Origin of the sequence: Tabrizicola sp., from assembly GCF_022842145.1 — a bacterium.
In the GTDB taxonomy this organism is placed as follows: Bacteria; Pseudomonadota; Alphaproteobacteria; order Rhodobacterales; family Rhodobacteraceae; genus Tabrizicola.
This window is the reverse complement of sequence record NZ_JALHQD010000001.1, coordinates 723,621-835,347: the sequence shown is the minus strand read 5'-3', so window position 1 is coordinate 835,347 and position 111,727 is coordinate 723,621. Positions and strand designations below refer to the sequence as shown.

The following is a 111,727-nucleotide window of genomic DNA, read 5'->3' as shown; positions in this document are numbered from 1 at the left end:
ACGTTCGACAGCTCCCGCAGGGTCAGTTCGACACCCTCGATCAGCGCCGACGAGGTCGAGCGGCTTTCCTCGGGGATCGCCTGCAGCGCGCGGCTCAGGTTGTCGTAGACCGGCAGAAGATCCCGGGCGAGCCGGGTGCTGCCATACATCTCGGCCTCTTTGCGATCCCGGTCGGCCCGCTTGCGCGAGTTTTCGGCATCCGCCAGCGCCCGCATGAAACGGTCGCGCAACTCGTCGCGCTCGATCCGCAAAGCCTCCAGCTCACCGGCTTCCTGCGCTTCAAACTCTTCCACATCCACCTGCGGCGAGGTGGTTTCTTCCTGCGACATTCGCAACGTCCTTCTTCAGCCCTTGCCGCGGTCACTGACCAGGCGGCCCACCAGCTGGGCGGTATAGTCGACAATCGGAACGATGCGGCCATAGTTCAGCCGGGTCGGTCCGATGACGCCCACCGCGCCGATGATTTTCCGATCAGCGTTCATATAGGGAGAAACGACGAGACTTGAACCGGAAAGTGAGAAAAGCTTGTTCTCGGAACCGATAAAAATGCGGACACCTTCGCCCGCCTCGGTCAGATGCAGGAATTCGGCGATGTCCCGCTTGCGCTCCAGATCATCGAAAAGACTGCGGATTCGGTCGATCTCGGACTGATCCGCCGCCTCGCCGATCAGGTTCGACCTGCCACGCACAATCAGACGCTCCGACGGCTCACCGGCGTTCTCCCAGAGGGCAAAGCCGCTTTCGACCATCTCACGCGCCAGCGAATCGATCTCTTGGCGCCGCTTGCCGATCTCGGACACGATGTTGGCCCGCAGTTCGGACAGGGTCCGCCCCTCGGCCAAGGCGTTCAGGAAATTCGCCGCCTCGCGCATCGACGATGGCGTCTGCCCCGGTGGCGGCGCGAAGACGCGGTTTTCCACCTGCCCGTCCGCGAACACCAGGACGACAAGCGCCCGATCCGCGGCAAGGCTGACAAACTCGATATGCCGGATCGCCGCTTCCCGCTTCGGGGCGAGCACCACGCTTGCCCCCCGGGTGATCACCGAAAGTGCCGCCCCGACGTCGTCAAGCAGGGTCGCCACGTCCTGATCATTGGAGCCTGTGGTGGCGTCGATCTTCTCCTGATCCTCGGGCGCGACCTCGCCGACCTCCAGCAGGCTGTCGACGAACATCCGCAGGCCCATCTGGGTTGGAATACGGCCAGCAGAAATGTGGGGGCTGTCCAGGAGCCCAAGATATTCAAGATCCTGCATGACATTACGAACCGTCGCCGCCGAGACCTTTTCCGAAAGGGTCCGTGTCAGGGTGCGCGACCCCACCGGCTCCCCGGACGTCAGATAGCCTTCGACGACGCGGCGAAATACTTCGCGCGTGCGGTCGTTCATGTCGCTCAGGATGGGTTGCGCGTTCGTCATCGGTTCAGCAATCGGCCTTGCATCCGGTGCCAGTGGTTGCATATGTGGCCGCATTCCAGCGAAAGGTCCAGCAATGCGCCCGTCAGGCAGAAAACTAAGTGATCTTCGGGTGGTTTCAATCGAAACCAACGTGATGAGACACGCCGAAGGCTCCTGCCTGATCAAGATGGGCGACACGCACGTCCTCTGCTCGGCCACTATCGAGGACAAGGCGCCACCCTTTCTGAAGAACACCGGGCAGGGCTGGGTCACGGCCGAATACGGGATGCTGCCCCGCGCCACCAACTCGCGCACCCGGCGTGAGGCTGCGGCAGGCAAGCAGTCTGGCCGTACGCAGGAGATTCAACGGCTTATCGGTCGCTCGCTGCGCGCGGGCGTGGACCGGCAGGCTTTGGGCGAACGGCAGATCGTGGTCGACTGCGACGTGATCCAGGCCGACGGCGGCACCCGCTGCGCCTCGATCACCGGCGGATGGGTCGCCTTGCGTCTGGCGATGAACAAGCTCCTGACCTCGGGCGTCATCGTCTCGGACCCGATGCTGGATCACGTCTCCGCCGTCTCCTGCGGGATCTACGCCGGTCAGCCCGTGTTGGACCTCGACTACCCCGAGGATTCCGCCGCCGGAACCGATGGCAACTTCGTCATGACCGGCGCCGGAAAGCTGATCGAGGTGCAGATGTCGGCCGAAGGTTCCGCCTTCATCCAGGAGGAGCTGCTGCAACTTCTCGACCTCGCCCGTGCCGGCAACGCGGCCTTGGTTGCTGCCCAGCGGGCGGCCCTGGGTCTGTAGGATGCTGAAGCGCGGGGATCGCCTGCTGGTCGCCACGCACAACCGTGGCAAGCTGGAAGAGATCGCCGATCTTCTCGCGCCCTTCGACGTAACGGTCGTGGGGGCCGGAGACCTCGGCCTTCCCGAACCCGAAGAAACCGAGACCACTTTCGTCGGCAACGCCCGCCTCAAGGCCCATGCTGCTGCGAAAGCCTCCGGCCTCGTGGCGCTGGCCGATGACTCGGGTCTGGCCGTCGACGCCTTGGCTGGCGCGCCGGGTGTATTCACCGCCGACTGGGCCACAACGGCGACCGGCCGCGACTTCACCGTCGGTATGACCCGCGTCTGGCGCGAACTGGAGGCCGCAAAAGCCCCCGAACCCCGCACTGCCCAGTTTTGCTGTACCCTGGTTCTTGCAGCACCGGACGGGCAAGACCTTGTGTTCGAAGGCAAATCCCCCGGCCGCCTCGTCTGGCCCGGCCGAGGCGAGCAGGGCCACGGCTTCGACCCTATCTTCATGCCCGACGGCTATACCCAGACCTTCGGAGAGATGGACCGCTGGGAGAAGAACCGCCTCTCCCACCGCGCCGACGCCTTCCACAAACTCGTCGCCGCCCTGTTCCCCTGATGGACGCCCAGCCCTACGAAGATTGGCGCCACGCCGGCTTCGGCCTCTATCTTCACTGGCCCTTCTGCCAGTCGAAATGCCCCTACTGCGACTTCAACAGCCACGTCGCCACCCGGATCGACCAATCCCGCTGGCTTCAGGCGTTCGAATCCGAAATCGACCGCGTCGGTGCCCTGACCCAAGGCCGCATCCTGAACTCCGTCTTCTTCGGCGGCGGCACGCCCTCGCTGATGGAAGCCGCCACCGTCCAGGGCATCCTTGACCGCGTCCGCGCCACCTGGACCCTTGCAAACGACATCGAGATCACCCTCGAAGCCAATCCCGGCTCGGTGGAGGCTGCCCGCTTCGACGCCTATGCAAAAGCGGGCGTCAACCGCGTTTCCCTTGGAATTCAATCGCTTGACGCGGAAGACCTCCGCCGCCTCGGCCGGATACACAGCGTGGACGAGGCCGCGAAGGCCATCGCCATCGCTCAGTCCACCTTCGACCGCGTCTCCATCGACCTGATCTACGCCCGCCAGAACCAGACCCTCGCCGCCTGGCGCGACGAACTGAACCGCGCGCTCGACTTCGGGACCTCGCACCTCTCGCTCTACCAGCTGACCATCGAGGACGGCACCGTCTTCGGCCAGATGCACGCCAAGAACCTCCTCCGCGGCCTGCCGGAAGAGGATCTCTCCGCCGACATGTTCGAGCTGACGCAAGAGATCACCCGTGCCGCCGGCCTTCCCGCCTACGAAGTCTCGAACCACGCCCGCCCCGGTGACGAATCACGGCACAACCTGATCTATTGGCGGATGGGCGATTACGCCGGCATTGGCCCCGGCGCGCATGGTCGCCTGACCCTTGGTTTGACTCGATTCGCCACCGAGGCCGAGCGTCAACCAACCCCTTGGCTGAACCGCACGATCACCCATCCTGGCAGTGCCGAGACAACCGATCGCCTCTCTGCCGAGGATCGCGCTTCCGAGTACCTGATGTTCGCGCTTCGCCTGAAAGAGGGTGCCTCCCTCAGCCGTTTCGCGGCACTTTCTGGTGCATCGCTGTCCGACCTCGCCCTGGCCGAGATGAAAGGCTTGGGCTTCCTGACCCAGGACGCTGACCGGATCAGCACCACGGAAACCGGCGTCATGATGCTAAACGGCATCCTGCGCGCCCTCCTGGCAAACCGTCAAAGCGCCAGCTGATCAATCTTCATCTGGTAGCTGGGAAAGGATCCGACACAATCTGTCGAGGTCTTCCAGCGACGCATAGCGGATCGTCAGCTCCCCGCTCTCCGCCCCGGCCATATGGTCGATCCGGACCGGAAGCTTCAGATTGGCGGCCAGATCCGCCTCCAGCGCCCGCGTATCCGCATCCTTCTCGGGTGCCTGCCGCGTTCTGGCCGACGCGGGCTTCGCATTCTCCTGCGCTTTCACCAACCGCTCGGTTTCGCGCACCGACAGGCCCTTTGCGACGATCTGAGCCGCCAGTTCCGCCGCTTTCGGGCTCCCGATCAGCGCCCGCGCGTGCCCGGCCGACAGGCCGCCCTCACGCACCATGTCCTGCACTTCGGTCGGCAGTGTCAGCAGCCGCAGCAAGTTCGCCACATGGCTCCGGCTCCGGCTCAGGGCTTCGGCCAATTTCTCCTGCGTATGACCGAATCGAGTCATCAACTGCCGGAATCCCAGCGCCTCTTCGATCGCGTTCAGGTCGGCACGCTGGATGTTCTCGATGATCGCGACTTCAAGGACCTCGGTGTCGCTAAGGTCCCGAACAACCACAGGAACTTCATGCAACTGGGCAAGCTGGGCCGCACGCCAGCGCCGTTCGCCGGCGACGATCTCATAGGTATCCCGCCCCGGTTTCCGCCGCACGATAAGGGGCTGAATCACCCCCTTCTGGCGAATCGAATCGGCAAGGCTGTCCAGGTCTTCCTTGCGGAAATCCAGCCGTGGCTGCTGCGGATTCGGCTCCAGCTTGTCCACCGGGACGTGCAGTTCCGCCTTGCGCGACGCCGCCATCTGCTCGGGGCCCGCCAGATGCACATCGGCCATCAGGGCAGACAATCCGCGACCCAGGCCGCGCTTTTCGATCTTGCTGCTCATCATCAGGCCTCTGAAACTTCGGGGGTTTTCCGGCGATCCGCAATTTCACGCGCCAGCGCACGGTAGGCTTCCGCTCCCTTGGAGCCGGAATCGTAGCTTAGAACCGGCAATGCATAGGACGGCGCCTCACTGATCCGCACATTCCGCGGGATCGTCGTCTTCATGACCAGATCGCCCATATTGGCGCGGGCGTCGGCTTCGACCTGCGCCGTCAACCTGTTGCGGCGGTCATGCATCGTCAACACAACCCCTTCGATCCGCAGGTCCGGATTGGCAGAGCGGCGCACATCGCGAATCGTCAGCATCAACTGCGACAGCCCTTCCAGCGCAAAGAACTCGCACTGAAGCGGGACAAGGACAGAATGCGCCGCGACAAGGGCGTTGACAGTCAGAAGGCTCAAGGCAGGCGGACAGTCGATCAGGATATAGTCAAAGCCATAGGCATCCATCTCGGGGCGCCGCAGCGCATCATGCAGCAGATAACTCCGGTTTTCGATGGACACGATGTCCAGGTCGGCCGAGGACAGGTCAGCATTGGCAGGGATAATCATGATGTCCGGAATGCTGGTCGCCATCACAACATCCTGTAGTTCTGCGCCATCAACCACCAAGTCATAGCTGGTCTTCTTGCGCGCATCGGGTCGAACTCCCAAGCCTGTCGAAGAGTTTCCTTGCGGATCGATATCCACCAGAAGGACCTTCTTGCCAAGCTCAGCCAAGCCGGCGGCCAGGTTGATCGCAGTGGTCGTCTTGCCGACGCCACCCTTTTGATTGGCCAAAGCAAGGATGTAAGCGTCAGACATGGCGGTGAATGTTCCTGATCACTAGAATTGCGGCTTCGCCTTCCGACAGGCTGGGCCGCGTGTCAACGTCGAACTCCCAGGAAGTGCGGGCTGAAGCAAGATCCTCTTGGTAGCGGGCGCCCTTCGGAAAGATCGCAACTCCATTTGGGTGGAGGTGTTTTTCTGCAAAGCCCAGCAACTCCGGCAGCGCTGCCAGCGCTCGGGCTGAAAGGACGTCGACGTTCAGGGAAGAAAGTGATTCGATTCGCTCGCTGACTACTGTGACCTGCAGCGACAAAGCTTGAGCCGCTTGCCGAAGGAAGGTCGCTTTGCGCAGGTCAGCTTCAACGAGAGTGACGTGGAGTTGCGGCATCAGCTCGCGGGCAAGCACAGCGACGACTAGTCCAGGGAATCCGCCCCCGGCGCCCAAATCAGCCCAAGTTTTTGCTGTCGCGGGGCAGAGTGTGAAAACCTGCGCCGAATCCGCGATGTGGCGGGTCCACAGGTCTTTCAGCGCATTTTTGCTGACAAGATTGATCGCTCCGTTCCAGCGGTGGACAAGTGCTTCGTAGGATTTCAGCGCTTCGAATGTTTCACGTGAAACATCTATCCCGCCGACCGACAGCTCATACGCAGTCGTCATCCTGCAAGCCGCTCTGCAGATTTGCGCAAATGCCCCAACAGCAGCAGCAACGCGGCAGGCGTGACCCCTTCAATACGTTGGGCATGAAGAATCGATTCGGGCTGAGCACGCGCCAGCTTCTGCTTCAGCTCATTGGAAAGCCCGGAAATGCTGCCGTAATCGAATCCCTTCGGGATCCGCTGCGTCTCTTGGCGGCGCAGATCAGCCACTTCCTTGCTTTGACGGTCAGAGTACTGGTCGTAAGTTGAATCTATCTGCAGCTGGTCCAGGACCTCCCGCCCCAACATCTGGTAGGCGGGAAAGGAATTCTCCAGCAGATCAAGTTCGGCGCCGGGCAATGACAGGACATCGTAGGCCGACCGCTTCGCGCCATCGCGGCTGACCGCGATCCCCACTTCGTTAAGTGCTTTCGGCCCGATCATCGCTGCCGACAGCGCTTGCCGCCCGGTCTCCAGCGCGTCCAGCTTCGTTTCAAACGCAACGCGCCGCGCCCCAGACACACAGCCTGCGTCCAGACCCATCGGCGTCAGCCTCCGGTCCGCATTGTCAGCGCGGACTGTAAGCCGGAACTCGGCCCGCGAGGTGAACATCCGATAGGGCTCCGTCACCCCGCGCGAGGTGAGATCATCGATCATCACACCGATGTAACTGTTCGTCCGGCTGAACTCGATTGGCGAACGACCACAAGATGCCGCGGCGGCATTCATGCCAGCCACAATACCTTGAGCGCCCGCTTCTTCGTATCCCGTCGTGCCGTTGATCTGGCCCGCGAAGTACAGCCCCGGAACGGCGCGCGTTTCCAGCGTCTGCTGAAGTCCGCGCGGGTCAAAGTAGTCGTACTCGATGGCATAACCGGGCTGCAGAATAACCGTCTCCTCCAGCCCGACTATCGTGCGGATGTAGGCGTGCTGGACGTCCTCCGGCAGCGAGGTCGACAAACCATTCGGATAGACGGTGTGGTCGTCCAGTCCCTCCGGTTCCAGGAACACCTGATGTGAGGTCTTGTCGGCAAAGCGCACGACTTTGTCCTCGATCGACGGGCAGTAGCGCGGCCCGACACCTTCGATGTGCCCCCCATACATGGCGGAGCGACCAAGGTTATCCCGCACGATCTGGTGGGTCGCCTCGGACGTATGGGTTATCCCGCAAGAGATCTGCCGCGCCTCCGGCACCCGGTTCAGGAAGGAAAACACCACCGGAGTCTCATCCCCCGGCTGGCTTTCCAGCCGCGCCCAATCGATCGTCCGCCCATCCAGACGGGGTGGAGTACCCGTTTTCAACCGTCCCACCGGCAGCGCCAGCTCCGCCAGTTGCGATGCCAGCACGCGCGAGGGCGAATCACCCATGCGGCCGCCCGACATCCGCTGGTCGCCAATATGTATCACGCCGTTCAGGAAGGTTCCTGCCGTCAGCACCACGCGACCCGATGCCAGCTCCACTCCCGAGGCCACCACAACGCCGCTCACGGCTCCGCCCACCAGACGCAGCCCCGAAACCTCGCCCTCGATGATGTCCAGCCCCGGCGTCGCCAGCAGTTCCGCCCGCATCGCCTCACGATAGAGACGCCGGTCGATCTGCGCCCGCGGCCCCTGCACGGCAGGCCCTTTCCTGCGGTTCAGCAGGCGGAACTGGATTCCCGCGCGGTCAGCCATCCGGCCCATGACGCCGTCAAGCGCATCAATCTCGCGCACGAGGTGGCCCTTGCCCAGTCCGCCGATGGCCGGATTGCAGGACATGGCGCCCAAAGTCTCGATCCGCAGCGTCACCAGCGCCGTCGACACGCCCATCCGCGCCGCAGCCGCAGCGGCCTCGGCGCCCGCATGGCCGCCCCCGATCACGATGACATCGTAGTGTTTCACGTGGAACACTCCCTACTTGCCGATGCAGAAGCTGGCAAAGATCTCGCCCAAAAGGTCGTCGACATCCACCCGGCCAACCAGCGCATCAAGTGCCCTCACAGCCTGCCGCAGATGCTCCGCCGCCAGTTCGACGCGCGAGTCGGGTCTTACCACTTCCGCCCGTGACTCGGCCAGAGCAGCGATTGCCGTTGTAACGGCCACGCGATGCCGTTCGCGCACCAAAGCGCCGGCGGACCCCACGCGCGCGTCCAGGATTTCCCCGATCCGCGCCATCAGTTCCGGCACGCCCGCACCGGTCTTGCCGGATACCGCCAGACCAGATGCCCCAGATATGGTGTCCGATTTCCCTATAACCACAAGATCATCGCCCGACGGCTCCAGCGGCAGCGCAGAGCCATCCGCCAGGAACAACCGCAAGTCCGCGGCTTCGGCCCGCGCCAAGGCCCGCTCGATCCCGGCGCGTTCCAGCCGATCCTCGGTGTCCCGCAGCCCTGCCGTGTCCAGGAACGTGACCGGCAGCCCAGCAATCTCCATGCGGACCTCGATCACATCCCGCGTCGTCCCGGCAATCTCGCTGGTAATCGCGGCCTCGCGCCCTGCAAGCTGGTTCAAAAGCGTGGACTTCCCGGCATTCGGCGCACCGACGATGGCGACCTCGAACCCGTCCCTGATCCGCTCGGCGGCAGACACCCCCGCCGCCTCACGCCCCAGATCGGCCATCAGCCCGTCGATCAGCACCAGCACCTCGGGCGAGACGTCCACCGGCACGTCCTCATCCGCGAAGTCGATGGTGGCTTCCAGCAGGGCCCCAGCCCGGATCAGGTCGCGCCGCCAGCCCTCTACCTTCTGCCCGACCGAGCCCGACAGCACCCGCACCGCCTGCTTGCGCTGTGCCTCCGTCTCGGCGTCGATCAGGTCCGCCAGCCCCTCGACCTGCGCCAGGTCCAGCACGCCGTTCTCCAGCGCGCGACGGGTGAACTCCCCCGGCTCTGCCAACCGCAGGCCAGGTTGCGCAGACAGGGCCCGCAGCACCGCGCCCACCACGGCAGGCCCACCGTGACAGTGCAGCTCCACCACCGCCTCGCCGGTGAAACTGGCGCCCTCGGCAAAGGACAGCACCAGCGCCTCGTCCAGCACCTCTCCACCCCAGGTCAGCCGCCGCAACCCCGCCACCCGCGCGGCAGGCAGCGACCCACAAAGCGCAAGACCGGCCGCAAGCGCGCCCGGTCCCGAGATCCGTACCACGGCGAGGCCCGACCGACCCCGCGCCGTGGCGAGGGCATAGATCGTGTCCATCGCCGCCGCCTATCAGGTGTTCATCGACTCGAAGAATTCGCCGTTCGATTTCGTCTGCTTCAGCTTCGAAATCAGGAACTCGATGGCATCCGTCGTGCCCATCGGGTTCAGGATGCGGCGCAGGACGTAGGTCTTCTGCAGGTCCATCTTGTCGACCAGCAGGTCTTCTTTCCGGGTGCCGGACTTCAGGATGTCCATCGCGGGGAAGACGCGCTTGTCGGCAACCTTGCGGTCCAGCACGATCTCAGAGTTACCGGTGCCCTTGAATTCTTCGAAGATCACTTCGTCCATCCGGCTGCCGGTGTCGATCAGCGCGGTGGCGATGATGGTCAGCGACCCGCCTTCCTCGATGTTCCGGGCAGCACCGAAGAAGCGCTTCGGGCGCTGCAGGGCGTTGGCGTCCACACCACCGGTCAGCACCTTGCCCGAGGACGGGACAACGGTGTTGAACGCGCGGCCAAGGCGGGTGATCGAGTCCAGCAGGATCACCACGTCGCGCTTGTGTTCGACCAGCCGCTTGGCCTTTTCGATCACCATTTCCGCCACCGCCACGTGCCGCGTCGCCGGTTCGTCGAAGGTCGAGGCGACAACCTCGCCCTTCACCGTGCGCTGCATGTCGGTGACTTCCTCGGGCCGTTCGTCGATCAGCAGAACGATCAGATAGCACTCCGGATGGTTCGTCGCGATCGAGTTGGCGATGTTCTGCAACAGCACCGTTTTGCCGGTCCGCGGCGGTGCCACGATCAGCCCGCGCTGGCCTTTGCCGATCGGGGCCACCAGGTCGATGATCCGGGCCGAGCGGTCCTTGATCGTCGGGTCCTCGACCTCCATCTTCAGCCGTTCGTCCGGATAAAGCGGCGTCAGGTTGTCGAAGTGAACCTTGTGCTTGGCCTTCTCCGGGTCATCGAAGTTGATCCGCGTGACATGCGTCATGCTGAAATACTTCTCGTTGTCCTTCGGCGCCTGCATCAGGCCTTCGATGGTATCCCCGGTCCGCAAGCTGAACTGGCGCAGGATCTCGGGGCCGACATAGATATCATCCGGGCCGGGCAGATAGTTGGCAGAGGGCGAACGCAGGAAGCCGAACCCGTCCTGCAGCACTTCCAGCACGCCGTCGCCGCCGATCTCCCAGCCTTCCTCGGCATGCTCCTTCAGAAGCGAGAACATCATCTCGCCCTTGCGCATGGAGGGGGCGTTCTCGATCTCCCACTCCTCAGCCATGGCCAGAAGGTCGGCCGGGGTCTTGGCCTTGAGTTCAGAGAGGTTCAAGCGTTCGACAGTCATGGAATACCTTTGGGCGGACCAGCCCCGTGGGGGGGCGTATCGTCGGGAAGTCTGGGACGGGAAGTGCGATGGACCGGACGGCCCTGCAAAGCCGCACCTAATCGGCGTCTTTGCAAAAGTCAATCAGAAGCGGGTGATGACCGCGAAGACGATGACCAGCATCAGAATCGTCGGGACCTCGTTCATCAGCCGGTAGGCCCTGCCATTGCGCGTATTGGTCCCCGCCAGGAACTCCTTGCGGCGCAGGCCCAGCCAGTGGTGGAACCAGGTCATGACCAGCACCCCGCCCGCCTTGACCCAGGGCCAGACGAAGGACCAGTCCACCACCCCCGGCGTGAAGACCAGCGCCAGGCCAAAGACCCAGGTCGCGATCATCGCCGGGTTCATGATCCCCCGCAGCAAGCGCCGCTCCATCGTCTGGAACATCCTGTCCGTCGCACTTCCGGCTTCGACCTGTTCGACGTGGTAGACAAACAGCCGGGGCAGATAGAAGATCCCCGCCATCCACGAGATCACCGACACCACGTGCAGCGACTTCGTCACCAGATACCAGTCGGCCAGAAAATCCGTGATCATCGCCAGCATCTTGTCCACCCAAAGCGCCTTCGTCCTTCTTCTATAAAGAAAGAATGAAAGAAGGAATGTGGATGATGTAGGCCCTGTGCAGAACTGGATTGGCCGGTTGGCCCCCAGACCCATCCACAGGGAGCGTTCTGGGGACAAGTCCGGGAAAACATCTCATCCAAGCAGAAGATCCAGAAATTACTGATCAATAACAGTAACTTACTCGAATATCCCGCCGCACCTGATCCACAGCCTCCAACCATCCCGACCCCCCGCACGACCATTTCTCCCGTACCGCGTGACAACCCCGTGCACAGCGGGATATCTCTGGCCGGACCACCCCGGACCACCCCGGATACCCACAGCACGCCACCACAGCCGCTTTCTCACCCCAACGGCACCCAGGAACAAACCGCGGATATCCACAGCCCCCATGATCCTTGCCTCCACCTCCCCGACCCGCCTTTCGATGCTCCGCGCCGCCGGCCTGGACCCCACCGCCATCGCCCCCCGCGTCGATGAAGCGACCATCCGCGACACCCTTGTGGCCGAGGGGGCGAACCCCCGCGACATCGCCGATGCCCTGGCCGAGATGAAGGCCCGCAAGGTCGCCGAGAAACACCCGACCGACCTTGTCCTTGGATGCGACCAGGTCCTCGCCCTTGACCGCGAAACCTTTGCCAAGCCTCAGACCCCCGACGACGCCCGCGCCCAACTCCGCGCCTTGCGGGGCAAGACCCACAAGCTGCTCTCCGCGATCGTCGTCTATGAAAACGCCGAACCCGTCTGGCGTACCATCGGCGAAGCCCGTCTGACCATGCACCCGATCTCCGACGCCTACCTGAACGATTACGTCGACCGGAACTGGGACTCGATCCGCCACTCCGTCGGCTGCTACAAGGTCGAGGAGGAAGGCGTCCGCCTCTTCTCGGCCATCCACGGCGACCATTTCACCATTCTTGGCCTACCGCTCCTGCCGCTGTTGGCATGGCTTGGCAACCGGGGCATGATCGCCACATGACCGACTACCCCCGCATCCCGCTTGCCGCCGTCCTGGGCCATCCCATCGCCCACAGCCGCAGCCCCGCGCTGCATGGCTACTGGCTCAAGCGTTACGGCATCAAGGGCCACTACATCCCCATCGACATCGCCCCTGTCGATCTGCCCCGCCTCCTCCGCATCCTGCCCGAACTGGGCTTCGTCGGTTGCAACGTCACCATCCCGCACAAAGAGGCGATCCTTCAGATCGCCGATGTCGTCACTGACCGCGCCGCTCTGATCGGGGCCGCAAATACGCTGATCTTCCGCAAGGATGGCAAGATCCACGCCGACAACACCGACGGTTCCGGCTTCATCGCCAATCTCCGCCAGAACGCCCCGGACTGGAAGCCCGCGTCCGGCCCTGCCGTTGTCCTTGGCGCAGGCGGAGCAGCCCGCGCTGTCGTCGCCGCGCTGATCGAAGTGGGCGTTCCCGAGATTCGCCTTACCAACCGCACCCGCGCCCGGGCCGATGCGATCCGCCACGACTTCGGTGCCAAGATCCATGTCCACGAATGGACCCAGGCCCCGAACCTGATGGACGACGCCGTTACAGTCATCAACACCACCTCCCTTGGTATGACCGGCAAGCAGGACTTCCACGTCCCGCTGTACCGGATGAACCCCAAGGCGCTGTGCAACGACCTGGTCTACACCCCGCTGAAAACCCAGTTCCTGATCGAGGCCGAGGACCGTGGTGCCACCGTTGTCGACGGCCTTGGCATGCTGCTCCACCAGGCCGCTCCCGGCTTCGAACGCTGGTTCGGCCAGCGCCCCGAAGTGGACGAGGCCACCCGTCAGGCCGTCCTGTCCGCATGAGTTTCGTCCTCGGCCTCACCGGCTCGATCGGCATGGGCAAATCGACCACGGCGCAGATGTTCGCGGACGAAGGCCTGCCCGTCTGGGACGCCGACGCCACTGTCCACCGCCTGTACCACCCCGGCCAACCGGCCGCCCTAGCCATCGCTGCGCTTTTCCCCGGCGCAATCGACCCTGACGGACAGGTCAACCGCGCCGCCCTTCGCGCCATGATCCAGGCCGACGCGACGGTCCTCGACCGCCTCAATGCCGCCGTCCATCCCCTCGTCGCCGCCGACCGCGCCGCCTTCCTTGCACGCAACGAAGCCGACGAGATCGTTCTCCTCGACGTGCCGCTTCTGTACGAGATCGGCTTGGACACAGCCTGCAACGCCGTCGCCGTCGTCTCTGCCCCCGCTGCGGTCCAGCGCCAGCGCGTCCTTGACCGTGGCGCCATGACCGAAGCCGAGTTTCAGACCATCCTCTCCCGCCAGCTTCCCGATGCCGAAAAGCGCAAGCGGGCGACCTACGTCATTCCCACGACCAGCCTTGAAGCCGCCCATCAAGCTGTGAGAGATGTGCTGGCAGACATCCGGCGGACCAAAGATGCGTGAAATCGTCCTCGACACCGAAACCACCGGCTTCGAGCCCGCCGAAGGCCACCGCATCGTCGAAATCGGCGCCATCGAGCTTTTCAACCACCTGCCCACCGGCCGCACCTACCACCAATACATCAACCCTGAACGCGGCATGCCCGCTGGCGCGTTCGAAGTGCACGGCATTGGCCACGACATCCTGGAAACCCCCGGCAAGTCCGTCCCCGGCGGCGTCACCCTGCGGGACAAGCCGGTCTTTGCCAGGGTCGGCCAGGCCTTCCTCGATTTCATCGGCGACGCGCAGCTGGTGATCCACAACGCCGCTTTCGACATGAAATTCCTGAACCACGAGCTTCAGCGGTGCGGCCTGCCCAACCTGCCCTACGCCCGCGCGACCGATACCCTGATGATCGCCCGGTCCAAGTTCCCCGGCTCACCCGCCTCGCTGGATGCGCTGTGCCGGCGTTTCAGCATCGACAACTCGATGCGGGAAAAGCACGGCGCGCTTCTCGACAGCGAAATACTGGCCGAAGTCTATCTGGAACTGATCGGCGGTCGGCAGCCCGACCTTGTCCTCAGCTCCGCCGCCCCTGCGCCCACCCGCAGCGCCTCGGGCGATCTGATCACCTGGCGTCCCCGCCCACGGCCCGAGCCGCTGCCTCCGCGCATCACGGAAGCAGAGCTTGCCTCCCATGCCGCGATGGTCGGCAAGCTGGGTGACGCAGCGATCTGGAAGAAAGAAGCCTAGCGGACGACCGATGTGGCGGGTGCAATCCGCGCCCTTGGGAAGGGGCTAAGGGCGAGAAGTTGCAACCTCTCGCCCTGCAAAACGCCTGATCAGTTGATCTTTTCAGCTGGGGCCGGCGAGGCGGCTTGCGCCTGTGCCCGACGCGCCAGCTCTTGCCGGTACAGCGCCATGAAATCCACCTGGTCCACGTTCAGGGGCGGGAAGCCCCCGTCGCGCGTCAGGTCCGAGATGATGCGGCGCACATAAGGGAACATCAGCCGCGGGCATTCGATCAGCAGGAACGGATGCAGCTGCTCCTCTGCTACCCCCTCGATCAGGAAGGTGCTGCCGTATTCCAGCTCCAGCAGGAACAGCACGTCGCCGTTGACCTTGTTCTTCGAGGTCACCTTGAACTTGGTGATCACCTCGTACTGGTTCGCCACCGGGCGCTTGCGGGCGTCCAGGCTGACGGCGACCTGAATGTCGGGCTGCACTTCGCCTGCGGTCAGGCCCTTCTGCACGACAAGGTTTTCAAAGGACATGTCGCGCACGTACTGGGCCAGCACCTGCATCTTGATCTGCGCCGGGGTCGCTGCCGCGCCGTTCCCTGCCGGGGTTTCGTCTGCCATTTCCGGGTCTCCCAAACGGATTTGTCGCTTTCCTATCAGGTCGGGCGTCGGCCCTCAATGCTGCGGTTGGAGCCAACGAAAAAGGCCGACCCCGAAGGCCGGCCAATCCTTAACTGTTCATGAATCCGCGCGCCTAAGCCGCTGATTCCAAAGTGCTTGCAAAACTGTCCACGCTGGACAGTCTTACAGAACCTCGCTCATTTTGACGACGCGACCTTCCGCGACCGATTTCAGCGCCGCCTCGGCCAGGGCCAGGGCCAGCAGCCCATCCTCACCCGACGGGCTTGCCTTCGCCTTGCCCCCCATAGCGTCAATGAAGGCCGCAATTTCGGCCGCGTAGGCCTCGGTATAGCGGGTCATGAAGAAGTCGTGCAGCGGCGGCCGGGTATACCCCGCACCCGTCGCAACCTCGATGGACACCGGCCGCTGGTTTTCCGCCGCGACCGAGCCGCCCGACCCATGCACCTCGATCCGCTGGTCGTACCCGTAGGTCGCCCGGCGCGAGTTCGAGATGACCGCCATCTTCCCCGACGCCGTCTTCAGCATAACCTGAACAGAATCGCTGTCACCCGCCTTGCCAATCGCCGGGTCCACCAGAACCGCCGCCATCGCCGACACTTCCGACACTTCCTCACCCAGCAGGAACCGCGCCATGTCGAAATCATGGATCGTCATGTCTCGGAAAATCCCGCCCGACCGCTTGATATAATCGACCGGAGGTGCCCCCGGATCACGGCTGGTGATCGTCACCATCTCGACGGTCCCGATGGTCCCCTTATCGATCTCGGCCCGGACCGCCATGAAATGCGGGTCGAAACGGCGGTTGAAGCCGACCATCAGCGTGCCCTTCGCGGCGCGGACGACCTCCAGGCACTGCTTCACGCGTGCCAGCGACAGGTCGATCGGCTTTTCGCAGAACACCGCCTTGCCTGCGCGAACGAACTGCTCGATCAGGTCGGCGTGGGTATCCGTCGGCGTACAGATCACCACCGCGTCAATATCCTTGGCCGCCGCGATGACATCAATCGACCGCACGTCGCAGCCATACTGATCCGCAATCGCCTGTGCCGCCGCCGGCATCGCGTCGCTTACCGCCACCAACGTCGCACCGGAGTTCCCGGAAACCGCCTTCGCATGAACCTTCCCGATGCGCCCCGCACCCAGAAGCCCGAACCTGATCGTCATAGTCTCTCCTTAGCCCCGGGCTGCCCCCGGCGTTTGTCAAACTTCAGGCGTAGGTGGCGTCGCTGCCGCCCTTGACCCCGGTGATGTAGCTCACGATGTCATTGCCGTCGGTCTCGTCCTTCCGCAAGGAGGCGACGATGCGACCCCGGCGAAAAACCACGATCCGGTCGACCAGATCGAAGACCTGCCGCAGATTGTGGCTGATCAGGATCATCGGGATGCCGCGCTCCTTCAGGCCCCGGATGATGTTCTCGACCTGAGCCGTCTCCTGCACCCCCAGCGCCGCCGTGGGTTCGTCCATGATCACCAGCTTCGACGCAAAAGCCGCCGTCCGCGCGATGGACACGCACTGGCGCTGGCCGCCCGACATGTTGCGGATCGGGTTGTCGACGTTGGGAATCTTGACTGCCGTGGTCGCCAAGGCCTCCATCGTCCGCTCGCGCATCGTCTTGCGGTCCAGCCAGGAAAACGGCCCCAGTTTGAACTTGAAGAGCTCGCGCCCCAGGAACAGGTTCGACGGCACATCCAGATCATCGGCCAGCGCCAGGGTCTGGAACACCGTCTCGATCCCCGATTGCCGCGCTTCCAGCGGACCGGAAAAGTGAACCGGCTGGCCGTCGAAGATGACCTCGCCGCTCGTCCGCTGCTCCACCGCCGTCACCTGGCGCACAAAGGTGGATTTCCCCGCCCCGTTGTCGCCCACGACGGCGACATGCTCGCCCTCGTGCAGGATGAAGTTCGCGTCGTCCAGCGCATGCACGCCGCCGTAGTGCTTGGTCAGGCCGCGGGTTTCCAGAATGATCTTTGACATAGGTCTACCCCCGGGTCCGTTTGCGTTGACGCCACTGGTCCAAGACCACCGCGCCGACGATGATCGCGCCCTTGACCATCTCCTGGTAGTAGGCGTCCAGCTTGATCGAGGTGAATCCCGAGATGATCACCGAAAAGATCGCGGCACCCAGCACGGTGCCCAGAATCGAGCCGCGACCCCCGGCCAGCGAAACGCCGCCAATGACGGCCATCGCGATAGCATCGAGTTCATACATCACCCCCATGCCCGCCTGGGCCGTGAGGTTCTTCGACGTCAGCAGAACTGCCGCGACGGCCGCCAGCAGCCCGGCGATGGCATAGACCAGCACCTTGTGACGGTCGGTGTTGATCCCCGACATCCGCGCCGCCGCTTCGTTCGACCCGATGGCGTAGGACCGCTTGCCGTACAGGGTGTAGGTCATGATGACGTGGAACAGGATCGCCAGCAGCACGAAGATCACGGCGGGGTTCTGGCCCTGCCAGGACAACAGGCCGAAGGTCATGCCACCCAGAAGGTCGCCGTTTGCCAAGGTCCCGTAGGTCTCGGTCGGGAAGCTGACCGGCTGGCCGTTGGACCACCACCGCGCGACACCGCGGGCCGAGACCATCACGCCAAGCGTGGCGATGAAGGGCGGGATCTTGGTGTAGGCCACCAGCAAGCCGTTGATAAGTCCGGCAAAGAGGCCACAGGCAAGTCCGATGACTATGGGCACGATCACCGGCAGATCCATCGCCCAGTCGCCGAAGATCGCTTTCGGATTGGGGTTGCCGTTGACCATCGCGGTCTGCGCAAAGCTCATCGTCACCATCGCGGTGGCGCCAACCACGGACCCCGACGACAGGTCGATCCCGCCGATGATGATCACCTGCGTCACACCCAAGGCGATGATCCCGATGATCGCGACCTGCAGGATCATGATGTCCAGCCGCTGCTGGTTGAAGATCGCGTCGACATTGTCGCGCATGTTGAACAGGAAGGACCCGCCCTGCATGCGGTTCAGGATTTCGAAGATCAGGACGATCAGCACAAGCGCGCCGAACACGTTCCACTCCGGCGCGCGGGTGCGCTTCGTCGGATCGTATTTCAAGCCGCCCAGGCCATGCGTTGCTTCTGCCACGTCGCCCTCCTCCCCAAAGATGCGATAAGGAAAACTGGCCGATGTTGCCCCACCCGGCCAGTGAAAACGGGGCGACTGTTGCCAGCCGCCCCGAGGTGCCCGGAAGGGCTTAGTTCTTCGACAGGTAGCCGTCGATGTTCGCCGGAGTCACCAGTTCGAACGGAACGTAGACCTTCTGCTCGACCGCTTCGCCGGCAGCCAGCTTGACGGCTGCGTCCAGTGCGCCGCCGCCCTGGGCCGCCGCGTTCTGGAACACGGTGATGTCCAGCTCGCCAGCCTGCATCGAGGCCAGCGCGTCCTGGGTCGCATCGACGCCCGAGACGATGACCGCATCCATGCCGATGCCCGCAGCCTTGATCGCCTGGATCGCACCCAGAGCCATCTCGTCGTTGTTGGCCAGCACACCGTCGAAGGCAGCGCCGGTCGACAGCCAGTTGGTCATCAGCGACTGCGCCTGGTCACGCGATCAGTTGGCGGTTTGCTGGTCGATCACGGTGACCTTGACCTTGCATTCGCCGGCTTCGATCACGTCGGTGTAGTTCTGCGTGCGCTGCACGGCGGCCTGGTTCGACAGTTCGCCCTGCATGACGTAGACGCTGACTTCGGTCTTGCCGGCAGCAGCCCACTGGTTGCACTGCTCGATGAAGCCCTGACGCGACGACTCCGACTCGTTCGAAGCGACGAAGGCCTGGTTGTCGGGCAGGGTGTCGACGTTGATCGGCTGGCGGTTGACGTAGACCAGCGGCACGCCGGCAGCGGCAGCGGCATCCGACATCGCTTGCGTGGCCGAGGTGTCGACCGGGTTCACGATGATCGCGTCAACGCCCGAGGCGATGAAGTTGTTGATCTGGTCCAGCTGCTTGGCCACGTCGTTCTGCGCGTCCTCGATCTGCACCGACAGACCGGCCGCGTCGGCCTGGGTCTGGATGCCGTTGCGCAGGACGGTCAGGAAGTTGTCGTCGAACAGTGCCATCGACACGCCGATCCCGTCCGCCATCGCGGTGGTCCCAAGCAGCGAGGCGAAGCCTGCAGCGATAAGGGTCTTCTTCATGGGTCATTCCTCCCGGTTATTGTCCGCTGTCCACTACAGCGGTTCAATTCAGATTCCCGTCGCGCCGCCTCCCTGCGTGCGACGGGTGAGCTCGTCAGTTCCGAAGCCGCAGACTGAGGAGTCGCACTCCCTGCGTCAACCGATTCTTGCAACCGGTTGCAAAACTGTTCATGCGTGGACCTTCGCCATGTGGTCCATGCTGGCCCGCAGCGCCGTCGCCGGGTCCTGCAAAGCGTGGACTTCCGGAGAGAACGCCTCGAAGCTGACCGGCCCGTTCCAGCCCGCCGCCTGCAGCGCCGCGATCTGCTCCACGTTGCCCAGCCGATCCCCCGGCGTCACCAGCACCCGGTGCGGATCGCGCATGTCGTTGACTCCGACCTCCTGATCCACCACGCCCGAGACGTGGACGATCCCGGTGTGCTCGGGGAACAGCGGCCCGCCGTGGGCCAGCGTGTGGTGGAACGTGTCGTGGACCAGCTTGAAGCGGCCCTTGCCGCCGACAGCCTCGATCCCCTCGACGGCTTCCGTCTTGTAGCGCAGCGCACAGATTTCGAAGCCCAAGGGTTCGACCATGCCCACCAGGTTGTGATCCTCCAGCATCGGCTTCAGCGCCTTCAGCGCCACCCGCAGGTTCGCCTGCCGCTCGCCATTGCCCATCCCTTGGTTGTCGTTGCGCGGGATCAGGCTGACCGCTTCCGCACCCGCAGCCTGCGCGATCTTCATCAGCGACAGCGCCTCGGCCTCCTTGTCCGCGGACCAGTCGTTGAAGCGCTTGACCTCGGCCACCGCCAGCAGACGCAGTCCGTTTTCGCGGACATGTGCGCCGCCTTCGGCTGGGTCCATCCCGTCGAACAGCGGCTGGGGCAGGTCGTTGCGGACCTCGATGCCGACCAGACCCAGCGACTTCGACAGGGCCACAAGCTCGCGGAACGAAAGGCGGGCCACCGTCATGTGGTTCAGTGCGAAGTGGATCATATCGGGCCTCCCAACCGCGGCAATTTCTTGCGGTGGACCATCTGCGAGACTCTCCCGTCGCGTCAATCCGCCGCGGAGCGTTCCCGTCATTTCTGACGAAACGACAAGCAGACACGTGATTGTTTTTCGTCAGACACTCTCGGGCAGATAAAGGTCCGGCGGCAGGAAGTGCTGGCCCTGCACCGGGACCATGCCCTCGGTCACCGCCTCGGTCGCCAGGCGGACCAGGTCGTCGCACAACCGCTGCAGCGGGGTGGCGATGACCATCGTCACGTGCCGCCCGATCAGCGCGGCCCGGCTTTCAGGGGTCAGCTCGTTCACCACCAGCGCCACCTCTCCCGGCTGCCGAGCCTCGCGGACCGCCGCAATGGCACCCTCCATCCCGCCGCCCGCGCAATAGATCCCCCGCAGGTCGGGGTGCCGCGACAGAAGGTCCAGCGTCGCCTCATAGGTGAGCTGGCGGGTCTCCAGGTTGATCAGCGTATCCAGCACCTGGAACTGGGGCGCATGTTCGCGGAAAAAGCTGCGCACCCCAGTTTCCCGCAGCTCATGCCCGTGCCAGCGGTAACCCCCGACGAAAACCGCGATTTTCCCCGCATGGTGCGAGGCGGTCGCAATCATGTGCGCCGCGATCCGCCCGACCTTCAGGTTGTTGAGACCAAGGTAGTTCTGCCGCACCCCCTGGCCAAAGTCGTTCAGCAGCGAAAAACAGGGAATGCCTTTCGCGTTCAGCTTCATCACGGCTTCCGTCACCTCGGGGTGTGTCACGGCGGTGGCGGCAATCGCATCGACCCGGCCCGCCATGGCCTCCATCAGTTCGGTGAAGTCCTTCGGGGATTGCGATGCCGCGAAAGCCACCTGAAGCGAGGCGCGCACACCGGTCGCCTGGATCACCGCGCGTTCCGCTTCAATCTTGAATTGCTGATAGAAGGACTGCCGCTCCTTGTGCAGCACCAAGCCCAACCGCAACCGGGGCAAGTCTGCATGGACCCTTTGCCCGATCAGGGGTGCTGCGTGATAGCCGATCAGGCGGGCGGCCTCATAGACCTTGCGGGCGGTTTCTTCCCGCACCTTCTCGCGGCCGTTCAGTACCCGGTCGACGGTGGCGGATGAAACGCCGGCCTCGCGGGCGACGTCGTGAATGGTGGGGCGGTTTGCCATTAGGTTTTGACGAAAATCCATCAAGATGCGCCCGCATCATGATGGCCCATGACGAAACCTGCAAGGAACTCTATTGGCGTTCTGGCCCAGACCGACTTATCCACGACATCGGGAAGACGCTTCTGACGGGAAGCGCAGGGAAACGCAGCGGAGTCAGAGATGAGCAAGCGCGACTACAGCCTTTTCGGGCCCGACGCCAAGCGCGCGGTGGAAAGCGGGCTGACCGCAGCCGAGTGGTATCACACGGAAGTGCCGCGCAAGGTGATGAAGGACCTGATGGCGCGCAGCGACGCGCCCGCGATCCGCGACACCATCATCCTTTATGGCAGCATGATCGTCCTTGCCGGGATCGGCATCGCCCTCTGGCCGACCTTGTGGTCCGCCCCGTTCTGGCTGGCTTACGGCGTCCTTTACGGCTCGGCCTCCGACGCGCGCTGGCATGAATGCGGCCACGGCACCGCGTTCAAGACGCCCTGGATGAACGACTGGGTCTACCAGATCGCCAGCTTCATGATCATGCGCAACTCCGCCACCTGGCGGTGGAGCCACGCGCGCCATCATTCCGAGACCTACCTCGTCGGCCGCGACCCCGAAATCGCGGTGATGCGCCCGCCCGAGGTGGCCAAGCTGGTCCTGAACTTCTTCGGCATCCTTGATGTCATCGCCTTCTTCCCGCGCATCCTGAAGAACGCCATCTCCGGGCCTACGCCCGAGGAACGGACCTATGTCCCGCAAAGCGAATGGGGCAAGGTGCAGCGCGTCGCCATCGTCCATGTGTCGATCTATGCCGCCACGCTGGCGCTTGCGGTCTGGATGCAGTCGATCCTGCCGCTGATGGTGATCGGCCTGCCCCGGATGTACGGCGCCTGGCACCACGTCATGACCGGCCTTCTCCAGCACGGCGGCCTTGCCGACAACGTCGTCGATCACCGGCTTAACAGCCGCACGGTGTACATGAACCCGGTCAGCCGCTTCATCTACTGGAACATGAACTACCACGTCGAACACCACATGTTCCCGATGGTGCCCTACCACGCCCTGCCGCGCCTGCATGAGGTGATCAAGGCCGACCTGCCGCCGCCCAACCGCTCCATCGCCGAGGCGTTCCGCGAAATGTGGCCAGCCATCAAGCGCCAGGTCATGAACGAGGACTACTATGTTCGCCGCGACCTGCCGCCGACGGCAAAACCCTACCGCGAAGATTTCCACCAATACGTGCCGGGCATGATGCCCACCGCCGCCGCAGAATAAGGACGCGACATGCCCTGGATCGACGCCTGCTCCACCACCGACATCGACGAAGAAGACCTGATCCGCTGGGATCACGCGGGCCAGACCTTCGCCATTTACCACTCGCCCGACGGCGATTTCTTCGCGACCGCCGGTCTGTGCACGCACGAGAACGTCCATCTTTGCGACGGGTTGGTGATGGGCAACCTGATCGAATGCCCCAAGCACAACGGCCAGTTCGACTACCGGACCGGAGAGGCGATGCGCGCCCCGGTCTGCGTGAACCTGAAAACGTATCCCGTGAAGGTCGACGGCGACCGCGTCTTCGTCGAGGTGGCGTAATGGCACCCCCTACCGTCAAGGACCTGCTTGACCAGCGTGGCAAACATCAGTTCGCCATGCTGCGGGTCGAGACTCTGGAGGAAGCCGAAGCCGCCGCGCGGGCGGGGGTCGAGCTTCTGTCGGTTCCGCCGTCGATGGTGATGGACCGCCGCTTCCGCGAAGTCGCCCCCGACGCCTTCATCTTCCCCGGCGACAACTTCTACGAGATCGGCGGCACTGACGATTTCCTGCGCTGGGCCTTCCCCCTCTACAAGCACGGCGCCGACGCCTTCTACTGCTCCGGCTCCCTCGGCACCGTCCGTGCGATGACCGACCACGGCCTGCCGGTCTGCGGCCACGTCGGCCTGATCCCGTCGAAACGCACCTGGACCGGCGGCTTCAAGGCCGTGGGCAAGACGCTGGAGACCGCGCAACTGGTCTGGAACCAGTGCAAGGCGCTGGAGGAAGCCGGGGCCTTCGCCGTGGAGATCGAGGTCGTCCCCCATTCCATCACACGCCTGATCGCGGAACGGACCAACCTCTTCCTGATCTCGATGGGCGCAGGCGCGGGCGGCCACGCGCAGTACCTGTTTACCGACGACGTCCTCGGCCAGAACCGCGGCCGCATTCCCCGCCACGCCAAGGTCTACGCCGATTTTGCGGCCGAATACGACCGGCTGCAGGCGCTGCGCGTCGACGCGATGGCCCGCTTCGCCAAGGACGTCCACGACGGCGACTACCCCGCCCCGCAGCACCTCGTGGACTGCGACCCCCAGGTCGTCGCGGAGTTCTCCGACTGGCTGGACCAGAACGCCTAGACCGCCAAAACCGCTTCGATCAACCGCTGGGCCGAGGGCGTCATCTGCGCCCCGGCCCGCGTCACCAGGCTGAACGGGGCCACGGCCAGGCCCAGGTCGATCGGCAGGGACACAAACGGCACCGAGGGATTCCCGGCAAAGCTGTCCACCACTGGCGTCGCCAGGGGCGCAATCGCATCGGTCTGGTTCAGCAGCGCCAGCGTGAACAGGAAGGACGAGGTCGAGATCCGCCGCTTCGGCTGGGGCAGGCCCAGCTCGGTCAGGCGGCTGACCACCGTCTGGGTCAACAGCGTCTCGTCGTCACCCATCACCCAGTCGTAGGACATCAGGTCGTCCAGCGACAGGATCGGCCGCACCAGCAGCGGATGCCCCCGCCGAACCACCAGCGACAACGGCTCTACCGCCAGGACACGCGCCTCCAGCTGGGTTTCACCGGGTGAAAGCCGCGCCAGAGCGAAATCCAGCCGCCCGTCGCGCAATTGCTCGCACAGGTTCAGTGAGGTGGCGACCGTCACTTCGGCGCGGAACTCTGGCAACTCGCGTTGCAGCGCGATCAGCACCGGCATCACCAGGCTCAGCGCCGGGCCCGTCACCGCCCCGACCCGGACCACGCCCGCCCGCCCCGTCGCGGCTTCGGCCAGTTCCCGGGCGGCGTCGGCCAGCTCGATCTCGATCCGGGCCGCCCGCCGCGCCAGCGCCAGCCCCACCTCGGTCAGCCGCAAACCGCGGCCCTGCCGCTCATGCAGCGGCAGACCCAAAAGCTCTTCCATCTCGGCCAGCAGGCGTGAGGCGGCCGGCTGTGCCACCCCGATCCGCGCCGCGGCCACCCCCAAGGCGCCCACCTGGCTCAACTCGGCCAGCAGGCGCAGTTGCACCGGCTTCAGGCGGCGCAGCTGGATCGCAAGACTGGATTCCGTCACACTCATATCAAACCGGCCATGTCTTCATGCGCAGACCCTATTTGACACGCATGGGTCACCTGCGCAATCTGCGCCTCGTCCGTAAGCAGGGGTCGCCCCGGCGTGCCCAAAGCGGATGCAAACGAAGAATCATCGGGAGGAAACAAGATGATCTTGACCCGCCGCGGCCTTATGGCCCTTACCGGCGCCACCGCCGCCCTGTCTGCGCTGCCCGCCTTCGCCCAGGACAAGGGCACCATCGGCATCGCGATGCCCACCAAATCCTCGTCGCGCTGGATCTCGGACGGCGAGTCGATGGTCAAGGCGTTCCAGGACGCTGGCTATGCCACCGACCTGCAGTATGCCGAAGATGACATCCCGACCCAGCTGAACCAGATCGAGAACATGATCACCTCGGGCGTCAAGGCGCTGGTGATCGCAGCCATCGACGGCACCACGTTGTCGAACGCGCTGGACAACGCCGCCGCCCAGGGCATCAAGGTCATCGCCTATGACCGCCTGATCCGCGACTCCGGCTCGGTCGACTATTACGCCACCTTCGACAACTTCAAGGTTGGCGTGCAGCAGGCTGAATCGCTGGTTGCTGGCCTGAAGGAACGCTTCCCCGACGCGAAACCGTGGAACGTCGAACTCTTCGGCGGCTCGCCGGACGACAACAACGCCTTCTTCTTCTACGACGGCGCGATGTCGGTCCTGCAGCCGATGATCGACTCCGGCGAGATTGTCATTCCGTCGGGCCAGATGGGCATGGACGTCGTCGGCACCCTTCGCTGGGATGGCGCGGTTGCCCAAGCCCGCATGGACAACCTTCTGTCCTCGAACTACGGCGACAAGCAGCTGCACGGCGCGCTGTCCCCCTATGACGGGCTGTCCATCGGCATCCTGTCGTCGGTCAAGGGCGTGGGCTACGGCTCGGGCGACATGAAGATGCCGATCGTCACCGGTCAGGACGCCGAGATCCCCTCGGTCAAGTCGATGATCGCGGGCGAGCAGTATTCGACCGTATTCAAGGACACCCGCGAACTGGCCAAAGTCACCGTCAAGATGGTGGACGCGGTCCTTGCCGGCGGCGAGCCCGAGATCAACGACACCGAAACCTACAACAACGGCGTCAAGGTGGTTCCGTCCTACCTCCTCGAGCCGGTCTCGGTGAACCTCACGAACTACGAAGAGATCCTCGTCGGTTCGGGCTACTACACTGCCGATCAGCTGAAGTAAGCTGATCCGAAGGGCCTGCCCGCGCCGCTCCCGCGCGGGCAGGTCCCCTTTCGGGAGGGGACATGTCGACACTTCTGGAAATGCGGGAGATCACCAAGGTCTTCCCGGGCGTCAAGGCGCTGGACCGGGTCAGCCTGACCGTCGAGGCCGGGGAAATCCACGCCATCTGCGGCGAAAACGGCGCCGGGAAATCCACGCTGATGAAGGTCCTGTCGGGCGTCTATCCGCACGGCACCTATGACGGCGACATCCTCTATGACGGACAGCCCCTCGCCAATCGCTCCATCCGCGACAGCGAGCACAAGGGCATCATCATCATTCACCAGGAACTCGCGCTGATCCCGCTGCTGTCGATCGCCGAGAACCTGTTCATGGGCAACGAGGTTGCGACCAACGGCGTGATCTCCTGGCCCCTGGCCATGCAAAAGACCGGCGAGCTTCTGCGCCGCGTCGGGTTGAACGAACCCCCCAGCGCCGTCGTGGGCAAGCTGGGCGTCGGCAAGCAGCAATTGATCGAGATTGCTAAGGCCCTGTCGAAGAACGTCCGCCTCCTGATCCTGGACGAACCCACCGCCGCCTTGCAGGAAGCTGACGCCGACCGCCTGCTGGACCTGATGCTGGAGCTGAAGGCCCAGGGCGTGACCCAGATCATCATCAGCCACAAGCTGAACGAAATCGGCCGCGTCGCCGATCGCATCACCGTGATCCGCGATGGCACCTCGGTTTCGACCCTGAACAAGTCCGACATCTCGGAAGACCGCATCATCCGCGACATGGTCGGCCGCGACATGGCGCACCGCTACCCCGAACGCACCCCGAACCCCGGCGAGATGCTCTTCGAGGTGGAAAACTGGTCCTGCATGCACCCCGAACAGGCCGGGCGGCAGATGATCAAGGGCGTCTCGCTGAACGTCCGCAAAGGCGAGATTGTCGGCATCGCCGGCCTGATGGGCACCGGCCGCACCGAGCTTGCGATGTCCATCTTCGGCCGCAGCTACGGCAAGGGACATGCGGGCACGGTGAAGATGCACGGCAAGCCCGTTGACGTCTCCACCGTGACGAAAGCCATCCAGGCGGGCATCTCCTACGTGACCGAGGATCGCAAGGCGCTGGGCCTGATCCTGGAAGAACCAATCCTGAAGAACATCAGCCTCGCCAACCTGTTCGGCATCGCGAAAAACTCCGTCCTCGACAAACGGCGTGAGGCCCAGGTGGCCGAGGGCTACCGCAATCAACTCGCGATCCGCACTCCAGGCGTGCACCAGAAGGTCATGAACCTGTCGGGCGGCAACCAGCAGAAGGTTGTCCTCTCGAAATGGCTGTTCACCGAGCCGCAGCTTCTGATCCTGGACGAGCCTACCCGCGGCATCGACGTGGGCGCGAAGTTCGAGATCTACACGATCATGAAGGATCTCGCCGAACAGGGGCGCGGGGTGCTGATGATCAGCTCCGAAATGCCCGAGCTTCTGGGCATGTGCGACCGCATCTACGTGATGAACGAAGGCCGGATCGTCGGTGAACTGACCCGTGACGAGGCGAGCCAGGAAAAGATCATGGCGCTGATCGTCAAGGACAATGGCAAGACCACAGGAAAGGTGGCGTGAATGGCTGACAATCAAAGCTCACTCGGCGGACACCTGCGCGAAAACGGCATGCTTCTGGCGTTGGTCGCCATCGTGGCGCTGTTCTCGGTGCTGGTGGCGATGCAGGGCAAGCCGATGTTCCTGCAGGCGCCGAACATCACCAACATCTTCCTGCAGAACGGCCATGTGATCATCCTTGCCCTCGGGATGCTGCTCATCATCGTCGCCGGGCACATCGACCTTTCGGTCGGCTCCGTCGCCGCCTTTACCGGGGCCGTCGCCGCCTATCTGACCGTAGAGCTTAAACTCCCGATCTCCATCGTCATCCCGCTGACCCTGATCGTTGGCGGGCTGATCGGCGCGGCGCAGGGCTACTGGGTCGCCTATTGGCGCATCCCGTCGTTCATCGTCACCCTCGCCGGGATGCTGGTCTTCCGGGGCGCGACTCTGTGGCTGCTCGGGGGCCAGAACATCGGCCCCTTCCCCAAGGCCTTCCAGGCCATGTCCTCGGGCTTCATCCCTGATCTCACCGGCATCGGCAAACCCCACGGCTTGACGCTGATCGTCACCGCCATCGCCATCGCCGTCGTCATCTGGATCGGCATGCGCGCCCGCGCCCGGGATGCCGAGTTCGGGATCACCCCCGAACCCACCGGCCTGTTCTGGGGCCGCACGCTGATTATCTCGGCTGCAATGGCCTTCGTCGGCTGGCAGCTCGCCAGCTTCCGGGGCCTGCCGAACGTGCTGGTGGTGCTGGCAATCCTCATCATTCTCTACGCCTTCTTCACCGAAAACACCGTCCAGGGCCGCCGCATCTATGCCGTCGGTGGCAACTACAAGGCTGCCATGCTCTCCGGCATCCGGGCCGAGCGTCTGGTCTTCTTCTGCTTCGTCAACATGGGCGTCCTCGCCGCGTTGGCGGGAATGATGGTCACCGCCCGCCTCAACTCCGCCACCCCCAAGGCCGGTACCGGCTTCGAGCTTGACGCCATCGCCGCCGTCTTCATCGGCGGTGCCGCGATGGCGGGCGGCTCGGGCAAGATCATCGGCGTCGTGATCGGCGCGCTGATCATGGGCGTGATGAACATGGGCATGTCGATCCTCGGGGTCGGCATCGACTACCAGCAGATGATCAAGGGCCTGGTCCTACTCGCCGCCGTCATCTTCGACGTCTACAACAAGAACAAGTGAGGCAGATCATGCATCTCTCCACCGTCAAGGGCGTCGGCCCCGTCGTCCGCGAAGGCTCCGAAGCCCGCAGCGTCCGCAACACGGCGTCGATCTACGAATTGGCCTCGGCGGCCATCGCGGGCGAAGGGCTCAAGGCCGAGATCGCCCGTCGCGGCCTTGGCGAAACCGTCGACCTTACACGCGCGGCCTTCGACCTGCCCGTCAGCCACCCCGACCCCGCCCACCTGCACCTGACCGGCACTGGCCTCACCCACCTCGGCTCGGCCTCCGCCCGCGATGCGATGCACGCCAAGCTTGAGGGCGCGGAAACCCTGACCGACAGCATGAAGATGTTCCGCATGGGCCTGGAAGCCGGCCGCCCCGCCGCAGGCGACGTCGGCGCGCAGCCCGAGTGGTTCTACAAGGGCAACGGCTACGCTGCCGTCGCCCCAGGTGCCGCCCTCGAAGCCCCCGGCTTTGCCGAGGACGGCGGCGAGGAACCGGAAATCGCCGGCATCTACCTGATCGGCCCCACCGGCACCCCGCACCGCATCGGCTGGGCCCTGGGCAACGAATTCTCCGACCACATCACCGAGCGCGTCAACTACCTCTGGCTCGCCCACTCCAAACTCCGCGTCGCCTCCTACGGCCCGGAGATTCTGGTGGGCGACCTTCCGTCAGACGTGCGCGGCCATTCCCGCATCCTCCGCGACGGCAAGACCCTGTGGGAAAAGCCCTTCCTCTCCGGCGAAGCCAACATGTCCCACACGCTGGCGAACCTGGAACACCACCACTTCAAGTACGACATCTTCCGCCAGCCCGGCGACCTGCACGTCCACTACTTCGGCACCGCCACCCTGTCCTTCGCCGACGGCATCAAGACCCAACCCGGCGACATGTTCGAGATCGAAGTCGCGGACTTCGGTCAGCCCCTCCGCAACACCCTGTCCTTCGCGCCGAAGACCCACGGCGCGACCAAAGTTCACCCGCTGTAAGAGGCCAGTAGCATGACCAAGTTCACACCCGCCCCCTGGCCCCGCAAGCTGCGCTCGCAGGAATGGTTCGCCGGAACCTCGAAGGACGCGATCTACCACCGCTCGTGGATGAAGAATCAGGGCCTGCCCGCCGACCTGTTCGACGGGCGCCCGGTGATCGGCATCCTGAACACCTTCTCCGAGCTCAACCCCTGCAACGCGCACCTGAACGACCTCGCCGAGCGCGTCAAACACGGCGTCTACGAGGCTGGCGGCTTCCCGGTCATCGTGCCCGTCTTTTCCGTTTCCGAATCCGCCTTCCGCCCCACCGCGATGATGTTCCGCAACCTCGCCGCAATGGCGGTCGAGGAAACCATCCGCGGCCAGCAGGTGGACGGCGTCGTCTGCCTTGTCGGCTGCGACAAGACCACGCCCAGCCTCCTGATGGGCGCAGCCTCCTGCGACCTGCCCACCATCATGGTCTCGGGCGGGCCGATGCTGAACGGCTACTTCCGCGGCGAACGCGTCGGCTCCGGCACCCACCTCTGGAAGTTCTCCGAGGCTGTCAAAGCCGGTGAAATGACCGCCGAGGAATTCGTCGAAGCCGAAGCTTCGATGTCCCGCTCGCCCGGCTCGTGCAACACGATGGGTACCGCTTCCACGATGGCCTCGATGGTCGAGGCGCTGGGCATGACCCTCTCCGGCAACGCCGCGATCCCGGCCGTGGACTCACGCCGCCGCGTCATGGCGCACCTGACCGGCCGCCGCATCGTGCAGATGGTCAAGGACGACCTGAAACCGTCAGATATCCTGACGCGCGACGCCTTCCAGAACGCCATTCGCGCCAACGCGGCCATCGGCGGCTCGACCAACGCCGTGATCCACCTTCTGGCCATTGCGGGCCGCTGTGGCATCGACCTGACCCTGAACGACTGGGACGAATGGGGCCGCAACGTCCCGACCATCGTCAACCTGATGCCCTCCGGCAAATACCTGATGGAGGAATTCTTCTACGCCGGTGGCCTCCCCGCCGTCATGAAGCGCCTTGGCGAAGCTGGCCTTCTGAACAAGGACGCGCTGACCGTCTCGGGTGGCCCGGTCTGGGACGAGGTCAAGGACGTCCGCAGCCACAACGACGACGTGATCCTGCCCGCCGAAAAGGCCTTGGCACAATCCGGCGGCATCGTGGTCGTCAAGGGCAACCTTGCCCCCGACGGCGCGGTCCTGAAACCCTCCGCCGCCACGCCCGCCCTGATGCAGCATCGCGGCCGCGCCGTGGTGTTCGAGGATATCGACGACTACAAGGCCCGGATCGAGGACGAGTCCCTCGACGTCGACGAAACCTGCGTCATGGTCCTGAAGAACTGCGGCCCGCGTGGCTATCCGGGCATGGCCGAGGTCGGGAACATGGGCCTGCCGCCCAAGGTTCTGCGCAAGGGCATCACCGACATGGTCCGCATCAGCGACGCGCGCATGTCCGGCACCGCCTACGGCACCGTGGTCCTGCACACCTCGCCCGAAGCCGCGCGCGGTGGCCCGCTCGCCGTGGTCCGCTCCGGCGATTTCATCGAACTCGACGTCGCCAACCGTCGCCTGCACCTCGACATCTCGGACGAGGAACTGGCGGCCCGCCTCGCCGCGTGGAAACCCCCCGTGGAGCCCCCGTCGGGCGGTTATGCCAAACTGTACCACGACCACGTGCAGGGCGCGGACAAGGGCGCCGACATGGACTTCCTGATCGGCTGCCGCGGCAACGCCGTCGCCCGCGAAAGCCACTGACGACAAGCGACGGTGGGCCTCAAGTCCAACGTCGCACCCAAGCGCCTCCCTCCCCCCACTGTGGGGGAGGGATGGGGAGGGGGGCACCCCGCCAGCCCCAACCCCGATGCCCGGAAAGAGAGGCCACTCATGACCCGCACCAAAGTCGCCCTCGTCGGCATCGGCAAGATCGCCCTCGACCAGCACGTCCCCGCCCTGAACGCCTCACCCGACTGGGAGCTTGCGGCCACCATCAGCCGCAGCGGCAAGGTCGACGGCATCCCGGCCTTCACCGATTTCGCCACCTTCCTGGCAGAACGCCCCGACGTCCCCGTCGTCTCCCTCTGCATGCCCCCCGTTCCCCGCTACGCCTACGCCGAAGCGGCGCTCGAAGCCGGTCGCCATGTCATGCTGGAGAAACCCCCCGGCGCGACCCTCGCCGAAGTCCACGCGCTTGAGGCGATGGCCAAAGCAAAAGGCCTCACCCTCTACGCCACCTGGCACAGCCGCATGGCCCACGCCGTTGCCCCGGCCAAAGCGTGGCTCTCCGACAAGACCATCCGCAAAGCCCACATCACCTGGCGCGAGGATGTGCGCAAATGGCATCCCGGTCAGGACTGGGTCTTCAAGCCCGGCGGCATGGGCGTTTTCGACCCCGGCATCAACGCCCTCTCCATCCTCACGGAAATCCTGCCCAAACCTGTCCACCTGACCCGCGCCACCCTCGAATTCCCGTCCAACCGCCAAACCCCCATCGCCGCCCAGCTGACCTTCTCCAACAACGTCACCGCCGATTTCGACTGGCGGCAGGAAGGCCCCCAGACCTGGGACATTGAGATCCAGACCGACAAGGGCCACCTCGCCCTCCGCATGGGCGGCAACGTGCTGGAAATCGACGGCAAGCCGATGGCCGGTGAAAACACCATCATGTGCGAATACCCCGCCCTTTACGCCCGGATGGCCGACCTCGTCCGCACCGGCACCTCCGACGTCGACCTCGCCCCGATGGTCCACGTCGCCGACGCCCTGACCCTTGGCGAACGGCTTATCACCGACGCCTTCGACTTCTAAAGGAGACAACCATGCTGACCGGAAAACACCTGATCGCGGGCAACTGGGTCGGGAACGACCAGACGTTCGCCTCCTCCCCCGCCCACGGCCCCTCGCACGACTTCTCGGTCGGCACCCCGGCCCACGTCGCCACTGCCTGCGAAGCCGCCGAGGCCGCCTTTCCCGCATACTCTACCAAAACCCGCGCCGAACGGGCCGCCTTCCTGAACCGCATCGCCGACGAGATCGAAGCCCGCGGCGCCGAGATCACCGAAATCGGCACCCAGGAAACCGGCCTCCCCGTCGCCCGCCTCGACGGCGAACGTGGCCGCACCACCATGCAGCTTCGCCTCTTCGCCACCCACATCCTGAAAGACGACTGGCTCGACCGCCGCCACGACGCAGCGCTTCCCGACCGCCAGCCCGCCCCGCGCCCCGACCTCAAGCTCATCCAACGCCCCATCGGCCCCGTCGCCGTGTTCGGAGCCTCGAACTTCCCGCTCGCCTTCTCCACCGCCGGGGGCGACACCGCCTCGGCTCTCGCCGCCGGCTGCCCCGTCGTCGTCAAGGGCCACTCCGCCCACCCCGGCACCGGCGAGATCGTCGCCCAGGCCATCCACGCCGCCATCCAGGCCTGCGACATGCCTCCCGGCACCTTCTCCCTCGTCCAGGGCGGCAAGCGCGACGTCGGCGAAGCCCTTGTCCAGCACCCCTACATCAAGGCCGTCGGCTTCACCGGCTCCCTTGCCGGGGGCCGCGCTCTCTTCAACCTCTGCGCCGCACGCCCCGAACCGATCCCCTTCTTCGGCGAACTCGGCTCCGTGAACCCGATGTTCCTCCTCCCCGCCGCCCTCGCCACCCGGGGCGAGGCCATCGCCAAAGGCTGGGCCGGATCGCTGACGATGGGCGCAGGCCAGTTCTGCACCAACCCCGGCATCGCCGTCCTGATCGACGGACCCGAAGCAGACGCCTTCGTCCAGACCGCCAAGGCCGCCGTCAGCGCCATCGGCCCGCAGACCATGCTCACCGACGGCATTGCCGAGGCTTACCGCCAGGGCCGCGACCGCGTGGCCCAAGGCGCCGGAGTCCGCTCCGTCCTCACCACCACCTGCGACCTTCGCAACGCCACGCCCTACCTCTTCGAGGTTTCGGGCAGCGACTGGTTGTCCAACCACGCCCTCGCGGAGGAGGTCTTCGGCCCCCTCGGCCTGATCGTCCGCGTCCGCCACGCCACCGAAATGCAGGACATCGCCCGCAGCCTGCAGGGCCAGCTGACCTGCACGCTGCACCTCGACGACGCCGACACCGACCTTGGCCGCGCGCTGATGCCGATCCTCGAACGCAAGGCCGGTCGCCTCCTCGCCAACGGCTTCCCGACCGGCGTCGAAGTGGTGGACTCGCAAGTCCACGGCGGCCCTTATCCTGCTTCCACCAACTTTGGGGCGACTTCGGTGGGAACAATGTCCATCCGTCGCTGGCTGCGTCCGGTGGCTTACCAGAACATGCCCGACGCCCTTCTTCCCCAGGATTGGGACAAGTGAAATGACCGACGCCACCGCCCTTGGCCAGATCGACGGCCGCGACATCCATGCCGTCACGCTGAAAGGCGACGGCCTCAGCCTCAAACTCCTGACCTGGGGCGCGCGCCTGGCCGAGCTTTGGGTTCCCGACGCCAAGGGCAATCTGGCCGACATCGTCCTCGGCCAGGACAGCCTGGACGACTGGCAGACCCACGGCACCTATATCGGCGCGACCTGTGGCCGCTACGGCAACCGCATCGCCGGGGGCCGCTTCACGCTCGATGGCCGGGTCGTCCAGCTGGACCAGAACGAAAAGGCCCAGCATCTGCACGGCGGCACGCAGGGCTTCGACCTGAAGGTTTGGGACATCGAAAGCCGGTCCGACGCCCATGTCACCTTCACCACCACCTCTCCGGACGGCGAGATGGGCTATCCTGGCACCCTGACCGCCCGCACCACCTACCGGATCGACCAGGGTCTGCAGATCGAGATGGAGGCGACGACCGACGCGCCCACCATCGTCAATCTGGTGAACCACGCCTATTTCAACCTTGCCGGCCAGGGTTCGGGCGACATCCTCGGGCAGCATCTGCAAGTCGATGCCGGGTTCTACACGCCCGTCGACGACCGCCTGATCCCGACCGGCGAGCTTCTATCCGTCACCGACACCGCCTTCGACTTTCGCGCGTCGCGGCCCATCGGGCAGGACATGCCGGGTGAGGGGGGCTTCGACCACAACCTCTGCCTGTCCGGCCCCTTGGGCACCAATGGCCTCCGCCGCTGCCTGCAAGCGGTCGATCCGGCTTCGGGTCGGCGGATGCAACTATCGACCACCGAGCCGGGCTTGCAATTCTACACCGGCGCGCATTTCGACCGCACCCCTGGCAAAAGTGGCGCACGCTATCCTCGCTTCGCCGGTTTCGCCGCCGAGACGCAGCGCTTCCCTGATTCGCCGAACCGCCCGCAGTTCCCGTCGGCCCGCCTGGACCCCGGCCAGACCTACCGCCACGTGATGCACTTCGACTTCACACCGGCACAAGCGTGACCCTGCCAGCGGCGCCCATCGCGGCGCCGCAGCATCCGCCAATCCCCTCGACAGCCTTAACAAACCTTGTCCGCAGACCGCCTTTTCGCGCCCGCAGCAAGCCCCGCCACCCCACAATCACACGTCCCCGTGAACGGACTTCTTGCATATAGTAATACTTTTGCTAACGTGCCCCCAGCCACCCGAGGAGAGTGGCCAAAGTTTCCACTGGGAGGAAATCATGAACGTTATCAAGACTCTCGCGCTTGGCGCGGGACTGGCCAGCTTGTTGCTTTCGGCAGCCTACGCCGAAGGACTGCAAGGCAAAGTCATCGGCTTCTCGCAGATCGGATCGGAATCCGGCTGGCGTGCGGCCGAGACCTCGGTGACCAAAGCCGAAGCCGAAGCCCGTGGCATCGACCTCAAGTTCGCGGACGCGCAGCAGAAGCAGGAAAACCAGATCAAGGCGATCCGCGGCTTCATCGCGCAGGGTGTCGACGCGATCCTGGTTGCCCCCGTGGTCGCCACCGGCTGGGAGGAAGTCCTGACCGAAGCCAAGGAAGCCGACATCCCCGTCGTCCTTCTGGACCGCGGCATCGAAGGGCCGGAAGACCTGTACCTGACCTCCGTCGCGTCGGACCAGGTCAAGGAAGGCCGCGTCGCAGGCGAATGGCTCGTCGCCAACGTCGGTGACAAGCAGTGCAACGTGGTCGAACTGCAAGGCACCGTCGGCTCCTCGCCCGCGATCAACCGCAAGCAGGGCTTCGAAGAGGCGCTGGCCGGCAAGGCCAACTTGACCATCACCCGCAGCCAGACCGGCGACTTCACCCGCTCGAAGGGCAAGGAAGTCATGGAAGGCTTCATCAAGGCGGAAGACGGCGGCAAGAACATCTGCGCGGTCTATGCCCACAACGACGACATGGCCGTGGGCGCGATCCAGGCCATCAAGGACGCGGGCCTGAAGCCGGGCAGCGACATCCTCGTCGTGTCGATCGACGCCGTGCCGGATATCTTCGCCGCGATGGTCGCGGGTGAGGCGAACGCTACCGTCGAGCTGACCCCGAACATGGCCGGCCCCGCCTTCGACGCGCTGCAAGCCTATTGGGACGCAGGCACTGCGCCCGAGAAGTTCATCATCACCGAGTCGAAGCTGTATACCCCCGCAGATGATCCGCAGGGCGAATACGACCGCCGCAAAGGCCTTGGCTACTAGGTTTCCTCGCCAAGGTGCCGCTGGGCGAAGCTGAGGGGCTTCGCCCGGCGGAATTGCTTTATCCGCCGGATCGGCGGACAGTTACGGGGGCAGGGAGGGGACAGAATGACAGACCAGAAACCAGTCCTGGAGGCGCGCGGGATCGTCAAGATCTTCGGCCAGCACCGTGCGCTGGACACCGTGGATTTCACCGCCAACGCAGGCGAGGTCCACGCCCTCCTCGGCGAAAACGGCGCGGGCAAATCCACCCTGATCAAGATCCTGACCGGCGCCTACCAGCCCGACGGCGGGGAACTCCTCCTCGACGGCGCGCCGATCACCCTCCGCGACCCGTTGCACGGCCAGACCTACGGCATCGGCACCGTCTATCAGGAGGTCAACCTCCTCCCCAACCGCTCGGTGTCCGAGAACCTCTTCCTCGGCCGCCAACCCACCCGCTTCGGCATGGTCGACCGCAAGCGCATCGACGCCGCCGCGAAGGACCTTCTCAGCCGCTACGGCCTTGACATCGACGTCCGCGCCGAGCTGTCCGAATACTCCGTCGCCGTCCAGCAGATCGTCGCCATCGCCCGGGCGGTGGAGCTTTCCGGCAAGGTCCTCGTCCTTGATGAACCCACCGCCAGCCTTGACCGCAACGAGGTCCAGCGCCTGTTCGACGTCGTCCGCACGCTGAAAGCCAAGGGCCTCGCCATCATCTTCATCACCCACTTCCTCGACCAGGTCTTCGACCTTGCCGACCGCGTCACCATCCTGCGCAACGGCAAGAAGGTCGCCACGCAGGCGCTCAACACCCTGAACACCACCGACGTCGTCCGGATGATGCTGGGCAAGGACGTCGCCTTCGACCACCACCCCACCGCCCTGACCGGAGGCCCCAAGGGCCAGGTCCGCGTCCAGTTCCAAGGCCTCAGCCGCAAGGGCCTCGCCCCCTTCGACCTTTCCATCCACGAAGGCGAGGTCGTCGGCGTCGCCGGTCTCCTCGGCTCGGGCCGCACCGAGGTCGCCCGCCTGATGTTCGGCGTCGACACCAGCGACACCGGCCAGATCACCGTCGACGGCCACCCCGTCGCCATCCGCAACCCCGCCCAGGCCGTCGCCGCCGGCTTCGGCTTCTGCCCCGAGGACCGCAAGCTTGACGGCATCTTCGGCGACCTTTCCGTCCGCGAAAACATCATCATCGCCCTGCAAGCCAAGCTTGGCTGGTTCAAGGCCCTGAACCGCGACGATCAGGTGGAACTTGCGGGACGATACGCCGAGGCCTTGGACATCCGCGCGGCCAACCATGACATGCCGGTCAAACTCCTGTCCGGCGGCAACCAGCAGAAGGTCATCCTCGCTCGCTGGCTGGCCATCGACCCGACCTTCCTGATCCTGGACGAACCCACCCGCGGTATCGACGTCGGCGCCCACGCCGAAATCGTCCGCACCATCAACCGCCTGCGCGAAGAAGGCCTCGCCCTCTTCGTCATCTCCTCGGAACTGGACGAGGTCGTCGCCTACTCCAACCGCATCGTCGTCATGCGCGACCGCGAGATGGTGGCCGAACTCGACGGCGACGCCATCGCCCCCGATGCCATCGTCCAGGCCATCGCCGGAACGCAAGAGGCCCGCCCGTGACCCGTCCTACCGTCGACCTCCGCCCCATCCAGCCGCCGCTCCCGCGTCCAAGACCGCTGGCCCATTTCTTCACCCGCCCGCAAGTCATCGCCCTCGTCGCCGTCCTTCTGGTCAACTGGGCGCTCTTCCCCGGCTTCTTCACCATCACCTGGCAGGACGGTCGCTTCTTCGGCAGCCTGATCGACGTCCTGAATAGGGGAGCCCCCGTCGCCATCCTCGCCATCGGCATGACGATGGTCATCGCCACCAAAGGCGTGGACCTTTCCGTCGGCGCGGTCATGGCGATCTCCGGGGCCACCGCCGCCACCCTTGTCACCAACGGCATCCCCGCCCCCGTGGCTGTCCTTGCCGCCCTTGGCACCGGCATCCTCTGCGGGTTCTGGAACGGTATCCTCGTCACCGTGCTGGAGATCCAGCCGATCATCGCCACCCTCGTCCTGATGGTCGCGGGCCGCGGCCTCGCCCAGCTGATCACCGAAGGCTACATCGTCACCTTCTCCGACCCGCTGCTGATCTTCATCGGCACCGGCTCCTTCCTCGGCCTGCCAATGCCGGTGATCATCGCCGTGGTCCTGATGATCGCCGCCACCCTGATCGTGCGCCGCACCGCGCTTGGCCTCTTGATCGAGGCGGTCGGCGTCAACCGCTCCGCCGCTCGTTTCGCGGGCCTCAAGGCCAACGCGCTTCTCCTGATCGTCTACACCTTCGCCGGGTTCTGCGCCGCCATCTCGGGCCTGATCGTGGCGGGGGACATCCGGGGCGCCGACGCCAACAACGCCGGTCTCTGGCTGGAGCTTGACGCGATCTTGGCCGTCGTTATCGGCGGCACCTCCCTGATGGGCGGTCGCTTCTCGATCCCGATGGCTGTCCTTGGCGCCTTGATCATCCAGTCGATGAACACCGGCATCCTGATCTCCGGCTTCAGCCCAGAATTCAACCTGGTGGTCAAATCCGCCGTGATCATCGTGATCCTGGTCCTGCAATCGCCCATCTCCGCCCGCCTCTTCCGCCGCCTTCCCGGAGCGCAAAAATGAACCGCAGCCTGCGCCCGCTTCTGGCGACCACCCTAATCTTCCTTTTCGCCTACATGCTGGCCGTGTCCCAGCAGCCCGCGATGCTCTCGACCCGGGTCCTGGGCAACTTCCTGACGGATAACGCCTTCCTTGGAATAGCGGCGGTTGGCATGACCTTCGTGATCCTCTCTGGCGGCATCGACCTCAGCGTCGGCGCGGTGATCGGCTTCACCACCGTCCTCGTCGCCGTCCTGATCATGTGGCTGCAACTGCACCCCCTGATCGCCTTCGCCATCGCCCTGATCGTCGCCACCGGCTTCGGGGCCGTCATGGGGGCTGCGATCCACTATCTGAAGGTGCCAAGCTTCATCGTCACCCTTGCCGGCATGTTCCTCGCGCGGGGCGGGGCCTCCGTCCTTTCGCCCGACTCCATCGGGATCGAGCATCCGTTCTTTTCCGCCGTCCAGAAAAGCTACATCCTGCTGCCGGGGGGTGGCCGCTTCACCGTGGTCGGCATGATCATGCTGGCGGTTTTCGCCTGCGCGATCATCCTCGCCCACCGCACCCGCTTCGGTTCCAACGTCTACGCGCTGGGCGGCTCCGAAACCTCCGCCGCGCTGATGGGCGTCCCCGTCGCCCGGACCACGATCTCGATCTATGCCCTTTCCAGCTTCCTCGCAGGCCTCGCCGGAGTGGTGTTCTCCCTTTACACCTCCGCCGGATACTCCCTGAACGCGCTGGGCGTGGAACTCGACGCCATCGCCGCCGTCGTGATCGGCGGCACGCTTCTGACCGGCGGTTACGGCTTCGTTGCGGGCACCTTCATCGGGGTCATGCTGCAAGGATTGGTGCAAACCTACATCGTCTTTGACGGAACCTTGTCCAGTTGGTGGACCAAGATTGTCGTCGGCGTGCTTTTGTTTATGTTCATCCTGCTGCAACGGCTGGTCTTCAAAGCCGCGCCTCGCCGAACGTAAGGGACCTGGACCAGTATCATGAGCGAACCGGGGAGCCTGATCCGAACGCTCTCCGGGCGGCCAGCAGCGCGGAACTATCATTCCTATGTGATCAACGAAGTGGGACGCGCCATCGTTTCCGGCGCCATGCCGGTGGGGTCAGGTCTGCCCGGCGACGCCGAGATGATGGACCGTTTCGGCGTCTCCCGCACCGTGCTGCGCGAGGCTTTGAAGACTCTGGAAGCCAAGGGGTTGGTGGAAGCCCGCGCCAAGGTCGGCACCCGGGTCCTGCCGCAATCTCGCTGGAACCTTTTCGACCGCCAGATCCTGGCCTGGAAACTGGAAAGCGGCCCGTCACCCGCCTTCCTTGCGTCCTTCCAGACCATCCGCGAAAGCCTGGAGGTGCAGGCCGCGCGTCTGGCCGCCCAGCACCGCGAGGCCGAACACGTCCGCCTCCTGAACTACTGGCTCAACCAGCGCGCCGTGATGGCCCACCAGCCCGAACCCTTCGCAATGGCCGAGTTCGAAATCCACCGCGTCGTGGCCGAGGCTTCGGGCAACCCCTTCCTGCGCGCCGCCTCTGCGATCATGGAATTCGGGGTGGCCGTCTCGGTTCTCGCCCGGCTGGGCGACGACCTCACCGCCCCGCCCGAAGGCCTCGCCGAGCCCCACGCCGCCGCGTACGAAGCCCTGATCCGCGCCATCGAACGCGGCGATCCCGATACCGCCGCCGCGCGGATGGCGACCCTGACGCGCTAGCCCGACATGGCTAACGCTTCCCTAACGCCCACAGCCAAGCTCTTGATTCCAACGGTTGCAAAAGCTGCCCGCGCGCGGACAGCCTCACCCGCCCCAGGTATCCGAAAGCCGGAATCCTTCCGGAAACGGATCGCTCGGATCCAGCCCGATCTGACTGATCCCGTAGATCCAGGCCCGCCCCGAAACCCGGTTCCGCGTCGCCTTGTAGGACCCCACCGTGGTCTCCTCGACGAACTCCGTCACGAACTCCCCCCCGATCGTCGACCGCGAGACAACCCGGTCCCCCACCTTCACCAGACCCCGGGCAAACCGCGCCGCCATGTTGGAATTCGACCCCGTCCCGCAGGGCGACCGATCCACCCGTCCCGGCCGCATCGTCGTGCAGGTCCGCACAGCCCCGTCCGCCTCGTCCGACCGGAACATCACATAGGCCAGCCCGTTCAACGCCGGCTCCAGCGGATGCTCCGCCGGCTCCACCGCCGCGATCCGGCCGCGCAAGTCTACCCCTACCATCGCCAGTTCCCGCGCCTTCTCCGGCACGATCGTCAGCCCCACCTGATCCACGTCGATCAACGCATAGAAGACCCCGCCGAAACAAAGGTCGTACTCCACCGCCCCCCACTCCGCCGTCTCGATCACGCCCCGCTTCGCAAGGAACGACGGCGGCATGTCCAGTGTGACCCGCACGACCTTCCCGCCCGAACATTCCGCCGTGGCCACCACCAGCCCCGCCGCGGTGTCCAGCGTCACCACACTGACAGGCTCGACCATCGGCACCATCCCGGTCTCGAGCAGCGCCGTCGTCGCACAGATCGCGTTCGACCCCGACATCGCGTGGGCCTGATCCGGTTGCAGGACGATGAACCCCACATCCGCCCGCGGATCGCAGGCCGGGGTCAGCAGACAGAACGACCCCACCGGACCGGACCGAGGCTCGGAACACAGCCACCGCCGCAGCCCGTCATCAACGCTGTTCAGGTGATGCAGCTTCTCGGCCATCGTGGCACCGGGGATGTTCAGCACCCCCCCGGTGATGACCCGCCCGATCTCGCCCTCGCAGTGGACGTCCACCGTCTGTATGGTCCGGCTGAAACGCATGTCTTCCCCTTAGAACCTGTTCACCCGGTAAGGATGCAGATCGACCGAAGACTTGCCTCCGGTAATCAGCTCACCCATCAGCCGGGCCGTTGTCGCAGCATAGGTCAGGCCAAGATGACCGTGGCCCGTGGCATAGAACAGCCCCTTTGTCCGGGGACTGGCCGACAGGATCGGGATCGTATCCGGCAGGGCAGGGCGGTGGCCCATCCATTCGGTGAAGTCCTCGCAAGCCAGGTTCGGCAACGCTTCCTTCGCGCGCTTCACGGTAACCTTCGACCGCCGGTAGTCCGGAGCCGCCTCCAGCCCCGCCATCTCCACCGTCCCGCCCACCCGGATACCCCCGGCGGTTGGCGTCACCATGAACGCCTTGGCGGGCCAGATGATTGAGTGTTTCATCGAAATCCCGGGTGCCATGATCTGGGTGTGATAGCCCCGCTCCGTCTCCAGCGGGATCGGCTCGCCCAGGTCTTTCGCCAGCTTCGCCGAGAAAGCCCCGGCACAGATCACCACCTCATCGGCAGGCATCCGGCGGCTTTCCTTCAGCACCAACTCGCGCATCTCGTCGGACCGGGTAAAGCCCACGACCTCGCCGTGTTCGATCCGGCCCCCCAAGCCAACGAACCGCTCGGCCAAGGCCAGCACCAGCGTGTAGGGGTCCTTGATTGACCGGTTCTGCGGGAACAGGACCGCCATCCCGATCTTGTCCGACAACTCCGGCTCCAGCGCCTTGATTGCCTGCCGCCCGATCACCTCATGCGGGAAGCCGAAGCGTTCCAGGATCTCGATATGCTCGCGGTCGGCCTTGAACTCGGCTTCGTCGGTGTAAAGCGACAGGCAGCCCTCGTCGCTTATCTGGTCGGTCAGCCCGGTCTCCCGCAGGAGGTCCAAAGTATCCCCCAGCGCACGAGAGCACAGTGCCGCACCCTCGGCCTCCAGTGCCCGCAGCTTGGACGGCCGCGAGGCGGCGATGAACCGCAGGAACCACGGCACCAGCTTCGGCATGTAGGAGGGCCGCACCCGCACGGGCCCTTCCGGGTCCAGCATCCAGCCCGGGATCTGCTTCCAGACCGAGGGGCGCGAGGCGGGCATGAACTCGGTCACCGCAATCGAGGCCATGTTGCCATAGGACGCGCCCTTGCCAGGGGCGTCCCGGTCCACCAGCACCACCTGCCGACCGCGCCTTTGCAGATCATGCGCGATGGCGGTCCCGATGATACCCGCGCCGACGACGACAGTGACCACGGCTTACTTCCAGTTCAGGATCGGCTGCATCGCCGCCGCGAACTCGGCCTTTTCGGCGTCGGTCAGGGGGCCGAAGGGCATCCGGCAGCCACCGACCGGCGTGCCCTGCAATTCGCATCCGTACTTCAGCTTCTGCACGAACTTGCCCGATTCAAGCACGTTCATCGCGGGCCAGACCGCCTGCATGATCTCTTTCGCGCGGGCATGGTCGCCCGCCCGGAAGGCCGCGTCCATCTCGCAGACCGGTTTCGCCATGCAGTTTGCCGGCCCGCAGATCCAGCTGTCCGCACCCCAGTGCATGAAGTCCCACGCGATGTCGTCGGAACCGGAGACCAGCTGAATCCGGCCCGCATAACGCTGTGAAATCCCGATGGCGCGCTGCAGGACCCCCGAGCTTTCCTTGATCCCGATGATCCGCGGGTTGTCGGCCAACGCGTCCAGCGCCTCATGCTCGATCTCGACCCCGTCCTTGCCGGGGTAGGAGTAAAGGACGATGTTCATGTCCGTCGCGTCGATCACCGCATTGAAATGGCGAATGATTTCGGCTTGCGTAGGTTTGGTGTAGAACGGCACGGCAAGCAGCACGGCGTGATAGCCCAAGTCCTTGGCGCGCTGTGTGTTGGCGATCACGCCGGCAGTCGACGGCGCGTTGGTTCCGGCGATCAGCGTCTCGCCCGGCTTGGCGAAGTCTTTGACAAAGCGCAGGACCTGATCACGCTCGTCGTCGCTCATCAGGTTGTATTCGCCCGAAGACCCGCAGGGCACCCAGCCCGAAACGCCCGCCGCGCGCAGGGCGGTCAGATGCATCTTGAACGCTGCAAAGTCGATCTGATCCTGGGGATCAAATGGCGTGACAAGTGCGGGCAGCACACCGGACAGCTTCAGCATTTCAGGTTCCTCTCGGGGCAACGAATGGTGCGCAACATGGCGACAGAGTGACGACATGTCAAACCCAGAATGTACCGTGTCGACTTGATACCCCCCATCGGCTATGCTTGGACCACAACTGCCAAGGGGTTCGCCATGCGCGACGAAACGGAACCGAAACGCGTCAAGGGGACCGGGGTCAAGTTCGCCTACGAAACCCTGCGCGACGAGATCCTGTCGCTCGACCTCGAACCCGGCGCGGTGCTGGACGAAACCTCATTGGCCGAGCGTTTCGGCATGTCCCGGTCGCCGGTGCGCGAGGCGCTGATCCGGCTGGCTGGCGACGATCTGGTGGTGACGCTCTCCAACCGCTCCACCGTCGTTGCGCCGATCGACCTGCAAAGCTTCCCGAAATACGTCGAGGCACTGGACGTCGCGCAGCGGATGAACACGCGTCTGGCGGCAGAGTTGCGGACGGACCTGGACCTAAAGACCATCGCGCGGCGGCAGAAGGAGTTCGTGGCCTCGGTGTCGAAGGGCGAACACTTGGCGATGTCCGAGGCGAACATGAACTTCCACATGGCCATCGCCCATGCCGGACGGAACCCCTACCTGTCCGCCTTCTACGAGCGCCTGCTGAACCAGGGCCGCCGGATGCTGCACCTGCATTTCGCCTATCTGGAGCAAGGCGACGGCGAGATCCTTCTGACCGACGAACATGACGAGATGCTGGCCGCCATCCGCGACCGGGATGTGGTCCGCGCGGACGCGCTGGCCCATGCCCACACACGGCAGTTCCGGGACAACTTCATCAGCTACATGAAGCAGAACTACCTGAAGGACGCGCCTTTCGCGTCGCTGGGGCCCGCGGCCTAGCCGCCCTTCAGGCGTTGCAGCAGGTAGACCTCGCTTTGCGGCCCGACGGGTGCGGCCCGGTTGTTCGCGATGACCTCGCCATCCACCGCCACCGAGAGCCCGGCCTTGATCGCGGGGCCCAGACCCGGATGCGCCCGTTCAAGCGCATCCATCATCTGTCCCACGGTCGCGGCGTCCACCTCCACCACCTCTTGCCCATCGGCGAACCGCCGCAGGCTGGCCCAGAGATGGACCTTCGCCATGCTTACGCCCGTGCCGCCATGATCGCCGCCAGCACCTTGGGCGGAGAGCAGGGCAGGCTGCGGATACGCGCGCCAGTTGCCCCGGCGATGGCAGATGCGACGGCGGGCAGGGGCGGGGTGATCCCCGTCTCGCCCACGCCACGCACACCGTAGGGGTGACCGGGGTTCGGAACCTCGATGATCACCGTGTCGATCATCGGCAGGTCGCTTGCGACGGGAACGCGGTAGTCCAGGAAGATCGGGTTCTGCAGCCGACCGTCGGCGCCGTAGACGTATTCCTCGTTCAGCGCCCAGCCGATGCCCTGTGCAGCCCCGCCTTGGTACTGCCCCTCGACGTATGCCGGATGGATCGCCGTCCCGGCATCCTGCACCACGAGGTAGCGCAGGATCGTGGTCCGCCCCGTCTCCGGGTCCACCTCGACATCGACCACGTGCGTGCCAAAGCTGGCCCCGACACCCTCGGCCGTCACCTCGTGGTGGCCCGAGATCGGCCCCCCGGTCGAGCCCATCTTGGACCCGATCTCGCCGATGGTCATGGGCGGGAACTTGCCCGCGTTCGGGCCAGCGGGATGCGCCGCGCCGTCTTTCCATTCGACGGCTTCCGGGTCGATGCCCCAGTCCGCAGCCGCGCGACGGCACATTTCGGTCATCGCATGCCGTGCGGCTTCCACCGCCGCCTTGCCGCTGGCAAAGGTCGCCCGGCTGCCGTGGGTGGGTTCGTTGACGCCCAAAGCGCCGGTTTCCACCACGTTCACCCGGACGTTTTCGTACGGGATGCCCAGCGTCTCGGCGACCATCAGTCCGATGGAGGCACGGCTGCCGCCGATGTCGGGCGTGCCGATCATCACCGTCGCCGTCCCGTCCTCGCCAACCGCCAGAGTGACCGAGGTCTCGCCGCCGTGGTTGAACCAGAAGCCCGAGGCAACGCCGCGGCCCTGGTTCGGGCCCAGCGGAACCGTGTAATTGAGGTGATCCTTCGCGGCCTCCAGCGTCTCTTTCAGACCGATCACGTTGTAGACCGGCCCATAGCTGGACTTTGAACCGTTGGTTGCGCCGTTCTTCAGCCGCACCGCGATCGGGTCCAGCTTCAGCTCGCGGCACATCTCGTCGACAAGGCTTTCCACCGCGAAGGCCGCCATGGGCGAGCCCGGGGCGCGATAGGCTGCCGCTTTCGGACGGTTGGCGATGACTTCCACGGCCTCATGCTTCAAGGCCGGAATGTCGTAGCAGGCAAAGGCACAAGGCAGCGCCTCGCCGATGGGGGACATGCCGGGAAAAGCCCCGCCCTGCATCCGGAAATAGACCTGACCGGCGGTGATCGTGCCGTCGCTCTTCATCCCCAGCTTGACGTCCATCGACGCCGAGGCCGTCGGCCCCGTCGCGCGCAGAACCTCGGACCGGCTCATCACCAGCTTCACCGGACGCCCGCCCGCTTTCCGGGACAGGGCCAGAGACAGCGGCTCCATGAAGATCGTGGTCTTGCCGCCGAAGCCGCCGCCAATTTCGGACGGCGTGACCCGCAGGTTCGCCGCGTCGATCCCAAGGACCGCCGCGCTCATCCGGCGGATGTACCAGTGGCCCTGCGTGCAGACCCACATCTCGCCACGCCCGTCCTCGCCCATCTGGCCGACGCAGGCGTGCGGTTCGATGTAGCCTTGGTGGGTCGCTTCGGTCTTGTAGGTATGTTCGCGCACGATGTCGGCGGCGGCAAAGCCCGCCTCGACGTCGCCATGCCCGAACTCCATGTAACGGGCGACGTTGCCGTGCATGCCTTCCGGCACAGAAAAGTCCGCCACGCCTTCGCGGATGACCGGAGCCCCCGGGGCCATCGCCGCATCGACGTCGGTCACATGCGGCAGGACCTCATAGGTCACCTCGATCAGACGCGCCGCGTCCTGCGCCAGAAGCGCCGAGGTCGCCGCAACAGCTGCGACCGCATGTCCGTCGTACAGCGCCCTTTCACCGGCCAGCGTATTGTCCTGCAGGTTCAAATCCTCACCCGTCAGTCCCGTCGGCAGGTCGGCGCGCGTGACCACGGCCTTCACGCCGTCCAGCGCCAGAGCCTTCGACGCATCGATCTTCACGATCCGCGCATGGGCATGGGGCGAGCGCACCACGGCGGCATGCAGCATCCCCGGAAGGGAGAAGTCAGCCCCATAGCGCGCTCGGCCCGTCACCTTGTCCAGCCCGTCCGGACGGTTGGGGCGGGTACCGATCAGCTTGTATCCGGTCTTCACATCATCGCGCGCCATTACGCTGCCCCCCGCATTTCCGCAGCCGCGTCCTGCACGGCCCGGATTATCTTGTCATAGCCCGTGCAGCGGCACAGGTTCCCGGCCAGCCAGTAGCGCACCTCGGTATCGGTGGGGTCCGGGTTCCGCTCCAGCAAAGCCTTCGCCGCCACCAGAATGCCCGGAGTGCAATAGCCGCACTGCAGGGCCGCATGTTCGATGAACTTGCGCTGCAGCGGGTGCAGCTCTTCGCCTGCCATACCCTCGATGGTTTCGACCTTCTTGCCATTGGCCTCGGCCGCCAGCATCAGACACGAGCAGACCAGCGTCCCATCGACGACAACGGAGCAAGCGCCGCAATCGCCGGTGCCGCAGCCTTCCTTGGTGCCGGTCAGGTCCAGCTGGTTGCGCAGGGCGTCCAGCAGGGTTTCGCGCGGGTTCGCCAGAAATTCGACCGGATCGCCGTTGACGATGGTCGAGACGTGAATCTTGCTCATTTGGTCAATCCTTTCGCCCGGTCATAGGCGATCTTGGCCGCCCGGCGGGCCAGCACGCCCGCCACTTCGATCCGGAATTCCTTGGTGCCGCGCTTGTCCGAAATCGGCTTCGCCTCGGCCTGTGCCGCCTTGGTCAGCGCGGCCAAAGCCGCATCGTCCAGCGTGGTGCCGATGATCGCCTTGGCCGCCGCGTCGGACAGGATCACTGTCGGGGCCACGGCCCCCAGCGCAACCCGCGCCTCGACGATCCTGTCTCCGTCCAGCCGCAGGCTGACAGCGCAGCCGACGACGGCAATGTCCATCTCGGTCCGCGGAATGAAGCGCAGATAGCAGTCGCCCCCGTTCTTCCCGCGCGGTGGCAGGGTGATCCGGGAAACCACCTCGCCCTTCGCCAGATTGGTACGCCCCGGTCCCGCAGGCACCTGTTCAACCGGGACTTCCCGGGATCCGTTCGGCCCCGTGACGGTCACTGTCGCACCGGCGGCAATCAGTCCCGGCACCGAATCCGCGGCGGGCGAGCCGTTGCACAGGTTTCCTGCCAGCGTCGCCCGGCCCTGCACCTGCGTCGAACCGACCAGGTTCATCCCTTCGACCACGCCCGGCCAGTCGCGCACCAGCGCATCATGCGCGCCCAGCACGATGCCCGGCACCGCGATGCCGATCTTCCAGCCGCCGTCGGGCGTCTGCTCGATCTCGTCCACGCCGGGAATATGCTTGAGGTCGATCAGATCGTCGGGCTGCACCACGCCTGCGCGCATCTGCACCAGGACGTCCGTTCCGCCCGCCAGAAAGCGCAGAGTGCCCGTGGCCGCCGCGGCTATGACCGCGGCATCCGCAAAGCTGGTTGGTGTGTGATATCGCATGTCATCTCCCTGAACTTTGGGCAGGCGTTCCGTCGGCGCCGATCGTTTCCGACTTTGCTGCACCAAGCGGTCCGCCGCAATGCCAGTCTGCGACCCCTACGATCTGTCGCCGACCTTGATGGCAGGGATTCTGTCATGCCGGACCGTGGTCCACTAGTCCTCGGGCACCATCCGGCGCAGAACGTTGGCGACGCTGTTTTCGGTGAACGGAGTTGGCAGGATCTCTGCCCCATCCGCTTCAGCCTCGCTCAGCAGCCCGCTGAACGCGTAGGGCACGCGCAGTTCCTGCAAGGCAAGGCCGACCTTCGTCCGGCGGAATCCGCGCGGATTGTGGTTCAGCAGCACGGCCGTCGGCGGTTGTTCGTCCAGAACATCCAGCACGGCGTCCGGCTCGTGAAACACGATGACCTCTGCAGCGGGGTCATGCACCCGAATCGCATGGGCAAGATCGTCCGCGACAATCTTGTCGGGTTCGACGACGTAGTACCTGTTCTTCAATGAATTGCCCTTGGCTCGTTGACCTTCTGAGACCCGACCATGAAGGTGTATCGCGACAGGCGCATTAACCTGTGATGAACGACGGAAGGAAACCTGATGGCAGAAGCGACAGATTGCCTAGACTGTCCGCTGCGCTGCCGGCCGCTGTTCGTTCCGATGACCGAAAGCGAACTTGCCTTCCAGCGCCGCTTCAAGGCGGGCGAGCGGGTGGTGCCGGCAGGGGGCGACATCATCCTGCAGGGTCATCAGGCGGCGTCGCTTTACACGGTGCTGTCCGGAATGGCCGTCCGGTCGATGATGCTGGAAACAGGACAGCGCCAGGTGATCAGCTTCGTCTTTCCGGGAGACCTCGTCGGGCTGCAATCGGGCATCATGGGCCAGGCGCGTCACACGGTGACCGCCGTGACGGAAACCGTCCTGTGCACTTTCCCGCGGGAACGGGTGTGGGAGCTTTTCCGGAACCAGCCCTCGCGCGCCTACGACCTGACCTGGATCGCTGCGGTCGAAGAGCATTTTCTGGGCGAGACGGTAGCCACCCTCGGCCAGCGCGATGCGACGCAACGCATCGCCTGGGCCCTGGTCCGGATCTGGCGGCGTCTTGTCGCACTTGGTATGGAGCAGGACGGCTCGGTCCCGTTTCCCTTCCGGCAACACGACCTTTCCGATGCGCTTGGCCTTTCGGTGGTGCATACCAACCGCGTGCTCGTGGCCCTGCGCAATGCGGGGCTGGTGCGGCTTGCCGGTCGGCGTCTTGAAATGCTGGAGCACGTCCAGCTTTCACAGATCGCGCTTGTTGACATGGAGAAGGAAGATGTACGGCCGATCCTCTGACCGACGAGCGCCGAATTGAAAGGCCTGATTGCCGCGCAGCTTCCGAAACTGGTCTTCCTTCTGGCGTTCCTGTCCGGTCTTGCGGTTACCTTGGCCGTCTACACCGGAAACGAGCGCCAGCTTGAGGCCGAGTTCGTTCGCGTTGCGGACCTGGCAATCGACCGGGTGGAGTCACGCCTTCAGCAGCATATCGTCGTCCTGCGGGCCGCCCGTGGGCTCTTGTCCGCCACCCGCGACAGGGTGGTTCGGGACGAATTCCTGCGCTTCCTGTCCTCGGTCGATATCGTGACCGAGCTCTCGGGGGTCCAGGGGATCGGCTTTGCCCGGATGATCGCCGACACCGATACCGCGCTGGCGGAAGAAGAAATCCGACGGCACTACGGTCTGGACATCGAACTTCACCCCGACTCCCCGCAGTCCTGGCGGACGCCGATCGTGCTTCTTGAACCCCAGAACATCCGCAATGCCGCGGCATTGGGGTTTGACATGTATTCCGAACCCCTGCGGCGGGCGGCAATGGACCTGGCGATCGCAAGCGGGGATGCGCAGATCACCGCACCCGTCCAGCTCGTGCAAGAGATCACCAAGGACAAGCAGACCGGGTTCCTGATCTACCTCCCCTTCCAGGATGTTGCACGGCAGGAGGGCATCGATTCCCGGCCGGTGTCCGGCTTCGTCTTCGCGCCGTTCCGTGGCGGCGACCTCATCCGCGCGGCGCTGTCCGTGGGACCAGCTTTGCCCGTCGCCCTGCGGATCGTCGATGCGGACGTGCCAGAGGTGCCGGTTTTCGACAACAGCGCGGCGGCGGGGGCCCGGCCCCTTCACCACAGCCGAAGCATTCCGATCCTGGGCCGGAAATGGACGTTCGATGTCTGGGCCGACAAGGCCAGCATGGGTCAGGTCCAGCACATCGACAGCGTGCTTCTGGGCCTCACCAGCTTCCTCTTTGCCGCTGCGGCCGCCTATGCGGTCGCGTCCCGCCAGAAAGAGGCGCTTCAAGCCCGGGCCGTCGCCGCCGCCGCTTCGCGTGAGGCGGACTACCGCGAGCTTCTGCTGCAAGAGATGAAGCACCGGATCAAGAACCATATCGCACGCATCCAGTCGATCTCGCGGCAAAGCGCCCGTGGGGCAACCGACGTCAAAGCCTTCACCGCCGCCTTCGATTCCCGCCTGCAGGCCATGTCGGTAGTGCAGGAAATTCTTGCGGGATCAGCGGTCGCGCAGGCGGACCTGCGCTCGGTTCTGGTCAACGAACTTCAGCAAAGCCTGGATGCAACCGAAGTCGAGCATCTGGTGGACGGTCCTCCGGTTCGCCTGAACGAACGCCAGGCTCACGCCTTTGCCCTGGTCGTCCACGAGCTTCTGACCAACGCAATGAAATACGGCGGACTCTCCGCCGCTGGATCGGGGCTTCAGATCCGCTGGTCCTTGCGGGCCGAGGCCGGGAAACCCTGGATCGACCTGGAGTGGCAGGAGCGCTTCGAAGGCGTTTCGCCGGCACCGGCGAACGGATCGGGTTTCGGTTCCCGCCTGATCGAGGCCAGCCTCAACGGGGAATTGTCCGGCAGTCTGCACCGGGATTACAGACCCGAAGGGCTGATGATCCGGGTCGCGTTCCCGCTGGATCCGGGGCTGAACGACAGCTTGAAATAGGTGACCCGCACCCATCGAGATGGGCGCGGGCCTGGCCGTCCGCTGTGAGAGGGCACTGCCACAGCGATCGACCGTTTCTTACTGCATAGTGTGCTCGGGCAGCGCTTCCAGTTCTTCCTTGGTCATGTTGACCCAGATCCGGACTGCGCCACCTTCGGACTGCGCCACGGTCAGCCGGTCCATCGGAATGGCGACAGACCGTGCACCGATTCCAAGGAAGCCGCCCACGTCCAGAACAACGTCGGTCACCTGACCTTCGCCGGTGAGGACAAGGTCAGAAACCTCGGCGATCGAGGAGTCGCTTGGGTCGCGGACATCGGCGCCGGTCAGCAGTTCCGCCGTCAGGGTGTCACGCTCGACCGAGGAGTAGCCCTCGGGCAGAGTCATGGTCCCATCCGAGGCCACCATCGGGGCAGTCGCCGCAGCACCGTCGGTCTGGGCTTCGGTCCCGTTGTCGCCAGCAACCTGGCCATCGGCCGGAAGCTCGGTGTCGGTCGCATTGCCGGTGCCTTCGGTGCCCTCGGCCGTGGTCGACTCGGCCACAGCCTCGTCGGTCGCGGTACCCTGGGTCGTGGTGTCGGTCGCGGCAACATCGGCATCAGCATTGGCATCCGCGTTCGCGTCTGCATTTGCGTCCATGGCCGCACCCGGAATCATGTACTCCGGTGCGCCTTCCAGGGTTGCACGGTCCGACTGCAGGACCAGGAACCAGTCATCAGCGTCCGTAGCGTCATCCTGGACGACTTTCAGCGCCGACATGTCGACGGCGACCTGACGTTCGCCCATGCCAAGGAAGCCACCGATGTCGACCAGAACCGCGTCGACGGTGCCATCGCGGCCCAGGATGATGTCGTTGACTTCACCGATGTCTTCCCAGCCCTCCTGGACGCCCGCATAAGCGTCGGCGTCGAGTGCAGCTTCGCTGGCATAGATGCGTGCGCCGATCACGTCCGAAGCCGCGAGTGCGGGCCCGGAAGCTTCCGACTGGAAGGGTGAATTGGCGTCCTGGGCCATCGCAGGCAATGCGAAGCCGGCCGCCAGAGCGGTTGTAAGAAGCAGAGCTTTCACGTGAATCTCCTGTGTTGCGATCGTTGGTGCGGCACGAAGCCGCCTGTGGTCCTCCAACGTGCTACCTCTGGGATGAGTTCCCCAACCCCCGACGCTTGGCAAAAAACCGCGCATCAGACCATCTCGTCGGGGACCAGTGGAAAGGCCCGGCCAAAGTCCTCGGCCGATTTCAGGTCATAGGGCAAAAGGAACCCGCGCCGCTTGTCCGGTGGCAACTTTGCGTTGCGCGACGCCAAAGCCCACCAAGCGGCCACAGCGCGGTCGGGATCGAAGTAGTCCGCTGCTGCACCAACCGGCAGCCAGTGCGTCATCAGCCGTTTGCGCAGCCGGATCACCGGACCGGGATCGGTCAGCACGACACCGGCCTCGGTATCCCAGCGCAGCGATCTGCCGTTCAGATTGGCGGAAGACACGATGGCGGTGGTGTCGTCGAAGAGGCTGACCTTGGCATGGATGTAGACCAATGGCGCACCCCGCAATTGCGCCCGGCCTTTTGCCTGCGTCCGCCGTGGCTGGGCGGCGCCGCCCACGAAAAGTCGCCGACCAAAACCCCGCCGCAGGATGCGCAGGCACTTTGCCTGGAGAAACTCGCCCAACCGCGCGTCCAGCCCGGTCGAACCTTCGAAGGCCACGTCGTCGGGCGCGGCGGGCAGGATGAGGATCATCCGCAACCCGGGCTTTTCTCGTGCCTCCTCGGCCAGCAACCTTGCAAGGCGCCGATCACGGAAATACTGCGTCTCGACATAGATCAACCCTTGCGCCGCGCTGATCGCGGACCGTTGGGCCGCTTCGATTTCCGAAACGACCGGCTCGGGCGAGATGAACCGCCACGCACCGCGCCCCCGTCTTCGAGACAGGGTTCGGACAAAGCGGACCCCGGCATGCTCCGGGGCCGGCTCACCGGGCGGATGCCGACCAAGGATGATGTCCAGAAAATTCAGAAGATGTGTCCGGGCATCGTCCGCCACGGGACCTTCCAGCATCAGCTGCACGTCATGCCAGGTCTCGTTGCCCGGTTGGCGATGTTCGGGCGTGTCGTAGAACCGCTCGTCCAGATCGAGGCCGCCGATGTAAAGTCGTTTGCCGTCAAAGACCGCCAGCTTCTGGTGATGCGTCGCGGGATACAGCGGCGGGATCTGAAACAGCCGGGGGCGCGGAATCTCGTCCTTTGCCACCAGCATCCGCTGCACACCCGGCATCTCGCGCAGCGCACGCAAGCGGTGCGACACCACTTGGCGCCTCAACCAGCCGGCCACCCGCCCCAGCCGCGAGGCCACCACGGGCCAGAACAGCAGCCGCGGCCAAAGCCCTGCCACTGCCGAATGCATGGATGGAATGACGGTCAGCTTTGCACCCGGCCCGGCCATTTCGGCCGCTGCCCAGAACATCCGCACGGTGCGCCACGTGGCCCGGTGGAGACGCGGTCGTGCCACCGGATCGAAGTCCGACAGCACGATCCGCACCTCGATCCCGCGCCGCAAGGTATGGATGATAAGGTCAAACCAGGTGGCACCTACCGCCATGCCCTCGGGTGACCGCAACCGCGTCTTCAGGTCAAAGACCCGAAAGCCCGCCACGATCTCGTGACGGGCGTCCAGAAAGGCCCGCTCCAGCGTCGGATAGGCCTCGGCCGCGGTGACGAGGATTTCGACCTGGGGTGGCGATGGGTGGGGTCGTCGGGCGGGCTGCGGCACGTCGCTCCGGGGAATGCTTCCCCGGTTCAACCCCGCCGCAGGCCCTGTGGTTCCCACAGGCCCCTAGGCCCGCAATGTCGCCGTCGACGAGAAGAACATCGCCTGACTGACCGCCGAGCGGACCTGCTCTTCGGTGTAGGGCTTGTTGATCAGGAAAGCCGGCTCGGGCCGTTCGCCAGTCAACAGGCGTTCCGGGAAGGCGGTGATGAAGATCACCGGGATATTGCCGAACTGACCCAGGATCTCGTTGACCGCATCGATGCCCGAAGAATTGTCGGCCAGCTGGATGTCAGCCAGAATGAGGTCGGGCTTTTCGGCCGCAGCCATGTCCACGGCCTCGGCATGGGTCCGTGCATTGGACGTGACCCGGTGTCCCATCGCCTCGACGATCGCCACGATGTCCATCGCGATGATGGCCTCGTCCTCGATCACCAGAACTGCACCGCGCACGGACCGCTCCATCTCCTGCACGGCGACGTCGATGAGATGTCTCGCCTCGTCCGAGTCGATCCCCATGATCGCCGCGACCTCGTCATGGTCGAAGGCCTCGACGGTGTTCAGCAGCAACGCCTCGCGCGAGTTCAGGGTCAGCCCAGCCATGTGCGCCTGCGCTGCACCGGCCAGCAGATCCTCGGCGTCCGCCACGGGCGCGCCCGCGGTGGACCAGATCGAATGGAAGACCGAGAAGAGAGCAACCTTGGGCTCTGCATGTGAGCCCATCAGCGTCGGATCCGCGATGATCGATTCCAGGACTGCGATGGCATACTTGTCACCGCTGGACTGGTTCCCCGTCAACGCACGTGCATAGCGGCGCAGATAGGGAAGGTGACGGGCCACCGTTGCGGAATGATCAACCGCTTCCTGTGCGAACATCAATGTCTCTCCCAGTTTTGCATAATTCTTCGGGAACCAAACGCGCCACTCGACGTTCAGTTCCCGTCACCGCGAGAAATTTCTCAGAGTCCGTGCTATTTTGGAACCTGGAACGCTTAGGCGCGTTGGTGGCGCAGAATCTGGGAATGGAACGTCATGAAGAAGGAAAAGGACGAGGATGTGCCAAAAAAGCAGGCTATCCGGACGCAGATCGATGAGAACCTGCGGCGGGTCTACACGGCCACATTGAACGAGGAACTGCCGGATCGGTTCCGCGATCTTCTCGAGCAACTGAAGATCAAGGGCGTGGACAAGGGCGGGACAGAATGACCGCAACCATACGGACGACCCACGCGGATCCTAGGGATCGGCTTGCTGGGGCTATTCCGAAACTGCGCGCTTTCGCCATCAGTCTGGCGCGCGATGCGACCTTTGCAGACGACCTGGTGCAGGACACGATCCTGAAAGCCTGGTCCAACATTGAAAAATTTGACCCCGCCACGAACCTTGACGCGTGGCTTTTCACGATTCTGCGCAACACCTTCTATTCATCGCTACGCAAAAGCCGCCGCGAGGTGCAGGACAGCGATGGCATCCATGCCGCGACCCTGTCCGTCAAGCCTGCCCACGACGGACATATGGCGATGCAGGAATTCCAGCGCGCCTTCGACAAGCTTAGCCCGGAACACCGCGAAGTCCTTATTCTGGTGGGCGCGTCGGGCTTTTCCTGCGAAGAAGCTGCCGAGATGATGGGCGTCGCGATCGGCACGGTGAAAAGTCGTGCTAGTCGCGCAAGGAAGCGTCTGGCAGAGATGCTACATCTGGAAGACGGAGAGGACATGTTTGCCGGAACCGACGGTGCAACCCAGGCAGTCGTGATGCGCTCGGCTGCAGCTGGATTTTGATCCGCAGAATCAAAGCGCTTCTGTCCTTCAGCAGCCTAGGCGTCCGCCTTGGCTCTACCATCATTCTCGCGCTGATGCCGCTTGGGGTGCTGTCGGTCGTCCAGACGCGTGAGGCTTTGGAACAGGTGGATGCCTCGACGCTCAAGGGCATTGGTGGCGCCGCCCTCCAGGCCGTGCGCGATCAGGTCGAGGTCATAAAGGAAGCGCAGGTATCGGCGCGGGTGCTGGCGACGGTCCTGTCCCGACCCTTCACCGGCGGCCCCTCCTGCATGGAACAGGTGTCGGCCATCAAGCGCGAGATCGCCCAGGCCACCGTGGTCGCCTACGTCCCGACCAGCGGCCTTCTGACCTGTTCGTCGAATGGCAAGGTTTACGACCTGTCCCAGGATCCCCGCTTTCAAGCTGTCATGAAGGTCCCCGCCCCCGGCCTTGGCTATGAGCCCAACGGAGAGCTTTCCCAGCAGGCAATCGTGATGGTCCGGCATCCGGTCTTTGGCGGCGACGGCAGCCTGTCCGGCTTTGTCGCGATATCTCTGGCCTATAATGCGGTTGCGCCCGGCGCGTACTCCGACAGCATCGCGATGTGGAGTCCGTCCTACCTTGCGACCTTGACGGCCGAGGGCAAGGTGCTGGTGTCCTCGGACCCCGAGGTGCCGCTGGAAGCGGCGATACCCGATGGCCGGTCCATTGCCGATCTTACCACGGCGGACTCTGCCCGCTTCGTCGAAGGACCGGACGGGCGCAATATTCTCTCGGTGGTTTCGGTCGCGCGCGACCTCTACGTCGTTTCGGTCTGGCGGCCGGACAGCGCCAGCTTCTGGACCAACGTCGCCGTCCCCTATCTGATGCCGGTGCTGACCTGGGTCGCCGCCCTGGTCGCCGCCGCCTTTGCCTCCAATCGCCTTGTCGTCCGCCACGTTCGCGCGCTGTCGCGGTCCATGACCGACTACGTCTCCTTCCGCCAACGGCTGCGCATTCCCGACATGGCGGACTCCCCGGCCGAGATCCAGCGCCTGCATGCCGCCTATGAAGGCATGATCCGCACCATCGAGCAGGAAGAGGCGGAACTGCAGAACCTGGTCGTCGACAAGGATCTTCTGATCCGCGAAGTCACCCACCGCAGTGGCAACAGCCTGCAGATCATCGCCTCGATCATGCGGATGTATCGGCGCGAGGCGTCGGACCAGAAGCTGCGCTCGGTGCTGGACGGCCTGATCAACCGGGTCATCGCGCTGTCGTCCACCCATACCAGCCTGTACACCCTGTCGGGGCAGCGCGACGTGTCGGTGGACGTCATTCTGTCCAATGTCATCAAGCGGTTGAAGGAAATCCACGGTGTCGCGCTGGGCGTGGCCACCAAGCAGCTGCAACCTGTCCGGATCGATGCCGAGGCCGCCGTGCCTCTGGCGCTCGCCTTGGCCGAGGCGGTCGGCTGCTACTTCTCGCGCGGGGGGTTGGGGCAGGACGAGGTCTCGGTCACGCTAAGCGAGACCGATGGCGCCATCCATCTCTGCGTGCGGGGACCCGAAGTCGCCGAGTTGCAACCCCACCTGACGCAAGGCCTGGTTTCATTGCCCCAAAGGATGCTCAAGCAGTTCGCGGCGCAGTTGTCGGGAACGGTCACCATCCGGCTGGAGGGCGGTCGCGCCGCGGTCGACCTTGTCTTCCCGCGACGCAGTCGACCGCAATGAAGAACCGGCCCGCATCGGGGCCGGTTCATTCATTTCAATCATGGTTCAGTGGTGCCGAACCACTGTCCGCTGGTCCGCCGGCGTGAACATCGACGCGGCGTGTTGCACGTCACTCTTCAGCGCCGAGCCAAGGGTCTGCGCCAGTTCGCTGGCCCGCATCGCCTCGGTCTTCGCGGCGGTGAACGCCTCGTCCAGCAAAGCGTCGCGCGCCTCGCCCATCAACCGGTCTTCGGTCTCGGTCGGCGGGAACAGGAAGGCCAGCCCGGCGCCCGCGGCGGCAAGCACCGCACCGGTCAGCAGAGGATGCTCCTCGACCTGCTGGCGGCCCTTCTCGGCGACAGCAATCCGGCCCAGATAGATCCGCTCGCGTGCCTGAAGCGCCTGTTCGCGGGCTACCCCGGTCATGGTTTCCAGGCCCCTGCCCAAGGCGTCGCGCGTCTCGACCGCAAGGGCCGACACCACTTCCGCCCGGTGCTTGGCAAGTTGCGCTGCCGGGGCAAGCCCCCGCCGCGCAGCATCGTCAATCTGCCGCAGCATCTGCTTGGCGCTGTAGCGCAACCCGCGTGCATGCTTCAGCCAGTCTTCTTCGGGGTCGACCGGATCGTCCGCTGGCGGCCCGCCTTCGCCTTCCCACCGGGTTAGCGCCTCAAACCGCGTGCCCGGCGTGACCGGCACCACCACGGGCGAGTGGTTGTCGCTCAGCGCCCGGCGCCCGAAGATCAGCGCCGCCAAAGCGACGCCCGCCGCTGCCGCAGCCATCGGATGCGAACGCACCGCGCCATCCACCCGCGACACCAGGGGCGAGGCGTGCGACATCAGCGCCTCCTTGCCCTCGGCGATCAGGGTCGACGGGCTTAGCCGATGGCGAAGCGCCACCAGCGTTTCCGCCAGAGCCTGACGTTCGCGTTCCAGCGACTGTTCGATCTCGTGCATCTTTTGTTCAGACATGTGTTGCTCCCGTCTCGTTCAGACCGGCTTGCACCGCTTGTGCGTCACGCCGAAGACCGCGCATCGCCCGGTCGGGCATCACGCCGCGAAGCCGCAGGGCCGACTTTCCCGCCAGTGCAAGGATGACGGCCAGTACGCACAAGGCGATACCGACGATCACCGCCGCCCAGGCCGGGCCAAGCCCCGTCGCCGCCAGGGCGGCAACCGCCGCCCCGGCCAGTACGTTCAGGCCGACCAAAGCGATGATCGCCGCGACGACCATCTTGATCAGGCCACCGACGGCAGCCTTGACGCCCTCGGTCGCTTCGGCCTTGGCCAGCATCAGTTCGCCCCGAACGAGGCGCCCCATGCCACCGATCACCTCGGAGAGCAGCGTCCGCATGCCCTCCGTTTCATGGTCAGCGCCGCGCATCAGACCCGCGGTCCCTGGCCGTAATCGTTGTCACGCTCGGCCAGATGGCGCTTGCTCGACGACCGGATGAACCGCGCCGCGGCAAAGCCGACCACTGCCGCGGCGGCCATGAAAGCCCCCGGATGGCGCTTGGCCAGCGTCTTCACATCAGCCGTCAGCTCGGAGACCGACCGCTGGCGCAGCGCGTCAGAAGCCGAGGTCAGTCCGTGGGCGACCGAAGTCAGCACCCGCGATTTCAGCGCATCGCTGTCGCCGTCCTCGGAGGCGCGTTCCAGCGTTGCCGCCAGCCGCTGACCGACATCCGACAGGCTTTCGCGTGCCATGTCGGCCTTCTCGACCGCAACATCCTTGACCGCCGACAGGGTCGAGCCGGCACCGGAGACGATCGCCTCCTTGGTGTCCTGCGCCATGTCCTGGGCCTTGCCCATGATCCCGCCGATGCGCGAACGGCCTTCGTCCATCGCGTCGGATGCCGAGTCTTTCAGGGACGTTGCCGTGTCACGCACCGCATCGCCCATGTCGTCCATCTTGGCCTTCGCGGTTCCGGCCGCACCTTCGGCCGCGCGCATCGCGGCCATGCCGGCGTCCTGCACCTTGGTGCCGAGATCCCCGTTCGATCCGGACTGCATCTGGTTCCGGTTCGAGGTGTCCTTGTCACTCGCGTTCATCGCAATTCTCCTGAAATCCGTATTGGAAGCTTTGGGCCGCCGCTGCGTCGCCGCGCGGCCAATGTGGGGATACAAGTCCCAAATGGCCGATCCGGTTCCCGTAGGCGTTGCCCAAGGTTTTCCGCGCAAGCGGACCCCAACCTATGTGGCGCATTTCGCGCGTTCCGGAATTCTTGCTTGGACAAGGGAACCGATCCCGCCGGTCGGGTGTTCCTTCGCCGATACGACGTTATGCCCCCCCAAGGGCGCTTTGAAATGCAAGGAGAAAACCCATGCTAGGTTGGGCTGTTACTTTCCTGATCATCGCGATCATCGCCGGCGTCCTTGGCTTCGGCGGCATCGCTGGCACTTCGGCCGGGATCGCTCAGATCCTGTTCGTGATCTTCATCATCCTGTTCGTCATCTCGCTCGTGCGCGGAATGATGACCAGGTGACCACCGACCCCTGAGGAAGCGGTCCTTCCCTGCCGCCTTCCCATACTGGGCTGCGATGACCTCGCAGCCCTTTTTTTGTCGCTCTAGGGAAGTTCAAGCTTGTCTCTCGTGGGCAAGGATGCTGCCAATCGGTGTGCGAGGTGACACCGGGCATCGGGATGGGATTGGCTCGCGCTCTCACTCAACCGTTTCAGGCCACGGCTTGAACGGGCCTCCGGTCGCAGATCCGCAGCTCTGTCGAGATTCCGTCCAGGTCCAGCGTCCCACCGATCCGCTTGAGAAACTCGACCATCGAGCCCACGGCCTGGCCGTCTTCCAGGATCAGGTCGATCCGCGCATCGCGACGACGACGCAAGGCAGGGCGGAAAGTCAGCACGGCGCACATCAGCGAAAACACGGCCTCGCTTTCTGCGCCATCGGCCGCAAGGATCAGCCGGTCGACGCCACCAGCCGCCTGCAACGTTGCGTTCAACGCGCTCAGCGACGCGCTTTGGCGGAAATCGGTCCAGATCATCTGCGCGCCGGGCAGTGCAAGCTCGGCGAGGGTCATTTGGACCAGCGACCGTCCGGCCACGAAGATCACCGCGTCCGCGTCCAGCGCCAAGGTTTCGCGCGGCAGATTCAGAACCGCGTCATTGATCAGAATAACCTGCTGCCCGCTCGTCACTGACGCCATCTCCAATCTCCTCACCCGATACAAAGCCGCAACGCCCAAACGCCCGTGAAGTTCCCGAAGCGGTTCCAACTGCGACGCCGGCCGGCAGGGAACCACCATACTGCTTGAACGTTGCTTCCCGCGGTTCATACGAGGGACAGAATGGCAAAGACCGATGACACCGCGATGACCAGACAGGATCGCCCCGATCTCTGGACCGAAACCGGCAATTCGATCGTGTCGCTGACCACGTTGGCCACCATCATTGCGGTCTGCGCCATCCTGTACGTCGCCCAGGACCTGTTTCTGCCCTTGGCTCTGGGGATGCTCTTTGCCTTCATCCTGACGCCCGTGGTCAACTATCTGCGCCGCTGGGGCCTCCGTGATACTGCCGCCGTGATCCTCACCGTTCTGTCGGCCGGCGCGCTGGTGGCCGCTTTCGTCCTGGTCCTGGCCTACCAGCTCAGCCAGATCGGCATGAACCTGCCAAAGTATCAGGGCAACGTTCTGACCAAGGTCGATACGCTGCTTTCTGCCGGGGCGGACAGTCGGGTCATCGCGCACCTGCAGGGCCTGGTCGAACGGATCTCGGACCGGATCGCCGCTGACCCCTCTACCTCGGATCCGACCATGAAGGTCGAGGTCGTCGACCAGCCGGGTGTTCGCGAGTGGCTGACCGACGTCATCCTTCCTGCGCTTGCCCCCGTGGGCATCTTCGGCCTGATCTTCGTAGTCGTCATCTTCGCCCTCCTGGAACGCGCGACCCTGCGGGACCGTCTCGTGCAGCTGATCGGGGGGTCCAACATCCTTGCCACCTCGCGCCTTCTGGCCGAGGCGGGGGGCCGCGTGTCGACCTATCTTCTGGCGCAGCTTGTCGTGAACGTCATCTACGCCATTCCGATCGGCCTTGGCCTGTGGATCATCGGGGTGCCGAACGCGCTGTTCTTCGGCCTGGTCACCCTTGTCCTGCGCTTTGTGCCCTACATCGGCTCGGCGATCTCGGCGATCCTGCCCTTGCTGATGGCCTTCGCCGTCTCTCCGGACTGGTCGCTGGTCCTCTGGACCGGCGCGCTGTTCCTGGTGGTCGAATTCGTCACCTCGAACATCATCGAACCCTGGTTCTACGGCCACCGCACCGGCGTCTCGCCGCTGGCCGTGATCGTCTCGGCGATGTTCTGGACCTGGCTCTGGGGGCCGATGGGGCTGATCATCGCCACGCCCCTGACCGTCTGCATGGTGGTGATCGGTCACCACGTTCCCAGCCTGCGGCTTTTTCCGATCATGTTCGGCGACAAGCCCGTGCTGGCCGATTCCGCGCGGCTTTACGACCGTCTTCTCGCTGGTCGCATTTTCGAGTTCACCGACGCCGCCACCACCTCGACCTCGAAGCATTACCTCGCCGACTATTATGACAAGACGGCGATCCCGGCTTTGGCGCTCGCGCAGGCCGACCATTCCGCCGGCCTTCTGTCGGACTTCCAGACCCAGCGCATCGCCAATGCCGCCTGGACCCTGACCGAGGAACTGGAATCGGTGATCGAGGAAGAACTGGCGCTTGCGGTCGAAGCTCCGGAAACCAAGACCGACGGCGAACCGCCGCTGTCCCTGGTCTCGAATGGCGTTCTGGACGGTCTTGGTCGCAACATCGCGGTGATGGGTGCGCTGACCCGTCTGGACGAGGCGGCGGCCCGGATGATCGCCCAGGCGCTGCGGGCTGAAGGGGCCTCTGCGGTCAATCTGCCGCCTCGCGCCTCGCTTCCGCGGCTGCTTGGCGATTTCACCCCGGAAACCATCCTGGTGGTGTCGCTGGACTCTGCCCACCGGGCGGCTGTCGATCTGCAGATCCGCCTGCTACGGCGGCGGCTGCCGGGCGTGAAGGTCGGTCTAGCCCTGTGGGCCGATCCCTCTGAAACGAAACCCGCCCCGCCCGGAAAGGGCGCGGCGGATTTCGCTGTCGCCAGCATGGAAGAGCTCTTTGCCCAAGCCTTCGACAAACAGGCCGTCGTGGCTGCCTAGGTTATAGCTCGACCTCGCCGCGGGAGCCAACGTCGGGAGACTTGCCCTTTACGGCGCCCACGACGATCTCGGCGATCCCGCGCAGGATGCCCGGTCCGTCCCAGACATCGGCGTGGCCCGGATCGATCACCAGCGCCACGACATCATGCGCCTCGGGGCCGCGCGGCCAGAAAATCTCGGCGCCCGGATTCCACAGGTCCTTGACCAGGCCCTTGTCCGGATCGACCATCGCCTGCCCGATCAGCGCAACATGGTCGCCCCGGCCCTGATACCCAAGGAAGACCGAGCCATCGACGCGGATGTCCCGCGCGGCAGAGCTGTCGCTTTCGGTAAGGATGTAGATCACACCTTTTTCCGGCGTGGGGATTGTCGACATCGGCCGTCCACGCAGGCCTTCGGCGCTGCGCGTGACAAGCATGGCGATGTCGATCGCCTTCAGCATTTCCCAGACCCGTTCGGCCGGGATGGGCTGGATGTTAGGCGGATTTTGCGTGTTGTCGTGGTCGCTGACGAGAGCCATTACCGTTCTCCGTTGGAAGACTGCGTTACCAATCCCAACGCCCGGCTCCTCGCGCGGGTTCCGGTCTAACCGGCGACCTCTTCCCAAACCGACACGGTCTGCCACCCGACCTGGACTTCGCCCGTCTCCACCCTGTCGGCCACGATGGGATCGTGCGCGGTATCCAGCTGGCGCCGCCACGACCCGTCCGGCAAGATGAAGGTCGCATCGTGTCCAGCGTTCAGCACGATCAGAAGATCCGCCTCTGTCCGGTGATAACGCAGCCCAAGCGGCCCCTCTTGATCCCAGTCACCGTCACCCATCTCGCCCGAGGCGTGATGCCAGCTGATCGCGGGGCCATCGCCTTCCCCGACGGCGCGGGCAAAGCGTGCATCCCCCAACGAGACCTTCTTGCGGAACGCCATCAGCGTCGCCACCGCATCGACCAACCGCGCGTCGGCGGCTTCCCAGTGCAGCCAGGAAATCTCGCTGTCCTGCGCGTAGGTGTTGTTGTTGCCGCCCTGGCTTTGCCCGAACTCGTCCCCCGCCAGGATCATCGGCACGCCCTGCGACAGCATGACCGTCGCCAGCATCGCCTTCGACCGGCGGTGCCGCGCCTCAAGGATGCCGGGATCATTTGTCTGCCCCTCGGCGCCAAGGTTGTGGCTCAGGTTATGGTCGTGGCCGTCGCGATTGTCTTCGCCGTTGGCCTCATTGTGCTTGCCGTCGTAGCTGACCACATCGCGCAGGGTGAAACCGTCATGCGCCGCGAGGAAGTTGATCGACGACGTCGCCGGACGCTGCGAATGGTCGAACTGGATCGGAGACCCCAGCAAACGCTGCGCCAGATCGCCCTTCATCCCCGGATCGCGGCGCCAGAAAGCCCGCATGTCGTCGCGCGCCTTGTCGTTCCATTCGCGGAACGGGAACGGGAAGCCGCCGACCTGATACCCGCCCTCGCCGATGTCCCAGGGCTCGGCGATCAGCTTGACCTGCGCCAGCACCGGGTCCTGCCGGATTGCCGCGAAGAACGACCCCTCGCGCTCGAACCCCTTTGCCTCGCGCCCCAGGGTCGACGCCAGGTCGAAGCGGAAGCCGTCCACATGCATCACCTGCACCCAGTAGCGCAGGGAATCGATCACCATCCGCAGCACCATCGGATGCGCCACGTTCAGCGTATTGCCGCAGCCGGTCGTGTCGAAACAGTGCCGCTTGTCCTCGGCCAGAAGGTAGTACGAAGCATTGTCGATCCCCCGGAACGACAGCGTCGGCCCCAGCTCCGAGCCCTCCGCCGTGTGGTTGTAGACCACGTCCAGGATCACCTCGATCCCCGCCTTGTGCAGCTTCTGCACAACCTGTCTCACCTCGTTCGCGCGGCCCGTCTTCAGATAGGCCCGGTGCGGGGCGAAGAAGGACAAGGTGTTGTATCCCCAATAATTCTTCAGCCCCTTGTCCAGCAGGAACTGGTCATGCAGGAAGCCGTGCATCGGCAAAAGCTCCACCGCCGTCACGCCGATCCGCTGCAGATGTTTGATCATCGGGTCCGAGGCCAGACCGCAAAGCGACCCGCGATCGTTCTCCGGCACCTCCGGATGGCGCATCGTGGCACCCTTCGGATGCACCTCCCAGATCAGCGTCTCTTCCCAGCGGTGGCGCAGCGCCTCATCGGCGTTCCAGTCGAACGCGGGGTCCGCCACCACAGCCTTCGGCACGAAAGGGGCCGAGTCGCGGTCGTCCCGCGTCAGATCATCGCCATTGTGCCCGAAGACGGCCGGGTCCCAGGTCAGCTCGCCGCGCAGTTCTCGCGCGTAGGGGTCAAGAAGCAGTTTCGCCGGATTGAACCGATGCCCTTCCTCAGGCGCCCAGGGTCCGTGGACCCGGTAGCCATAGACCTGTCCCGGCCCGACGCCCGGCAGATAGCCGAACCAGATCCCGCCATGCATGGCGGGCAGGTCCAGCCGCGCCACCTCGACCTTGCCCTCGGTGTCGTAAAGGCACAGCTCGACCCGGGTGGCATTCTCCGAAAACAGGGCGAAGTTGGTGCCTTCACCATCCGAGACCGCCCCCATCGTATCGGGGCGGCCTTTGGTTGCATCGAAAGCGGGCGTCATCGAGGAATCGTGGATCATTGGGCGCCCTGCACCTTGCGGGGCAGGGTCGGTCCGCCGTGGAACAGGGAAAACACCGGCGTCCGCAACGCGCCCCGGCGCGCAAGCATCGCCGAGCTGACAAGCGTCGTGTCGCCCGAAACCCGGAACCAGCGCCCGTCCTCTTCAGGGTCATCGCCGATATGCATCCCATGTGGAATGACCGTGTTCGGCCCCACGATGACATTGGTCAACCGCACCCCCGGCGAGACGCGGGCACCCGGCATCAGGACCGACCGGTCCAGGGCCGTCCAACGGTCGGGATTGCCACTGCCCACCATCGGCGACATCAGTCGCAGCCCGCCCAGATTGACGCTGGAGGTGAAGGCATCGCGCGGGAGCGTTGCCGCCTGCATCCGGACCTTCATGCCGGGGACCAAAGGCCTGCGGCACGGCGGCGGGCCATCCTCGAAGTCCAGCCAGCTTTGGCGCAACCCGTCCAGGGTGCCGACGTCGCGCCAATAGCCGTCCCAGCGCCAGACAGCCGCTTCGCCGCTGTGCACTGCCAGCGGGATCACATCCTCGCCAAAGTCCAGCACGTTCGGGTCCGCCAGCACGTCGCGCAGCCAGGCCCAGTCCACCACGTAGATCCCCAGCGACGCCAGCGAGTGCTGCGGGTCGCCAAAGATCGCCGCCGGTTGGTCGGGCTTCTCTGCAAATCCCGCAATCCGGTGGCCCGGTCCCTCGGTCACGATGCCGAAACGGCCTGCATCTTCACGCAGGACGGGCATCGCCGCCAAGGTCAGCGGTGCGCCGGACTCCCGGTGGGCGTCGATGAAGCCGCGGTAGTCCATCGAATAGACATGGTCCGCCGCAACGACCAGCACTTCACGCGTGCCCAGGGCATCCAGCTCGGCGGCATTGGCCCGCAGCACATCCGCCGTGCCGCGATAGCTGCCCGCCCCGGCCTGCACACCGTCGCGCAGCATCAACGCGCCCTCGGGCCAGACCGGGCCCCACACCTCGCGCAGATGGGAGGTCAGGCTTTCCGGCCGATACTGCGTGCCGACCATCACCCGCGGCACCCCGGACCGCGCAAGTGCCGCCATCGTGAAGTCCACTATCCGGTGAAACCGTGCGAAGGGCAGCACCGGCTTGCAGTCCCGCGAAGTCAGCTCGTGCAGGCGTGTCCCGCGACCCCCGGCCAGGACGATCGCGACAGTATCGGTGAGTTCGGGGGTGACGGTCACGGCAACCTCGCTTCAGTTCGGGGGAGGGGTCTGGATGTAACAGCCCAACGCCCCCGCGCCCCCGCGGTTCCCTTGTCATTCCAGTGGTTAGCGGTTCCCGGATCAGTTCAGCCGGTCGTCGTTTGGCCGGTGTTCATAGACGTCGTCGTCGCGTGTGGCGCCGCGCCGGACGACCATCACGCCGCGCATCCGCTGCGCCATCTGCCGGATGATCAGACCCCGCACCGGAGGCAGCAGAAGGATCAGTCCCAGCGTGTCCGTCAGGAAACCGGGCAGGATCAGCAGCACTGCCGCCACCCCCAGAAGCGCCTTGTGCGCGATGGGGGACAGGGGGTCATGCAGCCCCTGCTGCAAGCCTTCGCGCAGACCTCGCCGACCCGACAGCGCCAGCCCCTTCAGCATCAGCACGCCCAAGACCCCGGTCAGCAGGACCCAGGCCAGCGTCAGCCAAAGCCCCAACTCCGCCCCCAGCGTGACGAACAGCGCGATCTCTACCAGCGGCAGAGCCAACACACCCAGCAAGACCCACATCGCATTCTCCGTCCGCGTTCTTCGGTCGCATGGTAGACTTCGCCGCGACCCCACCCTACATAAGGGCGAGCCCAACGGTTTTAAACGGAAAGTCCGAGGTTACTCATGAACGGATCCCTGATCCAACTCCTGGTCCTAGCCGGGATCGCGATCTTCCTGATTTTGAAGCTCCGTTCCGTCCTCGGCACACGCGACGGATTTGAAAAGCCGCCGATCCCGCTGGACGAGGTGCGCCCCCGTGTCCGCCGCGACTTCGAGGTCATCGAAGGCGGCCCCGACCGCGACATCATCGACCACGCCCCCGAAGGTTCGGATGCCGCCAAGGCCCTCGCCGAGATGAAGAAGGCCGAGCCTTCCTTCGTCGTCGGTCCCTTCCTGCAAGGCGCGCGCGGGGCCTACGAGATGATCCTGATGGCCTTTGAAAAGGGCGAGCTGGACCGTATCCGCCCCTTCCTGTCCGACGACGTCGAGGCCAGCTTCGCCGAAGCCATCGCCGGGCGTGAAGCGCAAGGGCTGACCGTCGAAGCCAGCTTCCTTGGCATCAAGGAGCTTGTGCTTCACGACGCCACCTTCGCGCCGGAAACCCGCTTCGCGGAAATCACCGTCCGCTTTGTCGGCGAACAGAACTACGTCGTGCGCAACAAGGCCGGCGAGATCGTCGAAGGCACTCCGCGTGAAGTCAGGAAGTCCCGCGACATCTGGACCTTCGCCCGCCAGATGGGGTCCGACGACCCGAACTGGCAGCTGGTCGCGACCGGCGACTGATGCGGCCGGGATGCGCCGTGCGCTCCACCTCTGCACCCTCACGGCGGCCTTGATGGCCGCCGTTCCCGTTTCCGCCGAAGTCCTTGATTTCGAAGCGTTGGACGGCTGGCGCGACGACAGCCACCTCGCCGCACTTGAAAGCTTCCTCACCACCTGCGACCTGATCGACAAGCCCGACTGGCAGCCGATCTGCGCCGTCGCCGCCGATGTCCCGAAGGACGACGCCTCGGCCCGCAGCTTCTTCGAGCTGTTCTTCAAGCCCGTGGTCGTCGGCAATCCCCCCGCCCTCTTCACCGGCTATTTCGAGCCCGAACTCGAAGGCTCCCCCACCCGCACCGGCCGCTTCCGCTTTCCGCTTTACGCCCGCCCCCCCGAGCTGCGCGAAGGCGCGGTCTACCACTCGCGCCAGGCGATCGAGAACGGCGCCATCGCCGGCCGCGGGCTCGAGATCGCCTGGCTGGATGACGCCGTCGACGTCTACTTCCTCCAGGTCCAAGGCTCCGGCCGCATCCGGATGACGGACGGCTCCGTGGTGCGCGTCGGCTATGCGGGCAAGAACGGCCACGCCTACCGCTCTGTCGGGCAGGAAATGGTCCGCCGCGGCAGCCATTCCATCGATCAGGTCTCCGCCCCGGAAATCGCCAACTACGTCCGCTCCAACCCCACCGCCGGGCAGGAACTCCTTTATACCAACCCCTCCTACGTCTTCTTCCGCAAGATCGGCACCCTACGGCCCGAGGACGGCCCAATCGGCGCGATGGGGCGCTCGATCACCACACTGCGCTCGATCGCCATCGACCCGAAGTTCACGCAACTCGGCGCGCCGGTCTGGATCGAAAAGGACGGCCGCCGCCCGATCCGCAGCCTGATGATTGCCCAGGACACCGGCGGCGCGATCAAGGGGATGCAGCGCGCCGACATCTTCTACGGCACCGGCGCCGACGCGGGCGATGCTGCGGGCACGGTCAAGGACCCCGGCCGCATGGTCCTCCTTCTGCCCATCGACCGTGCCTTCGCGATGCTTGAAGACTGACAATGGCGCGCCGTCGTTCCCTTTCGCCCGAGGAGGCCGACCTCTGGCGCAGCGTCGCGCAGACCGCCCGGCCCCTGCACAGCCAGCCGCTCCACCTGCCCAATCCGCCCGCCCCGTCCGAGCCGCCGCCGATGGCCCATGCCAAGCCGCGCTTGTCGCCCTTCCTCTTGGGGGAAAAGCACCGCGCGCCCGAAAAGCGCGACCTCAAGCCGACGCTGCCCGATCTTCTGGGTCAGGCCCCGCTGCGCATGGATGCCGGGACCCACGCCAGGATGACCCGTGGCAAGCTACAGCCCGAAGCGCGGATCGATCTCCACGGCATGACCCTCGCCGAAGCGCATCCCGAGCTGATCCGCTTCATCCTGAACGCCCATTCCGCCGGGATGCGGCTGGTGCTGGTCATCACCGGCAAGGGCAAGCGGCGGGACGACACCGGCCCGATCCCCCAGCGGATCGGTGCGCTGCGCCATCAGGTCCCGCACTGGCTGCACCTGCCGCCGCTTGGTCCCGCCGTCCTGCAAGTCAGCGAAGCCCACCTGAAACACGGCGGCGGTGGGGCCTACTACGTCTACCTGCGCCGTCGCTGACTGGAAGGTCAGGCGTCAGCCCGCCAACTCATGGCCGTCCCTCGGCAATCGCCTCCACCGGGCGCAGGACGATCTCGGTCGCATTGCGCACCGTAAGCACCAGCCCCGGCAGCAGCCCGACGCGGCCACGCGCGTCCTTGCTGAAGGCATCCGCAATCCCGACCAGCCCGCCGAACAGCTTCAGCAGTGCCGGGTTCTCGCCCAGGTTCAGGTGCCCCGTCCCCGTCGTATAGGCCGAGGTATCCAGGTAGATCACGTTCAGATCCGCGATCTGGGTCACGCTGTCCATGTTGCCCAGCCGGTCCCCCGTGCCCGACAGCGTGGCCGAGATGTTCAGCACGCGATCCCGCGAGCTGCCGAAGATCACGAAGGGTTCCGGCAGCTTGCCGATGTCCCGCGCCTGCGCCCGGAACACGTCCAGATCCAGATCCGGAGCGATCAGCACGACCCCCTTGATCCGGTCCAAAGCGCCGGGCCCGTCCTTCAGAACCATCTGCCGCAGGCCCTCCATCGTCAGGAAGGCCCCCATCGAATGCGCGACGATGACGATGTCCCGCGCCCCCGCATCCTCGACCTCGTCCAGCAGCGAAACGAAGCCGCTCCGCGCGAACAGGATCGAGTCGCGGTCATAGACATACCCCAGCGCCGACCCGCGCGAGGGCCAGGCGTAATGCACCGCCACCCCCGGCACCTCCAGGTCATGGTGCATCTGCGCGACCCGGTAGACACCCTCGGCCATCGTGTTGTTGAAACCGTGGACATAGACCACCGCGTCGCGCTGCCCCCGCAGCTTCATCGCTGACCGCAGCGCCGTGCTGAAATCGTCGCCCGTCTCGAACCCCCGCGCGTCCAGCGTCAGGAAGTCGCGCTTGCCGTCCGGCTCCCGGGTCTTTGGGGGCCAGTTGACCTCGCCCGGCTCGCGGTCCGTGGGGATCGCCACGTCATAGCGCAGAAAGGTTGGTTCGCCTGACCGCCCGAAAGCATAGGCCTCGCCGTCCTTTTCCCGCGTGGTGCCCACGAAGATCGTCTCCGGCGTTCCGCCCGCAAGTCCATCCGGGGCCATCGTGAAATCGCCGCGCGACGCGCAGCCTGCCAGCACCAGAACCATCAACAGCTTGCGCACCGGCACCTCCACTTTCCGGCGACCCTTGGCCCGGCCATCCGCCTGCGTCAACCATCCACCGTGGACAGCAGCGCGCCTCCGCCGCAGACTGGACACCTTGGCAAGACAGGAGGCCCGCATGACCCTTTCCGGCAAGACTGCCCTCGTCACCGGAGGCAACCGCGGCATCGGCCTTGCCACGGTTCGTGCCTTGGCCCGGGCGGGTGCCACGGTCCATTTCACCGCCCGCAGCGCCGCCAACATCGCCGCCGCCCAGCGCGAGCTTGGGGACATTCCCGCCACCGGACACCTCGCGAACATGACCGAGCGCATTGCGATGGCCACCGTGCTGGACCAGGGCTTCGACATCCTGGTGAACAACGCCGCCGTGATCGCCCCGATCGGCCGCATCCTCGACATCTCGGCCGAGGATTGGGCGCACAGCATCGACATCAACCTCACCTCTGCCTTCGACGTCACACAACGCGCGCTCATGCACATGGTTGCCAAGGGCGGCGGGACCATCGTGAACATCTCCTCGGGGGCGGCCCACCGGCCCCAGGAAGGCTGGTCCGCCTACTGCGCCGGCAAGGCCGGTCTGGCCATGCTGACCCGGTCCGTCCACCTGGAATATGCCGATCAGGGCATCCGCATCTTCGGCTTCGCACCCGGGGTCGTCGACACCGACATGCAGGTCGCCATCCGTGCTTCCGGGATCAACCCGGTGTCCAAGCTGCCCCGCGAAAGCCTGGCACCCGCGTCCGAACCCGCGCAGGCCATCGCCTGGCTCTGCACCTCCGCGGCCGATGCTTTCGCGGGGCAGGAACTCGACGTCCGCGCCCCCGACCTTCGTGCCGCCGCCGGACTGCCGCCGATGGCCTAGTGCGAGAAGGCCTGGGCGCCCCAAAGCTCTTTCAGTCGCGCATCCCGGCCGCAGGCCTTGCGATAGAACTTGTAGGCATTCGCCTTGGACTTCGGACCCGCGCGGGTCAGCACGATCTCGGAGGATTTGTAGTAATCCTGGTGGTACTCCTCCGCGATCCAGAAGGTCCCGGCGTTTCGCACCGGTGTCACGATCTTCGCCCCCAGCACCGCCTCCGCCTCGGCCACAGCCGCCTTGGCGGCCCTGCGCTGGTCCGCGTCCTGCACGAAGATCGCCGTCCGGTAGGCGTCGCCCCGGTCGCAGAACTGCCCGCCCGCATCCAGCACGTCCACCGACCGCAGGAACTTGGCCATCACCTCGCCATACGAGATCACCGCCGGATCAAAGGTGATCTTCACCGCCTCCAGATGCCCGTCGTGGTTCTTGTAGGTCGGGTTCTGCAAGTCGCCCCCGGTATAGCCCGAGACAACCTCGCCAACCCCATCGACCCCCTCGAAGTCGGACTCGACGCACCAGAAGCATCCTCCGGCGACGATGGCCGTCTCGGCCTTCGCCATGCCGGCCAGTCCCAGCACCACGACCAATGCCATTCGCAACATCCACGCCTCCCCTGCAATGTTGCGCGACCGTCTCGCGCAGACCCCGGTAAAGCCAATCACCGATCCGTGGTTCACCAGAAGGTGAAACCGCAGCACCGCGTGCTGCCCATGCCCGGTTCGACGAAACTCCTTGGCCTTGCTCCTGTGCCACAATAGCGTGCCACCAACCTTTGGTGGCCCTGCCGCCGTGCCGCCCCCTGCCGAAAGCCCCGCATGCGCCATGCCCTTCTCGCCCTCGCCCTCCTCGCCACGCCCGCGCTGGCCGAGACCTCGCTCTCCGATGCCGTCTCCAGCCTGGACCTCTTCCCCTGCGAGCTTGGCACCCTGACCTGCACCACGCTGACCGTGCCGCTTGACCACCGCGCCAACGATCCGACCCGCACCTTGGACATCACCTTCGCCCTGTCCTTCGCCACCAACGAAAGCCGCGGCATCCTGTTCTACTTCGTCGGCGGCCCCGGTGGCTCCGGCCTTGCGTCGGCTGACAGCTACCTCTCCGCCTTCGATCCCACGCTGACCGAGAACATGGACATCGTCTTCGTCGACCAGCGCGGCATCGGCGCGGTCCACGGCCTGTCCTGCCCCGTGGCCCAGGCCCGCTTCGACAGCTCCTTCGCCCCCCTGTCCGACACCGAGGCCGTCCTCGCCACCGCCCGCACCTATGTCGCCGACTGTACTGCCGAAATCGGCGCGGGCGACCTCCTGCCCGTCATCAACACCGACCAGGCGGTCCGCGATTCCGAACTCTTCCGCCAGGCCATCGGCGCGCCCAAGGTCTGGCTTTACGGCGAAAGCTACGGCACCCAACTGGTGCAGGCCTATGCCACCCAGGTTCCCCAGGCTGTCCGGGGTGTGATCCTGGACGGTGTCGTCGACCTCACCCTCCCGGCCGAGGGCTTCTACCGCCGCTACACCCTTGCGGCCGAGACGCTGCTGGCCGAGACCTTCGACCTTTGCACCGGCATCCCGGCCTGCCAGGCCGACTTCCCGACCGCCCCCGCGCAGGTCTACGACGACCTCGCCGCGCGCCTTGCCTCGGGGCCGCTGACCGTGCCCTACACCCTTGCCGATGGCAGCCGGGTCGACCGGACCCTGACCGCCAGCCACCTGGAAGCCAGCGCCTTCTTCGCCCTTTACTCGCCCGAAGGCCGGGCCGAGTTCCTTCGCGCCATTGCTGCCGCCGGAAAGGGCAATCATGTGCCGCTTCTGCAGCTTGGCTATTCCAACCTCTTCATCGATCCCGAAACCGAAATCGGGATGGAGGACCCCGCCTGGTATGGTGCCGCCTATTACGGGATCACCTGTACCGATTACGACAGCGGCCCCGGCAGTCCCGATGACCAGGCCCGCCGCATCCTTGATGAAGCCCGCGCCCTTGCGCCCGAGGCCCCGCGCCTCCTGCGGTCCTACTTCGTCGAGCGTCTTGCCTGCGCCTATTGGCCTCATCAGGGCCCGGCCACCCGTCCGCAGCCCTATGCCGGGGGCGATTGGCCCACCCTTGTGCTGAACGGCACCAACGATCCGATCACGCCGGTGTCGATGGCCTATTCCGTCCTCGACAACGCGAAGAACGCCTATGGCGTCTTCATTCAAGGCGGCCCTCACGTGATTTGGGGCCGCGGCCTTGCCTGCCCCGACACCATCGTCCAGGCGCTTCTGTTCGACGGCACCCTGCCCGCCGCGCGCGAACAGCTTTGCGAACAGGACCCCATCGCCGACTACACGCCCCTGACCCTGACCGATCCCGCCGACGCCGACGCCTTCACCGTGGCCCGCGCCGTCGAGACCGAACTTCAGACCTATATCCCGCTTCTGTCCTGGGACGGTGATCACCCCACGTCCTTCGGTTGCCCCTTCGGTGGCACGATCCTCGCCACGCCAACCGAACGGGGGACCGACTTCACCTTCACCGGCTGCGGTTTCTGGCCCGACCTAGGCTTCGGCGGAACCGCGGTGGAGATCCGGATGGACGACGCCGACGACGGGATCACGATTAACCTGACCATCACCGGCGCGCAGACGGGCGATCTGACCTACCTCCACCGCAGCGTGGACAAGGCTTTCAGCCTGACCGGCAGCTGGAACGGTCAGCCCGCAGGATTGCCCAGACTGCCCTGAACCCTCCCGGCGCCGTCATGCTGCCGCTTCGGCCGATGAAATCCTGACCACCAGGATCGACGCGATCACCACGCAAGCCAGGCCGACGGTTTGCAGCGCACTCGGCACTTCCAGCAGCAGGACAATCCCCAGCACTGCCGCCACGGCCGGCTCCAGGCTCAGCAGGATGCTGAAGGTCTGCGACCCAAGCTGTCGCAGGGCGGCCATCTCGAACCAGCAGGTCAGCAAAGGCGCCAGGATTGCCAGGCTGACCGTGCCAAGGACGACGGGAACCGAGGGCGCGGCCGTCATTCCGATCAGTCCGAACGGCGTCAGCAGGATTGCCGCGGTCAGCAGGGCAATCGTCAGACCATCCGTTCCCGGGAACAGCGCGCCAACGCGGCGCGACAGCAGGATATACGCCGCAAAGCCGCAGGCCGAGACTGCGGCCAGCGCCACTCCGACCGGGTTGGCGGTCCAGCCGGTGCCGGCACCCGTCGACCAGGGGTCAAGCGACAGCAGCACCCCGACCCCGGCCAACAGCGCCAAAGCCGTAAAGCGCCAGCCCCGCGCGCCCAGCATGGCCACCGAAAGCGGCCCCAGGAACGCGATGGTCGAAGCAAGGCCCAGCGGAATATGGTTCACGGCGGCAAAGTAGGCCGCCGACATCGTGGCCAGCGCCGCCCCCAGCATCAGTGCCGCAAGCATCGCCTTGCGGTCCAGACCCCGCAGCTTGGGTCGGGTAAGGACCATCATGATCGCCGCCGCGGCTGCCATCCGAAGCCATGTGACACCGGGGACACCGATCTCGGCGACCAGCGGCCGCGACAGGGCCGCGGAAAGCTGGACGAAGACCATGGCGGAAACCGCCAGGGCAACGGCCGGCGCGATGGTGGTGGTGCGATATGGAAAAGCGATGGTCATGCCGCCACCGCCTCGGCCATGACGCCGTCCATTGCGCGGGTCCGGCCCATGCGCTGGGCCGCCAACTCGTCCGCCAGCTGCGACGGGGCAACACTCCGTCGCCGGGCCTCCTCCAGAAGATCGGTGGTGGTTTCGGCAATCGCCTCGCAGGCCTTCAGCACGCCCTGGGTCGAATAACCCGCGCCTTCCATCGCCACGTCGATGACCCCCCCGGCATTGGCAATGTAGTCCGGGACGTAAAGGATCCGGCGCTGGTGCAGGGCCAGCCCATGCTGCGCGGTCTGCAATTGGTTGTTGGCCCCGCCGACCACGATTCCGGCCCGGATCAGCGGCAGCGAGGCATCGCAGATCACATCCTCGAACGCATTCGGGGACAGCACGTCCACCGGCTCGGACAGGATGCGGTCGACCGAAACCGCCTCGGCTCCAAAATCCAGGGCCGCCCGTTCAACCAGCTCCCGCCGGGGATCCGCGACCACCAGTTCCGCGCCCGCTTCGGAAAGATAGGCGCAGAGCCGCATTCCAAGGTTGCCCAGCCCCTGCACGGCAACGCGCACTCCGCCAAGTCCAGACAGACCCCAGCGATGCTCGACTGCGGCGCGCAGGGCAAGGAACGTGCCGTAAGCCGCTGCCGGGCAGGCTTCGCCCGTGTGCAAGGCAAAGCCGCGCGCATGCGGAGTGATCTCGCGCATGACCTCCATGTCGCGGACCGAGGTCCCTGAATCGTCCGCCGTCAGGTAGCTGCCGCCCAGCTGGTGGATCGCCTCGGCCAAAGCGCGCAGCATGGCATCGGTCTTCTGCGTTGCGGGGTCCGCGATGACCACGCACTTCCCGCCGCCGAAGGGCAGCCCCGCCATCGCCGACTTGCGCGACATCGCTTCGGACAGCCGCAACGCATCCCGCAGCGCATCCGCGCGCGACGGATAAGGCTTCACCCGGCACCCGCCGAAGGCCGGACCCCGCGCCGTGCTGTGAATGGCGATGATCGCCTCAAGCCCGGCGGCCTTGTCCGAAACCGAAATCACCCGCTCATGCGTCGGGTGCGATGCGCTTGTCCGGTCGTCCAGCAGTACCATGTCCGAAGTCCTCCCCCTCACCGAAGATGGCTTCGGCAAAAGGCAGGCTAGCCCCGGTCGCAGGGCAGGGCAGTTCCCTGGGGAACACGTGAAACGGTAGACGCCAAAAAGTTAAGGGAGCGTAAAACGCCCCCTGTAACCATTTGATTTCATTCCGTAAGCCAATCTGTCCAGGTGGACAGCCCTACTTGGCGACCCGAGCATTCCGGCTGGCGATTAACCGCAGCCGCAGGGCATTCAGCCGGATGAAGCCTTCCGCATCCTTCTGATCGTAAGCCCCCGCATCCTCCTCGAACGTGACGTGCTTCTCGGAATACAAGGAATGATCCGACCACCGCGCCACCGTCCGCGCCGACCCCTTGTACAGCTTGACCCGCACCGTCCCGGTCACGTGCTCCTGCGTCTTGTCGATCAGCGCCTGCAGCGCCTCCCGCTCGGGGCTGAACCAGAACCCGTTGTAGATCAATTCCGCATAGCGCGGCATGATGCTGTCCTTCAGGTGGCCAGCCCCCGCATCCAGCGTGATCTGCTCGATCCCCCGGTGCGCTTCCAAAAGGATCGTCCCGCCGGGCGTCTCGTACAGCCCCCGCGACTTCATCCCCACGAACCGGTTTTCCACCAGGTCCAGAAGGCCGACGCCATGCTTGCCGCCGATTTCGTTCAGCCGCGCCAGGATCGTCGCCGGCGACAAGGCCTCGCCGTTGATCGACACCGCATCGCCCCGCTCGAACCCGATCTCGACATGTTCGGCCACATCGGGGGCCTTCTCGACCGGCACGACGCGCTGATAGACGAACTCCGGAGCTTCTTCGGCCGGGTTCTCCAGCACCTTCCCCTCGGAGGAGGTGTGCAACAGGTTCGCATCCACAGAAAACGGAGCCTCGCCGCGCTTGTCCTTGGCGATCGGGATCTGGTTCGCCTCGGCAAACTCCAGAAGCTTCGTCCGGCTGGTCAGGTCCCACAAGCGCCACGGCGCGATGACCTTGATCGCGGGGTCCAGCGCGGCGGCAGACAGCTCGAACCGCACCTGATCGTTGCCCTTGCCCGTCGCCCCATGCGCCACCGCGTCGGCCCCGGTCTCATGCGCGATCCGCACCAGATGCTGGCTGATCAGCGGGCGCGCAATGGACGTGCCCAGCAGATACAGCCCCTCGTACAGCGCATTGGCCCGGAACATCGGGAACACGAAGTCCCGCACGAATTCCTCGCGCACGTCGACGATGTGGATGTTCTCCGGCTTGATCCCCATCAGGATCGCCTTCTGCCGCGCCGGTTCCAGCTCTTCGCCCTGGCCCAGGTCGGCGGTGAAGGTCACCACCTCGCAGCCATATTCGGTCTGCAGCCATTTGAGGATGATCGAGGTATCAAGGCCGCCCGAATAGGCAAGGACGACTTTCTTCGGCTTCAGCATCGGGAAGGCTCCCCCATGAATTTCTGGCACGCAGTGTCTGGCACGGTTTAGCTGGCGCTTAAAACGAAACACCAGCAAGGGCAAGGACGCCGCGACGCTTGACGGGTGACCAAATCCGGATTCCAGTGCCCGGACATTCCCCATCGGAGCCCGTCATGAGTTTTCGCATTTTCCTTCACTCCTTTCGCCAGGTCTTCGGCAACCTTTCCGGGGCCCTGAAGGTCTCGGGCGTGTTGATGCTTGTCCAGTTCGCCGTGTTTCTGACCATCGGCCGCTCGATGCCGACGGACGAGGCCGGGATGCGGCAGTTGATGATGCAAGGCGAGATGCCCTGGGGCCGGATCTTCCTGGGCGGCCTTGTCACCACCGTGCTCTGGCTTTGGATCGTTGTCGGCTGGCATCGCTACATCCTGCTGAACGAACAGCCCCGCCTGGTCCCGGCCTTCCGCCCTGACCGGATGCTGGGCTACTTCGGCAAATCGCTCCTGGTCGGCCTGATCCTCTTGCCGCTTGCGCTGATCCTCGGCTTTGTCGCAGGCAGCATCGCCTCGGGCATGGTGCAGGGTGGGGGCAACGTTATCCCTGCGCTGGTTGCCATGGGCCTGATCGTCTATGTCCCCCTCGCCGTCGTGGCCATGCGCCTTGGCACCATGCTGCCCGGCGCCGCACTCGAGCCCGGCGTTCCCGTCTTCAGCGGCTGGGAGGCTACGCGCGGCGCAACCTTCACCATCCTGGGGGTCGTTGTGCTGACCGGCGGCTTTGCCCTGCTGCTGGAATTCGTGGGCATGCGGATCTTCGGCGAACCGGTGTCCGGCCCGGCGCTGGTCTACGAACTGGTCAAGCAATGGATCATCGCGTTGGTCGGCGCTTCGATCCTGACCACGCTTTACGGCCACTACATCGAGAAGCGTCCGATTGTCTAAAACTTGCACCGCGCATCGGCATCGGTCATGCCAATGGACATGACCGATTTCCCCACCCAGGCCCGAGCCGCGACCCAAGCCCTGCGCGAACTCTTCCCCGAGACGCCGCTTCAACGGAACGACTTCCTCTCGGCCCGCTACGACGCCGAGATCTGGCTGAAGCGCGAGGACCTCTCGCCCGTCCGCAGTTACAAGCTGCGCGGGGCCTTCAACGCCATGCGCAAAGTCCGGACGCGCCAGCCGGACCAGCACCAGTTCGTCTGCGCCAGTGCGGGCAACCACGCGCAGGGGGTGGCCTTCGCCTGCCGCCACTTCGGAGTGCAGGGCGTGATCTTCATGCCCGTGACCACGCCGCAGCAGAAGATCGACAAGACCCGCGTCTTCGGCGGCGAAAACATCCGGATCGAGCTGACGGGCGACTATTTCGACCAGACCCTGGCCGCCGCGCAGACCTATTGCGCCGAACAGCAGGCGCATTTCCTGTCGCCCTTCGATGATCCCGACGTGATCGAAGGCCAAGCCTCGGTCGCCGTGGAACTGCTGGAGCAACTGGGCCGCGCGCCCGACCTCGTGGTTCTTCCTGTGGGCGGGGGTGGTCTGTCCTCGGGCGTCACCGGCTATCTGCGGGACGTGGCCCCGGGAACCGATTTCCGCTTTGTCGAGCCCTTGGGCGGGGCCAGCCTGACCGCCGCTCTGCAGGAAGGTGCACCCACGAAGCTTCCCCGCGTCAACAGCTTCGTTGACGGCGCAGCCGTGGCCCGCGTCGGGGACAACACCTTCCGCATGCTGTCCTGGGTCGATGCCTCGAACGTGCTTCTCGCGCCGGAGGACCGCATCTGCGTCACGATGCTGGAAATGCTGAACCACGAAGGCATCGTCCTGGAACCCGCAGGCGCGCTGTCGGTCGATGTCCTGCCCGAACTTGCAGACGAGATTCGCGGCAAGACCGTGGTCTGCGTCACCTCCGGCGGGAACTTCGACTTCGAGCGCCTCCCCGAAGTCAAGGAACGCGCCCAACGCTATGCCGGGCTGAAGAAGTACTTCATCCTGCGGATGCCGCAGCGACCCGGCGCCCTGCGCGAATTCCTGAACCTGCTTGGCCCGGATGATGACATCACCCGGTTCGAATACCTGAAGAAATCCGCGCGCAACTTCGGTTCGGTCCTGATCGGGATCGAGACCAAGACCGCCGGCCACTTCGACGACTTCCGCCGCCGGATGGAGGGAGCAGGCCTTGCCTTCCGCGACATCACCAACGACGAGGCGCTGTCCGAGTTCCTGATCTAGGCCGCGCCCGCCTTGTCCTTCGACAAGCCGCCCAGCAGCCCCGCGCGCGACGCCTGCCAGATCGCGGCGACCTGCATCATGTCGATCGCCTGCCCCCCGCCTGCCTTGCGCTCTCCCTCCTGGCAGATCGCCGCCAGATCCGAGAGGCCAAGGTTCAGCGCGCTGCCCTTCAGGAAATGCAGCTGACCCTCCACCTCGGCCGGTGGCAGTCCCGACAGCAAGGCGCGCACCGCACCTTCCGCCTCGTCCAGGAACATGTCGGCCACCTCGACAAAGCCGTCGGCACCGATCTCCTCCTGCAGTTCCGCAACCCGTTTCCAGTCAATCATGGCACCACACCCCACTACGCCATCCCAAGGCGGCATCCTTGTGCCTGCGCGGTTAACATTTGGTGCCCGGCCCTCGTCCAAGCGCCGCGCATTTTAGCATTCACCGCCCGTTAAGATCGCGGCTCCAGTCTGCCGGGAACGGAGGTGGTTTGTGTTTGTCAGCCCAATGAAGCTTGAAGATGGAATTCCTGCCAGCGCCGCCCCGCGTCACGTGCTGGTCGTCGATGACAGTCGCGCGCAACGGCACATGGTCTCGATGCAGCTGCGCCGTTGGGGCTACCAGGTCAGCGAATGCGAAACCGCCATCGCGGCCCTTGACCTGTGCCGGTCGGGTGACTTCGACATCATCATCAGCGACTGGATGATGCCCGGCATGACCGGGCTGGAGTTTTGCCGTGCATTCAGGGCTTTACCGCGGGAGGCCTACGGCTATTTCGTTCTTCTGACGTCAAAGTCCGAAACCACGGAAATCGCCGACGGGCTGGAGGCGGGGGCGGACGATTTCCTGACCAAGCCCGTCGCCTCCAGCGAACTGCGCGCACGCCTGCGGGCCGGGGAACGGATGCTTGCCATGCATGCAGAGCTTCTGGCCAAGAACAAGGTCATCGTGTCGACCCTTGTCGAATTGCAGAAGATCTATGATTCGCTCGACCGCGACCTGATTGAGGCGCGAAAGCTGCAGCAGACCCTGATCCGCGACCGGGTGCGCGATTACGGCTGGGCGCGCGTCTCGCTTCTGTTGCGCAATTCAGGGCGGGTCGGCGGCGATCTCGTTGGCAGTTTCCGCGTGGATGAAGACCGGGTGGTCGTCTATTCGATCGACGTCTCGGGTCATGGCGTCGCCTCGGCGATGATGACGGCGCGGCTGGCGGGCTTCCTGACCGGCTCGTCGCCGGAACAGAACCTGGCCTTCCAGACCGGAGCCGAGGGGGAACACGTCTTTCTGCCCCCTGCTGCGGTCGTCGACCGCTTCAACCGCCTGATGCTCGAGGAGATTCAGGCCGAGCAGTACTTCACGATGGTCTTCGCGGTGATCGACCGCCGCACTGGCCGCCTTGACCTTGTGCAGGCAGGCCATCCGCATCCGCTGCTTTTGCGGTCGGACGGGCGGGTGCAGCGACTGGGTCAGGGCGGCCTGCCGGTCGGCCTGATCGCGGAAGCCCGGTTCGACCCGATCTCGGTCCAGATTTCGCCCGGCGACCGGCTGGTTCTCTGTTCCGACGGGTTCACCGAATGCCCGCTGCCTTCCGGCGCAGACTTCGGCGAGGATGGTCTGACCGAAAGCCTGCAAGCCTCGGCCCACCTCTCCGGCGCCGATCTGCTGGAGGCGATGGTCTGGGACCTGACCCGTGCCGCAGGCACCGATTCCTTTCCCGACGACGTCTCGGGGATCGTGCTGGACCTTTTAGCGTAGCAGACGCGCCAGCATCGCCCGGTCTCCCGCGTTTCCCAGCCGCGCCAACGCTTCCTCCACGGGCAGCCAGACCGCCGTGTGCCCCGCTTCCGATGGCGGACCCAGCCGCCGCACGGGCTGCGCCAGATAGACCGTGCACAGCTTCTCGGCCCACATGTCGTACTCCGGCATGTAGGTGAACCGCCGGAACGCCCCCAGATGCCGCCGGACCGCGATCTTCCAGCCGGTTTCCTCGAACACTTCCCGGTGCAGCGCCGCGATGGGCTGTTCGCCCCTGTCGATCCCGCCGCCCGGCAACTGGAACTCCGGTACCGGGCTTGCCTGATGCGTCGCCAGGATGTGGTCGCCCTCCAGCAAAACCGCGTAGACCCCCGGCCGCCGCGTGTACCGCTGCCCCGGCTTCACCGGCTCACCATAGCGTCGGATCATGCCAAACCCCCTTGGACCTGCGGTTGCTCTGACTATATAGGCGCGATATGCCAGCACTGGCACTTTCGGGAAACCCCCCAGGAACTCCAAATGACCACCGGTTCTCAAATCGCCTGGGACGATACCGTCCTGCCTTTCCAGCTTGACGCCTCGGGCATCCGCGGCCGGGTCGCGCGCCTCGACGGCGTCCTCGACCAGGTCCTGAAGCAGCACGCCTACCCCTCCGTGATCGAGGCCCTGGTGGCCGAGACCGCCCTGCTGACCGCCCTCATCGGTCAGGCCGTCAAGCTGCGCTGGAAACTGTCGCTGCAAGTCCGCGGCAAAGGCCCCGCCCGCCTGATCGCCACCGACTACTATGGCCCGACCGCGGACGGCGAACCCGCCCGCATCCGCGCCTATGCCAGCTATGATGCCGACCGGCTTGACCTGAACGCCGACCCGTTCAGCCAGATCGGCGACGGCTACTTCGCCGTCATGATCGACCAGGGCGAAGGCATGGTCCCCTATCAGGGCTTCACGCCCATCGCCGGGAAAAGCCTCTCCGACTGCGCCGAGACCTACTTCGCCCAATCCGAACAGATCCCCACCCGCTTCCAGCTTGCCTACGGCGAAAGCACCGAACCCGGCCGCCCGATGCACTGGCGCGCCGGGGGCATCATGCTGCAACACATGCCCGCCGTGGGCGGCGTCGCGGCCGATCAGGGCAGCGGCGAGGGTGGGCTTCTTACCCATGCCGACATCCTGGGCGGCGCCGATTCGGACAACTGGAACCGGGCCAACATCCTTCTGGACACCGTCGAGACGCTGGAGATGATCGGCCCGTCGATTCCCCCGACGGACCTTCTGGTCCGCCTGTTCCACGAGGAAGGCCCGCGCGTCTTCGACGCCCAGCCGGTGCGCTTCGGCTGCTCCTGCAGCGAGGAAAAGGTCCGCAGCACGATGTCGATCTACAGCCAGAAGGACATCTCGAAGATGACCACCGAGGCCGGGATCGTCACCGCCGACTGCCAGTTCTGCGGCGCGCATTACGAGATGGACCCCAGGACGCTTGGCTTCGAAGCGGTCAAGCCCGAATGACCGAAACCGAGGACTGGCTTTGCGCGGCGCTTGCCCGCCCCGCCGGGCCGTCCTCGGATTTCGACCTGAACCCAGGTATCCGGCCCTCGGCGGACAAGCCGCTGCGGCCCGCCGCTGTGCTGGTCCCCGTCTGGCTGCGGCCCGAAGGTGCGGGCCTGATCCTAACCAAGCGGTCGTCGCATCTGAAGCACCACCCCGGCCAGATCGCCTTTCCGGGTGGCAAGGTGGACCCCACCGATGCGGGCCCAGAAACCGCCGCCCTGCGCGAGACCCGCGAGGAAATCGGATTGCCACCAGACCGCGTGGACATCATCGGTACGCTCCCCGTCCACGAAACTGTCACCGGCTTCGCCATTACCCCTTACGTGGGTCTGATCCGCGGCCCCTTCGACCCCATGCCCGAGGCTGGCGAGGTAGACGAGGTCTTTACCGTCCCCCTTGCCCACGTGCTGAGCCCCTCCCGCTTCGCCATCGAGCGGCGTCAGTGGATGGGCGTCTGGCGGCGCTACTATGCCGTGCCCTACGGCCCCTATTACATCTGGGGCGCCACCGCGCGTATCCTGCGGGGGTTGGCGGACCGGGTTGAAACATGAGTGCTGACGAAAAAGTCGGGGGCGACTGGCTGGACCATCCGGGGACGCAGGCCCTAATGCAGGCGCTTGAGGCCCAAGGTCACAAGGCACTCTTCGTCGGTGGTTGCGTCCGCAACGCCCTTCTGGGCGAACCCGTCAGCGATGTTGATATCAGCACCGACGCGGCCCCCCAGGCAGTTTCCGACCTCGCGGAAGCCGCAGGTTTCAAGCCCGTCCCCACCGGCATCGACCACGGCACTGTCACCGTGGTGGCCGCTGGCAAACCGCACGAAGTCACCACCTTCCGCCGCGACGTGGAAACCGACGGCCGCCGCGCCGTGGTGGCCTTTTCGACCGACATCCAGGAGGACGCCCAGCGCCGTGACTTCACGATGAACGCACTGTACGCCGACCGCCACGGCAGCGTCATCGACCCGCTGAACGGCCTGTCCGACCTGCAGGCCCGCCGTGTCCGCTTTGTCGGCGACCCGGAAACCCGCATCCGCGAGGATTACCTCCGCATCCTCCGCTTCTTCCGTTTCCACGCGGCCTACGGCGACCCGGACGGCGGCATCGACGCCGAGGGTCTGGCCGCCTGCGCCGCCTTTTCCGCCGGGCTGGAGACGATTTCCAAGGAACGCATCACCGCCGAACTGCGCAAACTTCTCGCCGCCCGCGACCCCGCGCCTTCTGTTGCGGCGATGGCGCAGACCGGCGTCCTGGCACTGATCCTGCCCGGCGCGGACCCCCGCGCGTTGGCTCCACTTGTCCACCTCGACGCGGGCCATCCCGCCCGCTGGCTTCGCCGCCTCGCCGTCCTCGGTGGCGATCCAGATCACCTCCGCCTTTCCAAAGCCGAGGCGCGGGATCTTGCCGCCCTTCGCAACGCACTCGGCTCGCCCGAGACGCCCGCCGCCCTTGGCTGGCAGTTGGGCGACGCCCTCGCCACCGACGCAATCCTCGCCCGCGCCGCCATTTTCGAGACCCCGCCGCCGCCCGCATGGACGGCGGAAATCCAGCGCGGCACTCAGGCCCGGTTTCCCGTCGCCGCAGCCGACCTGATGCCCGCCCTGCAGGGCGAAGCGCTGGGCGCGCGTCTGAAAGCCCTGCAATCACAATGGCTTGCCTCGGACCTGACCGCCACCCGTGAGGCCCTGCTGAAAGAGGCGTGACAAAACGCCACGACTCGGCTACGGATAAGGCACCCAAGAACGGAGACCAGCATGGACAACGGGACCTCGCCAAGACTCACCTGAGTTGGCCGATCCCGTCGTGGCGGCCGCCTTCAGGCACCGCTTCACCCCATCGCTGCATTTTTCTTCGGGTATCCCCAAATGTTTCGTTTCCTCGAAAACCTCGTCGATCCCTATCAGCCCTATGTCGAACAGGACGCGCCCCCCACCCGGCTCTGGCCGTTCCTGAAGGACTACATCCGTCCGTTCAAAGGCATCTTCGCCGTCACCGCCCTGTTTTCGGTCGGCAACGCGGTGCTGGACGTCGGCATGATCTGGTACCTCAGCCGCCTCGTCGACCTGATGACCAATCAGACCCCGCAGGCCTTCCTCGAAAACCACTGGGGTGAAATCCTGATCGCCGCTCTGGTGATTCTGGTCGTCCGGCCTTTGGTGGCAGGTGGCTCGGTCGGCCTTCTGCACAACACGATCCTCACGAACTTTGGCACGATGATGCGGTGGAGGGCGCACCGCCATGTCCTTCGCCAGCCCGTCGGCTGGTTCGAAAGCGACTTCGCGGGGCGCATCGCCAACCGCATCATGCAGGCCCCGCCCGCCGCCGGCGACGCGGTGTTCCAGGTCTTCGACATGGCCGCCTTCGCCGCCGCGACCTTCCTTGGCGCGCTTCTGATGCTGGCCGACGCCGACCCCCGACTGATGATCCCGCTGCTGATCTGGCTGGTCGCCTACATCGCCCTTATGCGCTGGACGATCCGCCGCGCCGGTCCCGCCGCCACCGCCTCCAGCGACGCGCGCAGCGCCGTGACGGGCCGCGTGGTCGACAGCTACACCAACATCCACTCGGTCAAGCTCTTCGCCCACCAGGACAGCGAACTGAACTACGCCAAGGAATCCATCGAGAACGCCCGCACCACCTTCCAGAAGGAAATGCGGATCGTCACCAAGATGGACATCGCCCTGACCTTCATCAACGGGCTGATGATCCTCGGCGTCTCCAGCCTGGCCATGTGGCTCTGGACCCACGACCTAGCGACTGTCGGCGTCGTCGCCGGGGCCGTGGCGCTGGTCCTGCGCCTGCATTCCATGACCTACTGGATCATGTGGGCGTCGACCCAGCTGGTGCAGAACCTCGGCACCCTCGCCGAAGGGATGGAGACGATTGCCCAACCCGTCACCCTGGTCGACAAGGCCGGAGCCAAGCCCCTGGACTTCCGCGACGGCCTCCTGGAACTGAAGGACGTCTCCCACCACTACGGGCGGGGCTTCGGCGGGCTGAAGAACGTCAGCCTGACCATCCGCCCCGGCGAAAAGATCGGCGTCGTCGGCCGCTCCGGCGCGGGGAAGTCCACGCTGGTCAAGCTGATCCTGCGCTTCTACGACACCGAAAGCGGAGCCATCCTGATCGACGGGCAGAACATCGGCGACGTGACGCAAGAGTCGCTTCGCCAGAAGATCGGCATGGTCCAGCAGGATAGCAGCCTCCTCCACCGCTCCGTCCGCGACAACATCCTGTATGGCCGCCCCGAAGCGACGGAAGCCGACATGATCTCCGCCGCGAAGAAGGCCGAGGCGCATGACTTCGTCCTGACGCTGGAAGACCCGCAGGGCCGTCAGGGCTACGACGCCCATGTGGGCGAGCGCGGCGTCAAACTGTCCGGCGGCCAGCGCCAGCGCGTCGCCATCGCCAGGGTGATCCTGAAGGACGCGCCGATCCTGATCCTGGACGAAGCCACCAGCGCGCTGGACAGCGAAGCCGAAGCCGCCATCCAGGGTGCCCTGTACGGTGTGATGGAGGGCAAGACCGTGATCGCCATCGCCCACCGCCTCTCCACCATCGCCGCGATGGACCGGATCGTGGTGCTGGAGGACGGCGAGGTGGTCGAAGACGGCCCCCATAACGAACTCCTGCGTCGGAATGGCCTCTACGCCCGCTTCTGGGCGCGGCAGTCGGGCGGCTTCATCGGGTTGGAAGAGGAAGCCGCCGAGTAACCCTCCTCGTTCGACTTCGTCTCCTCCTCGGCCGAACCCGCGAGGAGGGACGAAGTCCACGACGAGCCGCCTCACAGGGAACTGACTCCCTGCCAGGACGTAAACCCTTGCTTCCCCCCATGGACCGGCCTACCTCACCCTCATGAGCGCCCTTCAAAGCCTCGGCTCCCTCATCGACGCCTTCCGCCCCGCCGACGGCCCCCCGCCGCAACGGCTGGGCGCCTTCATGCGCTGGTCGCTGGCCGGGTCATGGCCGATGCTGGTGGTCGCGGGCATCCTGTCTTCACTGGCGGGCGTCACCGAGGTCGTCTCCGCCCTCATCCTCGGCTGGGTCATCGACGCTGCCGTCAACTCCGGTCCGACCGACTTCTTCACCGCGCACTGGAACCTCGTCGTGTGGTTCCTGGTCTTCTACATCATCCTCCGCCCCCTGGCCTTTGCCGTCTCCTCGGCGTCGAACTCGATCATCATCGGGCCGAACGTGATGCCGCTGGTCCTGTCCCGCTTGCACCGCTGGACCCTGGGCCAGGCCGTCACCTTCTTCGACAACGACTTCGCCGGCCGCATCGCGCAAAAGCAGATGCAGGCCGCCCGCGCGGTCACCGACGTCGCAACCGAAGTCATCAACACCGTCTGCTTCGCCCTGGCCTCCGTCATCGGCTCGGTGGCCTTCCTGGTCATCGTCGACTACCGCGTCGCAGTCGCGCTTCTCGTCTGGCTGATCGCCTATGTCTGGCTCATTCGCTTCTTCATGCCGATGATCCGCACCAATTCCGCCGCCCGCGCCTCCAGCCGGGCGATGGTCTCCGGCCAGGTGGTCGACACGATCACCAACATCAAGACGGTGAAGCTCTTCGCCCACCACGCCTTCGAGGACCGCGTCGCCCTCGACGCGATGGAGGTGTTCCGCGAACGCTCCCTCGAATTCGGGGTCATCTCCACCTGGTTCCGCTTTGCCCTTATGCTGCTGGCCGGGGTCCTTCCCGTCCTCTTGATCGGCGGCACAGTGATGCTCTGGCAACAGGGTGCCGCGACCGCCGGGGACATCGCCGCTGCCGGTGCCATCGCGCTGCGGATCGCGCAGATGTCGGGCTGGGTCAGCTTCACGCTGATGTCGATCTACACTTCGGTGGGCGAGGTCGAGGACGGAATGCGCACCCTGTCGGTCCCCCATACCCTCGCCGATGCGCCGGACGCCAAGCCCCTGCCGCGCGTGCAGGGCGAGATCCGCTTCGACCACGTCACCTTTGCCTACGGCCGCAAACGCGGTGGGGTCCAGGACATCGACCTGACCATTCGCGCCGGGGAAAAGCTGGGCATCGTCGGCGCATCGGGTGCGGGCAAGTCCTCGCTCGTCTCGTTGCTCTTGCGGCTTTACGACCCCGAACAGGGCCGTATCAGCATTGATGGACATGATCTGCGGCAGGTGACGCAGGAATCGCTCCGCCGTCAGATCGGCATGGTCACGCAGGAAACCGCGATGTTCAATCGCAGCGCGCGCGACAATATCGCCTATGGCCGACCCGAGGCTTCGCAGGACGAGATCGTCGCCGCCGCCAAGGCTGCCGAAGCGGACGAGTTCATCGCCCAGATGCTCGACCACAATGGCCGCAAGGGCTATGACGCCTTCCTTGGCGAACGTGGCGTCAAGCTCTCTGGCGGCCAGCGCCAGCGCATCGCCCTGGCCCGCGCCTTCCTGAAGGACGCGCCGATCCTGGTGCTGGACGAGGCGACCTCGGCTCTCGACTCCGAAGTGGAGGCATCCATCCAGGAAGCCTTGGGCCGTGTGATGCAGGGCAAGACCGTCCTCGCCATCGCGCACCGTCTGTCCACCATCGCCGCGATGGACAGGATCATCGTCCTGGACCGTGGCCAGATCGTCGAAATCGGCAGCCATGACGAGCTCCTGGCGAAAGACGGGCTTTACGCGCGCTACTGGAAACGGCAATCAGGCGGCTTCATCGGCGTAGAAGACGAAGAAGCGGAAGCGGCAGAGTGATTGTCACCATCGACCGGCTGGGTCACCTCGGCCACGGCATCGCCGCCAATCCCGGCATTGGCCCCGTTTACGTTCCCGCCGCATTGCCCGGCGAAGTCGTCGAGGGCACCCCCGACGGCGACCGCCTGATCGACGCCAAAATTATCACCCCCTCACCCGACCGGGTCAAACCCCCCTGCCGCCACGCCCGGGCCTGTGGTGGCTGTCAACTCCAGCACGCCTCCGCAACGTTCGTGGCGCAGTGGAAGCAGCACGTTGTCGAAACTGCCCTGTCCGGCCAAGGCCTCACCGCAGAATTCCTGCCCCTCATCACCTCCCCCCCGAACTCCCGCCGCCGCGCCACGCTGTCTGGCCGCCGCACAAAGTCCGGCGTCCTGATCGGCTTCCACGCCCGCGGCTCGGACACCATCGCCGACATCCCGGACTGTCTGCTGCTGCACCCCGGACTGCTCGCCGCCTTCCCCGGCCTGCAGGCGCTGGTTTACGTTGGCGGGTCGCGCACGGCCGAGCTGTCGCTGCAAGTTACCCTCACCCGCGGTGGCCCCGATGTCATGGTGACCGGCGGCAAATCCTTGGATGCGACCCTGCGCATGGACCTCGCCCGTCTGGTCGAAGCCCATGCCTTCTCGCGCCTGACCTGGGACGGCGAGACCGTGGCCTTGCGCGACCGCCCCGCCCTGACGATGGGCAAGGCCACCGTCGTCCCCCCGCCCGGCGCCTTCCTGCAAGCCACGCAAGAAGGCGAAGCCGCGCTTCTGGCGGCCGTCAAGCAGGCCCTTGGCCCGCAAAAGCGCGTCGTCGACCTTTTTTCGGGCGTTGGAACCTTCACCCTACCGCTTGCGGAAGCAATGGAGGTCCACGCCGTCGAAGGCGATGCGGCCATGACCAAGGCTTTGGACCTTGCCGCACGCAACACCCCGAACCTGCACCGCATCAGCACGGAAACCCGCGACCTTTTCCGCCGCCCCCTGGAACCTGACGAGCTGCTCACCTTTACCGGCGCCGTCATCGACCCCCCGCGCGCCGGAGCCGAGGCGCAGACGCAAACCCTTGCCGCCTCGAAAATCCCCGTGATCGCCTTGGTTTCCTGCAACCCGGTCACCTTCGCCCGCGATGCCAAGGCGCTGATCGCCAATGGCTACCGCCTCGACTGGGTCCAGGTCATCGACCAGTTCCGCTGGTCCACCCACATCGAACTGGTCGCCCGCTTGGTCCGCGCCTGACACATCCGTGAAGCCCCCGGCCCTTTGCCGCACTAGGCAAATCACCCGGATTCCTGTACCGATAAGAAAAAAATACAGGCGGGCAAGGGCATGCGGTTTTTCGGGTGGTTGGCGATCCTCGTGGCGGTGATCGGCCTGTCGGGCTGCGGCTCGAAATTCAAGCGCTACAACGGACCCGAGGTGACTCAGGTCCAGGTCCACAAGGCCGACCGCAAGATGTATCTCTTCCACCACGACAAGGTGCTGAAGTCCTACGACATCGGCCTCGGCTTCGCGCCGCAGGGGCACAAGCAATTCGAAGGCGACGGCAAGACCCCCGAAGGCCAGTACTTCATCAGCCACAAGAACCCGGATTCAAAGTTCCACCTGTCGCTCGGCATCTCCTACCCCAACGAGGCGGACATTGCCTTTGCCGAAGCCCAGGGCAAATCTCCGGGCGGCGAGATCTTCATCCACGGCGGTCCCAACGAGCGTGTCAGCAAGCGCGACTGGACCTGGGGCTGCGTCGCCCTGACCGACAAGGAAATGGAGCGGGTCTATTCGATGGTGAAGCCGGGCACCCCGATCTTCATCCTGCCATGAAAAAGGGGCCCGCAGGCCCCCGTTCCCTCCGCTGAAGGGGCGCTTAGCCCCCCGTTACCATCGTCCACCAGATCTTGCCGCTTGGTTCCTGGAACCAGGCAAACCCCAGCCGGGTCGCCAGCGGGTCCATGATCACCACGCGGGTATCGTCGCGGCCCATCCAGGACGACAGCGTTTCCAGCTCGGTCTCGTAGGTCTCAGAGATGTTCTCGCCCAGAAGCCGTCCGGTGAACCCGCTGCGCTGCGCCCGCACCAACGGCGACGAGCCATCGGACCCGAAGTGCCAGGGCCGGTTCTGCACCGACATGTCCCGCGCGTGGGTTGCTGCCGCTGCGGTCAGGTTCGCGTCGAAGGACACCGGCGGCAGCGACTTGGCCGCCCGCAGGGTGTTCATCGCATCCAGGAAGCGGAACGATACCGCCCGCTCGTCCGCAATCCGGTAGACCCGCGGCAACGGCTTGCCGTCCGCGCCCACCTGCGGCTCGCCAGTCGTCGCACAGGCCGCAAGCGTCAGAAGCAGGCCCTGCGCCAGGAATACGCGTCTATTCATTCTGTCCACCAGATCAGAGCCGTCTCAGCGGCCATTCGGCCCCTCCTTAGCGGAAGCTTGCGGAAGGATCAAACAGGCATCTTTCGCTCGGCGATAGCGAACAACGCAAAAAAGGCCGCGGCTGCTGACGGGTCTTTGATTTGCGCCTTGCTCACAAATTCGCTATATGCCCCGAAAACAACGTCTATCAGGAGTAATCAGCATGGCGAACGGTCCGATCAACCGTCGCGCGGTCCTGGGTGGAGTGGTCGGTGCTGCCGGTCTGGCAGCCCTGCCGTCCTTCGCACAGGATGGCAGCACCGAATTCACCCAGCCGGCTTCGGCTTCGGTGCGGAACAACGTCTCCAGCTTCCGGATGCTGCGCTGGGAGGATTACTTCTCCAACACCCGCAATGGCGCGATCCTGGCCGACACCACCTCGCGCGCGCTGCACTATTGGTCGGAAGACCAGTCGATCTACCGGCTCTATCCGACCTCGGTTCCGCTTTCGGAAGAGCTCACCCGTCGCGGCGTGACCTCGGTGGTCCAGAAGGTCGTCAATCCGACCTGGCGTCCGACCGCCTCGATGAAGGAACGCCACCCGGAATGGCCGGACGTGGTCGAAGGCGGAGCGCCGGACAATCCGCTGGGTTCGCGCGCGCTTTATCTCGGCTGGACCTATTACCGGGTCCACGGCACCCATGACACCCGCAAGATCGGCCGCCGCTCCTCGAACGGCTGCATCGGGCTTTACAACGAGCACATCGAAGAGCTCTACGAATTCGCCAAGGTCGGCACCCAGGTTCGCCTGATCTGAGGTCCAACCCCCGTGAAACGCAAAAGACCGCGTGGCTGAAAGGCCCCGCGGTCTTTCCATTTTATCCCTGTCGGCACCAGGCAGGCAGCGTCATGTCGATCTCGCCGGTGCAGGCGGCCTCCACACAGCGCGCCAGACTGGCGAAGTGAAAGTCCTTGCCGACCGCCGGGGGTCCGTAATGCGCGTACTTGCCCGAGTTGGTGGCGATGTTGCGCACCGACTTCCCCACCACCGGCTCACCGATGAAGCACCAGCAGGTGTCGTTCAGCACCTCACCGCCAAAGGCCCGGACCTTGGCGATCAACCCGGCCTCCTGCGCCTGGGCATGGACATCGCGGCCGCAGGTGACAACCAGCCGAACCCCCTCGGCCTTCCGCCTGCCGTCACACAGCCGGGCCAAAGCCGCGATCTCGGTCAGCGAGAAATGCGGATTGCCCAGCGAGACCATGTCCACTTCCGGGCTGCGCGCGATGTTCAGCTCCTCCCATGTCTCCGCAAGATCCTGCAGCGTCACCTGCACAACCCGCACCTCGTCCCCAAGCACGGCCTCCGCCGTCACGGCTTCGGGCGTGATGCCAAAAATATGGAACATCGGCGCGGCAGAGGTGGTGGCAAAGGCCGCTCCGAAGGCCTTCAGATTGTCGTGGCTGACGGCACGGCCCTCCAGCCCGCAGATCAGCGGAATTGCGTTCGTCGCGATCTTGCCGACGTGGTAGCCAAGCAGCGGAAAGAACAGGTCATCCAGCTCGCCCAGATGCGGCAGATCGATCCGGATGGCGGCCCGCCGCTTCTCCTCCAGATAGCAATCCGCCAGGGGGGCACGGCCGGTGATCGCAACCAGAATGTCCAGATAATCCGGATACTTCAGCGTCCGCGCCCCAAGGACCGAGTTGGCAAAGACCACCGCATTCGACTCGCCCCAGGCGATGTTCTGCCCGGCCTTCGGGGCTGGCTCCAGCAGATAGGGCGCGCAGGTATAGGTCGGCTTTGCGCCCATCTCGACATAGGCATCCGCCAAAGCGTCGGTGGCCTCGCCCAGCACCGGACTCACCCCCTGCGCGCGCCATTGCCTGCGGTCAACGCAGACCGCGTTCATCGTTGTCGGCACCCGCACCCGCGCGCCCAGATCGCACAGCTTGCGCGCAAACTTCAGACCCGCAGGGCCTTTGTAGAAGACGCCATCCAGATGCGCCATGTCGACATCGACCAGTTCCGTCGCACCCTCGATTTGGGCGGTCTGCAACACGATCCGCGCCGCAATCCGTGCCGCCTCGCCGAACTCGCCCGCCAGAAAGCGCCGGTCAATCTCGGCCAGGGTAAAGTCCGCCGGGTCCGGTTCCGGCAGGACAAAGCTTTGCGGCCCTGCGGCCAATGTCTCGGTCGGCTGGATAGCGTCGCCCTCGATCCGGGCAAAGCGGACATTGGACAGCGCGGCAAACCCGGCCTCGTCCAGTTGCAGCACCGGAATGCCGCGGTGGAACAGCTCCCCTGCGATCAGCACGCCCAGCGTCAGGATCGTCTCCTTGTGCCGGAACACCAGCGCCGCCGGGGCGTGGCCATTCATCAAAAGCTCGAAGATCACCAGACTGCCTGAGCACGACCCCCGCCCGCTGGGGATCGCCAGGATCTTCCCGGCGACCGATTGCCCGCAAAGCGGATGGTGCACGTCAATGATGCGCCCGGTCGCGGCATCGACCCCGCCCATGAAGCTGAGGCCGGTATCGGCATGCAGCACCTCGCCGCTTGCCTGACCCGCGATCAGCGCCGTTCCCTGCAGCGTCATCTCCGTCATCTCCCCGGTCTTCCACCGGGAAAGGCTAGACGGCACGCGATGGGTAAGTCCACCTGTCCTTAGGCCACAGCGCCTGACTTTCGCCCGCGCGGCAGCTTCAACTCTATCCAGGTCGGCGCGTGGTCGCTGGCCTTTTCCCAGCCCCGGACGTGCCGGTCCACCCCGGCTGCTTTCAGCATGGGCTTCAGGTCGGGCGACAGCAGAAGATGGTCCAGCCGCAGCCCTGCATCGCGTCCCCAGGCATTCCGGAAGTAGTCCCAGAAAGTGTAGATCCTTTCCTCCGGATGCAGATGCCGTATGGCGTCCGTCCACCCCTGCTCCAGCAGGCTTGCATATTCCGCCCGCACCTCTGGCCGGAACAGCGCATCCTTCTGCCAGCGTTCGGGCTTGTAGACGTCCAGTTCCGTTGGCATCACGTTGTAATCGCCTGCCAGAACGACTGGCACGTCATGGCGCAAAAGCTCGGCGGCATGGTCGCGCAGGCGCTCAAACCAAGCCAGTTTTGCGGTGAACTTCGGGCCGGGGGCGGGGTTGCCGTTTGGCAGGTACAGCCCGCCGACAAGAACCCCGGAAATCGCGGCTTCGATATACCGGCTCTGCCCATCCTCGATCCCCGGAAGCCCGCGCCGGGTCTCCACCGGCTCGCGCCCCTTGGCCAGGATGGCGACGCCGTTCCAGCTTTTCTGGCCATGCCAGATCGCGCCATATCCGGCGTCTTCTATGGCCTTTGCAGGGAAGCGGTCATCGGTTGTCTTAAGTTCCTGCAGGCAGACCACATCCGGTTGCGCTTCCTCCAGCCAGCGCAGCAGGACCGGCAGTCGCCCGTTGATCCCGTTGACGTTGAAGGTGGCGATCCGCATGGGCTGAAAACGCCCGCGACAGCCCCACGGTTCCAGCGCGGGCAAGTGTTAAGCAGTTCTGAACGCCAGCAGCCAAGCCATTGAAACAATTGAACCGAAACAAGGTGCCACGCGTGGGCGCCCTTACCCTTGCCTCGGCAACCAGCCCCCCAGGTTCTCTTCGATCACCGCCACCAGAGCCTCGATATGGGCCGCATCATCGTTCAGGCAGGGGATGTAGGTGAAGCTTTCCCCACCCGCATGTTCGAAGGCTTCCCGGATCTCGCCGTTGATCTCCTCCAGCGTCTCGATGCAGTCCGCACTGAAAGCCGGAGCCATCACCGCGATCCGCTTTTTCCCCGCTTTCGCCAGCTCCGCCACATGCTCGACCGTGTAGGGTTTCAGCCACTCCTCGCGCCCGAAGACCGACTGGAAGGTGGTGTCGATCGACCCCTTCTCCCACCCCAACCGCTCCCACAAGAGCCGCGTCGTCTTGGCGCAGTGGCAGTGGTAGGGATCGCCCTCCATCAGGTAGCGTTTCGGCATCCCGTGATAGCTGGCGACCAGCACGTCGGGCCGATGGTCCAGGCCGGCGTAGACCGTCTCGACCGACTTGGCCAAGGCGTCGATATACAGGGGATGGTCGAAATACTCGGCCACGGTCCGCACCGCTGGCTGCCGCTTTTCCTTCATCAGGGAGCGGAAGAACTGGTCGTTCGCGGTGGCCGAGGTCGCCCCGGCGTAGTGCGGGTACAGCGGGAAGAACAGGACCTTCTCGCAGCCCGCCGCGACCATCGCCTTGACCTTCTCGTCGGTCGAGGGGTTGCCATAGCGCATGCAGAAGTCGACCATGATGTCGGCCCCGTGCCGTTCCGCGATCATCTTGGCAATCGCGGCGGTCTGGGCCTTGGTGATGGTCAGAAGCGGGCTTTCGTTCAGCTCTTCGTTCCAGATCAGCTTGTAGTTCGCGCCCGAGGTGAAGGGCCGTTTGGTCAGGATGATCAGCTGCAAGAGCGGCTGCCACTTCCAGCTGGGAATATCGACGACCCGCTTGTCCGACAGAAACTCGTTCAGATAGCGCCGCATCGACCAGTAGTCGTAGGCGTCCGGCGTGCCGAGGTTGGCCAGAAGCACCCCGATCCGCGCCTTGCGGACGCGGGGGTGGTCGGCGGGCGCGTGGGCGAGGCGGCCTTCGCCTGGGGCAACGTCGGTCCCAGTCACGGCTCCGGTCCGGGCATCCAGCATGTCGGTTCTTCCCTTGGGTTCACGAGGGGACATAAGGGTTGCGCTGGCGGGGTCAACCGTCTTTGGACAAAGGCTTCTCCGGCACTCCCAGCGCATCTGCCAATCGGGACCTTGCCGAACCGGGCCGCAAGGGCTGCTGCTGGCTTTCATGCGGAGCCCATCCGGTTAGAAAGACAAGCTCGGCCGTGGCGGTCAGCCGGCCTTCCGAGGTGCCATAGCTGTCTGCGTAGATACGCGCCGCCTCGGTCATCACGGCGCGGCGGGTGAAGCGGCGCAGGCGGGCGGCGAGGGCGTTTGTCTCTCCCGCCGCGCGGAGGTCAGCCAGCAAAGCCGGAAAGCTGCGATACTCCACCGTCTGCACAAGGCTGTCTGCAACCGGCAAGGCAAATCCGGCCCGCTGCATAAGGCCGCCAAGGTCGCGAATCTCGCCCATCGGCACCACGCGCGGTGAAAGGCCGCCCGTGACTGCCGCCTCGGCCTCGGCAAGGCTGGTGCGAAGTTCCTGCAGGCTGCGGCCGCCGGGCAGCACCACCAGGCACAGCCCATCGGGCTGGAGGGACCGGCGACACTGGACCAGTTGCCCCACAGGGTCGTTGGTCCAATGCAGAGCCATGAAGTGCACGACAAGATCGTGCGCGCCAGGTTCAAGCGCGATGAGGTCATTGTCTGGAACCACCTGCGCGGCAGGAAACCCCGCGAAAATCTGCGGATAAGGCGTCACCACGGCGGCTGCCGTAAACTTTTTGTTAACCTCGCTGAGTCTCTCCTGCAGGTCATCAAATGCCATGCGATGCAGGAAAAGCGCCTCGCCATGGCTGGGCAGGGCACAGGCACGCGCGCGGTGGCGGGCCAGAGCCGTTCGGTCGGTCAAAGTGGGCGGCTGGGTCATTGACGGGACTTTAGGAGCGAAGGATGGGATTGCAAGGCGCGCTGCAGCTACTTTACCCGCCGCAGTGCATTTCCTGCTCGGCTCCGGTGCAGTCGGACTTCGGCCTCTGCGCCGATTGCTGGCGCGAGACGCCTTTCGTCAGCGGCCTGGTCTGCGACCAATGCGGGTTGCCGTTGCCGGGGCAGGATGCGTCCGAGCGTGTGGTCTGCGATGACTGCATGACCATTGCCCGCCCTTGGGAACGGGGCCGCGCGGCCCTTATGTATGACGAGAACGGTCGGCGCCTGATCCTTGCGCTGAAACATGGCGACCGGATGGACCTTGCACGCCCCGCAGCCGGATGGATGCTGAAAGCCGCGCAGCCGATCCTGAAGCCGGACATGCTGGTGGTGCCGGTCCCGCTGCACTGGATGCGGCTTTTCCGCCGCAGGTTCAACCAGGCCGCCCTTCTGTCGCGCAACATCGCGCATGCGGCGGGGCTGGAGCATTGCCCGGACGCGTTGGTCCGCCGACGATCCACTGGCAATCAGGACGGCAAGACCCGGGACGCCCGCTTTGCCAATCTGATCGATGCGTTCAAGGTGCCGAAAGCACGGGAAAAGCGGGTGGCGGATCGGGATGTGCTGCTGGTCGACGACGTGATGACGAGCGGGGCCACCTTCGCGGCGGCGACAGAGGCGCTTTTTGCGGCAGGGGCCCGCTCGGTTTCGGTTCTGGGGCTGGCGCGCGTTGCGAAAGGCGGCTGAACCCCTGTAGACTGGCGCGAAAGAGGAATCCGCGATGCGCCCGGTCGAGATCTACACCACCCCCTTCTGCCCCTACTGCCACGCCGCCAAGCGGCTGTTGCAAAAGAAGGGGGTCAACTATTCCGAAATTGACGTCAGTCAGGACACAGGCCTGCGCGCGAAGATGACTCAGCGCGCCAATGGCCGCCGGACCGTGCCACAGATATTCATCGGTGGGGAGCATGTCGGCGGCTCGGACGACCTGCATGCGCTGGACCACGCGGGCAAGCTTGACCCCATGCTGGCCGGCTGATGCGCGTCGGTCTGGTTCAGCTGACGGTCACGGACGACCCGGCGGTAAACCTGCCGGTGACGGTTGGCTACGTCCGGCAGGCGGCCGCCGGCGGCGCGGACTTCGTGCTGACGCCCGAACTGACGAACGGCCTTTCGTCCAGCCGCACACACCAGCGCAGTGTCTTTCGGCACGAGGACGACGACGCGACGCTTGCCACCTTGCGGGCCGAGGCCAAGGCGGCAGGGATCTGGCTGCTGATCGGCTCGCTGGGTCTGCTGACCCATGACGCAGACGGCCGCTTTGCCAACCGGAGCTTCCTGATCGCGCCGGATGGCAGCGTGGCGGCGCGCTACGACAAGATCCACATGTTCGACGTCAACGTCTCACCGACCGAGGTCTACCGGGAAAGCGAGGGTTACAGACCCGGTGCAAAAGCCGTGGTGGCCGACACCCCGTTTGCCAGGTTGGGCATGTCCGTCTGCTATGACGTTCGCTTTGCGGCGCTGTATCGGCGGCTGGCGCAAGGCGGGGCGCAGGTGATCACCGTCCCGGCCGCCTTCAACCACATCACCGGTGCGGCGCATTGGGAAACCCTGCTTCGCGCCCGGGCGATCGAGACGGGCTGCTTCGTCCTCGCCCCGGCACAGACGGGCTTCCATCCCGAAACCAACGGCAAGGGCCGCAAGACCCACGGGCATTCGCTGGCCATCGCGCCCTGGGGCGAAATCCTGGCGGACGCGGGTAGGGAACCGGGGGTCACGCTGGTCGATTTGGACCTGGCCGAGGTCGACCGCGCGCGTGGCAGAGTGCCTTCGCTCAGCCATGATCGGGGTTTTGACGGGCCATGAGCGGCGAGAAGGCGGATGATATCGCGGTTGCTCTCTTTGGCGAGCTGTTCATGGCCGACCAGCTGGCGCGCAACCGCATCTCGAAGGTTTTGCCCAAGGGGATGGAGCTGTCCCATTTCAGCGTGTTGAACCACCTGGCGCGGATCAACGACGAACGGACCCCGGCCCAATTGGCCAAGTCGTTCCACGTGACGCGGGGGGCCATGACCAACACGCTGACCAAGCTGGAATGGGCGGGCCACGTCCACATCCGCCCCGATTGGGAGGATGCACGGCAGAAATTCGTGGCGATCAGTCCCTCGGGCCGCTCGGCACGGGAATCGGCCTTGGCGAGCGTAGTGCCGCTGATCGCCGAGGTCGTGCAGGCCGTGGGCGCGGACCGGGTTCGGGCGCTGCTGCCCGTGCTGCGAGAGCTGCGGATCAAGCTGGAAGAGGGCTGACCCCGCGGCGGTTGACGGAAATGCCATACCAGCCCGTTTCACCCAACCGTCGGCTCGTTCTCCCTTGCCCTGACCGGGTTATCTTCGCATAGATTGGGGCTACATCCAGGATCCGGTGATCATGCAGACTTCCTCCCGTCTTCTTGCCGCGCTTGCACTTGGCACCGCCTTGGTCAGCGTACCCGCCCTGGCCGAAATATCCGGCACATTGAACCTGAACGGCGCGACAGGTCTGATCGACATGCCGTCGGGCGACGCCCAGAAAGACGCAACCTTTTCGTTTTCGACCTCGCTGATCGGTCCGATCACCCGGTCCACCCTGAGCTTCCAGTTCTCGGAACGCCTGTCGGGATCGTTCCGCTTTCAGACCTGGCGCGACTGGGATGCCGTGATCTCGGGGGATAGCGAGGAAAGCGACCGCAGCATCGACCTGCGCTATCAGGTGCTGAAGGAAGGCAAGATTACCCCCGCGCTGACCATCGGGTTGCAGGACCTGACCGGGCAGGGGCTGTATGCTTCCGAATATGTGGCAGCCACCAAGACCTTTGGCGAAAAGGTCAAGGTGACCGCGGGTCTGGGCTGGGGCCGACTGGGAACGGACGGCGGCATCGGCGCGCCCTTCGGCAGCCGTCCGCCAGTGGACCCGCCGGGCACCCCCAACTCGGACCAGTGGTTCCGGGGCGAAGCCGCGCCCTTCGCCGGGGTCGAATACAAGGTCAACGACAACTGGACCCTGAAGGCGGAATACTCGTCCGACGCCTATGTCCTGGAAGGTGAGGAGCGGGGGCTTCTCGATCGCGACAGCCCGTTCAACTTCGGCGTGGAATACCAGCGCAATCCCTACATGCGCTTCGGTGCCTATTCGCTGTACGGGTCCGAATTCGCGCTGGCGCTGCACATCATCCTGGACCCGAAAAGCCGGGCGACCGGGGGCATCGTCGGCAAGGCCCCGGCCCCTGTCGAGGCGCGTCCGTCGCGCTCGGCTGACCCCGAGGCCTATGACGGCGGCTGGGTCACCCAGGCCGATGCGGGACCGATCCTGCGGCAGAACCTGGCCAAGCGTCTGGCCGCCGACGGGATTGCCGTCGAGGACCTTGCCTACACCGCGACGACCGTGCAGGTCCGTATCCGCAACGGCCGGATCGACGCCGGATCGCAAGCCATCGGCCGCACCGCCCGCGCCCTGAGCCATGTCATGCCCGCTTCGGTCGAAGTGTTCGAGATCGTGCCAGTGGTCAACGGTATCGGTGCTTCGAAAATCACCATCCGCCGCAGCGACCTGGAAGCCCTGGAATACACCGCCGACAACGCCTCGCTGCTGCGCGAACGGGTGACCGTCACCGACGCCGGACCCGCCCCGGCCTGGTCGCTGGGCGACGAGGAACTTTATCCGAAGTTCAGCTGGAGCCTGCGTCCCGTCGTCCGCCTTTCCGAACCGATCGAAGGCGACATCGGGCTGCGCCTCTCCAGCACCTACGACATCGCGCCGGGTTGGGTGCTTTCCGGGTCGATCTACAAGGAAATCGCCAGCAACCGCGAGCTGTCGACGTCGGACTCGGACCTGCCACTCGTCCGCACCGATAGCTCTCGCTACAATACCTTCGGCGATCCCGCGCTTGAGAAGCTGACGCTCGCCTGGTTCGCCCGCCCGGCCGAGAACCTCTATTCCCGTCTGTCCGTGGGCTACCTGGAACGGATGCATGCCGGCGTATCGGGCGAGCTTCTGTGGAAGCCAGTGGACAGCCAGCTCGCGCTGGGAGCCGAGCTGAACTACACCCGGCAGCGGGATACCGATGGCGGCCTTGGCTTCGACGAATACAATTACGACATCCTGACCGGCTACGTCTCGGCCTACTACGACTTCGGCAATGGCTACCTTGGTCAGCTGGACGTGGGCCGATATCTCGCGGGCGATGTCGGGGCGACGATGTCGGTCGACCGGGTCTTTGCCAACGGCTGGCGGGTCGGGGCCTATGCCACCGTGACCGACGCCAGTGCCGAAGACTTCGGCGAAGGCGGGTTCGACAAGGGCATCCGCGTGACCATTCCGGTCAATTGGGCGCTGGGCACCGAAACGCGCCGCGGCCTTGATCTGAACTTCCGCCCCGACGGTGGGGACGGCGGGGCACGGGTCTTTGTCGACGACCGGCTGTATCAGTCCATCCGCGAATACCACACCGACGGACTTGACCCCGACTGGGGAAGGGTCTGGCGGTGAGGGCAAGGGGAAGGCTGCTGGCCGGGCTTGTCGCTCTTGCGGCTCTTGCAGGTTGTGGCACTGACAAGACGCCCAATCCGATGGTTGCGGCTGTGGGCGCGCTGGCCAAGACCAGTGTCGCCAAGCTGAAAGGCCAGGAGGCGGCACCTGCCACGCAAGCTCCGTCAGCGGAAGCTTTGCGCGCCGAACTTGCCAAAGCGGGCAAGCCGGTGCTGCTGGTGTCCTCCAAGACACTGGGACAGACCGGCTTCCTGATGGTCAGCGACGCAAAGCGCGACGTGTTGACCTGGTCCACGCCCGACGGCGCGACGTTTTCACAGCGCAACGGCGTCCTGATCCAGACGCGTGGGCTGGGGGCTGATCTGATGTCGGCAGAAGTCCCGTCGGTCGGACAGTTGCTGCAGGCCGGGGTGCCCTATCAGCGGGTGTATTACTTCCTGGGTGCTGACGACCAGGGCACGCGCAGGACCTACGATTGCGCTACAAGCATCGTCGGCACTGAAAACATCGACGTCCTGGGCCGCAACCATTCGGCCACCCATGTGACCGAAACCTGCACCCGAAGTGTAAGCGGCGGCAAGATCACCAACGAGTTCTGGGTCGAAGGCTCGATGATTCGCCAGTCCCGGCAGTTTGTCAGTTCGGGCATCGGCTTTGTCGATTTCGCCCGGGTGATCGACTGATCCACGGCCGACTGCAGTCCCGGTGGGCACAGCGTGCCGGAATCCGCTGCAATTTTCGCGCAGTTTAAGGTAATCTTTACGCGTCGGCTGGACATTAGGTGCCAGGCCATGTGCAGAGGCCTATCGTCACACCGGAAACAGCAGAAAGGGGGTCCGGATGAAATCGCTGATTGCAGCCGCGCTTTCCCTTACACTTGCCGCTGGTCCGCTTCAGGCCGGTGGCCCGGTCGTCGTGGTCGAAGAACCCCCCGTGGTGGTCGAGGAGGGGGCCGCATCCAGCAAGGGCCTATTGCCCTGGCTGATGGTGCCCCTGGTCCTGTGCATCGTGATGTGCGGACCCGAAGAAGAAGCCGAGTGACCGCCTAGTAGTCCCGTTCCAGGTAGACGCCGATCCCGGTATCGCCATCCGCGCCCACCCGGCCCTTGACCGTGACACCTTCCCGCAAGTCGAGATTCAGGTTGATCTGGCTTTTGCCATCCTGGTCGATCTCGACTTCGGTATAGATGTTCTCCGAGATGTACTTCCCCGCCTTCAGCGCGGCTGACCCATCTTCGGACGTGGTGAGGTCCAGATCATCCAGCCCGAAATTCCGCCGCAGGTTGCCCACCAGACCCTCGCCGCTGCGACCTGCCAGAACCGCGACGGCGTTGGCCAGTTGCGCGGCCTGCAGGGGCGAAATCTTGTCCAGCCCGCGTCCGAACAGAAGTTGGGCCAGCACCTCTTCCTGCGGCAGGTCGGGCGACGATGTGAAGGTCACCACCGGGTTGTCCGCCGGGCCTTCGACCGTGACCATGCTGAGGATGCCATCGCTTTCCGTCGATGCCGACACGCTGATCTGTGGCACAAGGCTGCCCTCCAGGGTCAGGTCGGCCCGCGACAGGACCAAACGGCGGCCCAGGATATCCAACCGGCCCCGGATCAGCCGGAAGGCCCCCGAAGGACGAACATCCGCCGTTGTCCCCAACAGGCGGAGCTCGCCGCCCAGTTCGGCATCAATCCCGCGGCCACGCACAAAGACCTGCGCCGGGGCCGAGATCGTGATGTCCAGCGCCACCGGACGCACCTGCGAGCGGGCACCGTTTCCGGACCCATCGCCTAGAAGCCCGGCCTTCCGCCGCGTATCGCGCACCGCACCGGGTTCGCGGACATGCCCGATGTCCAGCAAGGCCGCAGCCGAGCTGAAACCCGACGAGGGCACGCGCACTTCGGTCTGGGACAGCTGCAATGCGCCGGACAGCAGCGCGCCGCCGTTGATCGGCCCGCGCAGGCTTAGATTGCCGCTTACGCGCGTGTCGAAAAGCTCGGGGTCGTAAAGCCGCAGAGCCTCCAGCGTCAGGGTCAGATCGGCATTGCGCGACCCCGTCAACTGGATCGGCCCGTCCACCCGCAGCCTGCCGCCGGAAGACAGCGCCGAGGTCGCCTGAAGCTGCAGGGAGCCGTTCTGCAACGTGCCGATCGCTTCGACGCCCTGCAAGGAAAGCCCCAGCCCAGGGTCGGCGATCCGCCCGTTGGACAAGGTGACGCGGCCAGAGAGCGAACCCAGCGTCAGTGGTCCCTGCAGCCGGAGGTCATAGCCGATGTCCCCGGAAGCAGACCGGGGCGCGATGAACAGGTTTGCCAGCCCCGCTGCGCCCGACCCGCGGATCGCAAGGTCGGCCGACCCGAAACCGTTGGCGACGCGCCCGTCAACCGTCGCGCGGATCTGGCCCGGTCCGGTGCCCGCAAGGTCCACCTGATAGCCGCTGCTGTCCTGCGTCGCTGTGCCCTGAAAGGACAGCGGACCGGGAAGGTCGGGGACGAAAAGCCCCAGGTTCGCCAGTCGCGCCTCCAGGTCGATGCGCCGCCTGTCGCCCGCAATCTCGCCGCGTGCGGTCGCCGAAAGCTGCGGGTTCGCAAGGCGGGCCGACCGGACCTGCAGCGCGCCGTCCTTCACCCCCAGGTCCAGTTCCAGCCGACTCTCGCCGGCCAGCAGCTTGTCGGCCTGCGGGCTGCCCAGCCTCAGCGACTGCCCGCTGCCGGTCAGTTGCAATCGCCCGTCCTCTGGCAGTCCGGTAAAGCTGCCCTCCAGCGCCAGCGCGCCGCCATACCCCGGGCCCAGCACCGAAAGATCGTCCAATCGCACGGTCCCCGAAAGATTCGAGCCTGCGCTGGACAGGGTGCCATCCGCCTGCGCAACGAGGCCCCCGGCGACAAGGTCGAAGTTGCGCAGAAAGGTGCCGCTCTCGTCCCGCCGGATCGACGCGACAAGACTGGAACGGTCGGCCAGCAGCCGGTCGATCTGCGGCACATCTAGGATCAGACCAAAGCCGTCAAAGGCCAGATCGACATCGAAAAACCCCGACAAACGGCTGGCCGAGCCTTTGCCGACCAAGGTCCCCGATCCACCAAGCTGCCGCCCCGCCAGACCGGAAAACCGCGCGAAATCCTCGGCGGTGACCGTCAGCTTGCCGCTGGCAAGAAAAGCATCCTCCAGCCCTTCGACCGTCATCGCCCCTGACCCCGTCAATCCCGCGCCTTGCAAGCGGATGTCGGTCAGCTCCAACGCGCCTGCACCTTCCCGAAGGAACATCCGAAGCGAGCCGGAAATCTCGGGTCCCAGCGACCGGGCCAGATCGGGATCGGTCGGTGCCACCCCGAAGGCGGCCAGGCTCAACGTCCCGCCAAAGCTGTTCCCGGCCGAGCTTCGCCCGATCCGGCCCGAGCCTTTCAGTTCGGCGCGCGCAAGCTTCAGATCCGGGCGGTCCAGGCCTTCCAGCTTGACCTCTCCGGACCAGCCCTCGCGACCGGGGTCGGTCTTCAGCCGAAACTCCGCCCGCGCCAGATTGGTATCCGCCACGAACGGAAGCGCCACCGGCGAGCCGTCAGGAGAAACCAGCGTCCCGGTCACATCGAACCACTCGGGCAGGCCATCGGCCGCGATCTCGGCCGTACCCGACAAGGCAAGCGAGCGGGCGGTCAGGTCGAACCGATCTACCGTAGTCCTGCCCGCGTCCGTGCGTCGGGCGTCCAGCTTGAGAGCCACCTCGGTGCCGAAGAACTCCAGCTGATCGGGCGCAAGGATCGGCGCCAGGTCGCCCGACACATCGGCCAGCAGCCGAAGACCCGACGGCTCGGCCGCCGTGACCTGCACTGTGCCCTGCAACCGCTCTGCCCCGTCGGTTGCCAACAGGACATCGGCCTGAAAATCCGTGATCGGCCCCTCACCCTGAACGCGCAGCAGGGCAGAAGGTTGTCCCGGCACGTTCAGCAGGCTGACGACGATCCCCTCTGGGTCCTCTTCGGCCACGAGGTCCAGCCGGAGAACGCCTGTTGCGTTGGAATAGGCGGCGTCCAGGGTGATCTCGCCCTGCGGCCCTTCGCCCAGCCGGATCAGATCCAGTTGCGCTGTCCCTTCACCGCCCGAAAGCTGAGCCGATGCTTCCAGCGTTCCCGTCACCGGCTGACCCAGCACGGCTTCCGCCAACTCGATCCGCCCGGCCGCGACGCGGTCGACGCTGATGGACACCGGCAGCTCTGGCAGAATGAACCCCGACGCCTCGGTTTCCGGCACGCCATCGTCGGTCTGCGGCAGGCGGGCCACGATGATCTCGTCCGCCGTCAGCTCGGATACGTTCAGCTTGCCCGAAATTAGCTCCGAACGGCTCCAGTCCAGCACCACGCCGTTCAGCGTGATCCAGATGCCCTGTTCGTCCGCGATGGTCAGCTGCTGGATCGTCGCGCGTGAGGACAGCGCCCCGGCAAAGCCGGTCACGGTCACCTGCCGCCCGGCATCCGACAGGGTATCTTCCAGAAAGGCGGTCAGATAGTCCCGGTCGTCCTCTTGCGCGAAGGCGGGCGCGGCAACGAGACAGCCTATCAGCAAAGCGCGCCGCATCAGAAGGACTGCCCCAGGCCAATGTAGAACTGCACGCCGTCGCCGGTTGTTCCGCTGACGGGTGTGGCCACGTCGAACCGGATCGGGCCAAGACCCGTGTCATACCGCAGACCCAGGCCAGCACCCGCATGCGAGGCGCCGAATCCGCCGGTGAATCCGTCCAGCCCGATGCTGCCCCAGTCGACGAAGCCCACGACGCCGATCCTGTCGCTGACCTTGGCCCGCAGTTCCAGCGACCCGGCCAGGAAATACTTGCCGCCGATCAGAAATTCCGGCCCGAACCCGCGCGTGATGTTCAGCCCAAGCGACCGATAGGGCTGCCCGCGCACGGTGCCGCCGCCGCCCGAAAAGAACAGATCGTCCCGCGGCGTTTCCAGGAGGGCCGAGCCCAGGACCGCCCCCGCCTGCACGCGCGCCGCCACCACGAACCGGCCCGGCTCTCCCAGGCTGCGGTAGGCCCGGCCGTCCAGCGTGCCGCGCAAGCCCGAGCCGGTGGTCCCAAAGCCCGCGAAGGGCTTGGCTTCGGCGTCAAGGTAGAAGCCCTTGGTCGGGTTATTGGCGACGTCGCGCTTGTCCCAGGTGACGCCAACAGGCAGCGACAGGTTGCGGAAGGTGAAGCTTCCGCCGGGGTCGCTGCCGTCGAGGTAGTCATAGGTCAGGCCGACCCGCCCCGTCAGAGTTTCGGAAAACGTGTGCGAGAACCTCAGCCCGAAGGTGAACGCATCCACCGCATAGTCGACCTCGTCTTCATGCGAGTAGCCCAGCACGAGGCCCGCCGTGGTGTCCGGGGTCAACGTCGCCGGGCGATCCAGCGTCACTTCCACCCCGTAGTCGATCCCGCTGATCCCCGACCCTATGTTGGTCACGTCCCCCGAGACGCCCAGCCTTTCGCCGCCCCCCAAGAGATTCCGGTGCAACCAAGAAGCCGACAGCGACACCCCGTCCAGGCTGGCGATCTCGGCGCCGAACGAATAGCGGCGCGGTTTCTGCTCGACCACCGTCGCCGTCACGCCCAGAAGGTCCGGCGCGGTGACCTGCTCGTCCTCGGTCAGCGCGACCGAGGCGAAGATGCCCGTCCGCCGCAACCGGGTTTCCGCGTGGCGCAGTTCGGTTTCGCTGAAGGTGTCGCCTTCCGGAAGGCCGGCGATCTTGCGGATTCGTCGCTCGCGCATCCGCTCTTCGCCGATGATCTCCAGCCGCCCGAAGCGCAGCCTTGGACCCGGCGAAAGACCCACATCGACATCCAGCCGCCGTGCCGCGTGGTCGGCGACGACATCTTCGCGCGCGACGAATGCCTTGGCATGCCCCGTCTCGCGCCAGGCCTTGATCGCCACGTCCACCGCGCCGGCCACCGCCCCGCTTTCCGCCACCGCGCCCGCCTGAAACTCCTCCGGCAGTTCGGTTTCCGGCGCCAGAGGAGCGACCCGTGCGACGCCAAAGCGGAACGGGCCGCGTGGGTCCACGTCGATGCGGACCAAGGATATCGCCGCCGGGGCTTCCAAAGCCGGAATGGCCGCAGCCTCGCGCCCGTCGATGCGGATGCGGACCACGACCGAGTAATGCCCTTTGGCATACATTGCCGCCAGGATGCGCGCATAGTCCGACCGTGCCGCGGCCAGCAAATCCTGCGGCGCGCTCTGCTCCTGCACCTGCAGTGCGTAAACCTGCGACGCTTGCTGCACCGCTTCTGTCAGGTCCTCGGACCCGCCCACGACCACGATGTCCAGGCGGTCAAGCGCGACAGCGGAACTCGTGCCAAGGCCCAGCAGGACCGCAGCAACGGTCCCACGGACCCGCAGCGCATGACGACCCGAAAACACCTGAACGACCCTCATCGGCAGCCTTGTCCGGACTATTGCAGCTTGTGCCGACCCCTTCAATCCGGGGAAACCCGGTGGGCGGAGTTGGGTTCCCAGCCACCCCCCGTTACGCCGTTGTCCAATCCGCTTGCAGACTCGGGCGTTGGGGCCTATATGCACTTCAACAGCTGCTTCCGGGTCCAAACCTGAAGCTACCGAATGTCACGGGCGGGCCGCTGGGTCCGCTTTTTTGTTTCTGGAACCTGATGACCGATCTCGTCGCCAAAACCGCCATCGACCGTCGCCTGGCTGACATCGTCCAGCCGGTGATCGAAGGCCTCGGATTCGAGCTGATCCGCTTGCGCCTCATGGGCGGCAAGATGCGGGTCCTTCAGATCATGGCCGACCGCCCCGATGGCGGGATCGGCGTCGACGAATGTGGCGATATCTCCACCGCTGTTTCTGCCGTGCTGGACGTCGAAGATCCGCTGGAAGACAACTACGTGCTCGAGGTGTCCTCCCCCGGCATCGACCGGCCGCTGACCCGGCTCAAGGATTTCGACGTCTGGAAGGGCTGGGAAGCCCGGATCGAGACGACCGAGCTGATCGACGGCCGCCGCCGTTTCAAGGGCGGTCTGGCCGGGATCGAAGGGGATGAGGTGCTCATCACCATCGATGAAAGCGGCGAAGAGGTCACCATCGGGCTCAAGTTCGATTGGCTCTCCGACGCCAAGCTGATCCTCAGCGACGAGCTGATCGCCGAGATGCTGCGCCAGCGGAAGGTTGCCGAGCCGACCGATGGCCAGTTCGACGAGATTGAAGAAATTGATGGGGACGAGGACGACGAGCCTGCCCCCGAGACAAAACACTAGCGCGACGAAACACTAGGGAGAGACGCCCATGGCAATCACATCCGCCAACCAGCTGGAACTTCTGCAGACCGCAGAGGCCGTGGCGCGCGAAAAGATGATCGACCCGGAGCTGGTGATCCAGGCGATGGAGGACAGCCTCGCCCGGGCCGCCAAGTCCCGCTACGGCGCGGAAATGGACATCCGCGTGAAGATCGACCGCAAGACCGGCCGCGCGTCCTTCACCCGCGTCCGCACCGTGGTCGAGGATGACGCGGTCGAGAATCACCACGCCCAGATCACCGCGAAGCAGGCCAAGACCTACCTCGCAGACCCGCAGCTTGGCGACGAAGTCATCGACGAGGTTCCGCCCGTCGACCTGGGCCGCATCGCCGCGCAGTCGGCCAAGCAGGTCATCCTGCAGAAGGTCCGCGAAGCCGAGCGGGATCGCCAGTTCGAGGAATTCAAGGACCGCAAGGGCACGATCATCAACGGCGCCGTCAAGCGCGAGGAATACGGCAACGTCATCGTCGACATCGGCCGTGGCGAAGGCATTTTGCGCCGGAACGAGAAGATCGGCCGCGAAGCCTACCGCATCGGCGACCGCATCCGCTGCTACATCAAGGACGTCCGCCGCGAACCGCGCGGCCCGCAGGTCTTCCTGTCGCGCACCGACCCGCAGTTCATGGCCGAGCTCTTCAAGATGGAAGTGCCGGAAATCTATGACGGCATCATCGAGATCAAGGCCGTCGCCCGTGACCCGGGTTCGCGCGCCAAGATCGCGGTCATCAGCTACGACAACTCCATCGACCCGGTCGGTGCCTGCGTCGGTATGCGCGGCAGCCGCGTGCAGGCGGTGGTGAACGAACTGCAGGGCGAAAAGATCGACATCATTCCGTGGAATCAGGACACTGCCACCTTCCTGGTGAACGCGCTCCAGCCCGCCGAAGTCTCGAAGGTCGTCTTCGACGAAGAGGCCGGCAAGATCGAAGTCGTGGTCCCCGATGAGCAGCTTTCGCTGGCCATCGGTCGCCGTGGCCAGAACGTGCGTCTGGCCAGCCAGCTCACCGGCCTCGACATCGACATCCTGACCGAAGCCGAAGAATCGCAGCGTCGCCAGGCCGAATTCGCCGAACGCACCAAGCTGTTCATGGAGGCGCTCGACGTCGACGAGATGATGGCGCAGCTCTTGGTCGCCGAAGGCTTCACCAACCTGGAAGAAGTCGCCTATGTCGACCTGGACGAGCTTTTGTCCATCGACGGCTTCGACGAAGGCACCGCAGGCGAACTTCAGGCCCGCGCCCGCGACTATCTGGAAGCGGCCAACGCCAAGGCGATGGAAAACGCCCGCGCTTTGGGTGTGGAAGACAGCCTGGTGAACTTCGAAGGCCTGACGCCCCAGATGCTGGAGGCGCTGGCAAACGACGGCATCAAGACCTTGGAAGACTTCGCCACCTGCGCCGACTGGGAGCTGGCTGGCGGCTGGACGACCGAAAATGGCCAACGCAAGAAGGACGAAGGCGTCCTTGAAAAGTTTGAAATGTCGCTGGAGGAAGCGCAAACCCTGATCATGACCGCCCGCGTCATGCTGGGATGGGTCGATCCGACCGAACTCGAGCAGCCCGCCGAAGAGGCTGCCGAAAACGAGGAGGCCGAGGCCTGATCTCAGGCCTCGGGGACCTAGCGCATGACGCGCGGCGGCCGGGAAAAGGACAGGGACGATCCGGAACGCAAGTGCATTGCGACCGGGGAAAGCCAGCCGAAAGCGGGTCTGATCCGCTTTTGCCTGGGTCCTGAAGGTCAGATCGTCCCGGATGTCATGGGCAAGCTGCCCGGCCGGGGAATCTATGTCGCGGCGGATCGGGCGGCCATCGAGAAGGCGGCGAAGAAGAACCTCTTCTCCCGCGCGGCGCGTCAGCCGGTGAAGGTGCCCGACGGGCTGCCGGATCTGGTCGAAGCACTGGTGTTGCAGCGGACCATCGACATGCTTTCGATGGCCCGCAAGGCGGGTGACGCGGTCACCGGTTACGAGAAGGTGAAGGACTGGCTCATGAAGGGCTCGGCGGTAACGCTGATCCAGGCCAGCGACGGGTCCGAACGGGGCAAGACGAAGCTGCACGCGCCGGAAGGCGACAAAGGCTTTATTGGTTGCCTTTCGGCTGGGGAAATCGGTTTGGCATTCGGGCGCGAACGTGCGATACACGCCGCGCTTGCCGCTGGTGGACTCAGGTCCCGTGTTGTAGAGGAAGCGGCAAAACTCGCTGGCTTGCGTGGGCAGGCCGGTGGGGATGACGGCGGCGAGACCGCCATGAAGGATACGAAGAACGCATGAGCGATACTGACGGCAAGAAACCTCTTGGCCTTGGGGGCGCCCCCCGTTCCGGACAGGTGAAGCAAAGCTTCAGCCATGGCCGGACCAAGAGCGTCGTGGTCGAAACGAAGCGCAAGCGCGTGGTGGTTCCCACCGCGGCTCCGAAGCCTGGTACGCCGGGCGCGGGCCAGTCGTCTGCGCCAACGAACTACGGTGATCCGTCGAAGCGGCCCGCAGGCATCTCCGACGCGGAAATGGACCGGCGTCTGGCCGCCCTTCGCGCTGCCAAGGCACGCGAGGCGGAAGATGCCGTCCGCCGCGCCGAGGAAGATCGCGTCCGCGAGGAAGATCGCGCCGTGCGCCGCGCCGAGATTGAGGCGAAGGAGCGTGAGGACCGCGAGCGCACCGAGGCACTCCGTCTGAAGGCCGAGGAAGAGGATCGTGCCGCCAAGGCCGAAGCCGCTGCCAAGATTGCCGCTGCCGAAGCCCGCAAGGCCGACGTCCTGGGCACACGCGCCCGCTCGACGACGCCGCCTCCAGCTGCTGCGGCCAAGCCGGCCGACCGCGCCGCTCCGGCTGCGCCCGCCTCGACCGACGATCCCCGCGGTCCGGCCTCGGCCAAGCCCGGCCTGCCGACGCCGCGCAAGACCGACCGCGACAAGGACGACCGTGGCGACCGGGGTGCCAAGCGTGGCACCGGCGACGAAGGCCGTCGTTCGGGCAAACTGACGCTCAGCGATGCGATGTCGGGCGACAGCGGCCGTCAGCGCAGCCTGGCCGCCATGAAGCGCAAGCAGGAAAAGGCCCGCGCCAAGGCGCTGGGTCTGGGTCAGAAGGCCGAAAAGCAGGTGCGCGACGTGCAGCTGCCGGAAACCATCGTTGTCTCGGAGCT

At 65.3% G+C, this 111,727-nt stretch carries 107 protein-coding genes and 1 pseudogene (2 of these 108 only partly in view); 58 read left to right on the top strand and 50 right to left on the bottom strand.

From position 1 onward, the window contains the following. Together Q0C42_RS04255 and hrcA are read right to left on the bottom strand one after the other, a co-directional pair. A protein-coding gene (locus Q0C42_RS04255) for a nucleotide exchange factor GrpE (protein ID WP_295072412.1) crosses the window boundary here: on the bottom strand, positions 1–329 show its 5' portion. Its footprint begins 202 nt before the window's first position; 329 of the gene's 531 nt are visible here — the first part of the coding sequence; it begins with the start codon at positions 327–329; the stop codon falls past the left edge of the window. 15 nt (positions 330–344) lie between these two features. Continuing rightward, positions 345–1,415: a heat-inducible transcriptional repressor HrcA gene (gene hrcA / locus Q0C42_RS04250; protein WP_295072409.1), complete on the bottom strand. Its 1,071-nt coding sequence runs from the start codon at positions 1,413–1,415 to the stop codon at positions 345–347. Between the two features lie 73 nt (positions 1,416–1,488). Between hrcA and rph the strand changes: the two genes are divergently transcribed. From rph to hemW, 3 genes are read left to right on the top strand one after another with little or no spacing between them, the layout of a single operon-like run. Continuing rightward, a complete protein-coding gene (rph, locus tag Q0C42_RS04245) occupies positions 1,489–2,205 on the top strand; it encodes a ribonuclease PH (protein WP_295072406.1) in 717 nt (238 codons plus the stop codon). A gap of 1 nt (position 2,206) precedes the next feature. Next, entirely contained in the window at positions 2,207–2,812 is a 606-nt protein-coding gene (gene rdgB / locus Q0C42_RS04240; protein ID WP_295072404.1) for an RdgB/HAM1 family non-canonical purine NTP pyrophosphatase, read from the top strand. Then, complete coding sequence (gene hemW, locus Q0C42_RS04235) at positions 2,812–3,999, top strand: radical SAM family heme chaperone HemW (protein WP_295072401.1); 1,188 nt, start codon at positions 2,812–2,814, stop codon at positions 3,997–3,999. The genes rdgB and hemW overlap by 1 nt, the downstream gene beginning before the upstream one ends. Here hemW and Q0C42_RS04230 read toward each other — a convergent pair whose 3' ends face one another. From Q0C42_RS04230 to Q0C42_RS04200, 7 genes are all read right to left on the bottom strand, one after another. Then, a complete protein-coding gene (locus tag Q0C42_RS04230) occupies positions 4,000–4,902 on the bottom strand; it encodes a ParB/RepB/Spo0J family partition protein (protein WP_295072398.1) in 903 nt (300 codons plus the stop codon). It lies immediately after the preceding gene. Then, positions 4,902–5,702: a ParA family protein gene (locus Q0C42_RS04225; RefSeq protein WP_295072395.1), complete on the bottom strand. Its 801-nt coding sequence runs from the start codon at positions 5,700–5,702 to the stop codon at positions 4,902–4,904. Before Q0C42_RS04225 ends, Q0C42_RS04230 begins: the two co-directional genes overlap by 1 nt. Continuing rightward, positions 5,695–6,324 (bottom strand): 16S rRNA (guanine(527)-N(7))-methyltransferase RsmG, encoded by a 630-nt coding sequence (gene rsmG, locus Q0C42_RS04220; protein WP_295072392.1) that lies wholly within the window; start codon positions 6,322–6,324, stop codon positions 5,695–5,697. Before rsmG ends, Q0C42_RS04225 begins: the two co-directional genes overlap by 8 nt. Beyond that, positions 6,321–8,183 carry a tRNA uridine-5-carboxymethylaminomethyl(34) synthesis enzyme MnmG gene (gene mnmG / locus Q0C42_RS04215; protein WP_295072390.1) on the bottom strand — a complete coding sequence of 621 codons (1,863 nt, stop codon included), beginning with the start codon at positions 8,181–8,183 and terminating at the stop codon, positions 6,321–6,323. The genes rsmG and mnmG overlap by 4 nt, the downstream gene beginning before the upstream one ends. A 12-nt stretch (positions 8,184–8,195) precedes the next feature. Beyond that, entirely contained in the window at positions 8,196–9,479 is a 1,284-nt protein-coding gene (gene mnmE, locus Q0C42_RS04210) for a tRNA uridine-5-carboxymethylaminomethyl(34) synthesis GTPase MnmE (RefSeq protein WP_295072387.1), read from the bottom strand. 12 nt (positions 9,480–9,491) lie between these two features. Next, positions 9,492–10,763 carry a transcription termination factor Rho gene (gene rho, locus Q0C42_RS04205; RefSeq protein WP_295072384.1) on the bottom strand — a complete coding sequence of 424 codons (1,272 nt, stop codon included), beginning with the start codon at positions 10,761–10,763 and terminating at the stop codon, positions 9,492–9,494. A gap of 123 nt (positions 10,764–10,886) precedes the next feature. Then, on the bottom strand, positions 10,887–11,339 hold the full coding sequence (locus tag Q0C42_RS04200; protein ID WP_295072831.1) for a CopD family protein: 453 nt from the start codon (positions 11,337–11,339) through the stop codon (positions 10,887–10,889). Positions 11,340–11,760: 421 nt separating this feature from the next. Here Q0C42_RS04200 and Q0C42_RS04195 point away from each other — a divergent pair, with 421 nt between their 5' ends. Genes Q0C42_RS04195 through dnaQ form a run of 4 tightly spaced genes read left to right on the top strand, consistent with a single transcriptional unit; the run spans position 11,761 to position 14,507 of the window. Then, on the top strand, positions 11,761–12,348 hold the full coding sequence (locus Q0C42_RS04195) for a nucleoside triphosphate pyrophosphatase (RefSeq protein WP_295072381.1): 588 nt from the start codon (positions 11,761–11,763) through the stop codon (positions 12,346–12,348). Beyond that, positions 12,345–13,184: a shikimate dehydrogenase gene (locus Q0C42_RS04190; RefSeq protein WP_295072378.1), complete on the top strand. Its 840-nt coding sequence runs from the start codon at positions 12,345–12,347 to the stop codon at positions 13,182–13,184. The genes Q0C42_RS04195 and Q0C42_RS04190 overlap by 4 nt, the downstream gene beginning before the upstream one ends. Continuing rightward, positions 13,181–13,777, top strand: a complete 597-nt coding sequence (coaE, locus tag Q0C42_RS04185) for a dephospho-CoA kinase (protein WP_295072376.1) — start codon at positions 13,181–13,183, stop codon at positions 13,775–13,777. Before Q0C42_RS04190 ends, coaE begins: the two co-directional genes overlap by 4 nt. Continuing rightward, positions 13,770–14,507: a DNA polymerase III subunit epsilon gene (dnaQ, locus tag Q0C42_RS04180; protein WP_295072373.1), complete on the top strand. Its 738-nt coding sequence runs from the start codon at positions 13,770–13,772 to the stop codon at positions 14,505–14,507. Before coaE ends, dnaQ begins: the two co-directional genes overlap by 8 nt. An 89-nt stretch (positions 14,508–14,596) precedes the next feature. On the opposite strand, the gene secB is transcribed toward dnaQ, so the two are convergent. The 7 genes and pseudogenes from secB to Q0C42_RS04145 form a co-directional block, all read right to left on the bottom strand. Further along, a complete protein-coding gene (gene secB, locus Q0C42_RS04175) occupies positions 14,597–15,115 on the bottom strand; it encodes a protein-export chaperone SecB (RefSeq protein WP_295072371.1) in 519 nt (172 codons plus the stop codon). 183 nt (positions 15,116–15,298) lie between these two features. Continuing rightward, complete coding sequence (gene iolG, locus Q0C42_RS04170; protein WP_295072368.1) at positions 15,299–16,300, bottom strand: inositol 2-dehydrogenase; 1,002 nt, start codon at positions 16,298–16,300, stop codon at positions 15,299–15,301. 43 nt (positions 16,301–16,343) lie between these two features. Continuing rightward, a complete protein-coding gene (locus Q0C42_RS04165) occupies positions 16,344–17,111 on the bottom strand; it encodes an ATP-binding cassette domain-containing protein (protein ID WP_295072365.1) in 768 nt (255 codons plus the stop codon). Positions 17,112–17,115: 4 nt separating this feature from the next. Then, the gene (locus Q0C42_RS04160; RefSeq protein ID WP_295072362.1) at positions 17,116–18,228 is read right to left on the bottom strand and encodes an ABC transporter permease; all 1,113 of its coding nucleotides are present in this window, start codon (positions 18,226–18,228) and stop codon (positions 17,116–17,118) included. A gap of 109 nt (positions 18,229–18,337) precedes the next feature. Further along, positions 18,338–19,279, bottom strand: a pseudogene (locus Q0C42_RS04155) (substrate-binding domain-containing protein). 168 nt (positions 19,280–19,447) lie between these two features. Beyond that, a complete protein-coding gene (locus Q0C42_RS04150) occupies positions 19,448–20,254 on the bottom strand; it encodes a TIM barrel protein (RefSeq protein WP_295072359.1) in 807 nt (268 codons plus the stop codon). 129 nt (positions 20,255–20,383) lie between these two features. Beyond that, on the bottom strand, positions 20,384–21,415 hold the full coding sequence (locus Q0C42_RS04145) for a LacI family DNA-binding transcriptional regulator (RefSeq protein ID WP_295072357.1): 1,032 nt from the start codon (positions 21,413–21,415) through the stop codon (positions 20,384–20,386). A 159-nt stretch (positions 21,416–21,574) separates the two neighbouring features. Here Q0C42_RS04145 and Q0C42_RS04140 point away from each other — a divergent pair, with 159 nt between their 5' ends. The 3 genes from Q0C42_RS04140 to Q0C42_RS04130 are packed head-to-tail and all read left to right on the top strand — an operon-like array spanning position 21,575 to position 23,784. Beyond that, positions 21,575–22,666 carry a fatty acid desaturase family protein gene (locus Q0C42_RS04140; RefSeq protein WP_295072355.1) on the top strand — a complete coding sequence of 364 codons (1,092 nt, stop codon included), beginning with the start codon at positions 21,575–21,577 and terminating at the stop codon, positions 22,664–22,666. Positions 22,667–22,675: 9 nt separating this feature from the next. Further along, complete coding sequence (locus Q0C42_RS04135) at positions 22,676–22,987, top strand: MocE family 2Fe-2S type ferredoxin (protein ID WP_295072352.1); 312 nt, start codon at positions 22,676–22,678, stop codon at positions 22,985–22,987. Further along, complete coding sequence (locus tag Q0C42_RS04130; protein WP_295072349.1) at positions 22,987–23,784, top strand: 3-methyl-2-oxobutanoate hydroxymethyltransferase; 798 nt, start codon at positions 22,987–22,989, stop codon at positions 23,782–23,784. The genes Q0C42_RS04135 and Q0C42_RS04130 overlap by 1 nt, the downstream gene beginning before the upstream one ends. Here the strand turns inward: Q0C42_RS04130 and Q0C42_RS04125 are convergent. Continuing rightward, a complete protein-coding gene (locus tag Q0C42_RS04125) occupies positions 23,781–24,710 on the bottom strand; it encodes a LysR family transcriptional regulator (protein WP_295072346.1) in 930 nt (309 codons plus the stop codon). The genes Q0C42_RS04130 and Q0C42_RS04125 overlap by 4 nt on opposite strands. A gap of 165 nt (positions 24,711–24,875) precedes the next feature. Here Q0C42_RS04125 and chvE point away from each other — a divergent pair, with 165 nt between their 5' ends. The 13 genes from chvE (at position 24,876) to Q0C42_RS04060 (ending at position 40,559) form a co-directional block, all read left to right on the top strand. Beyond that, positions 24,876–25,922, top strand: coding sequence for a multiple monosaccharide ABC transporter substrate-binding protein (gene chvE, locus Q0C42_RS04120; protein WP_295072828.1), 1,047 nt, complete (start codon positions 24,876–24,878; stop codon positions 25,920–25,922). 62 nt (positions 25,923–25,984) lie between these two features. Further along, positions 25,985–27,526, top strand: coding sequence for a multiple monosaccharide ABC transporter ATP-binding protein (gene mmsA, locus Q0C42_RS04115; protein ID WP_295072343.1), 1,542 nt, complete (start codon positions 25,985–25,987; stop codon positions 27,524–27,526). After that, entirely contained in the window at positions 27,527–28,696 is a 1,170-nt protein-coding gene (gene mmsB / locus Q0C42_RS04110; protein WP_295072341.1) for a multiple monosaccharide ABC transporter permease, read from the top strand. 8 nt (positions 28,697–28,704) lie between these two features. After that, positions 28,705–29,670 (top strand): AraD1 family protein, encoded by a 966-nt coding sequence (gene araD1 / locus Q0C42_RS04105; protein WP_295072338.1) that lies wholly within the window; start codon positions 28,705–28,707, stop codon positions 29,668–29,670. A gap of 12 nt (positions 29,671–29,682) precedes the next feature. Then, complete coding sequence (gene araD / locus Q0C42_RS04100) at positions 29,683–31,428, top strand: L-arabinonate dehydratase (protein ID WP_295072335.1); 1,746 nt, start codon at positions 29,683–29,685, stop codon at positions 31,426–31,428. A 129-nt stretch (positions 31,429–31,557) separates the two neighbouring features. Next, positions 31,558–32,478 carry a Gfo/Idh/MocA family oxidoreductase gene (locus Q0C42_RS04095; protein ID WP_295072332.1) on the top strand — a complete coding sequence of 307 codons (921 nt, stop codon included), beginning with the start codon at positions 31,558–31,560 and terminating at the stop codon, positions 32,476–32,478. An 11-nt stretch (positions 32,479–32,489) separates the two neighbouring features. Beyond that, positions 32,490–33,998 (top strand): aldehyde dehydrogenase (NADP(+)), encoded by a 1,509-nt coding sequence (locus tag Q0C42_RS04090; protein WP_295072330.1) that lies wholly within the window; start codon positions 32,490–32,492, stop codon positions 33,996–33,998. A 1-nt stretch (position 33,999) separates the two neighbouring features. Then, entirely contained in the window at positions 34,000–35,022 is a 1,023-nt protein-coding gene (locus Q0C42_RS04085) for an aldose epimerase family protein (RefSeq protein ID WP_295072327.1), read from the top strand. A 220-nt stretch (positions 35,023–35,242) separates the two neighbouring features. Next, positions 35,243–36,214 (top strand): galactofuranose ABC transporter, galactofuranose-binding protein YtfQ, encoded by a 972-nt coding sequence (gene ytfQ / locus Q0C42_RS04080; RefSeq protein ID WP_295072324.1) that lies wholly within the window; start codon positions 35,243–35,245, stop codon positions 36,212–36,214. Positions 36,215–36,319: 105 nt separating this feature from the next. After that, a complete protein-coding gene (locus Q0C42_RS04075) occupies positions 36,320–37,831 on the top strand; it encodes a sugar ABC transporter ATP-binding protein (protein WP_295072321.1) in 1,512 nt (503 codons plus the stop codon). Continuing rightward, positions 37,828–38,865: an ABC transporter permease gene (locus Q0C42_RS04070; protein WP_295072318.1), complete on the top strand. Its 1,038-nt coding sequence runs from the start codon at positions 37,828–37,830 to the stop codon at positions 38,863–38,865. Before Q0C42_RS04075 ends, Q0C42_RS04070 begins: the two co-directional genes overlap by 4 nt. Continuing rightward, a complete protein-coding gene (gene yjfF / locus Q0C42_RS04065) occupies positions 38,862–39,821 on the top strand; it encodes a galactofuranose ABC transporter, permease protein YjfF (RefSeq protein ID WP_295072315.1) in 960 nt (319 codons plus the stop codon). Before Q0C42_RS04070 ends, yjfF begins: the two co-directional genes overlap by 4 nt. A gap of 18 nt (positions 39,822–39,839) precedes the next feature. After that, positions 39,840–40,559 (top strand): FadR/GntR family transcriptional regulator, encoded by a 720-nt coding sequence (locus Q0C42_RS04060; protein ID WP_295072312.1) that lies wholly within the window; start codon positions 39,840–39,842, stop codon positions 40,557–40,559. Between the two features lie 84 nt (positions 40,560–40,643). Here the strand turns inward: Q0C42_RS04060 and Q0C42_RS04055 are convergent, their stop codons facing one another. The 3 genes from Q0C42_RS04055 to Q0C42_RS04045 are packed head-to-tail and all read right to left on the bottom strand — an operon-like array spanning position 40,644 to position 43,787. Beyond that, complete coding sequence (locus Q0C42_RS04055) at positions 40,644–41,657, bottom strand: proline racemase family protein (RefSeq protein WP_295072311.1); 1,014 nt, start codon at positions 41,655–41,657, stop codon at positions 40,644–40,646. Between the two features lie 9 nt (positions 41,658–41,666). Continuing rightward, a complete protein-coding gene (locus Q0C42_RS04050) occupies positions 41,667–42,899 on the bottom strand; it encodes an FAD-binding oxidoreductase (protein ID WP_295072309.1) in 1,233 nt (410 codons plus the stop codon). 3 nt (positions 42,900–42,902) lie between these two features. Then, complete coding sequence (locus tag Q0C42_RS04045) at positions 42,903–43,787, bottom strand: dihydrodipicolinate synthase family protein (protein WP_295072307.1); 885 nt, start codon at positions 43,785–43,787, stop codon at positions 42,903–42,905. Between the two features lie 135 nt (positions 43,788–43,922). Here Q0C42_RS04045 and Q0C42_RS04040 point away from each other — a divergent pair, with 135 nt between their 5' ends. Continuing rightward, complete coding sequence (locus Q0C42_RS04040; protein ID WP_295072305.1) at positions 43,923–44,642, top strand: GntR family transcriptional regulator; 720 nt, start codon at positions 43,923–43,925, stop codon at positions 44,640–44,642. Here Q0C42_RS04040 and Q0C42_RS04035 read toward each other — a convergent pair. The 5 genes from Q0C42_RS04035 to Q0C42_RS04015 all read right to left on the bottom strand — a co-directional run bounded on the left by Q0C42_RS04035 (position 44,639) and on the right by Q0C42_RS04015 (position 48,973). Further along, positions 44,639–44,884, bottom strand: a complete 246-nt coding sequence (locus Q0C42_RS04035; RefSeq protein ID WP_295072303.1) for a MoaD/ThiS family protein — start codon at positions 44,882–44,884, stop codon at positions 44,639–44,641. The genes Q0C42_RS04040 and Q0C42_RS04035 overlap by 4 nt on opposite strands. A gap of 2 nt (positions 44,885–44,886) precedes the next feature. Continuing rightward, entirely contained in the window at positions 44,887–47,136 is a 2,250-nt protein-coding gene (locus tag Q0C42_RS04030) for a xanthine dehydrogenase family protein molybdopterin-binding subunit (protein ID WP_295072300.1), read from the bottom strand. Next, positions 47,136–47,612 (bottom strand): (2Fe-2S)-binding protein, encoded by a 477-nt coding sequence (locus Q0C42_RS04025; RefSeq protein ID WP_295072297.1) that lies wholly within the window; start codon positions 47,610–47,612, stop codon positions 47,136–47,138. Before Q0C42_RS04025 ends, Q0C42_RS04030 begins: the two co-directional genes overlap by 1 nt. Then, positions 47,609–48,475, bottom strand: a complete 867-nt coding sequence (locus Q0C42_RS04020) for a xanthine dehydrogenase family protein subunit M (protein ID WP_295072294.1) — start codon at positions 48,473–48,475, stop codon at positions 47,609–47,611. The genes Q0C42_RS04025 and Q0C42_RS04020 overlap by 4 nt, the downstream gene beginning before the upstream one ends. 153 nt (positions 48,476–48,628) lie before the next feature. Next, complete coding sequence (locus Q0C42_RS04015; protein WP_295072291.1) at positions 48,629–48,973, bottom strand: hypothetical protein; 345 nt, start codon at positions 48,971–48,973, stop codon at positions 48,629–48,631. A 156-nt stretch (positions 48,974–49,129) separates the two neighbouring features. Between Q0C42_RS04015 and Q0C42_RS04010 the strand changes: the two genes are divergently transcribed. Both Q0C42_RS04010 and Q0C42_RS04005 read left to right on the top strand, forming a co-directional pair. Beyond that, complete coding sequence (locus Q0C42_RS04010; protein WP_295072288.1) at positions 49,130–49,804, top strand: Crp/Fnr family transcriptional regulator; 675 nt, start codon at positions 49,130–49,132, stop codon at positions 49,802–49,804. 15 nt (positions 49,805–49,819) lie between these two features. Then, complete coding sequence (locus Q0C42_RS04005; protein WP_295072287.1) at positions 49,820–51,457, top strand: CHASE domain-containing protein; 1,638 nt, start codon at positions 49,820–49,822, stop codon at positions 51,455–51,457. A gap of 78 nt (positions 51,458–51,535) precedes the next feature. On the opposite strand, the gene Q0C42_RS04000 is transcribed toward Q0C42_RS04005, so the two are convergent. From Q0C42_RS04000 to Q0C42_RS03990, 3 genes are all read right to left on the bottom strand, one after another. Continuing rightward, entirely contained in the window at positions 51,536–52,525 is a 990-nt protein-coding gene (locus Q0C42_RS04000; RefSeq protein WP_295072284.1) for a PRC-barrel domain-containing protein, read from the bottom strand. Positions 52,526–52,638: 113 nt separating this feature from the next. Continuing rightward, complete coding sequence (locus Q0C42_RS03995) at positions 52,639–54,219, bottom strand: phospholipase D-like domain-containing protein (RefSeq protein ID WP_295072281.1); 1,581 nt, start codon at positions 54,217–54,219, stop codon at positions 52,639–52,641. Between the two features lie 63 nt (positions 54,220–54,282). Next, positions 54,283–55,092 (bottom strand): response regulator, encoded by an 810-nt coding sequence (locus Q0C42_RS03990; RefSeq protein ID WP_295072279.1) that lies wholly within the window; start codon positions 55,090–55,092, stop codon positions 54,283–54,285. A gap of 156 nt (positions 55,093–55,248) precedes the next feature. Between Q0C42_RS03990 and Q0C42_RS03985 the strand changes: the two genes are divergently transcribed. Genes Q0C42_RS03985 through Q0C42_RS03975 form a run of 3 tightly spaced genes read left to right on the top strand, consistent with a single transcriptional unit; the run spans position 55,249 to position 57,688 of the window. Further along, positions 55,249–55,422, top strand: a complete 174-nt coding sequence (locus Q0C42_RS03985) for a NepR family anti-sigma factor (RefSeq protein ID WP_295072277.1) — start codon at positions 55,249–55,251, stop codon at positions 55,420–55,422. Beyond that, complete coding sequence (locus Q0C42_RS03980) at positions 55,419–55,997, top strand: RNA polymerase sigma factor (protein ID WP_295072275.1); 579 nt, start codon at positions 55,419–55,421, stop codon at positions 55,995–55,997. Before Q0C42_RS03985 ends, Q0C42_RS03980 begins: the two co-directional genes overlap by 4 nt. After that, positions 55,994–57,688 carry a histidine kinase dimerization/phosphoacceptor domain -containing protein gene (locus Q0C42_RS03975; RefSeq protein WP_295072272.1) on the top strand — a complete coding sequence of 565 codons (1,695 nt, stop codon included), beginning with the start codon at positions 55,994–55,996 and terminating at the stop codon, positions 57,686–57,688. The genes Q0C42_RS03980 and Q0C42_RS03975 overlap by 4 nt, the downstream gene beginning before the upstream one ends. Before the next feature lie 45 nt (positions 57,689–57,733). Here the strand turns inward: Q0C42_RS03975 and Q0C42_RS03970 are convergent, their stop codons facing one another. Genes Q0C42_RS03970 through Q0C42_RS03960 form a run of 3 tightly spaced genes read right to left on the bottom strand, consistent with a single transcriptional unit; the run spans position 57,734 to position 59,716 of the window. After that, a complete protein-coding gene (locus Q0C42_RS03970; protein ID WP_295072269.1) occupies positions 57,734–58,636 on the bottom strand; it encodes a DUF3618 domain-containing protein in 903 nt (300 codons plus the stop codon). Beyond that, the gene (locus Q0C42_RS03965; protein WP_295072266.1) at positions 58,629–59,048 is read right to left on the bottom strand and encodes a phage holin family protein; all 420 of its coding nucleotides are present in this window, start codon (positions 59,046–59,048) and stop codon (positions 58,629–58,631) included. Before Q0C42_RS03965 ends, Q0C42_RS03970 begins: the two co-directional genes overlap by 8 nt. Then, entirely contained in the window at positions 59,048–59,716 is a 669-nt protein-coding gene (locus Q0C42_RS03960) for a hypothetical protein (protein WP_295072264.1), read from the bottom strand. The genes Q0C42_RS03965 and Q0C42_RS03960 overlap by 1 nt, the downstream gene beginning before the upstream one ends. Positions 59,717–59,988: 272 nt before the next feature. Here Q0C42_RS03960 and Q0C42_RS03955 point away from each other — a divergent pair, with 272 nt between their 5' ends. Next, positions 59,989–60,150 carry a DUF1328 domain-containing protein gene (locus tag Q0C42_RS03955; protein WP_295072261.1) on the top strand — a complete coding sequence of 54 codons (162 nt, stop codon included), beginning with the start codon at positions 59,989–59,991 and terminating at the stop codon, positions 60,148–60,150. A gap of 190 nt (positions 60,151–60,340) precedes the next feature. Here Q0C42_RS03955 and Q0C42_RS03950 read toward each other — a convergent pair whose 3' ends face one another. Further along, positions 60,341–60,826: a hypothetical protein gene (locus Q0C42_RS03950; RefSeq protein ID WP_295072258.1), complete on the bottom strand. Its 486-nt coding sequence runs from the start codon at positions 60,824–60,826 to the stop codon at positions 60,341–60,343. Between the two features lie 141 nt (positions 60,827–60,967). Between Q0C42_RS03950 and Q0C42_RS03945 the strand changes: the two genes are divergently transcribed. Continuing rightward, positions 60,968–62,821, top strand: a complete 1,854-nt coding sequence (locus Q0C42_RS03945; RefSeq protein ID WP_295072255.1) for an AI-2E family transporter — start codon at positions 60,968–60,970, stop codon at positions 62,819–62,821. A gap of 1 nt (position 62,822) precedes the next feature. Here the strand turns inward: Q0C42_RS03945 and Q0C42_RS03940 are convergent, their stop codons facing one another. From Q0C42_RS03940 to Q0C42_RS03925, 4 genes are all read right to left on the bottom strand, one after another. Then, on the bottom strand, positions 62,823–63,341 hold the full coding sequence (locus Q0C42_RS03940; protein WP_295072252.1) for a pyridoxamine 5'-phosphate oxidase family protein: 519 nt from the start codon (positions 63,339–63,341) through the stop codon (positions 62,823–62,825). A gap of 65 nt (positions 63,342–63,406) precedes the next feature. Next, the gene (gene glgX, locus Q0C42_RS03935; RefSeq protein WP_295072250.1) at positions 63,407–65,449 is read right to left on the bottom strand and encodes a glycogen debranching protein GlgX; all 2,043 of its coding nucleotides are present in this window, start codon (positions 65,447–65,449) and stop codon (positions 63,407–63,409) included. Continuing rightward, positions 65,446–66,657 (bottom strand): glucose-1-phosphate adenylyltransferase family protein, encoded by a 1,212-nt coding sequence (locus Q0C42_RS03930; protein WP_295072246.1) that lies wholly within the window; start codon positions 66,655–66,657, stop codon positions 65,446–65,448. The genes glgX and Q0C42_RS03930 overlap by 4 nt, the downstream gene beginning before the upstream one ends. Positions 66,658–66,759: 102 nt before the next feature. Then, positions 66,760–67,188, bottom strand: a complete 429-nt coding sequence (locus Q0C42_RS03925; RefSeq protein ID WP_295072243.1) for an FxsA family protein — start codon at positions 67,186–67,188, stop codon at positions 66,760–66,762. 105 nt (positions 67,189–67,293) lie between these two features. Between Q0C42_RS03925 and Q0C42_RS03920 the strand changes: the two genes are divergently transcribed. From Q0C42_RS03920 to Q0C42_RS03910, 3 genes are read left to right on the top strand one after another with little or no spacing between them, the layout of a single operon-like run. Continuing rightward, the gene (locus tag Q0C42_RS03920) at positions 67,294–67,953 is read left to right on the top strand and encodes a Tim44/TimA family putative adaptor protein (RefSeq protein ID WP_295072240.1); all 660 of its coding nucleotides are present in this window, start codon (positions 67,294–67,296) and stop codon (positions 67,951–67,953) included. A 10-nt stretch (positions 67,954–67,963) separates the two neighbouring features. Further along, the gene (locus Q0C42_RS03915; RefSeq protein ID WP_295072237.1) at positions 67,964–68,986 is read left to right on the top strand and encodes a murein transglycosylase A; all 1,023 of its coding nucleotides are present in this window, start codon (positions 67,964–67,966) and stop codon (positions 68,984–68,986) included. A gap of 2 nt (positions 68,987–68,988) precedes the next feature. After that, on the top strand, positions 68,989–69,573 hold the full coding sequence (locus Q0C42_RS03910) for a Smr/MutS family protein (protein ID WP_295072234.1): 585 nt from the start codon (positions 68,989–68,991) through the stop codon (positions 69,571–69,573). 28 nt (positions 69,574–69,601) lie between these two features. Here Q0C42_RS03910 and Q0C42_RS03905 read toward each other — a convergent pair whose 3' ends face one another. Next, on the bottom strand, positions 69,602–70,696 hold the full coding sequence (locus Q0C42_RS03905) for an alpha/beta fold hydrolase (RefSeq protein ID WP_295072231.1): 1,095 nt from the start codon (positions 70,694–70,696) through the stop codon (positions 69,602–69,604). Positions 70,697–70,814: 118 nt separating this feature from the next. Between Q0C42_RS03905 and Q0C42_RS03900 the strand changes: the two genes are divergently transcribed. Continuing rightward, positions 70,815–71,558 carry an SDR family NAD(P)-dependent oxidoreductase gene (locus Q0C42_RS03900; RefSeq protein ID WP_295072228.1) on the top strand — a complete coding sequence of 248 codons (744 nt, stop codon included), beginning with the start codon at positions 70,815–70,817 and terminating at the stop codon, positions 71,556–71,558. Here Q0C42_RS03900 and msrA read toward each other — a convergent pair. Next, positions 71,555–72,148, bottom strand: coding sequence for a peptide-methionine (S)-S-oxide reductase MsrA (msrA, locus tag Q0C42_RS03895; protein WP_295072225.1), 594 nt, complete (start codon positions 72,146–72,148; stop codon positions 71,555–71,557). The two genes, Q0C42_RS03900 and msrA, sit on opposite strands and share 4 nt — an antisense overlap. Before the next feature lie 222 nt (positions 72,149–72,370). Between msrA and Q0C42_RS03890 the strand changes: the two genes are divergently transcribed. After that, a complete protein-coding gene (locus Q0C42_RS03890; RefSeq protein ID WP_295072222.1) occupies positions 72,371–74,275 on the top strand; it encodes an alpha/beta hydrolase in 1,905 nt (634 codons plus the stop codon). A gap of 15 nt (positions 74,276–74,290) precedes the next feature. Here Q0C42_RS03890 and Q0C42_RS03885 read toward each other — a convergent pair whose 3' ends face one another. The 3 genes from Q0C42_RS03885 to Q0C42_RS03875 all read right to left on the bottom strand — a co-directional run bounded on the left by Q0C42_RS03885 (position 74,291) and on the right by Q0C42_RS03875 (position 77,665). Continuing rightward, entirely contained in the window at positions 74,291–75,178 is an 888-nt protein-coding gene (locus tag Q0C42_RS03885) for an EamA family transporter (RefSeq protein ID WP_295072218.1), read from the bottom strand. Beyond that, positions 75,175–76,254 carry a Glu/Leu/Phe/Val dehydrogenase dimerization domain-containing protein gene (locus Q0C42_RS03880; protein WP_295072215.1) on the bottom strand — a complete coding sequence of 360 codons (1,080 nt, stop codon included), beginning with the start codon at positions 76,252–76,254 and terminating at the stop codon, positions 75,175–75,177. The genes Q0C42_RS03885 and Q0C42_RS03880 overlap by 4 nt, the downstream gene beginning before the upstream one ends. A 184-nt stretch (positions 76,255–76,438) precedes the next feature. Beyond that, positions 76,439–77,665 (bottom strand): argininosuccinate synthase, encoded by a 1,227-nt coding sequence (locus tag Q0C42_RS03875; RefSeq protein WP_295072212.1) that lies wholly within the window; start codon positions 77,663–77,665, stop codon positions 76,439–76,441. Positions 77,666–77,820: 155 nt separating this feature from the next. On the opposite strand from Q0C42_RS03875, the gene Q0C42_RS03870 reads away from it, so the two are divergent. Together Q0C42_RS03870 and ilvA are read left to right on the top strand one after the other, a co-directional pair. After that, complete coding sequence (locus Q0C42_RS03870) at positions 77,821–78,588, top strand: hypothetical protein (RefSeq protein WP_295072209.1); 768 nt, start codon at positions 77,821–77,823, stop codon at positions 78,586–78,588. Between the two features lie 39 nt (positions 78,589–78,627). After that, entirely contained in the window at positions 78,628–79,875 is a 1,248-nt protein-coding gene (ilvA, locus tag Q0C42_RS03865; protein ID WP_295072206.1) for a threonine ammonia-lyase IlvA, read from the top strand. Here ilvA and Q0C42_RS03860 read toward each other — a convergent pair. After that, complete coding sequence (locus Q0C42_RS03860) at positions 79,872–80,204, bottom strand: Hpt domain-containing protein (RefSeq protein WP_295072204.1); 333 nt, start codon at positions 80,202–80,204, stop codon at positions 79,872–79,874. The genes ilvA and Q0C42_RS03860 overlap by 4 nt on opposite strands. A 166-nt stretch (positions 80,205–80,370) precedes the next feature. Between Q0C42_RS03860 and Q0C42_RS03855 the strand changes: the two genes are divergently transcribed. Continuing rightward, on the top strand, positions 80,371–81,618 hold the full coding sequence (locus Q0C42_RS03855) for a SpoIIE family protein phosphatase (RefSeq protein ID WP_295072201.1): 1,248 nt from the start codon (positions 80,371–80,373) through the stop codon (positions 81,616–81,618). On the opposite strand, the gene Q0C42_RS03850 is transcribed toward Q0C42_RS03855, so the two are convergent. Further along, positions 81,610–82,047, bottom strand: coding sequence for an NUDIX hydrolase (locus Q0C42_RS03850; protein WP_295072199.1), 438 nt, complete (start codon positions 82,045–82,047; stop codon positions 81,610–81,612). The genes Q0C42_RS03855 and Q0C42_RS03850 overlap by 9 nt on opposite strands. A gap of 90 nt (positions 82,048–82,137) precedes the next feature. On the opposite strand from Q0C42_RS03850, the gene Q0C42_RS03845 reads away from it, so the two are divergent. From Q0C42_RS03845 to Q0C42_RS03815, 7 genes are all read left to right on the top strand, one after another. Continuing rightward, entirely contained in the window at positions 82,138–83,124 is a 987-nt protein-coding gene (locus tag Q0C42_RS03845) for an Hsp33 family molecular chaperone HslO (RefSeq protein ID WP_295072196.1), read from the top strand. Then, positions 83,121–83,717, top strand: a complete 597-nt coding sequence (locus Q0C42_RS03840) for a CoA pyrophosphatase (RefSeq protein ID WP_295072193.1) — start codon at positions 83,121–83,123, stop codon at positions 83,715–83,717. The genes Q0C42_RS03845 and Q0C42_RS03840 overlap by 4 nt, the downstream gene beginning before the upstream one ends. Continuing rightward, positions 83,714–84,868: a CCA tRNA nucleotidyltransferase gene (locus Q0C42_RS03835; RefSeq protein WP_295072190.1), complete on the top strand. Its 1,155-nt coding sequence runs from the start codon at positions 83,714–83,716 to the stop codon at positions 84,866–84,868. The genes Q0C42_RS03840 and Q0C42_RS03835 overlap by 4 nt, the downstream gene beginning before the upstream one ends. Before the next feature lie 162 nt (positions 84,869–85,030). Next, positions 85,031–86,878 carry an ABC transporter ATP-binding protein gene (locus Q0C42_RS03830; protein ID WP_295072188.1) on the top strand — a complete coding sequence of 616 codons (1,848 nt, stop codon included), beginning with the start codon at positions 85,031–85,033 and terminating at the stop codon, positions 86,876–86,878. Positions 86,879–87,020: 142 nt separating this feature from the next. Beyond that, positions 87,021–88,877: an ABC transporter ATP-binding protein gene (locus Q0C42_RS03825; protein ID WP_295072185.1), complete on the top strand. Its 1,857-nt coding sequence runs from the start codon at positions 87,021–87,023 to the stop codon at positions 88,875–88,877. Further along, positions 88,874–90,100, top strand: coding sequence for a class I SAM-dependent RNA methyltransferase (locus Q0C42_RS03820; RefSeq protein ID WP_295072182.1), 1,227 nt, complete (start codon positions 88,874–88,876; stop codon positions 90,098–90,100). Before Q0C42_RS03825 ends, Q0C42_RS03820 begins: the two co-directional genes overlap by 4 nt. Positions 90,101–90,190: 90 nt before the next feature. Continuing rightward, positions 90,191–90,682, top strand: a complete 492-nt coding sequence (locus Q0C42_RS03815) for a L,D-transpeptidase family protein (protein ID WP_295072179.1) — start codon at positions 90,191–90,193, stop codon at positions 90,680–90,682. A gap of 43 nt (positions 90,683–90,725) precedes the next feature. Here the strand turns inward: Q0C42_RS03815 and Q0C42_RS03810 are convergent, their stop codons facing one another. Continuing rightward, the gene (locus Q0C42_RS03810) at positions 90,726–91,232 is read right to left on the bottom strand and encodes a CAP domain-containing protein (protein ID WP_295072176.1); all 507 of its coding nucleotides are present in this window, start codon (positions 91,230–91,232) and stop codon (positions 90,726–90,728) included. Between the two features lie 202 nt (positions 91,233–91,434). Here Q0C42_RS03810 and Q0C42_RS03805 point away from each other — a divergent pair, with 202 nt between their 5' ends. Beyond that, complete coding sequence (locus Q0C42_RS03805) at positions 91,435–92,028, top strand: L,D-transpeptidase (protein ID WP_295072174.1); 594 nt, start codon at positions 91,435–91,437, stop codon at positions 92,026–92,028. A gap of 61 nt (positions 92,029–92,089) precedes the next feature. On the opposite strand, the gene Q0C42_RS03800 is transcribed toward Q0C42_RS03805, so the two are convergent. From Q0C42_RS03800 to Q0C42_RS03785, 4 genes are all read right to left on the bottom strand, one after another. After that, positions 92,090–93,820 (bottom strand): aconitase family protein, encoded by a 1,731-nt coding sequence (locus tag Q0C42_RS03800; RefSeq protein ID WP_295072172.1) that lies wholly within the window; start codon positions 93,818–93,820, stop codon positions 92,090–92,092. 59 nt (positions 93,821–93,879) lie between these two features. Next, on the bottom strand, positions 93,880–94,680 hold the full coding sequence (gene xth / locus Q0C42_RS03795) for an exodeoxyribonuclease III (RefSeq protein WP_295072169.1): 801 nt from the start codon (positions 94,678–94,680) through the stop codon (positions 93,880–93,882). 123 nt (positions 94,681–94,803) lie between these two features. After that, complete coding sequence (gene hemH, locus Q0C42_RS03790; protein WP_295072166.1) at positions 94,804–95,904, bottom strand: ferrochelatase; 1,101 nt, start codon at positions 95,902–95,904, stop codon at positions 94,804–94,806. A 52-nt stretch (positions 95,905–95,956) separates the two neighbouring features. Next, the gene (locus tag Q0C42_RS03785; RefSeq protein ID WP_295072163.1) at positions 95,957–96,793 is read right to left on the bottom strand and encodes a methyltransferase domain-containing protein; all 837 of its coding nucleotides are present in this window, start codon (positions 96,791–96,793) and stop codon (positions 95,957–95,959) included. Positions 96,794–96,816: 23 nt separating this feature from the next. On the opposite strand from Q0C42_RS03785, the gene Q0C42_RS03780 reads away from it, so the two are divergent. From Q0C42_RS03780 to Q0C42_RS03750, 7 genes are all read left to right on the top strand, one after another. After that, a complete protein-coding gene (locus tag Q0C42_RS03780) occupies positions 96,817–97,539 on the top strand; it encodes a ComF family protein (protein WP_295072160.1) in 723 nt (240 codons plus the stop codon). A 34-nt stretch (positions 97,540–97,573) separates the two neighbouring features. Further along, on the top strand, positions 97,574–97,831 hold the full coding sequence (gene grxC / locus Q0C42_RS03775; RefSeq protein WP_295072157.1) for a glutaredoxin 3: 258 nt from the start codon (positions 97,574–97,576) through the stop codon (positions 97,829–97,831). Then, positions 97,831–98,661, top strand: coding sequence for a carbon-nitrogen hydrolase family protein (locus Q0C42_RS03770; protein WP_295072154.1), 831 nt, complete (start codon positions 97,831–97,833; stop codon positions 98,659–98,661). Before grxC ends, Q0C42_RS03770 begins: the two co-directional genes overlap by 1 nt. Then, complete coding sequence (locus tag Q0C42_RS03765) at positions 98,658–99,101, top strand: MarR family transcriptional regulator (RefSeq protein WP_295072152.1); 444 nt, start codon at positions 98,658–98,660, stop codon at positions 99,099–99,101. Before Q0C42_RS03770 ends, Q0C42_RS03765 begins: the two co-directional genes overlap by 4 nt. Before the next feature lie 121 nt (positions 99,102–99,222). Continuing rightward, on the top strand, positions 99,223–101,319 hold the full coding sequence (locus tag Q0C42_RS03760; protein ID WP_295072150.1) for a YjbH domain-containing protein: 2,097 nt from the start codon (positions 99,223–99,225) through the stop codon (positions 101,317–101,319). An 80-nt stretch (positions 101,320–101,399) separates the two neighbouring features. Next, complete coding sequence (locus tag Q0C42_RS03755; protein ID WP_295072148.1) at positions 101,400–102,002, top strand: YjbF family lipoprotein; 603 nt, start codon at positions 101,400–101,402, stop codon at positions 102,000–102,002. Positions 102,003–102,159: 157 nt separating this feature from the next. Beyond that, positions 102,160–102,360, top strand: a complete 201-nt coding sequence (locus Q0C42_RS03750; protein ID WP_295072145.1) for a hypothetical protein — start codon at positions 102,160–102,162, stop codon at positions 102,358–102,360. Positions 102,361–102,364: 4 nt separating this feature from the next. Here the strand turns inward: Q0C42_RS03750 and Q0C42_RS03745 are convergent, their stop codons facing one another. Next, on the bottom strand, positions 102,365–105,877 hold the full coding sequence (locus tag Q0C42_RS03745; RefSeq protein WP_295072142.1) for a translocation/assembly module TamB domain-containing protein: 3,513 nt from the start codon (positions 105,875–105,877) through the stop codon (positions 102,365–102,367). Further along, positions 105,877–107,712: an autotransporter assembly complex family protein gene (locus Q0C42_RS03740; protein WP_295072139.1), complete on the bottom strand. Its 1,836-nt coding sequence runs from the start codon at positions 107,710–107,712 to the stop codon at positions 105,877–105,879. Before Q0C42_RS03740 ends, Q0C42_RS03745 begins: the two co-directional genes overlap by 1 nt. A 230-nt stretch (positions 107,713–107,942) precedes the next feature. On the opposite strand from Q0C42_RS03740, the gene rimP reads away from it, so the two are divergent. The 4 genes in view from rimP to infB are tightly spaced (at most 28 nt apart) and all read left to right on the top strand, a layout consistent with a single transcriptional unit that may run on beyond the window. After that, the gene (rimP, locus tag Q0C42_RS03735; RefSeq protein WP_295072137.1) at positions 107,943–108,548 is read left to right on the top strand and encodes a ribosome maturation factor RimP; all 606 of its coding nucleotides are present in this window, start codon (positions 107,943–107,945) and stop codon (positions 108,546–108,548) included. 28 nt (positions 108,549–108,576) lie between these two features. Next, positions 108,577–110,187, top strand: coding sequence for a transcription termination factor NusA (gene nusA, locus Q0C42_RS03730; protein ID WP_295072134.1), 1,611 nt, complete (start codon positions 108,577–108,579; stop codon positions 110,185–110,187). A 24-nt stretch (positions 110,188–110,211) separates the two neighbouring features. After that, entirely contained in the window at positions 110,212–110,856 is a 645-nt protein-coding gene (locus tag Q0C42_RS03725; RefSeq protein WP_295072131.1) for an RNA-binding protein, read from the top strand. Then, positions 110,853–111,727, top strand: partial view of a translation initiation factor IF-2 gene (gene infB, locus Q0C42_RS03720; protein ID WP_295072128.1) — the 5' end (the start) only. It continues 1,717 nt past the right edge of the window; 875 of the gene's 2,592 nt are visible here — the first part of the coding sequence; its start codon is at positions 110,853–110,855; its stop codon lies beyond the right edge, outside the window. The genes Q0C42_RS03725 and infB overlap by 4 nt, the downstream gene beginning before the upstream one ends.

What these genes read in the sequence shown, in the direction of transcription:
- hrcA (WP_295072409.1), bottom strand. Translation starts at nt 1,415, where the DNA reads ATGACGAACGCGCAACCCATCCTGAGCGACATGAACGACCGCACGCGC.
- rph (WP_295072406.1), top strand. Translation starts at nt 1,489, where the DNA reads ATGCGCCCGTCAGGCAGAAAACTAAGTGATCTTCGGGTGGTTTCAATC.
- rdgB (WP_295072404.1), top strand. Translation starts at nt 2,207, where the DNA reads ATGCTGAAGCGCGGGGATCGCCTGCTGGTCGCCACGCACAACCGTGGC.
- hemW (WP_295072401.1), top strand. Translation starts at nt 2,812, where the DNA reads ATGGACGCCCAGCCCTACGAAGATTGGCGCCACGCCGGCTTCGGCCTC.
- Q0C42_RS04230 (WP_295072398.1), bottom strand. Translation starts at nt 4,902, where the DNA reads ATGATGAGCAGCAAGATCGAAAAGCGCGGCCTGGGTCGCGGATTGTCT.
- Q0C42_RS04225 (WP_295072395.1), bottom strand. Translation starts at nt 5,702, where the DNA reads ATGTCTGACGCTTACATCCTTGCTTTGGCCAATCAAAAGGGTGGCGTC.
- rsmG (WP_295072392.1), bottom strand. Translation starts at nt 6,324, where the DNA reads ATGACGACTGCGTATGAGCTGTCGGTCGGCGGGATAGATGTTTCACGT.
- mnmE (WP_295072387.1), bottom strand. Translation starts at nt 9,479, where the DNA reads ATGGACACGATCTATGCCCTCGCCACGGCGCGGGGTCGGTCGGGCCTC.
- rho (WP_295072384.1), bottom strand. Translation starts at nt 10,763, where the DNA reads ATGACTGTCGAACGCTTGAACCTCTCTGAACTCAAGGCCAAGACCCCG.
- Q0C42_RS04200 (WP_295072831.1), bottom strand. Translation starts at nt 11,339, where the DNA reads ATGATCACGGATTTTCTGGCCGACTGGTATCTGGTGACGAAGTCGCTG.
- Q0C42_RS04195 (WP_295072381.1), top strand. Translation starts at nt 11,761, where the DNA reads ATGATCCTTGCCTCCACCTCCCCGACCCGCCTTTCGATGCTCCGCGCC.
- Q0C42_RS04190 (WP_295072378.1), top strand. Translation starts at nt 12,345, where the DNA reads ATGACCGACTACCCCCGCATCCCGCTTGCCGCCGTCCTGGGCCATCCC.
- coaE (WP_295072376.1), top strand. Translation starts at nt 13,181, where the DNA reads ATGAGTTTCGTCCTCGGCCTCACCGGCTCGATCGGCATGGGCAAATCG.
- dnaQ (WP_295072373.1), top strand. Translation starts at nt 13,770, where the DNA reads ATGCGTGAAATCGTCCTCGACACCGAAACCACCGGCTTCGAGCCCGCC.
- secB (WP_295072371.1), bottom strand. Translation starts at nt 15,115, where the DNA reads ATGGCAGACGAAACCCCGGCAGGGAACGGCGCGGCAGCGACCCCGGCG.
- iolG (WP_295072368.1), bottom strand. Translation starts at nt 16,300, where the DNA reads ATGACGATCAGGTTCGGGCTTCTGGGTGCGGGGCGCATCGGGAAGGTT.
- Q0C42_RS04165 (WP_295072365.1), bottom strand. Translation starts at nt 17,111, where the DNA reads ATGTCAAAGATCATTCTGGAAACCCGCGGCCTGACCAAGCACTACGGC.
- Q0C42_RS04150 (WP_295072359.1), bottom strand. Translation starts at nt 20,254, where the DNA reads ATGATCCACTTCGCACTGAACCACATGACGGTGGCCCGCCTTTCGTTC.
- Q0C42_RS04145 (WP_295072357.1), bottom strand. Translation starts at nt 21,415, where the DNA reads ATGGCAAACCGCCCCACCATTCACGACGTCGCCCGCGAGGCCGGCGTT.
- Q0C42_RS04140 (WP_295072355.1), top strand. Translation starts at nt 21,575, where the DNA reads ATGAGCAAGCGCGACTACAGCCTTTTCGGGCCCGACGCCAAGCGCGCG.
- Q0C42_RS04135 (WP_295072352.1), top strand. Translation starts at nt 22,676, where the DNA reads ATGCCCTGGATCGACGCCTGCTCCACCACCGACATCGACGAAGAAGAC.
- Q0C42_RS04130 (WP_295072349.1), top strand. Translation starts at nt 22,987, where the DNA reads ATGGCACCCCCTACCGTCAAGGACCTGCTTGACCAGCGTGGCAAACAT.
- Q0C42_RS04125 (WP_295072346.1), bottom strand. Translation starts at nt 24,710, where the DNA reads ATGAGTGTGACGGAATCCAGTCTTGCGATCCAGCTGCGCCGCCTGAAG.
- chvE (WP_295072828.1), top strand. Translation starts at nt 24,876, where the DNA reads ATGGCCCTTACCGGCGCCACCGCCGCCCTGTCTGCGCTGCCCGCCTTC.
- mmsA (WP_295072343.1), top strand. Translation starts at nt 25,985, where the DNA reads ATGTCGACACTTCTGGAAATGCGGGAGATCACCAAGGTCTTCCCGGGC.
- mmsB (WP_295072341.1), top strand. Translation starts at nt 27,527, where the DNA reads ATGGCTGACAATCAAAGCTCACTCGGCGGACACCTGCGCGAAAACGGC.
- araD1 (WP_295072338.1), top strand. Translation starts at nt 28,705, where the DNA reads ATGCATCTCTCCACCGTCAAGGGCGTCGGCCCCGTCGTCCGCGAAGGC.
- araD (WP_295072335.1), top strand. Translation starts at nt 29,683, where the DNA reads ATGACCAAGTTCACACCCGCCCCCTGGCCCCGCAAGCTGCGCTCGCAG.
- Q0C42_RS04095 (WP_295072332.1), top strand. Translation starts at nt 31,558, where the DNA reads ATGACCCGCACCAAAGTCGCCCTCGTCGGCATCGGCAAGATCGCCCTC.
- Q0C42_RS04090 (WP_295072330.1), top strand. Translation starts at nt 32,490, where the DNA reads ATGCTGACCGGAAAACACCTGATCGCGGGCAACTGGGTCGGGAACGAC.
- Q0C42_RS04085 (WP_295072327.1), top strand. Translation starts at nt 34,000, where the DNA reads ATGACCGACGCCACCGCCCTTGGCCAGATCGACGGCCGCGACATCCAT.
- ytfQ (WP_295072324.1), top strand. Translation starts at nt 35,243, where the DNA reads ATGAACGTTATCAAGACTCTCGCGCTTGGCGCGGGACTGGCCAGCTTG.
- Q0C42_RS04075 (WP_295072321.1), top strand. Translation starts at nt 36,320, where the DNA reads ATGACAGACCAGAAACCAGTCCTGGAGGCGCGCGGGATCGTCAAGATC.
- yjfF (WP_295072315.1), top strand. Translation starts at nt 38,862, where the DNA reads ATGAACCGCAGCCTGCGCCCGCTTCTGGCGACCACCCTAATCTTCCTT.
- Q0C42_RS04060 (WP_295072312.1), top strand. Translation starts at nt 39,840, where the DNA reads ATGAGCGAACCGGGGAGCCTGATCCGAACGCTCTCCGGGCGGCCAGCA.
- Q0C42_RS04055 (WP_295072311.1), bottom strand. Translation starts at nt 41,657, where the DNA reads ATGCGTTTCAGCCGGACCATACAGACGGTGGACGTCCACTGCGAGGGC.
- Q0C42_RS04045 (WP_295072307.1), bottom strand. Translation starts at nt 43,787, where the DNA reads ATGCTGAAGCTGTCCGGTGTGCTGCCCGCACTTGTCACGCCATTTGAT.
- Q0C42_RS04040 (WP_295072305.1), top strand. Translation starts at nt 43,923, where the DNA reads ATGCGCGACGAAACGGAACCGAAACGCGTCAAGGGGACCGGGGTCAAG.
- Q0C42_RS04035 (WP_295072303.1), bottom strand. Translation starts at nt 44,884, where the DNA reads ATGGCGAAGGTCCATCTCTGGGCCAGCCTGCGGCGGTTCGCCGATGGG.
- Q0C42_RS04030 (WP_295072300.1), bottom strand. Translation starts at nt 47,136, where the DNA reads ATGGCGCGCGATGATGTGAAGACCGGATACAAGCTGATCGGTACCCGC.
- Q0C42_RS04025 (WP_295072297.1), bottom strand. Translation starts at nt 47,612, where the DNA reads ATGAGCAAGATTCACGTCTCGACCATCGTCAACGGCGATCCGGTCGAA.
- Q0C42_RS04020 (WP_295072294.1), bottom strand. Translation starts at nt 48,475, where the DNA reads ATGCGATATCACACACCAACCAGCTTTGCGGATGCCGCGGTCATAGCC.
- Q0C42_RS04010 (WP_295072288.1), top strand. Translation starts at nt 49,130, where the DNA reads ATGACCGAAAGCGAACTTGCCTTCCAGCGCCGCTTCAAGGCGGGCGAG.
- Q0C42_RS03990 (WP_295072279.1), bottom strand. Translation starts at nt 55,092, where the DNA reads ATGTTCGCACAGGAAGCGGTTGATCATTCCGCAACGGTGGCCCGTCAC.
- Q0C42_RS03985 (WP_295072277.1), top strand. Translation starts at nt 55,249, where the DNA reads ATGAAGAAGGAAAAGGACGAGGATGTGCCAAAAAAGCAGGCTATCCGG.
- Q0C42_RS03980 (WP_295072275.1), top strand. Translation starts at nt 55,419, where the DNA reads ATGACCGCAACCATACGGACGACCCACGCGGATCCTAGGGATCGGCTT.
- Q0C42_RS03970 (WP_295072269.1), bottom strand. Translation starts at nt 58,636, where the DNA reads ATGTCTGAACAAAAGATGCACGAGATCGAACAGTCGCTGGAACGCGAA.
- Q0C42_RS03965 (WP_295072266.1), bottom strand. Translation starts at nt 59,048, where the DNA reads ATGCGCGGCGCTGACCATGAAACGGAGGGCATGCGGACGCTGCTCTCC.
- Q0C42_RS03960 (WP_295072264.1), bottom strand. Translation starts at nt 59,716, where the DNA reads ATGAACGCGAGTGACAAGGACACCTCGAACCGGAACCAGATGCAGTCC.
- Q0C42_RS03955 (WP_295072261.1), top strand. Translation starts at nt 59,989, where the DNA reads ATGCTAGGTTGGGCTGTTACTTTCCTGATCATCGCGATCATCGCCGGC.
- Q0C42_RS03950 (WP_295072258.1), bottom strand. Translation starts at nt 60,826, where the DNA reads ATGGCGTCAGTGACGAGCGGGCAGCAGGTTATTCTGATCAATGACGCG.
- Q0C42_RS03945 (WP_295072255.1), top strand. Translation starts at nt 60,968, where the DNA reads ATGGCAAAGACCGATGACACCGCGATGACCAGACAGGATCGCCCCGAT.
- Q0C42_RS03940 (WP_295072252.1), bottom strand. Translation starts at nt 63,341, where the DNA reads ATGGCTCTCGTCAGCGACCACGACAACACGCAAAATCCGCCTAACATC.
- glgX (WP_295072250.1), bottom strand. Translation starts at nt 65,449, where the DNA reads ATGATCCACGATTCCTCGATGACGCCCGCTTTCGATGCAACCAAAGGC.
- Q0C42_RS03925 (WP_295072243.1), bottom strand. Translation starts at nt 67,188, where the DNA reads ATGTGGGTCTTGCTGGGTGTGTTGGCTCTGCCGCTGGTAGAGATCGCG.
- Q0C42_RS03920 (WP_295072240.1), top strand. Translation starts at nt 67,294, where the DNA reads ATGAACGGATCCCTGATCCAACTCCTGGTCCTAGCCGGGATCGCGATC.
- Q0C42_RS03915 (WP_295072237.1), top strand. Translation starts at nt 67,964, where the DNA reads ATGCGCCGTGCGCTCCACCTCTGCACCCTCACGGCGGCCTTGATGGCC.
- Q0C42_RS03910 (WP_295072234.1), top strand. Translation starts at nt 68,989, where the DNA reads ATGGCGCGCCGTCGTTCCCTTTCGCCCGAGGAGGCCGACCTCTGGCGC.
- Q0C42_RS03900 (WP_295072228.1), top strand. Translation starts at nt 70,815, where the DNA reads ATGACCCTTTCCGGCAAGACTGCCCTCGTCACCGGAGGCAACCGCGGC.
- msrA (WP_295072225.1), bottom strand. Translation starts at nt 72,148, where the DNA reads ATGGCATTGGTCGTGGTGCTGGGACTGGCCGGCATGGCGAAGGCCGAG.
- Q0C42_RS03890 (WP_295072222.1), top strand. Translation starts at nt 72,371, where the DNA reads ATGCGCCATGCCCTTCTCGCCCTCGCCCTCCTCGCCACGCCCGCGCTG.
- Q0C42_RS03885 (WP_295072218.1), bottom strand. Translation starts at nt 75,178, where the DNA reads ATGACCATCGCTTTTCCATATCGCACCACCACCATCGCGCCGGCCGTT.
- Q0C42_RS03880 (WP_295072215.1), bottom strand. Translation starts at nt 76,254, where the DNA reads ATGGTACTGCTGGACGACCGGACAAGCGCATCGCACCCGACGCATGAG.
- Q0C42_RS03875 (WP_295072212.1), bottom strand. Translation starts at nt 77,665, where the DNA reads ATGCTGAAGCCGAAGAAAGTCGTCCTTGCCTATTCGGGCGGCCTTGAT.
- Q0C42_RS03870 (WP_295072209.1), top strand. Translation starts at nt 77,821, where the DNA reads ATGAGTTTTCGCATTTTCCTTCACTCCTTTCGCCAGGTCTTCGGCAAC.
- ilvA (WP_295072206.1), top strand. Translation starts at nt 78,628, where the DNA reads ATGACCGATTTCCCCACCCAGGCCCGAGCCGCGACCCAAGCCCTGCGC.
- Q0C42_RS03860 (WP_295072204.1), bottom strand. Translation starts at nt 80,204, where the DNA reads ATGATTGACTGGAAACGGGTTGCGGAACTGCAGGAGGAGATCGGTGCC.
- Q0C42_RS03855 (WP_295072201.1), top strand. Translation starts at nt 80,371, where the DNA reads ATGAAGCTTGAAGATGGAATTCCTGCCAGCGCCGCCCCGCGTCACGTG.
- Q0C42_RS03850 (WP_295072199.1), bottom strand. Translation starts at nt 82,047, where the DNA reads ATGATCCGACGCTATGGTGAGCCGGTGAAGCCGGGGCAGCGGTACACG.
- Q0C42_RS03845 (WP_295072196.1), top strand. Translation starts at nt 82,138, where the DNA reads ATGACCACCGGTTCTCAAATCGCCTGGGACGATACCGTCCTGCCTTTC.
- Q0C42_RS03840 (WP_295072193.1), top strand. Translation starts at nt 83,121, where the DNA reads ATGACCGAAACCGAGGACTGGCTTTGCGCGGCGCTTGCCCGCCCCGCC.
- Q0C42_RS03835 (WP_295072190.1), top strand. Translation starts at nt 83,714, where the DNA reads ATGAGTGCTGACGAAAAAGTCGGGGGCGACTGGCTGGACCATCCGGGG.
- Q0C42_RS03830 (WP_295072188.1), top strand. Translation starts at nt 85,031, where the DNA reads ATGTTTCGTTTCCTCGAAAACCTCGTCGATCCCTATCAGCCCTATGTC.
- Q0C42_RS03825 (WP_295072185.1), top strand. Translation starts at nt 87,021, where the DNA reads ATGAGCGCCCTTCAAAGCCTCGGCTCCCTCATCGACGCCTTCCGCCCC.
- Q0C42_RS03815 (WP_295072179.1), top strand. Translation starts at nt 90,191, where the DNA reads ATGCGGTTTTTCGGGTGGTTGGCGATCCTCGTGGCGGTGATCGGCCTG.
- Q0C42_RS03810 (WP_295072176.1), bottom strand. Translation starts at nt 91,232, where the DNA reads ATGAATAGACGCGTATTCCTGGCGCAGGGCCTGCTTCTGACGCTTGCG.
- Q0C42_RS03805 (WP_295072174.1), top strand. Translation starts at nt 91,435, where the DNA reads ATGGCGAACGGTCCGATCAACCGTCGCGCGGTCCTGGGTGGAGTGGTC.
- Q0C42_RS03800 (WP_295072172.1), bottom strand. Translation starts at nt 93,820, where the DNA reads ATGACGGAGATGACGCTGCAGGGAACGGCGCTGATCGCGGGTCAGGCA.
- xth (WP_295072169.1), bottom strand. Translation starts at nt 94,680, where the DNA reads ATGCGGATCGCCACCTTCAACGTCAACGGGATCAACGGGCGACTGCCG.
- hemH (WP_295072166.1), bottom strand. Translation starts at nt 95,904, where the DNA reads ATGCTGGATGCCCGGACCGGAGCCGTGACTGGGACCGACGTTGCCCCA.
- Q0C42_RS03785 (WP_295072163.1), bottom strand. Translation starts at nt 96,793, where the DNA reads ATGACCCAGCCGCCCACTTTGACCGACCGAACGGCTCTGGCCCGCCAC.
- Q0C42_RS03780 (WP_295072160.1), top strand. Translation starts at nt 96,817, where the DNA reads ATGGGATTGCAAGGCGCGCTGCAGCTACTTTACCCGCCGCAGTGCATT.
- grxC (WP_295072157.1), top strand. Translation starts at nt 97,574, where the DNA reads ATGCGCCCGGTCGAGATCTACACCACCCCCTTCTGCCCCTACTGCCAC.
- Q0C42_RS03770 (WP_295072154.1), top strand. Translation starts at nt 97,831, where the DNA reads ATGCGCGTCGGTCTGGTTCAGCTGACGGTCACGGACGACCCGGCGGTA.
- Q0C42_RS03765 (WP_295072152.1), top strand. Translation starts at nt 98,658, where the DNA reads ATGAGCGGCGAGAAGGCGGATGATATCGCGGTTGCTCTCTTTGGCGAG.
- Q0C42_RS03760 (WP_295072150.1), top strand. Translation starts at nt 99,223, where the DNA reads ATGCAGACTTCCTCCCGTCTTCTTGCCGCGCTTGCACTTGGCACCGCC.
- Q0C42_RS03755 (WP_295072148.1), top strand. Translation starts at nt 101,400, where the DNA reads ATGGTTGCGGCTGTGGGCGCGCTGGCCAAGACCAGTGTCGCCAAGCTG.
- Q0C42_RS03750 (WP_295072145.1), top strand. Translation starts at nt 102,160, where the DNA reads ATGAAATCGCTGATTGCAGCCGCGCTTTCCCTTACACTTGCCGCTGGT.
- Q0C42_RS03745 (WP_295072142.1), bottom strand. Translation starts at nt 105,877, where the DNA reads ATGCGGCGCGCTTTGCTGATAGGCTGTCTCGTTGCCGCGCCCGCCTTC.
- Q0C42_RS03740 (WP_295072139.1), bottom strand. Translation starts at nt 107,712, where the DNA reads ATGAGGGTCGTTCAGGTGTTTTCGGGTCGTCATGCGCTGCGGGTCCGT.
- rimP (WP_295072137.1), top strand. Translation starts at nt 107,943, where the DNA reads ATGACCGATCTCGTCGCCAAAACCGCCATCGACCGTCGCCTGGCTGAC.
- nusA (WP_295072134.1), top strand. Translation starts at nt 108,577, where the DNA reads ATGGCAATCACATCCGCCAACCAGCTGGAACTTCTGCAGACCGCAGAG.
- Q0C42_RS03725 (WP_295072131.1), top strand. Translation starts at nt 110,212, where the DNA reads ATGACGCGCGGCGGCCGGGAAAAGGACAGGGACGATCCGGAACGCAAG.